General features: G+C 64.9%; 118 protein-coding genes, 2 tRNA genes, 1 pseudogene and 1 riboswitch (2 of these 122 only partly in view). Of the genes and pseudogenes, 34 read left to right on the plus strand and 87 right to left on the minus strand.

All coding sequences use genetic code 11. The features are described 5' to 3' along the window. From dnaB to rnr, 8 genes are all read right to left on the minus strand, one after another. Positions 1–678 carry the 5' end (the start) of a replicative DNA helicase gene (gene dnaB, locus PJ259_RS13585; RefSeq protein ID WP_017642919.1) on the minus strand. Its footprint begins 717 nt before the window's first position, so 678 of the gene's 1,395 nt are visible here — the first part of the coding sequence; its start codon is at positions 676–678; its stop codon lies off the left edge, out of view. Positions 679–828: 150 nt separating this feature from the next. Continuing rightward, on the minus strand, positions 829–1,275 hold the full coding sequence (gene rplI / locus PJ259_RS13590) for a 50S ribosomal protein L9 (protein ID WP_059231672.1): 447 nt from the start codon (positions 1,273–1,275) through the stop codon (positions 829–831). A gap of 20 nt (positions 1,276–1,295) precedes the next feature. After that, positions 1,296–2,186 carry a hypothetical protein gene (locus tag PJ259_RS13595; protein ID WP_271653204.1) on the minus strand — a complete coding sequence of 297 codons (891 nt, stop codon included), beginning with the start codon at positions 2,184–2,186 and terminating at the stop codon, positions 1,296–1,298. Between the two features lie 35 nt (positions 2,187–2,221). Then, positions 2,222–2,452, minus strand: coding sequence for a 30S ribosomal protein S18 (gene rpsR / locus PJ259_RS13600; RefSeq protein WP_059316384.1), 231 nt, complete (start codon positions 2,450–2,452; stop codon positions 2,222–2,224). Positions 2,453–2,478: 26 nt separating this feature from the next. Further along, positions 2,479–2,895, minus strand: a complete 417-nt coding sequence (rpsF, locus tag PJ259_RS13605; protein WP_007161146.1) for a 30S ribosomal protein S6 — start codon at positions 2,893–2,895, stop codon at positions 2,479–2,481. A gap of 182 nt (positions 2,896–3,077) precedes the next feature. Next, entirely contained in the window at positions 3,078–3,452 is a 375-nt protein-coding gene (locus tag PJ259_RS13610; protein WP_007161147.1) for a response regulator, read from the minus strand. 133 nt (positions 3,453–3,585) lie between these two features. Then, entirely contained in the window at positions 3,586–4,335 is a 750-nt protein-coding gene (rlmB, locus tag PJ259_RS13615; protein WP_059316385.1) for a 23S rRNA (guanosine(2251)-2'-O)-methyltransferase RlmB, read from the minus strand. Continuing rightward, positions 4,332–7,160: a ribonuclease R gene (gene rnr, locus PJ259_RS13620; RefSeq protein WP_271653205.1), complete on the minus strand. Its 2,829-nt coding sequence runs from the start codon at positions 7,158–7,160 to the stop codon at positions 4,332–4,334. The genes rlmB and rnr overlap by 4 nt, the downstream gene beginning before the upstream one ends. A 209-nt stretch (positions 7,161–7,369) precedes the next feature. On the opposite strand from rnr, the gene PJ259_RS13625 reads away from it, so the two are divergent. Both PJ259_RS13625 and PJ259_RS13630 read left to right on the plus strand, forming a co-directional pair. Next, positions 7,370–7,456: transfer RNA gene (locus PJ259_RS13625), tRNA-Leu, on the plus strand. 112 nt (positions 7,457–7,568) lie between these two features. Continuing rightward, positions 7,569–7,655, plus strand: a tRNA-Leu gene (locus PJ259_RS13630). Positions 7,656–7,743: 88 nt separating this feature from the next. On the opposite strand, the gene PJ259_RS22960 is transcribed toward PJ259_RS13630, so the two are convergent. From PJ259_RS22960 to PJ259_RS13690, 13 genes and pseudogenes are all read right to left on the minus strand, one after another. Next, positions 7,744–8,415 carry a methyl-accepting chemotaxis protein gene (locus PJ259_RS22960; RefSeq protein WP_420480527.1) on the minus strand — a complete coding sequence of 224 codons (672 nt, stop codon included), beginning with the start codon at positions 8,413–8,415 and terminating at the stop codon, positions 7,744–7,746. Between the two features lie 186 nt (positions 8,416–8,601). Continuing rightward, positions 8,602–9,864 (minus strand): annotated as a pseudogene (locus tag PJ259_RS22965) (HAMP domain-containing protein); the annotation flags it as partial. Between the two features lie 12 nt (positions 9,865–9,876). Beyond that, positions 9,877–11,172, minus strand: a complete 1,296-nt coding sequence (locus PJ259_RS13640; RefSeq protein WP_271653207.1) for an adenylosuccinate synthase — start codon at positions 11,170–11,172, stop codon at positions 9,877–9,879. A 78-nt stretch (positions 11,173–11,250) separates the two neighbouring features. Continuing rightward, positions 11,251–12,438: an ATP phosphoribosyltransferase regulatory subunit gene (locus tag PJ259_RS13645; RefSeq protein WP_271653208.1), complete on the minus strand. Its 1,188-nt coding sequence runs from the start codon at positions 12,436–12,438 to the stop codon at positions 11,251–11,253. Positions 12,439–12,693: 255 nt separating this feature from the next. Next, positions 12,694–13,563 (minus strand): protease modulator HflC, encoded by an 870-nt coding sequence (hflC, locus tag PJ259_RS13650; protein WP_017642910.1) that lies wholly within the window; start codon positions 13,561–13,563, stop codon positions 12,694–12,696. Continuing rightward, positions 13,563–14,750: an FtsH protease activity modulator HflK gene (gene hflK, locus PJ259_RS13655; RefSeq protein WP_271653209.1), complete on the minus strand. Its 1,188-nt coding sequence runs from the start codon at positions 14,748–14,750 to the stop codon at positions 13,563–13,565. The genes hflC and hflK overlap by 1 nt, the downstream gene beginning before the upstream one ends. Before the next feature lie 98 nt (positions 14,751–14,848). After that, on the minus strand, positions 14,849–16,153 hold the full coding sequence (gene hflX / locus PJ259_RS13660) for a ribosome rescue GTPase HflX (RefSeq protein WP_271653210.1): 1,305 nt from the start codon (positions 16,151–16,153) through the stop codon (positions 14,849–14,851). Positions 16,154–16,173: 20 nt separating this feature from the next. Next, positions 16,174–16,419 (minus strand): RNA chaperone Hfq, encoded by a 246-nt coding sequence (hfq, locus tag PJ259_RS13665; RefSeq protein ID WP_007161156.1) that lies wholly within the window; start codon positions 16,417–16,419, stop codon positions 16,174–16,176. Between the two features lie 87 nt (positions 16,420–16,506). After that, a complete protein-coding gene (miaA, locus tag PJ259_RS13670; RefSeq protein WP_271653211.1) occupies positions 16,507–17,487 on the minus strand; it encodes a tRNA (adenosine(37)-N6)-dimethylallyltransferase MiaA in 981 nt (326 codons plus the stop codon). Between the two features lie 42 nt (positions 17,488–17,529). Beyond that, positions 17,530–19,428 (minus strand): DNA mismatch repair endonuclease MutL, encoded by a 1,899-nt coding sequence (gene mutL / locus PJ259_RS13675; RefSeq protein WP_271653212.1) that lies wholly within the window; start codon positions 19,426–19,428, stop codon positions 17,530–17,532. Further along, complete coding sequence (locus tag PJ259_RS13680; protein ID WP_271653213.1) at positions 19,421–20,851, minus strand: N-acetylmuramoyl-L-alanine amidase; 1,431 nt, start codon at positions 20,849–20,851, stop codon at positions 19,421–19,423. The genes mutL and PJ259_RS13680 overlap by 8 nt, the downstream gene beginning before the upstream one ends. Positions 20,852–21,029: 178 nt before the next feature. Beyond that, positions 21,030–21,491: a tRNA (adenosine(37)-N6)-threonylcarbamoyltransferase complex ATPase subunit type 1 TsaE gene (gene tsaE, locus PJ259_RS13685; protein ID WP_271653214.1), complete on the minus strand. Its 462-nt coding sequence runs from the start codon at positions 21,489–21,491 to the stop codon at positions 21,030–21,032. After that, complete coding sequence (locus PJ259_RS13690; RefSeq protein ID WP_271653215.1) at positions 21,479–22,966, minus strand: NAD(P)H-hydrate dehydratase; 1,488 nt, start codon at positions 22,964–22,966, stop codon at positions 21,479–21,481. Before PJ259_RS13690 ends, tsaE begins: the two co-directional genes overlap by 13 nt. 61 nt (positions 22,967–23,027) lie before the next feature. Between PJ259_RS13690 and queG the strand changes: the two genes are divergently transcribed. Then, positions 23,028–24,092, plus strand: a complete 1,065-nt coding sequence (gene queG / locus PJ259_RS13695) for a tRNA epoxyqueuosine(34) reductase QueG (RefSeq protein WP_271653216.1) — start codon at positions 23,028–23,030, stop codon at positions 24,090–24,092. A 16-nt stretch (positions 24,093–24,108) separates the two neighbouring features. Here queG and PJ259_RS13700 read toward each other — a convergent pair whose 3' ends face one another. The 7 genes from PJ259_RS13700 to PJ259_RS13730 all read right to left on the minus strand — a co-directional run bounded on the left by PJ259_RS13700 (position 24,109) and on the right by PJ259_RS13730 (position 30,139). After that, positions 24,109–24,789 carry a DUF2931 family protein gene (locus PJ259_RS13700; RefSeq protein WP_271653217.1) on the minus strand — a complete coding sequence of 227 codons (681 nt, stop codon included), beginning with the start codon at positions 24,787–24,789 and terminating at the stop codon, positions 24,109–24,111. Between the two features lie 11 nt (positions 24,790–24,800). Beyond that, the gene (locus PJ259_RS13705) at positions 24,801–25,496 is read right to left on the minus strand and encodes a DUF2931 family protein (protein ID WP_271653218.1); all 696 of its coding nucleotides are present in this window, start codon (positions 25,494–25,496) and stop codon (positions 24,801–24,803) included. Beyond that, on the minus strand, positions 25,493–26,173 hold the full coding sequence (locus tag PJ259_RS13710) for a DUF2931 family protein (RefSeq protein ID WP_271653219.1): 681 nt from the start codon (positions 26,171–26,173) through the stop codon (positions 25,493–25,495). Before PJ259_RS13710 ends, PJ259_RS13705 begins: the two co-directional genes overlap by 4 nt. Next, positions 26,170–28,041, minus strand: coding sequence for a PAAR domain-containing protein (locus PJ259_RS13715; protein ID WP_271653220.1), 1,872 nt, complete (start codon positions 28,039–28,041; stop codon positions 26,170–26,172). Before PJ259_RS13715 ends, PJ259_RS13710 begins: the two co-directional genes overlap by 4 nt. Before the next feature lie 97 nt (positions 28,042–28,138). Next, the gene (locus tag PJ259_RS13720) at positions 28,139–28,753 is read right to left on the minus strand and encodes a trimeric intracellular cation channel family protein (RefSeq protein WP_059316956.1); all 615 of its coding nucleotides are present in this window, start codon (positions 28,751–28,753) and stop codon (positions 28,139–28,141) included. 16 nt (positions 28,754–28,769) lie between these two features. Then, on the minus strand, positions 28,770–29,318 hold the full coding sequence (gene orn / locus PJ259_RS13725; RefSeq protein ID WP_059316402.1) for an oligoribonuclease: 549 nt from the start codon (positions 29,316–29,318) through the stop codon (positions 28,770–28,772). 50 nt (positions 29,319–29,368) lie between these two features. Further along, positions 29,369–30,139, minus strand: a complete 771-nt coding sequence (locus tag PJ259_RS13730; RefSeq protein ID WP_271653221.1) for a class I SAM-dependent methyltransferase — start codon at positions 30,137–30,139, stop codon at positions 29,369–29,371. A 94-nt stretch (positions 30,140–30,233) separates the two neighbouring features. On the opposite strand from PJ259_RS13730, the gene rsgA reads away from it, so the two are divergent. Continuing rightward, complete coding sequence (rsgA, locus tag PJ259_RS13735; protein ID WP_271653222.1) at positions 30,234–31,256, plus strand: small ribosomal subunit biogenesis GTPase RsgA; 1,023 nt, start codon at positions 30,234–30,236, stop codon at positions 31,254–31,256. A gap of 45 nt (positions 31,257–31,301) precedes the next feature. Here the strand turns inward: rsgA and PJ259_RS13740 are convergent, their stop codons facing one another. From PJ259_RS13740 to motA, 3 genes are all read right to left on the minus strand, one after another. Beyond that, positions 31,302–31,901 (minus strand): nitroreductase family protein, encoded by a 600-nt coding sequence (locus PJ259_RS13740; protein WP_271653223.1) that lies wholly within the window; start codon positions 31,899–31,901, stop codon positions 31,302–31,304. A 163-nt stretch (positions 31,902–32,064) separates the two neighbouring features. Further along, positions 32,065–33,228: a flagellar motor protein MotB gene (locus tag PJ259_RS13745; protein WP_059316406.1), complete on the minus strand. Its 1,164-nt coding sequence runs from the start codon at positions 33,226–33,228 to the stop codon at positions 32,065–32,067. Then, positions 33,228–34,079 (minus strand): flagellar motor stator protein MotA, encoded by an 852-nt coding sequence (motA, locus tag PJ259_RS13750; protein ID WP_271653224.1) that lies wholly within the window; start codon positions 34,077–34,079, stop codon positions 33,228–33,230. The genes PJ259_RS13745 and motA overlap by 1 nt, the downstream gene beginning before the upstream one ends. A gap of 116 nt (positions 34,080–34,195) precedes the next feature. On the opposite strand from motA, the gene PJ259_RS13755 reads away from it, so the two are divergent. The 5 genes from PJ259_RS13755 (at position 34,196) to PJ259_RS13775 (ending at position 41,451) form a co-directional block, all read left to right on the plus strand. Next, positions 34,196–35,713, plus strand: a complete 1,518-nt coding sequence (locus PJ259_RS13755) for an HDOD domain-containing protein (protein WP_271653225.1) — start codon at positions 34,196–34,198, stop codon at positions 35,711–35,713. Positions 35,714–35,769: 56 nt separating this feature from the next. Further along, positions 35,770–36,582: a rhodanese-like domain-containing protein gene (locus tag PJ259_RS13760; protein ID WP_271653226.1), complete on the plus strand. Its 813-nt coding sequence runs from the start codon at positions 35,770–35,772 to the stop codon at positions 36,580–36,582. A gap of 16 nt (positions 36,583–36,598) precedes the next feature. Then, positions 36,599–37,507, plus strand: a complete 909-nt coding sequence (gene asd / locus PJ259_RS13765; protein WP_059316410.1) for an archaetidylserine decarboxylase — start codon at positions 36,599–36,601, stop codon at positions 37,505–37,507. A 67-nt stretch (positions 37,508–37,574) separates the two neighbouring features. Beyond that, positions 37,575–39,335: a hypothetical protein gene (locus PJ259_RS13770; RefSeq protein ID WP_059316411.1), complete on the plus strand. Its 1,761-nt coding sequence runs from the start codon at positions 37,575–37,577 to the stop codon at positions 39,333–39,335. A gap of 40 nt (positions 39,336–39,375) precedes the next feature. After that, complete coding sequence (locus PJ259_RS13775) at positions 39,376–41,451, plus strand: GGDEF domain-containing phosphodiesterase (RefSeq protein ID WP_271653227.1); 2,076 nt, start codon at positions 39,376–39,378, stop codon at positions 41,449–41,451. A 112-nt stretch (positions 41,452–41,563) separates the two neighbouring features. Here the strand turns inward: PJ259_RS13775 and serB are convergent, their stop codons facing one another. Next, a complete protein-coding gene (serB, locus tag PJ259_RS13780) occupies positions 41,564–42,718 on the minus strand; it encodes a phosphoserine phosphatase SerB (protein WP_059316413.1) in 1,155 nt (384 codons plus the stop codon). A 189-nt stretch (positions 42,719–42,907) separates the two neighbouring features. On the opposite strand from serB, the gene PJ259_RS13785 reads away from it, so the two are divergent. From PJ259_RS13785 to PJ259_RS13795, 3 genes are all read left to right on the plus strand, one after another. After that, positions 42,908–44,416 (plus strand): AhpA/YtjB family protein, encoded by a 1,509-nt coding sequence (locus tag PJ259_RS13785; protein ID WP_271653228.1) that lies wholly within the window; start codon positions 42,908–42,910, stop codon positions 44,414–44,416. A gap of 20 nt (positions 44,417–44,436) precedes the next feature. Beyond that, on the plus strand, positions 44,437–45,975 hold the full coding sequence (locus PJ259_RS13790) for a C13 family peptidase (RefSeq protein WP_271653229.1): 1,539 nt from the start codon (positions 44,437–44,439) through the stop codon (positions 45,973–45,975). An 88-nt stretch (positions 45,976–46,063) separates the two neighbouring features. Continuing rightward, positions 46,064–46,705, plus strand: coding sequence for an oxidoreductase (locus tag PJ259_RS13795; RefSeq protein WP_059316416.1), 642 nt, complete (start codon positions 46,064–46,066; stop codon positions 46,703–46,705). Positions 46,706–46,926: 221 nt separating this feature from the next. Here PJ259_RS13795 and PJ259_RS13800 read toward each other — a convergent pair whose 3' ends face one another. Continuing rightward, on the minus strand, positions 46,927–47,862 hold the full coding sequence (locus PJ259_RS13800) for a LysR substrate-binding domain-containing protein (protein ID WP_059316417.1): 936 nt from the start codon (positions 47,860–47,862) through the stop codon (positions 46,927–46,929). Positions 47,863–47,988: 126 nt separating this feature from the next. Between PJ259_RS13800 and PJ259_RS13805 the strand changes: the two genes are divergently transcribed. Then, the gene (locus PJ259_RS13805) at positions 47,989–49,365 is read left to right on the plus strand and encodes an L-serine ammonia-lyase (RefSeq protein ID WP_271653230.1); all 1,377 of its coding nucleotides are present in this window, start codon (positions 47,989–47,991) and stop codon (positions 49,363–49,365) included. Positions 49,366–49,428: 63 nt separating this feature from the next. Next, the gene (locus tag PJ259_RS13810; RefSeq protein WP_271653231.1) at positions 49,429–49,905 is read left to right on the plus strand and encodes a YbaK/EbsC family protein; all 477 of its coding nucleotides are present in this window, start codon (positions 49,429–49,431) and stop codon (positions 49,903–49,905) included. Here PJ259_RS13810 and PJ259_RS13815 read toward each other — a convergent pair. Then, entirely contained in the window at positions 49,893–50,021 is a 129-nt protein-coding gene (locus tag PJ259_RS13815) for a hypothetical protein (RefSeq protein ID WP_257721101.1), read from the minus strand. The two genes, PJ259_RS13810 and PJ259_RS13815, sit on opposite strands and share 13 nt — an antisense overlap. A gap of 145 nt (positions 50,022–50,166) precedes the next feature. On the opposite strand from PJ259_RS13815, the gene PJ259_RS13820 reads away from it, so the two are divergent. Next, the gene (locus PJ259_RS13820; protein ID WP_271653232.1) at positions 50,167–51,570 is read left to right on the plus strand and encodes an aminotransferase-like domain-containing protein; all 1,404 of its coding nucleotides are present in this window, start codon (positions 50,167–50,169) and stop codon (positions 51,568–51,570) included. Here the strand turns inward: PJ259_RS13820 and PJ259_RS13825 are convergent. Genes PJ259_RS13825 through mpl form a run of 3 tightly spaced genes read right to left on the minus strand, consistent with a single transcriptional unit; the run spans position 51,567 to position 53,846 of the window. Then, on the minus strand, positions 51,567–51,866 hold the full coding sequence (locus tag PJ259_RS13825; RefSeq protein ID WP_271653233.1) for a YceK/YidQ family lipoprotein: 300 nt from the start codon (positions 51,864–51,866) through the stop codon (positions 51,567–51,569). The two genes, PJ259_RS13820 and PJ259_RS13825, sit on opposite strands and share 4 nt — an antisense overlap. Then, complete coding sequence (gene ubiX, locus PJ259_RS13830; protein WP_007161189.1) at positions 51,859–52,491, minus strand: flavin prenyltransferase UbiX; 633 nt, start codon at positions 52,489–52,491, stop codon at positions 51,859–51,861. The genes PJ259_RS13825 and ubiX overlap by 8 nt, the downstream gene beginning before the upstream one ends. After that, on the minus strand, positions 52,491–53,846 hold the full coding sequence (mpl, locus tag PJ259_RS13835; RefSeq protein ID WP_271653234.1) for a UDP-N-acetylmuramate:L-alanyl-gamma-D-glutamyl-meso-diaminopimelate ligase: 1,356 nt from the start codon (positions 53,844–53,846) through the stop codon (positions 52,491–52,493). The genes ubiX and mpl overlap by 1 nt, the downstream gene beginning before the upstream one ends. Before the next feature lie 210 nt (positions 53,847–54,056). Here mpl and PJ259_RS13840 point away from each other — a divergent pair, with 210 nt between their 5' ends. Together PJ259_RS13840 and PJ259_RS13845 are read left to right on the plus strand one after the other, a co-directional pair. Beyond that, entirely contained in the window at positions 54,057–54,431 is a 375-nt protein-coding gene (locus tag PJ259_RS13840) for a COG4315 family predicted lipoprotein (protein WP_271653235.1), read from the plus strand. Positions 54,432–54,560: 129 nt separating this feature from the next. Continuing rightward, on the plus strand, positions 54,561–55,724 hold the full coding sequence (locus tag PJ259_RS13845) for a C4-dicarboxylate ABC transporter (protein ID WP_271653236.1): 1,164 nt from the start codon (positions 54,561–54,563) through the stop codon (positions 55,722–55,724). Here the strand turns inward: PJ259_RS13845 and PJ259_RS13850 are convergent. Further along, the gene (locus PJ259_RS13850; protein ID WP_271653237.1) at positions 55,721–57,613 is read right to left on the minus strand and encodes a sigma-54-dependent Fis family transcriptional regulator; all 1,893 of its coding nucleotides are present in this window, start codon (positions 57,611–57,613) and stop codon (positions 55,721–55,723) included. The genes PJ259_RS13845 and PJ259_RS13850 overlap by 4 nt on opposite strands. A gap of 247 nt (positions 57,614–57,860) precedes the next feature. On the opposite strand from PJ259_RS13850, the gene exaC reads away from it, so the two are divergent. The 6 genes from exaC to PJ259_RS13880 all read left to right on the plus strand — a co-directional run bounded on the left by exaC (position 57,861) and on the right by PJ259_RS13880 (position 64,341). Further along, positions 57,861–59,381, plus strand: coding sequence for an acetaldehyde dehydrogenase ExaC (exaC, locus tag PJ259_RS13855; protein ID WP_184289988.1), 1,521 nt, complete (start codon positions 57,861–57,863; stop codon positions 59,379–59,381). 185 nt (positions 59,382–59,566) lie between these two features. After that, on the plus strand, positions 59,567–60,598 hold the full coding sequence (gene adhP / locus PJ259_RS13860) for an alcohol dehydrogenase AdhP (RefSeq protein ID WP_271653238.1): 1,032 nt from the start codon (positions 59,567–59,569) through the stop codon (positions 60,596–60,598). A gap of 175 nt (positions 60,599–60,773) precedes the next feature. Next, the gene (locus tag PJ259_RS13865; protein ID WP_271653239.1) at positions 60,774–61,421 is read left to right on the plus strand and encodes a DedA family protein; all 648 of its coding nucleotides are present in this window, start codon (positions 60,774–60,776) and stop codon (positions 61,419–61,421) included. A 4-nt stretch (positions 61,422–61,425) separates the two neighbouring features. Then, the gene (locus tag PJ259_RS13870) at positions 61,426–62,262 is read left to right on the plus strand and encodes a zinc-dependent peptidase (protein WP_271653240.1); all 837 of its coding nucleotides are present in this window, start codon (positions 61,426–61,428) and stop codon (positions 62,260–62,262) included. Between the two features lie 51 nt (positions 62,263–62,313). Continuing rightward, complete coding sequence (gene ppa, locus PJ259_RS13875; RefSeq protein WP_007161198.1) at positions 62,314–62,841, plus strand: inorganic diphosphatase; 528 nt, start codon at positions 62,314–62,316, stop codon at positions 62,839–62,841. 438 nt (positions 62,842–63,279) lie between these two features. Next, the gene (locus PJ259_RS13880; RefSeq protein ID WP_271653241.1) at positions 63,280–64,341 is read left to right on the plus strand and encodes a DUF748 domain-containing protein; all 1,062 of its coding nucleotides are present in this window, start codon (positions 63,280–63,282) and stop codon (positions 64,339–64,341) included. A gap of 286 nt (positions 64,342–64,627) precedes the next feature. Here PJ259_RS13880 and ilvA read toward each other — a convergent pair whose 3' ends face one another. Beyond that, the gene (gene ilvA, locus PJ259_RS13885; protein ID WP_271653242.1) at positions 64,628–66,169 is read right to left on the minus strand and encodes a threonine ammonia-lyase, biosynthetic; all 1,542 of its coding nucleotides are present in this window, start codon (positions 66,167–66,169) and stop codon (positions 64,628–64,630) included. A gap of 272 nt (positions 66,170–66,441) precedes the next feature. Between ilvA and PJ259_RS13890 the strand changes: the two genes are divergently transcribed. The 3 genes from PJ259_RS13890 to dxs all read left to right on the plus strand — a co-directional run bounded on the left by PJ259_RS13890 (position 66,442) and on the right by dxs (position 69,641). Then, positions 66,442–66,684 carry an exodeoxyribonuclease VII small subunit gene (locus tag PJ259_RS13890; protein WP_059316431.1) on the plus strand — a complete coding sequence of 81 codons (243 nt, stop codon included), beginning with the start codon at positions 66,442–66,444 and terminating at the stop codon, positions 66,682–66,684. Beyond that, positions 66,681–67,559, plus strand: coding sequence for a polyprenyl synthetase family protein (locus PJ259_RS13895; protein WP_271653243.1), 879 nt, complete (start codon positions 66,681–66,683; stop codon positions 67,557–67,559). Before PJ259_RS13890 ends, PJ259_RS13895 begins: the two co-directional genes overlap by 4 nt. A 150-nt stretch (positions 67,560–67,709) precedes the next feature. Further along, positions 67,710–69,641, plus strand: a complete 1,932-nt coding sequence (gene dxs, locus PJ259_RS13900; protein WP_271653244.1) for a 1-deoxy-D-xylulose-5-phosphate synthase — start codon at positions 67,710–67,712, stop codon at positions 69,639–69,641. A 33-nt stretch (positions 69,642–69,674) separates the two neighbouring features. Here dxs and ribA read toward each other — a convergent pair whose 3' ends face one another. The 10 genes from ribA to nrdR form a co-directional block, all read right to left on the minus strand. Further along, positions 69,675–70,298 carry a GTP cyclohydrolase II gene (gene ribA / locus PJ259_RS13905; protein WP_059316434.1) on the minus strand — a complete coding sequence of 208 codons (624 nt, stop codon included), beginning with the start codon at positions 70,296–70,298 and terminating at the stop codon, positions 69,675–69,677. Between the two features lie 95 nt (positions 70,299–70,393). Next, entirely contained in the window at positions 70,394–71,026 is a 633-nt protein-coding gene (locus tag PJ259_RS13910) for a retropepsin-like aspartic protease family protein (protein ID WP_059316435.1), read from the minus strand. Positions 71,027–71,053: 27 nt separating this feature from the next. After that, positions 71,054–71,563, minus strand: a complete 510-nt coding sequence (locus tag PJ259_RS13915; RefSeq protein WP_271653245.1) for a phosphatidylglycerophosphatase A family protein — start codon at positions 71,561–71,563, stop codon at positions 71,054–71,056. 22 nt (positions 71,564–71,585) lie between these two features. Then, positions 71,586–72,542, minus strand: a complete 957-nt coding sequence (thiL, locus tag PJ259_RS13920) for a thiamine-phosphate kinase (RefSeq protein WP_271653246.1) — start codon at positions 72,540–72,542, stop codon at positions 71,586–71,588. A 14-nt stretch (positions 72,543–72,556) separates the two neighbouring features. Then, positions 72,557–73,048 carry a transcription antitermination factor NusB gene (gene nusB, locus PJ259_RS13925; protein ID WP_059316438.1) on the minus strand — a complete coding sequence of 164 codons (492 nt, stop codon included), beginning with the start codon at positions 73,046–73,048 and terminating at the stop codon, positions 72,557–72,559. Then, complete coding sequence (gene ribH, locus PJ259_RS13930) at positions 73,045–73,521, minus strand: 6,7-dimethyl-8-ribityllumazine synthase (RefSeq protein ID WP_007161209.1); 477 nt, start codon at positions 73,519–73,521, stop codon at positions 73,045–73,047. Before ribH ends, nusB begins: the two co-directional genes overlap by 4 nt. Positions 73,522–73,630: 109 nt before the next feature. Further along, a complete protein-coding gene (ribBA, locus tag PJ259_RS13935; RefSeq protein WP_271653247.1) occupies positions 73,631–74,719 on the minus strand; it encodes a bifunctional 3,4-dihydroxy-2-butanone-4-phosphate synthase/GTP cyclohydrolase II in 1,089 nt (362 codons plus the stop codon). 10 nt (positions 74,720–74,729) lie between these two features. Then, entirely contained in the window at positions 74,730–75,392 is a 663-nt protein-coding gene (locus tag PJ259_RS13940) for a riboflavin synthase (protein ID WP_271653248.1), read from the minus strand. A gap of 142 nt (positions 75,393–75,534) precedes the next feature. After that, positions 75,535–75,694, minus strand: a riboswitch (FMN riboswitch). A 56-nt stretch (positions 75,695–75,750) separates the two neighbouring features. After that, positions 75,751–76,875 carry a bifunctional diaminohydroxyphosphoribosylaminopyrimidine deaminase/5-amino-6-(5-phosphoribosylamino)uracil reductase RibD gene (ribD, locus tag PJ259_RS13945; RefSeq protein WP_271653249.1) on the minus strand — a complete coding sequence of 375 codons (1,125 nt, stop codon included), beginning with the start codon at positions 76,873–76,875 and terminating at the stop codon, positions 75,751–75,753. Further along, positions 76,872–77,342 carry a transcriptional regulator NrdR gene (nrdR, locus tag PJ259_RS13950; RefSeq protein ID WP_007161213.1) on the minus strand — a complete coding sequence of 157 codons (471 nt, stop codon included), beginning with the start codon at positions 77,340–77,342 and terminating at the stop codon, positions 76,872–76,874. Before nrdR ends, ribD begins: the two co-directional genes overlap by 4 nt. Before the next feature lie 181 nt (positions 77,343–77,523). Here nrdR and PJ259_RS13955 point away from each other — a divergent pair, with 181 nt between their 5' ends. The 3 genes from PJ259_RS13955 (at position 77,524) to trxA (ending at position 79,569) form a co-directional block, all read left to right on the plus strand. Beyond that, complete coding sequence (locus PJ259_RS13955; RefSeq protein WP_059316442.1) at positions 77,524–77,988, plus strand: YbaY family lipoprotein; 465 nt, start codon at positions 77,524–77,526, stop codon at positions 77,986–77,988. Beyond that, complete coding sequence (locus PJ259_RS13960; RefSeq protein ID WP_271653250.1) at positions 77,985–78,632, plus strand: class I SAM-dependent methyltransferase; 648 nt, start codon at positions 77,985–77,987, stop codon at positions 78,630–78,632. The genes PJ259_RS13955 and PJ259_RS13960 overlap by 4 nt, the downstream gene beginning before the upstream one ends. A 67-nt stretch (positions 78,633–78,699) precedes the next feature. Continuing rightward, on the plus strand, positions 78,700–79,569 hold the full coding sequence (gene trxA, locus PJ259_RS13965) for a thioredoxin (RefSeq protein ID WP_059316444.1): 870 nt from the start codon (positions 78,700–78,702) through the stop codon (positions 79,567–79,569). A 125-nt stretch (positions 79,570–79,694) separates the two neighbouring features. On the opposite strand, the gene PJ259_RS13970 is transcribed toward trxA, so the two are convergent. Further along, positions 79,695–80,051 carry a hypothetical protein gene (locus PJ259_RS13970; protein ID WP_271653251.1) on the minus strand — a complete coding sequence of 119 codons (357 nt, stop codon included), beginning with the start codon at positions 80,049–80,051 and terminating at the stop codon, positions 79,695–79,697. A 122-nt stretch (positions 80,052–80,173) separates the two neighbouring features. Here PJ259_RS13970 and PJ259_RS13975 point away from each other — a divergent pair, with 122 nt between their 5' ends. The 5 genes from PJ259_RS13975 to PJ259_RS13995 all read left to right on the plus strand — a co-directional run bounded on the left by PJ259_RS13975 (position 80,174) and on the right by PJ259_RS13995 (position 83,981). After that, positions 80,174–80,716 (plus strand): ZrgA family zinc uptake protein, encoded by a 543-nt coding sequence (locus PJ259_RS13975; RefSeq protein WP_271653252.1) that lies wholly within the window; start codon positions 80,174–80,176, stop codon positions 80,714–80,716. Between the two features lie 7 nt (positions 80,717–80,723). Continuing rightward, complete coding sequence (locus tag PJ259_RS13980) at positions 80,724–81,431, plus strand: ABC transporter ATP-binding protein (protein WP_271653253.1); 708 nt, start codon at positions 80,724–80,726, stop codon at positions 81,429–81,431. Between the two features lies 1 nt (position 81,432). After that, positions 81,433–82,686, plus strand: a complete 1,254-nt coding sequence (locus PJ259_RS13985; RefSeq protein WP_271653254.1) for an ABC transporter permease — start codon at positions 81,433–81,435, stop codon at positions 82,684–82,686. 13 nt (positions 82,687–82,699) lie between these two features. Then, positions 82,700–83,194, plus strand: coding sequence for a DUF3299 domain-containing protein (locus PJ259_RS13990; protein ID WP_271653255.1), 495 nt, complete (start codon positions 82,700–82,702; stop codon positions 83,192–83,194). 97 nt (positions 83,195–83,291) lie between these two features. Next, positions 83,292–83,981, plus strand: a complete 690-nt coding sequence (locus PJ259_RS13995) for an OmpW/AlkL family protein (protein ID WP_271653256.1) — start codon at positions 83,292–83,294, stop codon at positions 83,979–83,981. Positions 83,982–84,072: 91 nt separating this feature from the next. Here the strand turns inward: PJ259_RS13995 and PJ259_RS14000 are convergent, their stop codons facing one another. From PJ259_RS14000 to rpoC, 37 genes are all read right to left on the minus strand, one after another. Next, positions 84,073–85,002: an NAD-dependent epimerase/dehydratase family protein gene (locus PJ259_RS14000; RefSeq protein ID WP_271653257.1), complete on the minus strand. Its 930-nt coding sequence runs from the start codon at positions 85,000–85,002 to the stop codon at positions 84,073–84,075. Further along, on the minus strand, positions 84,995–85,894 hold the full coding sequence (locus PJ259_RS14005; protein WP_174523153.1) for a sugar nucleotide-binding protein: 900 nt from the start codon (positions 85,892–85,894) through the stop codon (positions 84,995–84,997). The genes PJ259_RS14000 and PJ259_RS14005 overlap by 8 nt, the downstream gene beginning before the upstream one ends. Before the next feature lie 87 nt (positions 85,895–85,981). Further along, on the minus strand, positions 85,982–88,186 hold the full coding sequence (gene yccS / locus PJ259_RS14010; protein WP_174523154.1) for a YccS family putative transporter: 2,205 nt from the start codon (positions 88,184–88,186) through the stop codon (positions 85,982–85,984). Between the two features lie 145 nt (positions 88,187–88,331). After that, a complete protein-coding gene (locus PJ259_RS14015; RefSeq protein WP_271653258.1) occupies positions 88,332–89,789 on the minus strand; it encodes a catalase in 1,458 nt (485 codons plus the stop codon). A gap of 194 nt (positions 89,790–89,983) precedes the next feature. Next, positions 89,984–90,373 (minus strand): 50S ribosomal protein L17, encoded by a 390-nt coding sequence (gene rplQ / locus PJ259_RS14020; RefSeq protein ID WP_007161227.1) that lies wholly within the window; start codon positions 90,371–90,373, stop codon positions 89,984–89,986. A gap of 44 nt (positions 90,374–90,417) precedes the next feature. Next, a complete protein-coding gene (locus PJ259_RS14025) occupies positions 90,418–91,419 on the minus strand; it encodes a DNA-directed RNA polymerase subunit alpha (protein ID WP_059316454.1) in 1,002 nt (333 codons plus the stop codon). A gap of 22 nt (positions 91,420–91,441) precedes the next feature. Next, complete coding sequence (rpsD, locus tag PJ259_RS14030; RefSeq protein WP_059316455.1) at positions 91,442–92,062, minus strand: 30S ribosomal protein S4; 621 nt, start codon at positions 92,060–92,062, stop codon at positions 91,442–91,444. Between the two features lie 16 nt (positions 92,063–92,078). Continuing rightward, positions 92,079–92,468, minus strand: a complete 390-nt coding sequence (gene rpsK / locus PJ259_RS14035; RefSeq protein WP_003281811.1) for a 30S ribosomal protein S11 — start codon at positions 92,466–92,468, stop codon at positions 92,079–92,081. Positions 92,469–92,498: 30 nt separating this feature from the next. Next, a complete protein-coding gene (gene rpsM, locus PJ259_RS14040; RefSeq protein WP_059316456.1) occupies positions 92,499–92,855 on the minus strand; it encodes a 30S ribosomal protein S13 in 357 nt (118 codons plus the stop codon). Positions 92,856–92,985: 130 nt separating this feature from the next. Continuing rightward, on the minus strand, positions 92,986–93,102 hold the full coding sequence (gene rpmJ, locus PJ259_RS14045; RefSeq protein ID WP_002555468.1) for a 50S ribosomal protein L36: 117 nt from the start codon (positions 93,100–93,102) through the stop codon (positions 92,986–92,988). Positions 93,103–93,132: 30 nt separating this feature from the next. Then, on the minus strand, positions 93,133–94,464 hold the full coding sequence (gene secY / locus PJ259_RS14050) for a preprotein translocase subunit SecY (RefSeq protein ID WP_027599183.1): 1,332 nt from the start codon (positions 94,462–94,464) through the stop codon (positions 93,133–93,135). Then, a complete protein-coding gene (gene rplO / locus PJ259_RS14055) occupies positions 94,465–94,899 on the minus strand; it encodes a 50S ribosomal protein L15 (protein ID WP_007161232.1) in 435 nt (144 codons plus the stop codon). A gap of 3 nt (positions 94,900–94,902) precedes the next feature. Then, positions 94,903–95,085, minus strand: a complete 183-nt coding sequence (gene rpmD, locus PJ259_RS14060; protein WP_059316457.1) for a 50S ribosomal protein L30 — start codon at positions 95,083–95,085, stop codon at positions 94,903–94,905. 2 nt (positions 95,086–95,087) lie between these two features. After that, the gene (gene rpsE / locus PJ259_RS14065) at positions 95,088–95,588 is read right to left on the minus strand and encodes a 30S ribosomal protein S5 (protein WP_059316458.1); all 501 of its coding nucleotides are present in this window, start codon (positions 95,586–95,588) and stop codon (positions 95,088–95,090) included. A 3-nt stretch (positions 95,589–95,591) separates the two neighbouring features. Next, positions 95,592–95,942: a 50S ribosomal protein L18 gene (gene rplR, locus PJ259_RS14070; protein WP_059316459.1), complete on the minus strand. Its 351-nt coding sequence runs from the start codon at positions 95,940–95,942 to the stop codon at positions 95,592–95,594. Positions 95,943–95,952: 10 nt separating this feature from the next. Then, on the minus strand, positions 95,953–96,486 hold the full coding sequence (gene rplF, locus PJ259_RS14075; RefSeq protein ID WP_017640286.1) for a 50S ribosomal protein L6: 534 nt from the start codon (positions 96,484–96,486) through the stop codon (positions 95,953–95,955). A gap of 11 nt (positions 96,487–96,497) precedes the next feature. Continuing rightward, entirely contained in the window at positions 96,498–96,890 is a 393-nt protein-coding gene (rpsH, locus tag PJ259_RS14080; protein ID WP_017640285.1) for a 30S ribosomal protein S8, read from the minus strand. A gap of 162 nt (positions 96,891–97,052) precedes the next feature. Next, entirely contained in the window at positions 97,053–97,358 is a 306-nt protein-coding gene (gene rpsN / locus PJ259_RS14085) for a 30S ribosomal protein S14 (protein WP_017640284.1), read from the minus strand. Between the two features lie 13 nt (positions 97,359–97,371). Beyond that, positions 97,372–97,911 (minus strand): 50S ribosomal protein L5, encoded by a 540-nt coding sequence (rplE, locus tag PJ259_RS14090; RefSeq protein ID WP_007161239.1) that lies wholly within the window; start codon positions 97,909–97,911, stop codon positions 97,372–97,374. A gap of 19 nt (positions 97,912–97,930) precedes the next feature. Further along, a complete protein-coding gene (rplX, locus tag PJ259_RS14095; protein WP_059316460.1) occupies positions 97,931–98,245 on the minus strand; it encodes a 50S ribosomal protein L24 in 315 nt (104 codons plus the stop codon). Positions 98,246–98,257: 12 nt separating this feature from the next. Further along, positions 98,258–98,626 carry a 50S ribosomal protein L14 gene (rplN, locus tag PJ259_RS14100; protein WP_007161241.1) on the minus strand — a complete coding sequence of 123 codons (369 nt, stop codon included), beginning with the start codon at positions 98,624–98,626 and terminating at the stop codon, positions 98,258–98,260. A gap of 12 nt (positions 98,627–98,638) precedes the next feature. Continuing rightward, positions 98,639–98,905, minus strand: coding sequence for a 30S ribosomal protein S17 (gene rpsQ, locus PJ259_RS14105; protein ID WP_007161242.1), 267 nt, complete (start codon positions 98,903–98,905; stop codon positions 98,639–98,641). Positions 98,906–98,907: 2 nt separating this feature from the next. Next, positions 98,908–99,099, minus strand: coding sequence for a 50S ribosomal protein L29 (gene rpmC, locus PJ259_RS14110; protein ID WP_007161243.1), 192 nt, complete (start codon positions 99,097–99,099; stop codon positions 98,908–98,910). Next, the gene (gene rplP, locus PJ259_RS14115) at positions 99,099–99,512 is read right to left on the minus strand and encodes a 50S ribosomal protein L16 (RefSeq protein WP_017640282.1); all 414 of its coding nucleotides are present in this window, start codon (positions 99,510–99,512) and stop codon (positions 99,099–99,101) included. The genes rpmC and rplP overlap by 1 nt, the downstream gene beginning before the upstream one ends. Positions 99,513–99,524: 12 nt before the next feature. Beyond that, complete coding sequence (gene rpsC, locus PJ259_RS14120; protein ID WP_059316461.1) at positions 99,525–100,214, minus strand: 30S ribosomal protein S3; 690 nt, start codon at positions 100,212–100,214, stop codon at positions 99,525–99,527. Positions 100,215–100,227: 13 nt separating this feature from the next. Then, a complete protein-coding gene (gene rplV, locus PJ259_RS14125; RefSeq protein WP_007161246.1) occupies positions 100,228–100,560 on the minus strand; it encodes a 50S ribosomal protein L22 in 333 nt (110 codons plus the stop codon). Between the two features lie 12 nt (positions 100,561–100,572). Beyond that, complete coding sequence (gene rpsS / locus PJ259_RS14130) at positions 100,573–100,848, minus strand: 30S ribosomal protein S19 (protein ID WP_010796754.1); 276 nt, start codon at positions 100,846–100,848, stop codon at positions 100,573–100,575. Positions 100,849–100,866: 18 nt separating this feature from the next. After that, positions 100,867–101,688 carry a 50S ribosomal protein L2 gene (gene rplB, locus PJ259_RS14135; protein WP_059316462.1) on the minus strand — a complete coding sequence of 274 codons (822 nt, stop codon included), beginning with the start codon at positions 101,686–101,688 and terminating at the stop codon, positions 100,867–100,869. A 12-nt stretch (positions 101,689–101,700) separates the two neighbouring features. Next, positions 101,701–102,000, minus strand: coding sequence for a 50S ribosomal protein L23 (gene rplW, locus PJ259_RS14140; protein WP_007161249.1), 300 nt, complete (start codon positions 101,998–102,000; stop codon positions 101,701–101,703). Continuing rightward, positions 101,997–102,599 carry a 50S ribosomal protein L4 gene (rplD, locus tag PJ259_RS14145; protein ID WP_007161250.1) on the minus strand — a complete coding sequence of 201 codons (603 nt, stop codon included), beginning with the start codon at positions 102,597–102,599 and terminating at the stop codon, positions 101,997–101,999. Before rplD ends, rplW begins: the two co-directional genes overlap by 4 nt. Positions 102,600–102,612: 13 nt before the next feature. After that, positions 102,613–103,248 carry a 50S ribosomal protein L3 gene (gene rplC / locus PJ259_RS14150; RefSeq protein ID WP_007161251.1) on the minus strand — a complete coding sequence of 212 codons (636 nt, stop codon included), beginning with the start codon at positions 103,246–103,248 and terminating at the stop codon, positions 102,613–102,615. Positions 103,249–103,332: 84 nt separating this feature from the next. Then, positions 103,333–103,644 carry a 30S ribosomal protein S10 gene (gene rpsJ / locus PJ259_RS14155; protein WP_003243886.1) on the minus strand — a complete coding sequence of 104 codons (312 nt, stop codon included), beginning with the start codon at positions 103,642–103,644 and terminating at the stop codon, positions 103,333–103,335. 171 nt (positions 103,645–103,815) lie between these two features. Continuing rightward, positions 103,816–105,009 (minus strand): elongation factor Tu, encoded by a 1,194-nt coding sequence (gene tuf, locus PJ259_RS14160; protein ID WP_059316463.1) that lies wholly within the window; start codon positions 105,007–105,009, stop codon positions 103,816–103,818. A gap of 28 nt (positions 105,010–105,037) precedes the next feature. Then, positions 105,038–107,140 (minus strand): elongation factor G, encoded by a 2,103-nt coding sequence (gene fusA, locus PJ259_RS14165; RefSeq protein ID WP_059316464.1) that lies wholly within the window; start codon positions 107,138–107,140, stop codon positions 105,038–105,040. A 30-nt stretch (positions 107,141–107,170) separates the two neighbouring features. Next, positions 107,171–107,644: a 30S ribosomal protein S7 gene (rpsG, locus tag PJ259_RS14170; protein WP_007163088.1), complete on the minus strand. Its 474-nt coding sequence runs from the start codon at positions 107,642–107,644 to the stop codon at positions 107,171–107,173. An 86-nt stretch (positions 107,645–107,730) separates the two neighbouring features. Continuing rightward, complete coding sequence (rpsL, locus tag PJ259_RS14175; RefSeq protein ID WP_058765563.1) at positions 107,731–108,102, minus strand: 30S ribosomal protein S12; 372 nt, start codon at positions 108,100–108,102, stop codon at positions 107,731–107,733. A 165-nt stretch (positions 108,103–108,267) separates the two neighbouring features. After that, positions 108,268–110,898: the 3' portion of a DNA-directed RNA polymerase subunit beta' gene (rpoC, locus tag PJ259_RS14180; RefSeq protein WP_007163090.1), read on the minus strand. Its footprint extends 1,569 nt past the window's final position; the window shows 2,631 of its 4,200 coding nt (coding positions 1,570–4,200); its start codon lies off the right edge, out of view; its stop codon occupies positions 108,268–108,270.

Consider the following 110,898-nt stretch of genomic DNA (forward strand, 5'->3'; position numbering starts at 1 on the left):
CATCGACGGGCGTCCGGCAACGATGATCAGGTCCGCTGGCTGCAGGCCGCTGGTCTTCTCGTCCAGGTCGGCGAAGCCGGTGGAGACGCCAGTGATGGCATCGCTGGAGTTGAACAGGGTATCGATGCGGTCGATGGCCTTGGTCAGGATGTCGTTGACCCCGATCGGACCACCGGATTTCGGCCGCGCCTCGGCGATCTCGAAGATCTTGCGCTCGGCTTCGTCGAGCAGCTCGTTGGCCCCGCGCCCTTCCGGGTTGTAGGCACTGTCAGCGATATCGGCGCTGATGCCGATCAGCTGCCGCAGGGTGGCCCGCTCGCGCACGATCTGTGCGTAGGCCTTGATGTTGGCCACCGAGGGGGTGTTCTTGGCCAGCTCGGCCAGATAGGCCAGGCCGCCTACCTGGGGCAGCTGGCCTTCGTTGTCCAGCTGTTCGGACAGGGTCACCACGTCGAACGGCTGGTTGCGCTCGGCCAGACGGGCCACGGCGCGGAAAATGAGGCGGTGGTCGTGGCGATAGAAGTCGCCATCGGATACCTGATCGAGCACACGCTCCCAGGCATTGTTGTCCAGCATCAGACCACCCAGTACCGCTTGCTCGGCCTCGATGGAATGCGGCGGAACCTTGAGGGCAGCGGTCTGCAGATCGTACTGCTCGGGCAGGGAAATCTCGTTCATGCGCAGGTCTTGGGCCCCCATTGCGGGCGGCGAAATGATTTTTCGGACGGCATAAAAGACAAAGGGCACGTCACTGCCTTGGCAATGACGTGCCCGATTGTCGACAGACCGGCGCCGGGGCGCAAGTCCGCCAGTCAGGCGACGGCGCGCTTATTCAGCGACGACGACGACCTTGACGGTGGCTTCGACGTCGGTGTGCAGGTGCACTTCGACATCGTATTCGCCGGTGTTGCGCAGCGCGCCGTTGGGCAGGCGAACTTCGCTCTTGTCCAGCTCGACGCCAGCGGCGCTGACGGCTTCGGCGATGTCGCGGGTGCCGATGGAACCGAACAGCTTGCCTTCGTCGCCGGAGTTGGCGGCGATGGTCACGGTCAGTTCAGCCAGCTTGGCGGCACGAGCGTCGGCCTGGGCCTTCTTCTCGGCAGCCTGCTTTTCGAGCTCGGCGCGACGAGCTTCGAAAGCCTCGACGTTGGCAGCGGTAGCTGCGGTGGCCTTGCCCTGCGGCAGCAGGAAGTTACGAGCGTAACCGCCCTTGACGTTCACTTTATCGCCCAGGTTGCCCAGGTTGGCGATCTTTTCCAGCAGGATGACATCCATTGAGTCTTTCCTCTTAACTTTTAACCTTCACCGTCCGCGGGCCCCTGCGGCTCTTGCGCAGACCGCCCACGAAAATCTAACACGCTATCGATCACAGCCAGAATCACCAACAACGGATAGATCAACTGCCCAAACAGCAACAGCGTCACGTACAGCCCCACCAGCCAGAAACCCGCCAGGCGCTTGGCCGCCACCAGCCCGTGTAGCAGGGCGATGCCGGCGAAGGCCAGCGGCACGCTGCACAACGGGGTCAGCAGGCCAAGCCCGCTGCCCAGGTTCGGCGCCAGCACCAGCAGGGCCAACAGGCCGAGCGCGATGGCCGGACGCAGACGCAGCACGCGAAACTCGCGGCCGAACCCCTTGGGGTTGTACAGCGCCGCCTGCCAGTAGCGCCCCAACATCAGGCACAGCAGGCAGGTGATCTGGAAGAACGCCGCCATCAGACCGGTCAGCACGGGCAGCAGCAACTGCTGCAACTGCGCCTGCTTTTCCGGCGGCAACTGCGCCGCGCTCGGGCCCAACACCTGGGGCAGCAACCGGCGGATTTCCTCCGCCAGCTGCGCGATGCCCTCGGCATAGACCTGTCCCAGCACCAGGGCGAAGACCAACCCCAGAGGGACGCTGGCCAGTAGCACCCGCGTCCAGGACAGGCTCTGGCGCAATACCGCCGCCAGAAGCGTCGAACCCAGCAACACCAGCACGATGCTGGCATCACCCAGATACAGCCAGAACAGCGCTGGCAGCAGGGCCCAGACCAGCACCCCGGCCGCCGCGGCAGGTCCCCGGCGCAACAGCACCAGGCTGCCACCGGCAGCGGTCATCCAGTACAGCAGCGGCACGACTGCACCCAGCACCACCACGAGGGTGGCCTGAGTACGGCCGCGCATGATGAACTCAGCCAGAGGCCGCATGCCGTGTTTATCCGTTATTCGTGATCAGGCGTCGATCAACGACCGTGGCTGTCGGTGTAGGGCAGCAGGGCCAGGTAACGGGCACGCTTGATGGCGGCGCCCAGCTGACGCTGGTACTTGGCCTTGGTGCCAGTGATACGGCTCGGGACGATCTTGCCGGTTTCGGAGACGTAGGCTTTCAGGGTGTTGAGATCCTTGTAGTCGATCTCTTTCACGCCTTCGGCGGTGAAACGGCAGAACTTACGACGACGGAAGAAACGTGCCATGACAATGATTCCTCGCTAGATCCAGATTACTCGGCGCTGTCGGCGTCGTCGGAGTTGCCTTCGGCGGACTCGGACTCGGACTCGGCAGGACGCTCGCGACGCTCGCGACGCTCGTTGCGGTTTTCTTCGGCCTTGAGCATCTCGGATTGACCGGTGACGGCCTCGTCACGGCGCAGGATCATGTTACGGATCACGGCGTCGTTGTAGCGGAAGTTGTCTTCCAGCTCGGCCAGGGCCTTGGCGCTGCACTCGATGTTCATGAGTACATAGTGAGCCTTGTGAACGTTGTCGATGGCGTAAGCCAGCTGACGACGGCCCCAGTCTTCCAGACGATGGACTTTGCCACCGTCTTCTTCGATAGCCTTGGTGTAGCGCTCGACCATGCCGCCCACCTGTTCGCTCTGGTCCGGATGAACCAGGAACACGACTTCGTAATGACGCATTTAATGCTCCTTACGGGTTGCAGCCTGCCGCGGAAACGCGGTCAGACAAGGAGTGAATAGTTCGGATGACTTGCCCAGCGGAATGCGGACGCACTCCGGGCAAGGGGCAACATTCTAGAGAAGGGCGCCGAGAGGCGCAACCGCAGGCATGACCGGCGCGACCGCCGGGCAGCCACTGGCACTCAGCGTTGCACGTCGGCCAGGGCTTGGCGGATCTTGTTCAGATCATAGGGCTTGATCAGCACCCCGACCCGCGCTTCCATGCCTGGTTCGCGCTCGAAGGCATAACCCGAGGCGACGACGATGCGCAGCGTCGGATCCATCGCCAGGGCGCGCCGGGTCAATTCGATCCCGGACATGCCGCCCAGCCCGATGTCGGTGAACAGCACATCGTGTTCACGTTGCGGCAGCAACTCCAGGGCAGCTTCCGCCGAGGCGACGGCCGTGACCTGATGGTCCAGCTCCTCGATGACTTCCGTGGTCAGCATGCGCAACGTGGCATCGTCTTCGACAAGCAGCACTCGCAAGCCTACCGGCTCTTGGATCTCCTGACTCACGCGGGCATCCTCTTGTTGACAGGCCTCGCCCCGGGGTTTCCCGAGGCGAGCCCGATATTCTGCGCACTGCAGCGCGTTTCGTATAGTCCGACACGCGCCGCGCAGGTGCCCAGACGTTTCCTCATGTTCATCGTCAGGAGGCTTTGGTACGCCGCTGACGCACGGCCTCGAACAGGCAGACACCGGTCGCGACCGAGACATTGAGGCTGCTGACACTGCCTGCCATCGGCAAACGAGCCAGATGATCGCAATGTTCGCGGGTCAGCCGACGCATGCCCTTGCCCTCGGCACCCATGACCACGACCGTTGGTCCGCTCATGTCCACCTCATAGATCTCCTGGGTCGCCTCACCGGCGGTCCCAACGATCCACAGGCCGCGCTTCTGCAGCTTTTCCAGGGTACGTGCCAGGTTGGTGACGGCCACCAGCGGCAATACCTCGGCAGCACCACAGGCCACCTTGCGCACCACCGCGGTCAGGGTGGCGGACTTGTCCTTGGGCACGATCACCGCCAGGGCCCCGGCGGCATCGGCACTGCGCAGGCAGGCACCGAGGTTGTGCGGATCGGTGACGCCATCGAGTACCAGCAGCAGCGGCGGACCTTCGGCCCGGTCGAGCAATTCCTCGAGCATGGCCTCGCCCCAGACCTGGCTGGGACTGACCTGGGCCACCACGCCCTGGTGCACGCCCTCGGCCAGCTCATCGAGCAGCGCCCGCGGCTTGGTTTCCACCGCCAGGCGCTGACCGGCGGCTAGCTCCAGCAGGGCTTCGACTCGCGGTTCGCGCCGCCCTTCGGCGATCCAGAGTTGCTTCACCCGCCGCGGATGGAAGCGCAGCAGCGCTTCCACGGCGTGGATACCGTAGACGGTTTCCAGCTGGCTCATGCGTCATCCTTGGGGCGCGACTGACCCTTGCGATGAGGCTTCTTGGCCTTGGTCCTGCTCTTGGCCGCGGCCTGAGCCTGGCCTTCGGCCTTGGGCTTGGCCGCGGATTTCTTCTTGGCGGCAGCGGCCTTGGACTTCTTGACCTTGGCCTCCACCGCGGCAGCGCCTTCGGCGGCGGCATCCTGTGCCTGGCGCCCTGCCGGAGCCGTACGCGCCTTGGCCGTGGCACTGGCCGTGCCCTTGCCAGCCTTACCCTTATCAGCCTTGCCCTGGGTACCGGCCTTGCCCTGGGCCGTGGTCTTGCCCTGGGTACCGGCCTTGCTCTGACCGCTGGACTTGCCCTTGGCCTTGGGCTTGCCGCCCTCGACCTTGGCTTCCGCCAGCAGCGCTTGCTTCACCGCGCGACTGCGCTTGACATCGGTATTGCCCAGCAGCTTGTCGGCCTGCTCCAGCAGTTCCGGCGATACCGAGGTAGCCGGTGCTTCTGGCGTCGGGGCGACGGCCTGCGCTTCCGCTGGTGCCTCGCGGCGGCGACCGCGACTGTCACGCTTGCGACGCGGCTCGCGCTCTTCCCGCACACGCGGCGCCCCGGCACTGGCCGGCAGCACGAAGTCGATCTTGCGCTCGTCCAGGTCGACGCGAGCCACCACCACCTCGAGGGGATCACCCAGGCGATAGCTGCGGCCACTGCGCTCGCCGGAGAGGCGATGGTGAACGCTGTCGAAGTGGTAGTAGTCGTCGGGCAGCGCGGTGACGTGCACCAGGCCCTCGACGAAGACCTCGGACAGCTCGACGAACAGGCCGAAACCAGTCACCGCGGTGATGACGCCGGCATAGGTTTCGCCAACGCGATCCTTCATGAACTCGCACTTGAGCCAGTTGGAGACGTCCCGCGTGGCTTCGTCGGCGCGGCGCTCGGTCATGGAGCACTGCTCACCGAGCTGATCCAGGCGCAATTCGTCGTAGGGATAGATGCGCGCCTTGGCCATGCTCGTCGCGCCTGCGCGCTTGACGTGCTTGGTCTCCAGCTTGGAGCGGATCACGCTGCGGATCGCCCGATGCACCAGCAGATCCGGATAGCGCCGGATCGGCGAGGTGAAATGGGTATAGGCCTCGTAGTTGAGACCGAAGTGACCGTTGTTGTCCGGGCTGTAGACCGCCTGGCTCAGCGATCTGAGCATCACCGTCTGGATCAGCCGGAAGTCCGGCCGCTCGCGGATCTGCTGGAGCAGCGCCTGGTAGTCCGACGGCACCGGGTTGGCCTTGCCCTTGGTCAGGGACAGCCCCATCTCGCCGAGGAACTGGCGCAGATTGGTCTGCTTTTCCAGGGGCGGCGCGTCATGCACCCGGTACAGGGCCGGCACCTTGTGCTTCTCGAGGAATTTCGCAGTGGCCACGTTGGCGCACAGCATGCATTCCTCGATCAGCTTGTGGGCATCGTTGCGCTGGGTCGGGCGGATCTCGGAAATCTTGCGGTCGGCGCCAAAGACGATGCGGGTGTCCTGAGTGTCGAAATCGATGGCACCGCGTACGTGACGGGCAGCCAGCAGCACCTTGTACAGGCTGTAGAGCTGCTCCAGGTGCGGCACCACCTCGCCGAGCTGCTTGCGCAACTGCTTGCCTTCGGTCGACTTGGGCTGCTCCAGCACCGCCGAAACCTTGTTGTAGGTCAGGCGCGCGTGGGAGTGGATGACCGCTTCGTAGAACTGGTAGCCGGTCATGCGCCCGGAGGCGGCGATGGTCATCTCGCAGACCATGGCCAGGCGATCCACCTGGGGATTGAGCGAGCAAAGGCCGTTGGACAGGGCTTCCGGCAGCATGGGGATAACCCGCTCGGGGAAATACACCGAGTTGCCGCGCTTCTCCGCCTCGGCGTCCAGCGCCGAACCGACCTTGACGTAGTGGGAGACGTCGGCGATGGCGACGTATAGCCGCCAGCCACCCGACTTCTTGGCCTCGGCGTAGACGGCATCATCGAAGTCGCGAGCGTCTTCGCCATCGATGGTCACGAAGGGCAGCTGACGTAGGTCGATGCGCTTCTGCTTGTCCTTCTCCTCGACCTCGGGCTTGAGCTTGGCGGCTTCCTTTTCGACGGCCTTGGGCCATTCGTTGGGGATGTCGTAGCTGCGCAGCGCCACCTCGATCTCCATGCCGGGCGCCATGTAGTCGCCGAGGATCTCGATCACCTCGCCCTGGGCCTGACGGAAGGTGGTGGGCCATTCGTCGATACGCACCTGCACGAACTGACCATGAGCGGCGCCGCCGTGCTTGCCTTCGGGCACCAGTACCTGCTGACCGATCTTGGGATTGTCCGGCACCACGTAGGCCAGGCCGCTCTCCTGGAAGAAGCGACCGACTAGGGATTCGTGCGCCCGGGTGACCACCTCGACCAGGCCACCTTCGCGGCGACCGCGACGATCATGGCCGGCGACCCGCGCCAGGGCGATGTCGCCATCGAACACCAGGCGCATCTGCGACGGGCTGAGGAAGAGGTCGTCGCTGCCGTCGTCGGGGATCAGGAAGCCGAAGCCATCGCGATGGCCGGCGATGCGTCCGCGCACCAGGTCCAGCTTGTCGATGGGCGCATAGGCGCCACGGCGGGTATAGATCACCTGGCCATCGCGCTCCATGGCACGCATGCGGCGCCGCAGGGCTTCGAGCTGGTCCTCGGTGACGAGGCCGAATTCCTCGGCCAGTTGAGGCCGTGTGGCCGGAGCGCCGCGATCGGCGAGATGAGCCAGAATGAGTTCGCGACTCGGAATGGGGTTATCGTACTTTTCCGCTTCCCGGGCGGCCTCGGGATCGAGGGATTGCCAATCGGCCATCAGTCTGGGGTTACCTTCTAAGTCTAGGTTCGGTAGGAGCTGCCATGGAGCCTATTGAAACGTGAAAACAGCGCAATAGTTAGCCTGGCATGCTCAATAAAATATTTTTCACAGCAGGGGTTTACAAGCAAACGCCCCCTGAGTAAAGTGCCGCCCCACGACGCCGTGAGCAATCACGACGCCGGAGATGAGCAATCATCGCCTTGAGTGCCCAGGTGGCGGAATTGGTAGACGCACTAGGTTCAGGTCCTAGCGGTGGCAACACCGTGGAAGTTCGAGTCTTCTCCTGGGCACCACTCATTATAGTCGATCGATTTGCAGATCGGTCGACGAAAAGCCGGCGCTAGCCGGTTTTTTAATCCTGAAACCCGCAAGGGTGACAGGAAGCGATCAGAAGTCGCACTGCAGGCCCAGGTGGCGGAATTGGTAGACGCACTAGGTTCAGGTCCTAGCGGTGGCAACACCGTGGAAGTTCGAGTCTTCTCCTGGGCACCAATACCAAGCGGACGATCCCTGATCGGACGCAACAGAAAAACCGGCTTCGGCCGGTTTTTTCTTGCCCGCGAAAAGGCGCGGGCCTCCCCTACGCCTTGAATTGCCCCAGACTGCCGCGCAGCTGCGCAGCCAGTTCCGCCAGGGTACGACTGCTGTCCGCAGTAGCCGCCACCGACTCGGCTGCACGCAGCGCCTCACCATGGATGATCTCGACTCGCTGCCGCACCGCTGCGGCACCCGCCGCCTGGCGCTGGGCGGCCTGGGCAGCCGTGCTCATGCTGGCATGTACCTGATCCACTGCGCGATGGACATCCTGCTGGATGCGCTTGCTGTCGCGCAGCACGGCCAACCCGCTGCTGGCCTGCTGCCGCGCCTCGCCTATGGCGGCGACGGCCTCGCGCGCCCCTTCCTGCAGTCCGGCGATGTGCGTCCGGATGCTGCCGGTGGATTCCTGGGTCTTGCTGGCCAGCGCCCGCACCTCGTCGGCAACCACCGCGAAGCCACGGCCGCTCTCGCCGGCTCTGGCCGCCTCAATGGCCGCATTGAGCGCCAGCAGATTGGTCTGCTCGGCGATCCCGCGGATCACGTCCAGCACCACCTCGATCTGCTCGCTTTGCGCGGCCAGCCGCTCGATCACCTGGGCACCCGATTCGACCTGGGTCACCAGCCCCTCGATACCTTCGGCCACCTCGGTGGCGATCCGGGCATTGCTCTGCGCAGAGCTGCGGATGGCTTCCACCTGCTGCAACGCGCCCTGCATGGCCAGGCTTTCGCCCTCGGCCTCCGCGGCGATGCCGGACAAGGCCTCCAGGCTGCGGGCCACCTCTTCGCGCTGACGCAGCGCTGCCGCTTCGGCGGTGGCGCTGCTGCCGGCCAGGCCACGAATTTCCTCGCCGGTACGTGCGGCGACGCCATGGGCCTCGCCCACCAGCGGCTGCAATTTGGCCAGGAAGCGATCGACCGCTCCACCCAACGCCTGGATCTCATCGCCCTGCCCCAGCTGCAGGCGGCGGGTCAGATCCCCCTCCCCGGCCGCCAGATCGTCCAGCGCCCGCTGCAGCACGCCGATCCGGCGCAGCACCCGCCGACCCAGCACCAGCGCCACGGCCACGACCATCAGCACGCCAACCACGATCAGCCCCAGGGCGATCTGCCAGCGCAGCGCGCCCGCCAGGGCGGCGACCGTCTCACCGGCATTGCGACTCATGGCCAGGGCGGCCTGACGGGTACCTTCCAGACGCGTCGCCAGAGTCGCGGCACTGCCATTGGCGGCTGCCGTCACGCTACTGGAGACCAGACCGCCGGCGTCGTCGACCAGGGTCTTGAAACTCTGGTCCAGGGCCGCGCCAGTACGCTCGATGACCTGGGTGGAAAAGCCCACCACCACCTTGCCGATTTCCACGCCGTTGGGACTGATGGAGGCATCCACGCGATAGACCGACGGATCCCGGGTCGCGGCATCCAGCACCTTGGCCAGGGCGCCCTCGCCCTGCCCCATGGCGAGCAGGCGCGCCACGCGCTCATCTTGACGATTGAGATAACGAGTCAGATTCTGGCCCTGGGCATCCTGGAAGACCACGAACAGCACCTCGGGATTGCCCTGCGCCCGGCGCGCCAGGTCGGACAGCGCCGGCACATCGGCATCCCACATCGCCTTGGGCGCCACACCCGCCAGCAACTCGGCCAGATTCTGCGCATTGCTCTTGAGGGTAGCGGTCAGGGTTTCACCCACCTGCTGCCGCTCGCGCGCCAGGCGTTGCGCAAGCCCCTCGGCCAGCCGCGTGCGGGTCTGCCCGGCCAGCTCGGCAAGACTGCCATCCACCTCGCCTCCGGCCTGGCGCAGGGTATCGGCGAGCTGCTCGGATTCACCGGACAGGCGCGCAGCCAGACCGGACTGCAGGCCCTTCACCGCATCCTGGGTCAGCCATAGCGCCAGGCCCACCTGGAGAACGACGGCGAGCAACAGACTTATGAATACCGGCAGCAACAGACGACTGCGCAGCAGCGACAAGAGAAACGACATGGGGGTCTCCAGCGGCGAGGGACATTTACAGGCTGTCGGCCAACTCGAGAAGAGCTGGAGCCGCAGCGATAAATAGCCATAGCAATATGCTGGCCATTTCGGACCAGCGGCCGTCCCCGACCTACCAGCGTCTCTCGCACCCCGAAAACAGAAAAGCCCCGCGGGGCGGGGCTTTTCAGGCTGCATCCTTTTAGCGCATCAGGCGAAAGGATGGCGCAGCACGATGGTTTCCTTGCGATCCGGACCGGTCGAGACAATGTCGATCGGCGCCTCGACCAGCTCGGCGATGCGGCGGATGTAGGCCTGGGCATTGGCCGGCAGCGCCTCGAGGCTCTGGGCGCCTACGGTGGATTCGCTCCAGCCCGGCATGTCTTCATAGACCGGCTGCAGACCGATGTAGCTGTCGGCGTCGGTGGGCGCCTCGGTCAGCAGGTTGCCGGAAGCGTCCTTGTAGCCGGTGCAGATGCGCACGGTTTCCAGGCCATCGAGCACGTCCAGCTTGGTCAGGCACAGGCCGGAAATGCTGTTGATCTCGATGGAGCGACGCAGGATGACGGCGTCGAACCAGCCGCAACGGCGCGGACGGCCGGTAACGGAACCGAATTCATGCCCCTGCTTGGCCAGGTAGGCACCGGTCTCGTCGAACAGCTCGGTCGGGAAGGGACCGGAGCCGACGCGGGTGGTGTAGGCCTTGGTGATGCCGAGGATGTAGTCCAGGTACAGCGGACCCACGCCGGAACCGGTCGCCACGCCACCAGCGGTGGTGTTGGAACTGGTGACGAAGGGATAGGTGCCGTGGTCGATGTCCAGCAGGGTGCCCTGGGCGCCTTCGAACATCAGGTTCTCACCGGCCTTGCGCAGCTCGTGCAGGCGGCTGACGACGTCCATGACCAGCGGCTGCATGACCTTGGCGTGCTCCATGGCCTCGTCGTAGGTCTTCTGGAAATCCACCGGCGGCTCGTTGAAGTAGTTCTGCAGGACGAAATTGTGGTAGTCCAGCACTTCCTTGAGCTTGACGGCGAAACGCTCCGGGTGGAACAGGTCGCCGACGCGCAGACCGCGACGGGCGATCTTGTCTTCGTAGGCCGGACCGATGCCGCGACCGGTGGTGCCGATCTTGGCTTCGCCGCGGGCCTTCTCGCGGGCCTGATCCAGGGCCACGTGATAGGGCAGGATCAGCGAGCAGGCCGAGCTGATGCGCAGGCGCTCGCGCACCGGTACGCCACGGGCTTCCAGCTCACCGACTTCCTTGAACAGGGCTTCCGGCGAGAGCACCACGCCATTGCCGATCAGGCACTGGGTGTCGGCGCGCAGGATGCCCGAGGGAATCAGCCGCAGGATGGTCTTCTGACCATCGATGACCAGCGTGTGGCCGGCGTTGTGGCCGCCCTGATAACGCACCACGGCAGCGGCCTGGTCGGTCAGCAGGTCCACGATCTTGCCCTTGCCCTCATCACCCCACTGGGTGCCCAGGACGACGACGTTCTTACCCATAACCTTATCCCCTGTCAGGAAGATTTCTGTCGGCCAGGCCGACGATGCTCACGTTCACCCGGATGCCAGATCCGGTGTTTAGGAATTCAAGGGCACCACGACCCAGACGCCCTGCTGCTCGACCAGACGGCGATCGCAGCCCGAACTGTGCAGCTGGTCCTCGTCGTCATGGCCGGTAGCCTGAACCACCCGCTCGCCCGCGGCACGCAATTCACGCACGGCCTGCCAGAGCACCGGCGCATGGCCTGCTGGCGCCCAGATGCCGCGGCGCGGCTCGTCCAGCACGGCGGTGCCCAACTCGACGAGGGTCTTCAGGTCGGTGGAGAAGCCGGTAGCGGGCCGCGAACGACCGAAGTCGGCGCCGATGTTGTCATAGCGCCCGCCCTGGGCGATGGATTGCCCGGTGCCAGGCACGAAGGCGGCAAAGACCACGCCGGTGTGATAGTGATAGCCACGCAGCTCGCCCAGATCGAAATACAGCGGCACGCCCGGGAAACGACCCTTTAGCGATTCGGCCAGAGCGATCAGTTCGTCCAGCGACTGCAGGACGCCTGCGGGCGCACCCGTCAGCCGCTGGCGCGCCTGGCCGAGCACCGCGGCATCGCCGCTGAGCTCAGCCAGGGCACGCAGCCAGCCGCGCTCGGCGGCGGGCAACTCGGCGGTCAGCTCGGCGATCTCGTCCACCGCCTTGCGCTGCAGGGCATCGAACAACTGCTGCTCGCTGGCGCCGGAAACACCGGCTGCCTGGCACAGGCCGCGATAGATCCCCACATGCCCTAGATCCATGTGGACGTCAGGCACCTGGGCCTGCTCGAGCACGTCGAGCATCAGGCTGATGACCTCGAGATCGCCCTCGCTGCCGGGCACGCCATAGAGCTCGGCGCCAACCTGGATCGGACTGCGCGAGGTGGACAGTGCCCGCGGACGGGTATGCAGCACGCTGCCGGCATAGCACAGCCGGCTAGGGCCGCTCTGTTTGAGGCTATGGGCTTCCATGCGCGTCACCTGGGGCGTGATGTCGGAGCGAAAGCCCATGAGGCGACCGGAATTGGGATCGGTCACCTTGAAGGTGCGCAGCTCCAGCTCCTTGGCCGCACCGGTGAGCAGCGATTCCAGGAATTCCAGGTGCGGGGTGATGACGAACTCATAGCCCCAGCAATGGAACAGTTCCAGTACCCGGCGACGAGCACCCTCGATGCGCGCCGCGTCGGGCGGCAGGATTTCCTCGATACCGTCAGGCAGCAGCCAGCGGTCTACCGTAGCCATTAGGCCTCTTCTCCATGTCATGGATCGGCACGCGGCTGCCGAGGTCGGCGCGGTGGATTCCTGGAGAATCCTGCCACCGGATCGAGCCGCTCTGCCGTGGATTGCTACCCGGATCAGCCAGGGCGTCGCCCTTCCACGGGTTTCGTACGGACGCAAAAAAGCCGGGGATGGCCCCGGCTGATTCATGATAACACGAAAAAATCGGCGATCGGGGATGAACGACGAGCGAAGCCTAGTCGCCGCTCATCCCCAACCTCACTGTCCAGGGCTCTGGAAATACTTGAAGAAATCGCTCTTCGGATCGAGCACCAGGACATCGCTCTTGCTGGAGAAGCTGGAGCGATAGGCCTGCAGGCTGCGATAGAAGGAGAAGAACGAAGGATTCTTCGAGTAGGCCTGGGAATACACCTGGGCCGCCTGGGCGTCACCCTCACCGCGAGCCTGCTCGGCCTGACGGTAGGCTTCGGCCAGCAGCACGCGGCGCTGACGATCGGCGTCGGCACGGATGCCTTCGGCCAGTTCACGACCCTTGGCGCGGTGCTCACGGGCTTCCCGCTCGCGCTCGGTACTCATCCGCTCATAGACGCTGCGACTGACTTCCTTGGGCAGGTCGATGGCCTTGACGCGTACGTCGAGCACCTCGATACCCAGCTCCTGATTGGCCATCTTGTTCAGCGCCGCGGTCAGCGAACCGACCATGGCATCACGTTCACCAGACACCACCTCATGCAGGGTGCGACGACCGAACTGGTCGCGCAGACCTGCTTCCAGGCGGCGCAGCAGGCGCTCGTCGGCGATCTGCTTGAGACCCGAGGTCGCGGTGTAGTAACGATCGGCATTGAAGATGCGCCACTTGGCGTAGGCATCCACCATCACCGCCTTCTTTTCCAGCGTCAGGAAGCGCTGCGTCGGGGTATCCAGCGTCTGCAGACGCGCATCGAACTTGCGCACCCGGTTGACGTAAGGAATCTTGAAGTGCAGGCCGGGCTCCAGGTTGGGCTCGACCACGCGACCGAAGCGCAGCATCACCGCACGCTCGGTCTCCTTCACCACGAACAGACTGCTCCAGGCCGCAAGGCCCAGAACGACCACGACGATCAGCGCGGCCAGCGATTTATTGCTCATCAGCGGCTCTCCCTCGTACGCGCTTCGGTGGACTGCGGCAGATTGCGAATGACCGAGGCGGCCGTGTCGCTCGACGCCGCCGGGGCAGCGCCACCGCTGATGGCCGAGGTCGGTGCCGGAGCACGGTTCTGCATCAGCTTGTCGAGCGGCAGATAGAGCAGGTTCTGACCGGCCTGACCGGTGACCATGATCTTGCTCGACTGGCCAAGCACTTCCTGCATCGTCTCGATGTACAGACGCTCACGGGTCAGCTGCGGATTGGCCGCGTACTGGACCGCCAGCTGGCTGAAGCGCGAGGCATCACCCTGGGCACGGGCCACGACTTCGTCGCGATAGCCGTTGGCTTCCTCGATGATGCGCTGGGCAGCACCGCGGGCCTCGGGGATCACGCCGTTGGCATAGGCTTCGGCCTGGTTCTTCTCGCGCTGCTCATCCTCGCGGGCACGGATCACGTCGTCGAAGGCTTCCTGAACTTCACGCGGCGCTGCGGCGCTCTGGATGTTCACCTGGGTCACGGTGATGCCGGTCCCGTAGGTATCGAGGAAGCGCTGCAGCCGCTCGCGCACATTGGTGGCGACCTGCTCGCGGCCATCGGTCAGCAACTGATCCATGGTCGAGGAGCCGGCCACGTGGCGCACGGCGCTGTCGGTCGCCTGCTGCAGGCTGACCTCGGGCTGGTCGACGTTGAGGACGAAGTCCTTGAGGTTGGTGATGCGGTACTGGACGGTCAGCGGCACCTCGACGATGTTCTCGTCCTGGGTCAGCATGGCGCCCTGCTTGCTGTAAGCCCGCTCCCGTGTCACGTTTTCCTGGTACTTGGTCTCGAAGGGCGGGAAGTAGATGTTCAGGCCGGGCCCTACCGTCTCATGGTATTTGCCCAGGCGCAGCACCACTGCCTGCTCCTGCTCGTCCACGACGTAGACGGCGTTGTACAGCCAGAGCGCGCCGATCAGCAGTACGCCTAGGAGCAGCAAGCCTTTGCCGCCCCCCGAACCGAGGCTGTCGCCGCCGCTGCCACCGGAACGCTTCTTGCCGCCGACCAGGCGATTGATGCGGTCCTGAAATTTACGCAAGGCTTCGTCGAGATCCGGCGGCCCCTTGCGTCCACCATTGCCGCCACCGTTGTTGTTGCGGCCGCCCCAGGGGTCTTGATTGTTCGAGTTGCCACCGGGCTCGTTCCAAGCCATAGCGCTCTCCCTACTGATAACGCGAAAGCGCGCCGAAATGGCGCGCCGACCAATGCTACCGGATGGCCCCTGCCCGAACAAAAGCGCCGAGCGGGGGTTTATTGCAAAACATGTTGCTGGATAAAGACTTCCGGCTCTTCACCGGCCCGGCTGAGCAATCGATTGAGTTCGGCGCGGGGTACTCGTACAGACAACAGGATGTTGCCTTCGTCATCGTGATCGTCCTGCCTGACCACACCCAGCTCGAACAGCTGGGCACGCAGCCGGGCATGCCGTTGGGGCAGGCGCAGCACGCCGACGAAGAGATCCTCGCCAAGCAATTCGGCGACGGCCTGACCGACCAGCTCCAGACCCCGACCTTCGCGCGCCGACACCCAGACCCGGATTGGGCGTCCGGTTTCGTCGTCGCGCTGGATATGCGGCTCGACCCCGTCGAGCAGATCGAGCTTGTTGTAGATTTCCAGCATCGGCAGCTCATCGGCCCCGATCTCGTGCAGCACCGCCTCGACCTGCTCGATCTGCAGCTGGCGATCGTCCTCGTGGGCATCGATCACGTGCAGCAGGAGATCGGAGTTGCTGGACTCCTCCAGCGTCGCACGAAAGGCTTCTACCAGCTTGTGTGGCAGATGGCGGATGAACCCCACGGTATCGGCCAGCACGATCGGCCCCAGATCCGGCAGCTCCAGACGGCGCAGGGTAGGATCCAGGGTGGCGAACAGCAGGTTGGCGGCGTAGACACCGGATTCGGTCAGGCTGTTGAACAGGGTGGACTTGCCGGCGTTGGTGTAGCCGACCAGGGACACCGAGGGGATCTCGGCACGGCGGCGCCCGCGACGGGCCTGCTCGCGTTGGCTGCGCACCTTGTCCAGGCGCTGGCGGATCTGGCGGATGCGGATCCGCAGGAGACGGCGGTCGGTCTCCAGCTGGGTTTCACCCGGACCGCGCAGACCGATACCGCCCTTCTGGCGTTCGAGGTGGGTCCAGCCGCGTACCAGCCGCGTGCTCATGTGCTCGAGTTGGGCGAGCTCCACCTGCAGCTTGCCCTCGTGGGTCCGGGCGCGCTGGGCGAAGATATCGAGAATGAGGCCGGTGCGGTCCAGGACGCGGCACTCGAAGGCTTTTTCGAGATTACGTTCCTGACTGGGCGTGAGGTCATGGTTGAAGATGACCAGATCGGCGGCATGGGCGTGCACCTGATCGTGCAGTTCCTCGACCTTGCCGGTGCCGATAAGAAAACGCGCGGTCGGCTGGCTGCGATTCACCGTGACGAAAGACACGGTCTCCGCACCCGCCGATCGCGCGAGTTCGAGAAACTCCTGAGGATCTTCGCGCGCCTCGGGATGCAGGCCTTCCAAATGGACCAGAATGGCCCGCTCACCACCTTCGTGACGCTCGAAGAACAACAGGGCGCTCCTCTTGTTATTTATTCGCTATCCGACTCGCTCGTCTCGGAGCTGGGCAGACGGACCGGGCGGCTCGGCACCACGGTGGAAATCGCATGTTTGTAGACCATCTGGCTCACGGTGTTCTTGAGCAGAATCACGAACTGGTCGAAGGACTCGATCTGACCCTGCAGCTTGATACCGTTGACGAGATAGATGGAAACCGGAACGCGCTCTTTACGCAGGGTGTTCAGGTAAGGGTCTTGTAGCGAATGCCCTTTTGACATCGTGTCGCTCTCCTAAAGAAATGAAAATACCGATCTGGCGACATGCCAGTTTCCGCTGCCCACCATGGACACGCGGACAAAAACGATTCAGCTGCGGGGCGATATGGTGGCGCCGGCCAGGCATTTCAAGATCCGTGGCAGATTGTCACAAGCCAGGCTGTCGAAGGTGTTCGCGGCGGGCCAGCCACGTAACCAGGTCAACTGCCGCTTCGCCAACTGCCGCGTCGCCGCTACGCCACGCGCCACCATCTCCTCCCGCGAGCATTCCCCTTCGAGGAACTCCCACACCTGACGATAGCCCACGGATCGCATGGAGGGCAGACCAAGATGCAGATCGGGACGTTCCCGCAAGGCTGAGACTTCGTCGATGAGGCCCTGTTCCAGCATCAGGCGGAAGCGCTCGGCGATACGCGCATGGAGCACCTCACGCCGCGCAGGCGCCAGGATCAATTGGGCAACAGTATAGGGTAATTGCGTCTGGGGCGCCCCGTTCGAATCGGCATTGGCGCGCAATTGCAGCGCGCGATGCTCGGTCATTGAGCGGCCGCTGACCCGGAACACCTCCAGCGCGCGCAAGAGACGCTGGGGGTCATTGGGATGAATGCGTGCCGCCGACACCGGATCGACCTCGGCCAATTGCCGATGGATCTCACCCCAGCCTGCCGCAGCCGCCTGGGCTTCGATCTCGGCGCGCACCGCTGCATCGGCGCTGGGCATGTCGGCCAGGCCTTCGAGCAGGGCCTTGAAGTAGAGCATGGTGCCACCTACCAGCAGGGGGATGCGGCCGCCGGCGGTGATTTCGGCCATGGCGGCCAGGGCATCGGTGCGAAATTCGGCGGCGGAATAGCTCTCGGCCGGATCGCGGATGTCCACCAGCCGGTGCGGGTGGGCGGCCAGCAGCTCGGCGCTGGGCTTGGCGGTGCCTATGTCCATGCCGCGATAGATGAGCGCCGAATCGACACTGATCAGCTCGACGGGCAGCAGCCGTGCCAGCTCGATGGCGAGGTCGGTCTTGCCGGAGGCGGTCGGCCCCATGAGAAAGATGGCGGGCGGCAGGGGGGCGGTCATGAGGGAGTCTCGAAGGGCGCCGCGCAGCACGCAGCGGAGCGGTCAACGGCCGCGCAGGAAGAGTTTGTCCAGATCGTCCAGGCTGAGCTGGGCCCAGGTGGGACGGCCGTGGTTGCACTGGCCGCTGCGCTCGGTGGTTTCCATGTCACGCAGCAAGGCATTCATCTCCGGTAGGGTCAGCCGGCGGTTGGCGCGCACCGAGCCGTGGCAGGCCATGGTGCCGAGCAATTCGTTGAGGTGCGCCTGGATACGATCGCTGGTGCCATAGTCGAGCAGATCGGCGAGCACGTCCTGCACCAGCCGCGCGGCCTGGGCCTGCTTGAGCAACGCGGGGATCTGGCGGATGGCCAGGGTTTCGGGGCCCAGGCGCTGCAGTTCGAAGCCGAGCCGCTCGAACCACTGGCCGTGTTCTTCGGCGCAGTCGGCCTCGCGCTCGCTGACCGCCAGGGATTCCGGCACCAGCAGCGGCTGGCCGCGCAGGCCTTCGCTGGCCATGGCCACCTTCAGGCGCTCGTAGGTGATGCGTTCGTGGGCGGCGTGCATGTCCACCAGGATCAAGCCCTGGGCGTTCTCGGCCAGGATGTAGATGCCCTTGAGCTGGGCCAGGGCATAGCCCAGCGGGGGGACGTCGCCCTGCTCTGCCGGCAGGGACGCAGCCTCAGCACCCTCTGGCAGCGGCGCGAAAAAGGCCTTGTAGGCGCTCTGCACCTCGGCCACCGGCGCGCCCGCATAGGGCTGCGGGGTAGGCGCGTAATGCGCGGCGCCACCCGATCCGCCACCATTGGCGAAAGGCTGGGCAGGTGGCGCAGGACTGTCGTGCAAGACGGCGGCGGCCAGGCGCATCTCGCCCTGGGGACCGAATTCACCGGCGGCCGGACCACTCAGGGGCGCCGGCGCCGTGGGCGCCACCACGGCGAGCTGGTCGTCCGGGCGGATGTCGCCCAGGGCGCGGTGCAGGGTGCCGTAGAGGAAGTCGTGCACCTGGCGACTGTCGCGGAAGCGCACCTCGTGCTTGGTGGGATGGACATTGACGTCCACCGTCGCCGGATCCACTTCGAGGAACAGCACGAAGGCCGGGTGACGACCGTTGTAGAGAACATCGCGATAGGCCTGGCGCACCGCATGGGCGACCAGCTTGTCGCGCACCATGCGGCCATTGACGTAGAAGTACTGCAGATCCGCCTGACTGCGGGAGAAGGTCGGCAGACCGACCCAGCCCCAGAGGCGCAGGCCGTTGCGCTCGTGCTCCAGCGGCAGGGCCTGTTCGAGAAAGGCTGGGCTGCAGACCGCGCCGACCCGGCGGCCCTGGCTCTGCGGATCGCCGGCCGGATGCAGCGCCAGCACGCTCTTGCCGTTGTGCCTCAGGTGAAAACCCACGTCGAAGCGGGCCAGCGCCAGGCGCCGCACCACTTCCTGCAGGTGATCGAATTCGGTCTTCTCGGCGCGCAGGAATTTGCGTCGCGCTGGAGTGTTGAAGAAGAGGTCGCGCACCTCCACCGAGGTGCCTTGGGGATGGGCGGCGGGCTGTACCCGCGGCTGCATCTCGCGGCCTTCGGTCTCCACCTGCCAGGCCTGGTCCTCGCCCCGGTAGCGCGAGGTCAGGGTGAGGCGCGAGACCGAGCTGACCGAGGCCAGGGCTTCGCCGCGAAAGCCCAGGCTGGTGACACTTTCCAGTTCGTTTAGGTGGTAGATCTTGCTGGTGGCGTGGCGCGCCAGGGCCAGCGGCAGGTCGTCCGCCGGGATGCCATGGCCGTCGTCGCGGATACGCAGCAGCTTGACCCCGCCCTGCTCCACTTCGATATCGATGCGCCGAGCACCCGCGTCCAGGCTGTTCTCCAGCAACTCCTTGGCCACCGAGGCAGGCCGTTCGACCACCTCGCCGGCAGCGATCTGGTTGGACAGCCGCGGGCTGAGCAGCTGGATGCGCCGGGGTTCAGTCATTGCTGGCCGCCAGTTCGTGGGTGGGGATGGTCAGGACCTGGCCGGAGCGGATGCGGTCGCCCTTGAGCCGATTGGCGGCGCGCAGGGTACTCAGATCGACGTCATAGCGGCGTGCGATCAGGCTCAGGCTCTCGCCGGGCTGTACGCGATGCTGGTCGATGCCGCGCACGATGCCGACCTTGCCGCCCCGCTGCTCGCGCTGCCAGGCCAGGTAGGTACCTGGCGGCGGCCGGTGCTGGAAGTACTGCACGATACCGGCTTGGATCTGCCGGGCAAGCAGCCCCTGGTGCGCGGGACTGGCCAGCTTGGCCGACTCGCTGGCATTGGTGATGAAGCCGGTCTCCACCAGGATCGAGGGGATATCCGGCGACTTCAGCACCATGAAGCCGGCCTGCTCCACCCGCGAATGCAAGAGCTTGGTGGCGCGCCCGACCTGACCAAGGATGGTCTGGCCGACCTCCAGGCTGGAGGCCACGGTGGCGGTCATGGACAGGTCCATGAGCACCCCGGCAAGCATCGGATCCTTGTTGTCCAGGGCATCGGACACGCCACCGACCTGGTCGGAGCGGTTTTCCGCATCGGCCAGCCAGCGCGCGGCCTCGGAAGTGGCTCCACGCTGGGACAGGGCGAAGACGGTGACACCTTCGGCGCTGGCGCTGGGCGCCGAGTCGGCATGGATGGAAATAAACAGGTCGGCGCCCTTCTTGCGGGCGATGACCTGCCGCTGCCGCAGCGGAATGAAGTAGTCGCTGGTGCGGGTCAGCTCGGCACGGAAACCTTTCTGCCGGTTGAGATTGGCCTGCAGCTGCTTGGCAATGGCCAGCACCACGTTCTTCTCGTAGAGCCGGCCGCGACCTATGGCGCCCGGGTCTTCGCCGCCGTGGCCGGGATCAATGACCACCACCACGTCGCGCTTGCCACTGGGACTGGCCGGCAGGCGCGTCGCCGGCTGGGCCGGGGTGACCGGGGTGGCTGGCAGATTGGGCGTGACGGTCGCGGGAATGTCGCTGGTGGCCGGATCGGTACCCTGGTCGTAGAGGTCGACCACCAGGCGATTGCCGTATTCCTTGTTGGGCGCCAGGGTAAAGCTCTTGGGCGTCAGCGCGCCCTTGGTGTCCAGCACCAGGCGTACCTCGCCCGGGGAGCGCTGGGCCGCCCGCAGCCCGGTGACCGGGGTGTTGCGCAGGGGCTTTTCGTTCAAGCCACCGTCGAGCTGCGCGCCGGACAAGTCGATGACGATGCGGTCCGGGGCACTGAGGGTGAAGACACTGGCCTTGACCGGACCGGTCAGGTCGAACACCAGACGGGTATTGTCAGGCGCGCGCCAGACGCGCATGCCTTTGATCTGGGTGGCGGCCAGCAGCTGACTACTGAGGATCAACAACAACAGGCCGAGTCCCGACCTGAAAAAACGCTTGCGCATGCCTGCGACCGTATAGCTGGAGAACGAGGATCGGCGCCTAAGGCGTGTTTGAAAAGTCGCCGAGCGAAGGTCAGCCAAGAAAAAAATCAGTGAGGAAGCGGAGTCTACGAAGAGTAAATGAGCATTCCGAACTGATTTTCAACACCGCCTGACCGAGCGCAGGCCTTTTCAGACAAGCCTAGGGCACGAGGGCGGCGCACCAGGCCTCACCGTGAGCCCCCTGGCTAACCAGGCGCAGATCACGACCGTCGGCGCGTGGCGTAATGGTAATGTCCAGGTCCGGCTTTGGCAAAACGCCCTGGCCGCGCTCGGGCCATTCCACCAGGCACAAGGCCTCGGGTGTGAAGTAGTCGCGAATCCCCATGAACTCCAGCTCTTCCGGATCGGCCAGGCGATACAGATCGAAGTGATAGACCGCGCCGCTGGTCAGCTCATAGGGCTCGACCAGGGTGAAAGTGGGGCTCTTGACCGCTCCGGCATGGCCGAGGCCACGCAGGATGCCGCGTGACAGCGTGGTCTTGCCGGCACCCAGGTCGCCGTGCAGATAGAGCACACCACGACCGCCGCTGGCCTGGGCCAGGCGGGCACCCAGGGCATACATGGCGTCTTCGTCGGCGGCGTGCAGGGTCAGTTCAGGCATGGCTGGAGTTCCTCGAGCAACTGGCGGGCGACCGGGGGCAGATCGCTGGCAGCGAGACCGCGGCCCTGGCGACCCAGCTCGGCACCGGCACGACCGTGCAGCCAGGCGCCCAGGCAGGCGGCCTCGAAGGGGGGCAGCCCCTGCCCCAGCAGGGCGGCGATGATACCGGTGAGAATGTCCCCCAGGCCACCGGTAGCCATCGCCGGATGGCCTTCGCCGCACAGCGCCATGCGCCCATCCGGATGGGCGATCAGGGTGCCGAAGCCCTTGAGCAGTGCCACGCCGCCGTAGCGACGAGCCAGTTCGCGGGCGCTGCCGGGACGATCGGCTTCGATGTCCTTGATCGAGACATCCAGCAGCCGCGCCGCTTCGCCCGGATGGGGTGTCATCACCCAAGGGCCGCGCGGGGACTCGACCACCCCAGCAGCCAGCAGATTGAGGGCATCGGCGTCCCAGACCTGGGCGACGTCCAGCGTCGCCGCCGCACTGGCCAGCGCCTTGCCCCAGGCGCCCTGTCCCAGGCCCGGCCCGACGGCAAGCACATCGGCCTTCTTGGCCAGCTCCAGCACGGCGAAACTGGAATGAACCCCGGCGACCATGACTTCTGGGCGCCGCGCCAGTACCGCGGTGACGTTGGACGGCCGGGTTGCCAGGTTGAGCATGCCCACGCCGCAGCGTAGCGCCGCCTCGCTGGTCATGATGGCCGCACCCCCGGTGCCTTCGTCACCGCCGATCACCAACAGATGGCCGTATTGCCCCTTGTGCGCATTGAGCGGTCGCGCCGCCAGCCGCGGCAGATTACCGGGCGCCAGACGCTGTGCGGTAGCGTGGGCGGGATTCTGCGGTTCTTCGATCAAGGGTTCGAACACCAGGCTGCCGACGTGATCCGGCCCCTTGCCGGTGAACAGTCCGAGCTTGAGACCGATGAAGGTGATGGTCAGGTCGGCGCGCACCAGGGCACCCGCCGCGGCACCGGTGTCGGCATCCAGCCCGGAGGGAAGGTCGATGGCCACCACCGGCAATTCGCTGGCGTTAATCCGTTCGATGGCGCCGGCATAGGGCTCGCGCGCCGCGCCCTTGAGGCCGGTCCCCAGCAGGGCATCGACCACCACGCCGTCCAGCGGTGCGTCCGCGCGCCAGGGCTGGATGTCCACCCCGGCAGCCAGGGCCTCGGCATGGGCCAGGGCGGCATCGCCCTTGAGCCCGGCTGGATCGGCCAGGTACCAGATGCGTGCCTGCCACCCGGCCTTGCGCGCCAGGCTGGCGACCAGATAGCCGTCACCGGCGTTGTTGCCGCCGCCCGCCAGTACGCAGAGCGCGCCGGCGTGAGGCCAGCCATGGCGCAGCGAGCGCCAGGCCGCGGCAGCCGCGCGGCGCATCAATTCGAGACCGGGCAGCCCGCCGGCGATCAGTTGGGCATCGAGATCCCGCACCTGCTTGGCGCTGTAGAGCTGGAACGGCAGTTCGTCGTGCATGCTGGGAAAGCCTCCGGAGTCTGGCAAAATAGGCGGCCCTCCTGCCTGCGCGTTCCCTTCGATGTCCGCTGTCGCCCTCGATCTCGCCGCCCTGGCCGACCTCATCAAAGCATGGGGTCAGGAACTGGGCTTTCAGCAGACCGGCATCGCCGGGCTGGACTTGGCACGTCACGAGGAATATCTGGAGCGCTGGCTGGCCGCCGGTTTCCACGGCGAGATGGACTATATGGCCGCGCACGGCAGCAAACGTTCGCGGCCGGCCGAGCTGGTCCCGGGGACCCTGAGGGTCGTGTCCCTGCGCATGGACTACCTTCCCGGCGACACCCGCATGAGCGAACGCCTGGCCGACGGCACTGCGGCCTATATCTCGCGCTACGCCCTGGGCCGCGATTACCACAAGCTGATCCGCAAGCGCCTGCAGCAGCTGGCCGAGCGTATCCAGGGGGAGATCGGTCCCTTCGGCTATCGCGCCTTCGTCGACAGCGCGCCGGTGCTGGAAAAAGCCATCGCCGAACAGGCCGGACTGGGCTGGATCGGCAAGAACACCCTGGTGCTCAATCGCAAGGCCGGCAGCTGGTTCTTTCTGGGCGAACTCTTCGTCGACGTGCCCCTGCCGGTCGACGAGCCCACCTCGCGCGACCACTGCGGCACCTGCCACGCCTGCCTGGATATCTGCCCGACCCAGGCCTTCGTCGGCCCCTATCAGCTCGACGCCCGGCGCTGCATCTCCTACCTGACGATCGAGTTCAAGGGCTCCATCCCGCTGGAGCTGCGGCCACTGATCGGCAATCGGGTGTTTGGCTGCGACGACTGCCAGCTGGTCTGCCCCTGGAATCGCTTCGCCAAGCCCACCGCCGAAGGCGACTTCAAGCCACGCCACAGCCTGGACAGCGCCAGCCTGGCCGAGCTCTTTCGCTGGACCGAAGCCGAATTCCTCAGTCGCACCGAAGGCTCGCCGCTACGTCGCGCCGGCTACGAGCGCTGGCTGCGCAACCTGGCCGTGGGCCTGGGCAATGCGCCGACCAGCATCCCCGTGCTGGAAGCCCTGAAGCTGCAGCGCGAACATCCCTCTCCCCTGGTGCGTGAGCACGTGGAATGGGCGCTGCAGCGGCACGGCGAGGCCTGAGCGGCAGGCTAGACGTTCAGGGCCCTACCGTGGTGTAAGGGATCGGTGCCCACCAGCTGCCGTAGGGGACGCCGTACTTGTCGACATAGCTTTTGACCACCGGCGACAGCGGCCGGTACTTGCCGTTGGATTTGCCGCCATAGGGCCCCTTGGGCTCGATCTCGGCTTGGAGGGTCAGGACTTCGATGGGATCCAGGCACGGCCCCATGATCCAGACCTTGACCACCCCGCCGGGCGCCAAGCCGATGGTAAGGCCCTTACGATAATCCGAGGTGCGACCACTGACCGGACACTCGGCTGGTAGACGCTCGACCATTTTTTCCCTGGCCCAATCAGGGATGGTGAAAAGCGCGTGATAGGTTTGAGGTTCGACCATGGATTGCCAGCGTAGGGATACGACATAGGGCAGATCCAGGCCGGTCAGAGTCCGGCCTTTGCCTGAGCCGATTCTTTCTGGCCAACCCTTTGCGCGAATCGCCAGATTTTCAGGTTTGCCATAAGACACTACTCCCCCCATGGCATTGGGAAAGAGGCGTCCGCTGTTATCACCAATATTGGCTTGCTCCAACCAGACTTCCATGTAGTTGGGCGCTAGAAAGCCCAGGTACCAGGCATCATAGGGCAGCTTGTTTGCGGCGTCAGACTGACAACCTGCCAGGCCCAGTAGCAGGACGATAGACAGCAGCCAGCGACTCATTGCCCAACTTTTCATGGCCCTACCGTGGTGTAGGGGATGGGTGCCCACCAGCTGCCGTAGGGCACGCCGTACTTGTCGATATAAGCCTTGGTGACCTCGGTCAGCGGCAGGGCGTATTGGCCGTTCATGCGGCCCTGATCAGGCCCCTTAGGCTCGACCTCGGCCTGCAGAGTCAAGACCTCAATGGGATCCAGGCAAGGGCCCATGATCCATACCTTGACGACACCACCCGGTGCTAGCCCGATGGTGAGGGACTCACGATAATCGAATTGGTAGCCACTCGGGCACTGGCCTGAAATACGTTCGACCATCTTCTCCCGCGCCCAGGGAGGAATCGCAAATATCGCCTGATAGGTCTGGGGCTCGACTAGGGATTGCCAGCGCACAGCAACCATATAGGGCAAATCTAATCCAGTCATGTAGCGGCCTTTACCCGAACCGATCCTCCTAGGCCAGCCCTTGGCAGTTGCCGATAGACTCGCAGGTTGCCCCATAGCCACCACACCGCCCATGGCATTGGGGAAAAAGCGGCCGTCGATGTCGCTGACATTGGCCTGCTCCAGCCAGATCTGCATGTAGTTGGGTGCCAAAAAGCCCAGGTACCAGGCGTCATAGGGCAACTTGTTCGCGGCGCCAGACTGGCAACCTGCCAGACTTATGAGCAGGGCGATTGACAGCAGCCGGCGAATCATCGCCCAACTTTTCATGGCCCTACCGTGGTGTAAGGGATCGGTGCCCACCAGCTGCCGTAGGGCACGCCGTACTTGTCGACATAGCTTTTGACCACCGGCGACAGCGGCCGATACTTGCCGTTGGATTTGCCGCCATAGGGCCCCTTGGGTTCGATCTCGGCTTGGAGGGTCAGGACTTCGATGGGATCCAGGCACGGCCCCATGATCCAGACCTTGACCACGCCGCCGGGTGCCAGGCCAATGGTGAGGTCCTTAAGATAATCCGAGGTGCGACCACTGACCGGACACTCGGCTGGTAGACGCTCGACCATTTTTTCCCTGGCCCAATCAGGGATGGTGAACAGCGCGTGGTAGGTTTGAGGCTCGACCATGGATTGCCAGCGTAAGGAGACGACGTAGGGTAGATCTAAGCCGGTTAGGTTACGGCCGGCACCGGAGCCGATCCTTTTAGGCCAGCCTCTGGCGGTAGCCGATAGGCTGGCTGGCTCGCCCATGGCGACTACTCCCCTCATGGCATTGGGAAAGATGCGCCCACTGTTGTCGCCAATGTTGGCTTGCTCCAGCCAGACTTCCATATAGTTGGGCGCCAGAAAGCCCAGGTACCAGGCGTCATAGGGCAGCTTGTTCGCGGCGCCGGACTGGCAACCCGCCAGACTCATGAACAGGGCGATAGACAGCAGCCAGCGCCTCATCGCGGGTACCTTGCTTGGGGACGATTGGGATAGAGGCTGCGCCTACCATCAGCGGTGGGTGCATCGACGAAGATTGCATCCACATTGCCCAGGCCACTGCCCACACGCGCATTCCAGTGAGCCGATCTGTGCACATAGCGACTGAGCAGCAGACGATTTTCGGCCTGACTCAGTGAATCAGGTGCGTGCGGACTGCCCGCCTGAAGCTTGCTGGCTATAGGAACCATATCGGCCGGCAAGCGCCACTCTGGGTCCTCGTCATCGAGGGTCGTGAAAGGGACGCCCTGAGCGCTGGCCAGACGGTGCATTATCCGTAGGTAAACCAGGGACAATTCTCCACGAACCTGCCGCTCCAACCGTATCGCCGCGAAGACCTCGACCTCTGGCAGGTCGCCCCGAACGCGGGGCAACTCGAGGCGCCAGGTATCGATGCCAAGACGAGTGCTGGTTGAGTCGTACCAAGGCGCCCCTTGCAGGCGCCGCAACTCCAGTTCGGCCTGACGATAGCTCCAGGACTGGTGGCTATCCGTGCCCCCGGGCTCGCGGGAAGCCCTCGGCCGGGTCAACAACAATCGCTCCTGCATCTCATCCGGATAGCCACCCCCGACATCGGCATGTGCGCCAGGCAGAAATATCTCCTCATGCTCAGGTGCCACGCTGGTCAAGGCGAAATTACGGCGGTACTCATGCTGCGCGGCCAACTGCACTACCTTTAGCGCGCAACCGGATGGTAAATAAAGATTAAGTCCAGGATTTACTGCATTGGCCGGACTGAAATCGCCTCGCAGGGGATCGGCGATCGCTGCCACGGTATCGAACAAACCGATAAAGTTGAGTCTTGCCCTGGCGCGCTGCCAGGAAAAACACGGCAACAGTCCTATAGCCGCGATACCGCCATCCGCTTTGAGCACTTCATTGGCAAAATGCCGCGCTGCGGCTGCTCCTCTGCTAAAACCAAAAAGATCAAAATCAATAGCTTCGACAGTTACGTTGGGATTGTTTCGTTTGAATTGGTCATAGCTGTCTCCAAAGGCTTTCGGGAACGTCTGGACACAAGCAAGGACGCCACTAGCTCCTAGGCCAGTACCCATTGAAAATAGGCTATCCGCCTGGCCGGCACGGGTGCCAATACCTTCAATGTAGATACGAAGTGTGGCTGTTGACTCGTCGCCCTCAAGTACGCGCGTGGCATCGCTTTTATACAGTCCGAAAAGCCGCGCAATATTCGTCTCCGCCCCCGCATAGCTGCCATCTGCATTCAGCATAAATTTCTGACAATGCCGAACGATGCTGCGCGCCTGATCCTGGCGAAAGCCCTGCTCTTCCGCCCGGCAGGCGGCACCGGTAGCGGCGTTGAAGAGGTTGTTGCCGGTGCCGTCGAAGAAGACGCCGATGCGCAGGGTGATGCGCTGGTCTAGCGGACGTTCCGCCTGTTCGGCGACTTCGTCCCTGGCGACGGGTGCGCCTTCCGGGTGTTTGGCAGGCCCCTCGATACCCTGTCGCTCCCGGTTGCGCAGCGCCGAAGGCTTGCCCTGCCCCGGTGCCAGGCCGGTAGTGCCTGCACGGCTCGCGCAGGCACCCTTGGCCGCGCCGCCTGTATCCAGGCCGATGATGACGCTGCCCGAGCCGCCGATTACCACGCCGCCATGGCTGGTAAGGCTGCCGAGCACCGCCGCCGGTTGGCCGTTGATGAGTACGTTGGAGATGACCGCAGCACTCAGCGCCGCGCCACAGCCACAGGCGTGGCCGAGGGTCGCGGCCGGCAGGCCATCGAAAGAGACATCGGAGGAGCCCTGAACCAGGGCGGTGGCCCCACATTTGGGGCAGGCGACGGCGTCGCCCAGGCGCGCAGCAGGTTTTCCAGACATGACCGATCTCCCTATCGGTAACTGGGTGCCTGAAAATGCCGTACAAAAGGCTCTAGGACAAGGTTTTTAGCGAAGCGGCACGAAATCTGTCACTGCCCTAGCCGTGGGGATCGTCCGGATAGCTGAAGGTCGGCATCTGCCAGTTGAATCTCAGCGCCAAGAGGCGCAGCAGCAGTCCGGCGCCGAGGGTGATGAGCAGCGCCTGCTCCTCACTCAGCCATTGACGGCAAAGCAGATAGCAACCGGCGGACAGCACCGCCACGCTGGCATAGAGCTCGCGCCTGAGGATCAGGGGCACGTCGTTGCAGAGGATGTCGCGCAGGATGCCGCCGCAGGTGCCGGTGAGGGTACCGCTGACGATGACGATGGCCGGACTCAGGCCCATCTCCAGGGCCACCTGACAGCCGATCACGGTAAAGGCCACCAGGCCCAGGGCGTCGAGTACCAGGAACAGCCGGCGCAGATAGCGCATGACCCGGGCAATGGCCACGGTGGCTAGGCCCGCACCGACGGTGAGCGCCAGGTACTCCGGGTGCTTCACCCAGCCGAGCGGATAGTGCCCCAGCAGGACGTCGCGCACCGAGCCGCCGCCCAAGGCGGTGACGCTGGCGATCAGCGCCACGCCGAACAGGTCCATGCCGCGGCGACCGGCGGACAGGGCGCCAGTCATGGCCTCGGCGGTGATGGCGATCAGATAGAGGATGGACAGCAGCACGGCTGCGCGACCATCAGACCTTGATGAAGTGCTCGCGGTAGTGCCGCAGCTCGGCGATGGAATCGCGGATGTCGTCCAGCGCCAGGTGACTGCCGCTCTTCTTCACGCCGTCACGCACATGGGGCGCCCAGCGCGCGGCCAGCTCCTTGAGGGTGGAGACGTCCAGATTGCGGTAGTGGAAGTAGGCTTCCAGCTCCGGCATGCGGCGATAGAGAAAGCGGCGATCCTGGCAGATGCTGTTGCCGCAGATCGGCGATTTGCCCTTGGGCACCCACTGCTGCAGGAATTCCAGGGTCAGGGCCTCGGCCTGGGCGGTATCGACGGTGCTCTCGCGCACCCGCTGGGTCAGCCCCGAACCACCGTGCTGACGAGTGTTCCACTCGTCCATGCCGGCCAGGATCTCGTCCGACTGGTGGATGGCCAGCACCGGGCCCTCGGCCAGCACATTGAGGTCGCTGTCGGTGACGATGGTGGCCATCTCGATGATCACGTCCCGATCCGGATCCAGGCCGGTCATTTCCAGGTCGATCCAGATCAGGTGCTGCGGATTGGGGGTGGTCATGGTGAACTCCTTGATGATGGCACCAGTGTAGCAGTGCGCCTGCCGCGCACCTACCGGCGCCAGAGCAGCAGCCGGCTGCCACGCAGGTCACCTACTTCCAGCACCCTGTCCGCCGGCTGGCCGGGAATCTCGAAGGTGTTGCTGATCAGCCAGCTGCCGGCCCGCTGCTCCGTGCGAGCCTTGTCGCCCAGGCGCGGCATGGGCGCTGGCGAGAGAAAGCAGTAGACGATGTCGAACTCGCCCAGCTCCACCCGCCAGAGATCGCGATAGCGTACCTGACAGTTATGGCGTGGCAGGCAGCGCAGCCAGGCCAGGGCGAAGCTCAGCGGCGCCGTCTCCACGCCAACGAAGGTGGCCTGCGGAAAGCGCCGTGACAGGTCGACCAGGGTATCGCCCAGGCCGCAGCCGAGGTCGACGAAGCGAAAGCCCGGCTCGCGCTCGGCGAGCAGTTCGGCCAGCCGCTCGCGGGTCTGGCGGCCGGTGAGATAGAGCGGCACCCGCTCGCGCAGGCTGTTCCAGTTCAGCAACAGCAGCAGCAGGAAGCCGAGCGCGGCGATACCCGCCGACAGGCCGCGACCACTGACCAGGTAGAGCGCCGGAGCGAACAGCAGATTGATGAAGACCCACCAGCGCGCCAGGCCCAGGCGCTCGCCCAGCAGCGCCGCCAGCACCGCCTGCAGGCACACCAGCAGCAGCAGCGACGGCCGCTGGCCGGTGAAGCCGGCCCACAGTCGTAGCCCGACGACCGCCAGCACCAGGGCGGCCAGTTGCACCAGCACGGCCAGCAACAGGGGATAGCGCGAGGCGAGATGGGCCAGCATGGGGGCTCCAGAGCGACGAGGTGGACCAAGTTTAGGTAATCCGCGAGAGGCGGCCAATGCTAGACTCCTCGACCCTGAAACCTGCGGACTTCCCATGGCCAAACGCCACCTGACCCGTCGCCAGAGCTGGCGGATCGAAAAAATCCAGACTGAACGCGCTGCTCGCGCGGAAAAGCGCGAATCCAAGCTGGTCGACGAACTGGAAGGCGGCGATCTCGGCCCGGAACAACAGGGCCAGGTGATCGCCCACTTCGGCGTTCAGGTGGAGGTCGAAGATGGCGAAGGCCGGCTGCAGCGCTGCCACCTGCGCGCCAACCTGCCGACCCTCGTCACGGGCGACCAGGTGGTGTTTCGCGCCGGCATCCAGGGCAATGGCGTCATCGTCGCCCAGTTGCCGCGCCGTTCGGAGATCTGCCGGCCGGACATGCGCGGTCAGCTCAAGCCGGTGGCGGCCAACGTCGACCGCCTGGTGATCGTCTTCGCCCCGCTGCCTACGCCCCACGCCAACCTCATCGACCGCTACCTGGTGGCCGCCGAGCATGCCGGCATCCAGCCGCTGCTGCTGCTCAACAAGGCCGACCTGATCGACGAGCACAACGGCGCGGCGCTGGACGACCTGCTGGGCATCTACCGCGAGCTGGACTATCCGCTGCTGGAGGTGTCGGCCCACAACGGCCTGAGCATGGACCAGCTCAAGAGCGCCCTGGACGAGCACGTCAGTGTCTTCGTCGGCCAATCCGGCGTGGGCAAGTCGTCGCTGGTGAACGCCCTGCTGCCGGGCGTCGATACGCGCGTCGGGCCGCTGTCCGAGCTGACCAACAAGGGTACCCACACCACCACTACCGCCCGGCTCTTCCACTTTCCCGATGGCGGCGATCTGATCGACTCACCCGGCATCCGCGAATTTGGCCTCAGCCACGTCAGCCGCGACGACGTCGAGGCCGGCTTCAAGGAATTCGGCGACTACCTCGGCCATTGCCGCTTCCGCGACTGCAAGCACGAGCGCGAACCCGGCTGCGCCCTGCTCGCCGCCCTGGAACGCGGCGATATCCATCCGCAGCGGATGGCCAGTTACCGGCACATCCTGGCTAGCCTCGAAGGCGAGTCACGCTACTGACGAAAACGCCGGGCAAGCCCGGCGTTTTTTATCGATCGACGACTATCAGCCAAAGACGCGGAAACGCTCGGCATCGTCCATGAAGCCCTTCTCGGGGAAGTCGCCTTCGTTGGAGCCGAAGGGCATCTGGGCGCGCAGGTGCCAGGTGTCGGGCAATTGCCACTCGGCAGCGGCCAGGGCGTCAGGCAGCGGATTGTAGTGCTGCAGGCTGGCGCCGATGCCGGCATTGGCCAGGGCGGTCCACACCGAGAACTGGGCAATGCCGCTGGCCTGCTCCGACCAGATGGGGAAGTTGTCGGCATAGGCGGGATACTTGTCCTGCAGGCCGGCAACGACATGCCGATCCTCGTAGAACAGCACGGTACCGGCGCCGGCCGAGAAGCTGTTGATCTTGCCTTCGGTAGCGGCGAAGGCGTCGGCCGGCACGATCTGCCGCAGCGCCTGCATGACGAAGCCCCAGAACTTGTCGCTCTCGGCGCCGAACAGGATCACCGCCCGCGAGCTCTGCGAGTTGAAGGCGGACGGCGACAGCTTGACCGCTTCCTGGATCAGCGCGGTGACCTGATCCTGGGCCAGCGGCAGGTTCTTGCCCAGCGCGTATTGGCTACGGCGGCGCTTGATGGTGTCGATAAAGGCGTTGCTCATCATGAGGCTCCTGCAGGGGGATCGGAGATCGAGAGACCGCGCGCCAGGGCGCAAGGTGCCCGATCCAGCATGAAACCCCTGCAGCATAACGACCCATCCGCGCCGCAACGGACGAAAAAACCGAACGCTAGCAGCGAATTTTCCTATCGATCCGGGCGGTCGCTTAGGGCTTGCCCTGGATGACGCCGGCATCGAAGGCATTGACCTGCTGCTTGAAAGCCGCGTTATTGATAGGTTGGGCCAGGTTGCCGGTGGCGGAAACGCCGCCACTGGAGACTCCGCTCCTACTGGCGGCTGGCGCTGAGCCGGCCGCGGGCTTGGGTGCCTGATTGCCCCCGGCCCGTCCTTCGATGGCCTGTTGCGCCTTCTTGGTCAGCACGATGATGTCGATGCGGCGGTTGACCGGATTGAGCGGATGCTCGCGATCGAAGGGTGCCGAAGAGGCATAGCCAACGATTCGCGCCACCTGGTCTTCGGGATAGCCGCCCGCGATCAGTGCCCGCCGCGCTGCGTTGGCGCGGCCGGCGGACAGCTCCCAGTTGCTGAAATCGCCCTTGCCGTTGTAGCGCGCCGCATCGGTATGGCCGCTGATGCTGATCTTGTTCGGGACCTGGCGAATGGTGTCGGCCATGGCCAGCAGGATGTCCTCGAAGTAGGACTTCAGCCGCGGACTGCCGGAGTCGAACATCGGCCGGTTGTCGGCGTCGACGATCTGGATGCGCAGGCCATCCTGGGTGATCTCCAGCAGGATCTGATCCTTGAACTTCTGCAACTCCGGATTCTGCTCGATCTTGTTCTGCAGCTCCTGCAGCAGCAGCTCCAGGCGCTCCTTCTCGACCTGCTCGGCGAGTTTTTCCGCCTGGCTCGGATCCATCTTCGCCTGGTTGGCAGCATCCTTCTGCTGCTGCGCGGCGTCGTTGGGCTGGCGCTTGTCGGACGGATCGAGCGCCTGGGTGGGGTCGGGCTCGACGCGATTGGACTCGTTGGGATCGGCACGCTCCTGCATGTCCGGATTGACCTTGTTCTGGGTCGAATCCGGTTGCGCCTGGATCTCGGGGTTCAGGGTGCGATCGGGCGCCGGGGTCGGGGTACCGCCCAGGTCGATGACATAGGGACTGGCGCTCTCGGTAAAGCCGATCGGGTCCTGGAAGTAGCCAGCGATGGCCTTCTTCTGCTCGGGAGTGGCCGAGGACATCAGCCAGAGCACCAGGAAGAACGCCATCATGGCGGTCGCGAAGTCGGCAAAGGCGATCTTCCAGGCGCCACCGTGGTGACCGGCGGCACTCTTCTTGATGCGCTTGACGATGATCGGCTGGTTGTTGTCCATCAGCTGCCCCGCATCGCCTGCTCGAGTTCACTGAAGGACGGCCGGTGCGCCGGGAACAGCACCTTGCGACCGAATTCCACGGCGACGGTGGGCGGCATGCCGCTGGCGGCGGCCACCAGGCAGGCCTTGATGGCCTCCAGTACGTTGAGTTCTTCCTTGGCGTCGTGCTCCAGGCAGGTCGCCAGCGGACCGAAGAAGCCGTAGGCCGCGAGAATGCCGAGGAAGGTACCTACCAGCGCCGCGCCCACGTGACCACCGATGGCCGCCTGGTCGCCCTCGCCAAGCATGCCCATGGTGATCACGATGCCCAGTACCGCGGCCACGATACCGAAGCCGGGCAGGCCGTCGGCGACGCGAGACACGGCGTGGGAGGGATGTTCCAGGTCCTCCTTGATGCCCGCCAGCTCCATGTCGAACAGGCCTTCCAGCTCGTGGGGCGCCATGTTGCCGGAGGACATCAGCCGCAGGTAGTCGGCGATGTAGGCAGTCATCCGCTCGTCCTTGAGGATGTTCGGAAACTTGCTGAAGATCGGACTGGCCTTGGGATCCTCGACGTCCGCCTCGATGGACATCATGCCCTCGCGCCGGCTCTTGTTGAGGATTTCGTAGAGCAGCTTGAGCACGTCCATGTAGAAGGCGTGGGTGAAGCGATTGCCGAACATTTTCAGCGACTTCTTGAACACCTGCATGAAGGTGCTGCCGGGGTTGGCCTGCAGAAAGGCCCCCAGGGCGGCACCGCCGATGATCAGGACCTCGAGCGGCTGGATGATCGCGGCGATCTTGCCATGCGCGAGGATGTAGCCGCCGAGGACAGCCGCGAATATCACGATGATGCCGATGATTTTTGCCATGGTTGGGAATACTGTGTGCTAAGGAAAATTGAGCCGGGGATTCACCCTCACGCCCCTTTATCGGACCCGGCGCCCCGGACTGAAGGCCTTTCATCAAATTTCGAGGCGACCGTCGTATGTCCAGCCGCCCAAACACCGTCGAAGACTGGGTCAAACATCTGGAAGGCGTGCGCCTGCCGGTGGCGACCGCCACCGCGGAACGCCTGCGCCGCAGCCTGGCCGATGGCCGTCTGGCGCTGCATGAAATCGCCGAGCGTCTCTGCGAGTCACCGCCGCTGGCGCTGGCCCTGCTGCGCGAGGCCAATCGCGGTCATGCCAGCCTTGGCGATCCCGCGGCCAGCCTCGAAGCCGTGCTCGGCCGCGTCGGCCTGGGCCCGGCGGAATACCTGATCGCTCGCCAGCCTACCCTGTCCGAGGAGCGCCTGCCGCGGCCGCTGCGGCAGCTGTGCCTGGTGAGCCAGCACGCCATGACGCTGGGAATGGGCCTGTTCGGCGTGCCCCTGGCGCGGCTGTGGCCGGACATCCGCCTGGCCGCCCTGCTCTTTCTGGCGCCGCTCTGGCCGCTGGTGACCCGCTACCCCGAACTCTTCGAGGAGTGGGAACGCCGGGTGCTGGGCGAAGGCGAACCGGCGCCGAAGGTCGAGCGCGAGCTGCTGGGCATACCGGCGATTCGCCTGTGCCAGGCGCTGGCCCGTCACTGGCAGTTGCCCGACTGGATCGTGGAAGGCTACCGCCTGCTGGACGAGGATCGTCGCCAGCTGGTGAGGGCACTGCATATCGCCCATGACGAGGATCCCCTGCAGCACCAGCAGCGACTCGACGAGGATCCCAATCTACGGCGCTGGCTGACCCATCCAGGCAACACCATCCTTCTCGCCAATGGCCTGGCCCTGGCGAGCCACCACGCTTGGGACGGTGCCCACACCCTGCGCTGGCAACGCTTCAGCGCCCTCTACCTGCAGCTGCCCCTGGCACGGGTGCAGAGTCGCAGCCACGAACTCGCCGTGCAGGACGCCCGGCGCCATGCCCGGCCTGGTCTCTGGCATCCCGCCGAAGGGCTGCTCTGGCCACCGGGCGAGCGCCGCCTGCGACCGGTGCCCAAGGTACAGGTCGCAGGCGAAAGCCAGGCGCAACGCTGGCGTGGCCTCTGCGAACAACTGCTGCACACCCCCAGTGCCTTCGCCACCCTGCCGCAACTGTTCGATTGCGCCCGCCAGGCCCTGGTGGCCTGCGGCCTGCCCCGGCTGCTGCTGCTGACCCCGGATCGCAATGGCCAGAAGGGCAATGTCCAGCTGCATCACGGCCTGGACGACGCCCCCGGCCTGCAACTGGATATCGCCAGCCATCCCCTGCTGGCCAAGCTGTTTGGCAGCCCCGGCCAGCTGCGCATCGACGCCGGCAATCGCACGCGGTTCGCCCCGCACCTGCCGGCCGATTTGCGTCGGTTGTTCAGCAATGAGCGGCTTTGGCTCCGCAGCCTGGGCTTTGGCGAACGGGTGGTGCTGCTGGCGATCCTGGACAGCGAACTGGAGCCGGCGGACCCGCGGCGAACCGCCGCGCTGGACAAGACCTTCACCTGCATCGAGCGCGCCATCGCCACCTTTGCCAATCGTTCCAGGGTGCGACCGACCTGACGCTGGCCGGTCAACCTCGGTACACTTCACCTTTGCTACGGACCGACGGGAAATCTGTGATGCCCTTTTCCGCCCTGCCCCTGGTGATCGAGCCGGCCGATCTCGCGGCGCGCCTGGATGCGCCCGAACTCATCCTGGTGGATCTCAGCAGCGCCGCCCACTATGCCGAGGGGCATCTGCCCGGCGCGCGCCATGTCGCGCCCGCCCGCACCCAGCTGGGCACCAAGCCGGCGCCCGGCCTGCTGCCCGCCCAGGCAGACCTGGAACAGCTGTTCGGCGAACTGGGCCAGCGCCCCGAAGCCGTCTATGTGGTCTATGACGACGAAGGCGGTGGCTGGGCCGGACGTTTCATCTGGCTGCTCGACGTCATCGGTCACGGTCACTATCACTACCTCAACGGCGGTCGCCAGGGCTGGATCGCCGCCGGCCTGCCACTGAGCACCGATATCCCTGCCCCGGTCGGCAGCCCGGTCCCCCTGACCCTGCACGAGGAGCCCACCGCCAGTCGCGCCTACCTGCAGAGCCGGCTCGGCGCCGAGGACCTGGCGATCTGGGACGCCCGCGGCGCCGACGAGTATCGCGGCGAGAAGGTGCTGACCGCCCGTGGCGGGCATATCCCCGGGGCGATCAACTTCGAGTGGACCGCCGGCATGGACGCTGCGCGCCAGTTGCGCATCCGTGAGGACCTGTCCGCCGAACTGGAGCGCCTGGGCATCACTCGCGACAAGGAAATCATCACCCACTGCCAGACCCATCACCGATCCGGCTTCACCTATCTCGCGGCCAAGGCCCTGGGCTATCCGCGTGTCAAAGCCTATGCCGGCTCCTGGGGCGAATGGGGCAACCACCCCGACACGCCCATTGAATGACTGCCAAGGACCTCTCATGAAACTGCAAGACCGACTGTTCATCCTGGCCCAGCACCTGCTGCCGCACCACCTGCTGTCACGGGTGGTCGGCGGTTTCGCCGAGTGCCGCGCGCCCTGGTTCAAGAACCTGCTGACTCGCTGGTTCGTCCGTCACTACGACGTGGACATGCGCCAGGCGCAGGTGGAAGACCCGACCGCCTACGAGAACTTCAACGCCTTCTTCACCCGTGCCCTCAAGCCCGGTGCCCGCCCGCTGCCAGCCGAGCCCGGCGTGGTGGTCAGCCCTAGCGACGGCGCCATCAGCCAGCTCGGCCGCATCGAGCATGGCCGCATCTTCCAGGCCAAGGGGCACAGCTACAGCCTGCTGGAACTGCTTGGCGGCGACGGCCTGCGCGCCGCGCCCTTCATGGGCGGCCATTTCGCCACCATCTATCTGTCGCCCAAGGACTACCACCGGGTGCACATGCCGCTCACCGGCACCCTGAAGGAGATGATCTATGTGCCCGGACGCATCTTCTCGGTCAATCAGCTCACCGCCGAGAACGTGCCCGAGCTGTTCGCCCGCAACGAGCGGGTGGTCTGCATCTTCGACACCGCCGTGGGCCCCATGGCGGTCATCCTGGTCGGCGCCATGATCGTCGCCAGCATCGAGACGGTCTGGGCCGGCCTGGTCACCCCGCCCAAGCGTGAACTCAAGCGTTTCGCCTACGACGAAGCGGCTCGTGCACCCATCACCCTGCGCACGGGCGACGAGTTGGGGCGCTTCAAACTGGGCTCCACCGCCATCGTGCTGTTCGGTCCGGAGGCGGTGAATTGGTCCGCTGAACTCGGCGCGCTGTCTACCGTCAACATGGGGCAACTGCTGGGGGTTCCGACCACGCCCGCCCCCTTGACCACCGTTTCCGAGCCAGGGCCTCTCGCCTAGATGCGCGGTTTATTGCCCATCGAAACAGGAGTGCGTGCGGCGAATGGATAGCAAGAGGCCACAGCTCATGTTGCGGGTACCCACGCCCGATCAGCGCAGCCTGACGTTCTGTGACGCCACGCCGGCCGGCCTCAAGCGCTGGCTGGAACAGTTACCACGGGCCAAGCTGGGCGAGTTCGCCCGCCTGCTCTATCAGGGCCTGCTCGAACTCAACCGGCTGATCCTGACGCCAGAGGCCCGCCTGCGCCTGCTCGAGGCCCTGCGCCCGGACGTGCAGCGGGTCTGCCAGCTGCTCGAGCGCCATGTGCTGAACCAGGCCATCGTGCTCGACGAACGCTCGCGCAAGGTGGCCAATCTCTGCCAGGCGCTGCAGAACCTGCTGGCTGCCGGCTACAAGCTGATCGTGGTCGAGGAAAGCGAGCGTGGCGAACGCAGCGCCCTGCTCGCCATGGCCATCCAGCGTGCCCTGCGGGCGCTGCTCGGGCCGCTGATCCGCGCCGCGCAGCTCTATACGCCGGTCCACGACAACCTCTGGCTGGAGCTGCATCAGCTCTATCGGCTGGCCGTGACCACCGGCCTGCACAATCAGAAGGTTCGCGATGAGCTGCTGCCCGGCGATGGCAGCCAGACCATCACCCAGGCCTATTGCGCCGCCCTGCTGTTCGGCGCGGCGCGCTGCAACCAGCTGCGCCAGAGCCACATCGCCCAGTTGACGCTTCACCTGGACGACTGGGCCAATCTGGTCCGCCTGCAGGCCCCCGAGCAGAACGGCACCCTGATGGTGGTGGCGCCACAGATCGACGCCCCGCCGCGCTATCGCTCGCTGCTGCGCGAAGCCAATCTCAGCGGCCTATTGGGCCTGGCGCCGCAACAACTGGTCCAGGCCATCGAAGACTACCTCGCCCTGGCCCCGGAACAACGGCCGCGTGCCCGACTGCCGGTGCACGGCGATCTGTCCCTGGACCTGCTGCAACACCTGGTGGGCGCCTGGGGCCAGGAGGCGGATCGCGCCTTCCAACGCATGCCCGGTCAGGGCCAGGTGCAGGTCTGCATCGGCATGAGCGCCCTGCACTACCAGCTCGCGGGTGGCCAGGTGTTCGCCGACACCCTGCGGCTGTCCGCCGTGGCGGCGCCGGAAACCTTCGCACCCAAGCCCAAGGAAGACGTCTGGTCGCAGGCCTTCGATGCCGCCCCCCGCGCACCGGACGCCCTGGACTGGGATGCCGAGAACCTGGAAGAAATCCACTACGACGTCCTGCCGGGCGAAGGCGAGACGGCCAGCCCGGCCTTTCCGATCCATGCGGTGCAGGTGGTCAACCATAGTCCGGGCGGCTATTGCCTGAGCTGGAGCGGCGAAGTACCCGAGCAGCTGCAGGCGGGCGAGCTGCTTGGCGTGCGCCTGCCCGACGATCACAACTGGGGCCCGGCAGTGGTGCGCTGGGTACGCCAGGTGCCGGGCAGTGGTACCCATATGGGTGTCGAACTGCTGGCGCCTACCGCACGCCCCTGTGGGCTGCAACTGTTGCGCAAGGCCGAGCAGAACAGCCAGTACCTGCGGGCGCTGCTGCTGCCCGAGATCAAGGCCATCGACCAGGCGCCGACCTTGATCGCGCCGCGTCTGCCCTTCCAGGAAGGCAGCAAGGTGCAGATCAATCAGCAGGGCAACGAGCAGCGCGGCATGCTTGACCGGCGCCGCAGCATGACCGTCAGCTTCAGCGTCTTCGAATACCACCTGCTGGAGCAGAGCAACGCCCAGGCCAATGGCGGTAGCTCTGGCGGCGGCATGCGCCAGGAAGAAGACTTTGACTCGTTGTGGAAGTCTCTGTAGCTTCCAGGGATTATCGTTATCGCCAGGGCGCGAGTAGACCATGGCTGCCGAACACAGCGCGATCCGCCTGTTGCTGCTCGAAGCATCGCAGAACGAGGCGGAACGCCTGGTCAGCCTGTTCCGCAATGCCGGACGGGCAGCGCGGGCCCAGCGCCTTGCCGACCCCGCCGGTCTCGACGAACTCCTGTCCCAGTCCTGGGACCTTGCCATCCTCGCCCCACCGTCTCCCGAGCTCGACAGCCACGCCGTGCTCCAACGTCTGCGTCAGCAGGTGCCACACCTCGCGATCATCCAGCGGGTGGCCCCGGGTGATTCAGAGGCAGTGCTGACCGCCCTGCGCCAGGGGGCACGGGATGCCACTGCCAGTGACAACGACGAGCACCTGCTGCTGGCCAGCCTGCGCGAACTGGGCAATCTGGCCGATCGCCACGAACGCCGACGCCTCGAACAGGCCCTGGCCGAAGCCGAACAGCGCTGCCAGCTGCTGCTGGCCAACGCGGTGGATGCGGTCGCCTATGTCCATGACGGCCTGCACATCCACGTCAACCTGGCCTATGTGGAGCTCCTGGGCTATCCGTCCGCAGACGATCTGGAAATCACCCCGCTGATGGATCTGATCGCCGCAGCGGACCAGCCGGCGCTGCGCGACGCCTTCCGCCAGCTGCGTGACGATCCCAGCCCGCTGGAACTGGACTGCCAGGGCGTCCGCCATGACGGCAGTACCATCGACTTGCGCCTACGTCTGACGCCGGCCATCTATCTCGACGAACCCTGCGTGCAGCTGCACCTGCGGGAAGCGCGCGTGGCCCCCGCGGCCGAGGCCCTCGAGGAGCAGCTGCGCGAGGTGCGCTTCCAGGACACCCTGACCGGCCTGCTCAATCGCAGCCGCATGCTCGACCTGTTGGAAGATGCCCTGGAGCGCGCCCGACTGGGAGCGCCGGCCAGCTTCGCCTACCTGAGCATCGACCGCTATCCGACGCTGCTGGCCGAGCTCGGCATAGACGCCATGGACGAATTGCTGGTCACCCTGGCGGAGCGCCTGCGCGAGCACTTCGGCACCCTGGTCACCCTCTCGCGCTTCGCCGACGACGCCTTTACCGCCCTGCTGCCGCAGGCGGCCGATGCCAGCCTCGACACCACCTTCGAGCGCCTGCTCGGTCGCCAGGAGCGGAAGCCCCTGGCCCTGGCCGGGCGTAACCTGGCCATCAGCTACTCCATCGGCGTGGTCGGCCTGGACACCCATGCCAAGAGCGCGGGCGACCTGGTGGACCGCGCGCACCGCTCCGCCCGCCAGGTCGCCCAGCGCGGCGGCAACGCCTGCAAGCGCTACGATCCGCAGGAAGAGCTGGCCGCCGCAGCCAATCGCGGCAATCTGGTGGCCATGGTCAAGCAGGCGCTGCAGCAGAACGGCTTCCGCCTGCTGTTCCAGCCGGTGATCGGCCTGCGTGGCAGCAGCCATGAGTATTACGAGGCCCTCCTGCGACTGATCAACCCCCAGGGCGAGGAAGTCTCTCCAGCCGAATTCGCCCGGACCGCGCGTGACAGTGGCCTGAGCGGCCAGATCGATCGCTGGGTGATCCACCAGGCGGTGCGCCAGCTTGGCGAACACCGTGCCCGTGGCCATGGCACCCGCATCTTCGTGCACCTCTCGGGCGCCACCCTGGGCGATCTGGAGTTGCTGCCCTGGCTGAGCAAGACACTGGAGGCGCAGCAGCTGGACGCCGAGGCGGTTATCTTCCAGATGAGCGAAGAAGACCTGCTGGCCCAGCCGGAGCAGGCCCTGGCCATGGCGCAGCGGCTACGCCGCCAGGGCCATCCGATCACACTCAGCGGTTTCGCCAGCGGCGATCAGCCACTCGCCGCATTGCGTTTTCTGGTGCCCGACTACGTCAAGCTGTCGGGCAAGCTGATCAAGGACCTGGGGCAACCGGACCATCAGGAGCGCCTCAAGGCCATGGTCGCCGACCTCAGCGCCCAGAATGTCCAGACCATCGCGCCTTTCGTCGAGAGCGCCAGCGTGCTGGCCCAGCTGTGGCAGGTCGGGGTGCACTTCATCCAGGGCTACTACCTGCAGGAACCCAGCCAGGCGATGGACTACGAGTTCCAGGCCGAGTAGCGGCGATCCTGATTGAGCCAGGTGCATCGCGGCCATGGGCCGCCCCTACGTTTACATCGAACACCCGTAGGAGCAGCCGCATCGGCGGACCGCCATGGCCGCGCTGAGAGGCTCAGCCCTGGGTAAGACGATCTTCCACGCCCAGCAGATAGAGCACGCCATCCAGCCCCAACACACTGATGGACTGGCGCGCGGACTGGCGCACCAGCGGCTTGGCGCGAAAGGCCACGCCCAGGCCGGCCAGGGCCAGCATCGGCAGGTCGTTGGCGCCGTCGCCCACGGCGATGGTCTGCTCCAGCTCCAGGCCTTCCCGGCTGGCCAGTTCCCGTAGCAGATCGGCCTTGCGCTGGGCATCGACGATGGGTTCGACGGCGCGGCCAGTCAGCTTGCCGTCGACGATTTCCAGTTCGTTGGCATAGACGTAGTCGATCCCCAGCCGGGCCTGCACCTGGCGGGCGAAATAGGTGAAGCCGCCGGAGAGGATGGCGGTCTTGTAGCCCAACCGCTTCAGTTCGGCGAACAGGCGCTCGGCGCCCTCGGTCAGGCGCAGGCCGGCACCGATGTCTGCCAGCACCTCTTCCGACAGACCCTGCAGCAGGGCCATGCGCTCGGTGAAGCTGGCACGGAAGTCGATCTCGCCGCGCATGGCCCGCTCGGTGATGGCCGCCACCCGCTCGCCGATACCGGCGGCCTTGGCCAGCTCGTCGATGACCTCGGCCTGGATCAGGGTGCTGTCCATGTCGAACACCGCCAGCCGGCGATGCTGACGCTGCAGGTCGTCGGGTTGCCAGCCGATGTCGGCCTGGCCTTCCTGGGCCAGCGCCAGCAGTCCGGCGCGCAGGGCCTGGGCCTCGTGCGGTTCACCGACAACGCGCAGCTCCAGGGCGGCGCGTTCGGTCGCGCCCGGCTCGCTCAGGGCGCGGATGGCGTGGATGTTCAGGCCCTGCTCCCGGCACAGCGCGGCCAGCCGGGTCAGCGGCAGATCGGCCAGGCTGCGGCCCATCAGCGTCAGGACATGGGCTTCGCCGGTGTCCGGCGCGGGCTGTGCCAGGGGCGCCACCTGCAGATCCAGCGCCTGCAGCGCCTGGACCAGCGCGGCGCCGGCACTGGCCGGGCTGACCAGCAGGGTCACCGCGGCACCGTTGTCCAGGCCTTGCTGCTGCAGCGATTCCAGCCGGGCACCGGCCGCGGCTAGGGCGCCGGTGAGGGCAGCCAACCAATCGGCGGGCAGCGTGCCCACGGCCTGGAGTCCGATAACGTCTTGCATGGCGATACCCTCGCGGAAAAGCGCGCAGTCTACCCTTTCGCTCCAGCGGTGCCGAGCCATGGGCACCGGCTGGCGGCGAGAGCCCACCGCCGGCCTCTTTTGCGGGCGAAGCCCTGCATTCGTCATTTTCGCGCCCCTGGCGCGCTGGTTATACTGGCCGAACATTTTTTGTCCAAAGAAACGATTTCTGTGACCCGCCCCGCGACCGTCAAGCCCGATAATTTCTTCCTGCTGATCTACCGAGCCCTGCGCCAGCGTCGTGTGCCGGTGGCCTTGCGCATCGTTTCCCACAGCCTGTTGCTGGTGGCCGCCGCCCTGGTGATCTATGCCGGCATCATGAGCATGCAGTTCCGCCATGCCATGCAGCAGCAGGCCGACGCCGTCGGCCAGAGCCTGGTGACCCAGACGGCCAACTCCGCCGCCGAGTTGCTGGTGGCCAACGACAACCTCAGCCTCAACGTGCTGCTGAGCAACCTGGCGCGTAATCCGCTGGTCGCCCATGCCGCGGTCTACAGCCCCGACAACCGGGTGCTGGCCGAGTCCGGCACCCGGCCGAGCCAGGGCCTGTTGACCGCTACCGATGGCATCTACAGTACGCCGATCCGCTTCCAGGACGTTACCGCCGGCCAGGTGCGCCTGGCGCTGGACATGGACCAGTTCCAGCAGCCAATGATGATCAGCCTGCAGAACATGGGGCTGCTCGGACTGATCCTGCTGGGCCTGACCCTGATCCTCAGCCTGCGGCTCGGGCGCCAGCTGTCGACTCCGCTGCTGGAGCTGCGCGTCTGGCTGCGCGACCCCGATGACCCCGCGCCGGGCGCGGGACGGCTCGACGAACTGGGCGATCTGGCCCGTCAGCTGCAGAGCCGCCTGGTGCCGCCCAAGCCGCCTAAACCGCCCAAGGCGGAAGTGACCGAGGACGACGATCCCTTCGCCGACGAGCAGGGTGGCCTGAGCATCAAGCCACCGCCCGCGCGCAAGGCCGCCGCCAAGCCGGCTGCACGCAAACCGGCGGCGGCCAATGCCGAGGCCGACAGCGAGCTGGATGCCGATGCCTTCGCCGAGCTGGTGCCGGACTCCTTCACCGAGCCACCACCTACGCCGGCCCCGGTAGTACCCACCGAGCCCGATATCGTCACCTCCGCGGTGCTGGCCATCCAGCTGGGCGCCCAGGACCAGCTCAGCCGGCTGCCGCGCAGTCGCCTCGAGCAGTTGCTGGAGCGTTATCGCGACTGCCTGCAGCAGGCCACCGAGCTCTATGACGGCGAACTGCATACCCTCAAGGACGGCGGCAGCCTGATCCTCTTCCACGAGCGCAGCGACGACGATGACTACCTGACTCGCGCCCTCTGCTGTGGCGAGATCATGCGGGCCCTGGGTCATGCGCTGCAGGTGGAAGTGGTCGGCAGCGGTGCAACCCTGCAGCTGCAGCTGGGTCTGACGCAGGGCGAACGCCTCGCTGGCCTGGAGCTTGCCCAATTGCTCGACAACACCACCGTACGCAATGCCCAGTCACTGAGCCGCCACAGTCGCAACCTGCTGCTGGTCGAGCAGAGCATCGCCGAGGACGAGCTGCTGCGTAAGCGTGCCCGCATCCGCACCATCGCCAGCCCCGCCGGGGCCAGCTGCGTGGAGCGTCTCCTGGAACCCTACTCCGCGACGCTGGAGCGTCATCTGGTCCGGCTCGAGGCGCGCTAGGGCGCCCGCCGACCCCACCTATGAGCACCCTCCTGAACCGTCTCGCCCTCGCCGCGCTGCTGCTGGCGACCTGCGTCGCCCAGGCGGCGCCCAACGCGAGCAGCGTGAGGTTGCCCGATGGCGGGGTCTATACCGGCGAGATCGTCAGCGGTCTGCTCAACGGTAGCGGTCGCATCGAGTGGCCCAATGGCAACTGGCTCAAGGGGCGCTTCAAGGATGGCCTGGCCGAAGGCCCGGGCGAGCAGCAGTTCGCCGACGGTACCTACTACCAGGGCACCTTTCGCCGCGGCCTCTACCACGGCCAGGGCAATCTGATTAGCAGCAGCGGCTGGGAATACCACGGCAGCTTCGTCAATGGCCGCATGCAGGGTCAGGGCTCCAAGCTGGACAGCGACGGGACCCAGACCATCGGCACCTTCAACGATGGCCACCTCAATGGGGTTGGCCAGTGGCAGGAGCCAGGCGGCGATCGCTATGACGGCGAATTCGTCGACGACCAGTTCGAGGGTGCCGGCGTCTATCGCAGCGCCGGGGGCGACCTCTGGCGCGGTCGCTTCAGCGCGGGTGAGCTGACCGGCAACGGCGAATTCGTCGGCAGCGATGGCAGCCAGTACCGCGGCGCCTTCCGCAACTGGAAATTCGACGGTCAGGGCGTGCTCACCAACAGCGACGCCAGTGTCTACCGCGGCAACTTCGCCGATGGCGTCTATGCCGGCATGGGCGTGCTGACCCGGGCCGACGGCCAGCTCGAACGGGGTCTCTGGGAAGGCGGCAAGCGCATCCGCGACGACCAGGGGCAATACATCGCCGATCCCCTGGAGCGCGGCCTGCTCGACCAGGGCAAGGTGCTCGACCAGGAGCTGCAGCAGATCCCGGCCTCCACTCCCGCTACCGAGCTCTATGGCCTGGTCCTGGCTGGCGACGGCGGTCAGGGCGTGTTCCAGCGTGAAGCCAACTACGTGGCCAACTTCCTCACCACCACCTGGGGCGCCCGCGATGTCGTCCACCTGATCAACGCCAAGGACATCCGCAGCGACCATCCGCTGGCCACCCGCGAGAACCTCTACCAGAGCCTGCAGGCCCTGGCCCAGCGCACCGGTCCCGAAGACCTGATCCTCATCTACCTGACCAGCCATGGCTCGGCCGACCATCAACTGGTGCTCGACCAGCCGGGCCTGGACCTCTCCAGCCTGCCGGCGGCGGAACTGGGCCGGCTGCTCGCGCCCCTGCGCGGGCGCGACAAGTTGGTCATCGTCTCCAGCTGCTACAGCGGCGGCTTCATCCCACAGTTGCAGGACGACCATACCCTGGTGATGACCGCCTCCAAGGCTGATCGCACCTCCTTCGGCTGCACCGACGAAGCCGATTTTACCTATTTCGGTCGCGCGCTGTTCGCCGAGGCCTTCCAGCACACCGACGATCCCGAGCAGGCTTTCCAGCGCGCCCGCGACACCGTGGCCGTGCGCGAGAAGACCGAAGGCTTCGACCCATCCGAACCCCAGCTCTGGGCACCACCCGCCGTGCTGCAGAAGTGGCGCGCCTGGCGCGCGAGTCGCTGAGTGCCACCTTTGCCTGGGACGTTGACGAACAACCGGAACGCCTGAGGTCCAACCTGACATCAGCGGTCGCCGCTACAAGGAGAGCCCCGTGTACCTGACGCCTCAGCATGCCCTCATCGCCGGCGCCACTGGCCTGACCGGCGAACACCTGCTCGACCGCCTCCTCAATGAGCCGACGGTACCGCGGGTGCTGGCACCCACTCGTCGTCCTCTGGCAGAACACGTTCGGCTGGACAACCCGGTGGGCGACCTCAACAGCCTGCTGCCGACGCTGGAAGGCCCGCTGGACGTGGCCTTCTGCTGCCTGGGCACCACCATGAAGCAGGCCGGTTCCGAAGCGGCCTTTCGCGCCGTGGATTACGGCCTGCCCCTGGCGGTCGGTCAGCGCGCCCTGGAACTGGGCGCGCGGCACTACATCGTGGTCAGCGCCATCGGCGCCGATTCGCAGTCCTCGATCTTCTACAACAAGGTCAAGGGCGAACTGGAAGAGGCCCTGCGCGCCCAGGGCTGGACGCAGCTGACCCTGGCGCGGCCGTCGCTGCTGATCGGCCAGCGCCCGGAAGAGCGTTTGGGCGAACGTCTGGCCGCACCGCTCTCACAATGGCTGCCCGGCAAATGGCACGGCATCGAAGCCGCTGTCCTGGCCCGCGCCCTGTGGCGCCTGGCCCTGGAAGAAAGCCAGGGCGTGCGGGTGGTGGAGTCAGACGAGTTGCGCAAGTTGGGGCGTTGAGGCTTGGCCGCTATCGACCGTAGGTTGGGCTGAGAAGGCTCCATCGTCGAAGCCCAACATGCCGGTGCCGAGGCAAACACTGTTGGGCTTCGCTGCGCTCAACCCAACCTACGGTAGCCTGTAGGAGCGGCCCATGGCCGCGATTCCTCTCTCATTCAGGCTTATGTTGTTAGCCCTCGCTACCAGGCCTGGGTGCATCCGATCGCGGTCGTGGACCGCTCCTACGCCGGCTGCGCCAGCGCCATCTGATCCACCTCCTGCACCAGCCAGTCGTGCAGGGCGCGCAGGCGGGGATCGGCCAGGGCACCCTGGGCGTAGAGCAGCATGTATCTCTTGTGGGCCGGCACCGAACGGCCGAAGGGCGGTACCACCAGCACGCCACGGGCCAGTTCGTCGGTGATCAGGGCGCGCCGGGCGATGGCCACGCCCATGCCGGCGATGGCCGCCTCGATGGTCAGGTGGTTGCGGTTGAAGGTATGGCCCCGCCGCACATCCAGCGCCGGCGCGCCGATGCTGGCGAGATAGAACTCCCACTCGGCGTATTCGTAGCTGCCGCGCCAGGCGGTGATGTCGTGCAGCAGCGGATAGAACTCCAGGTCCTCCGGTCGCTCCAGCGGTGGCCGTCCCGCCAGCAGACTGGGGGCGCATACCGGGAAGATCTCTTCATCCATCAGCGGCGTCGAGGCCAGTCCCGGGTAGCTGCCGTCGTTGAGATCGATGGCGAGGTCGAATTCACCCTCGCGTAGCGACCAGCTGCTGTCCTCGGCCACCAGCCGCAGTTGCAGATCGGGAAAGCGTGCCTGCAACCGCGGCAGCCGTGGGGTCAGCCACTTGCCCAGGAACGAGGGGATCGACCTGAGCCGCACCACGCCGCCGAATTGGCCGGCATTGAGCCGCCGCAGTTCGGCGTCGATCAGCCCATAGGCCTGGTTGAGGGTGGTCGCCAGACGCTGGCCCTCGGCGGTCAGCTCCAGTCCACGCGCGACGCGATGGAACAGCTTGAAGCCCAGGCGCTCCTCCAGCTGGCGCATCTGCTGGCTGATGGCGCCAGGCGTCACATGCAGCTCTTCGGCACAGCGCGTGAAGGACAGATGGCGCGCGGCGCAGACGAACACCTGCAACCAGGCCTGGGTTTGAGCATTGAGGATCCGGCTCATCGATGAGTTCCGCTAAAGGATCGCTTAGAAGCTTTCGTTTGTGCGAGTTGAAGGCTTATCACCACTATGAGCCATCCGCCGGCACCTTGTCTGGCAACTATTCAAGCTCAATCAGGGATTACCGACATGGCCATCAGCGTCTTCGACCTGTTCAAAATCGGCGTGGGTCCGTCCAGCTCCCATACCGTGGGACCGATGCGCGCGGGCGCCCTCTTCGCCCAGCGCCTGGTCGACGAAGGTCTGCTGGAGCAGGTCAAGCGGGTCGAGGTGCGCCTCTATGGTTCGCTGTCGGCCACCGGGATTGGTCATGGCACCGACCGGGCGACCCTGATCGGCCTGATGGGCGAATGGCCGGATCGCGTCGATCCCGCTGCCGTCGAACCGCGCATCGAGGTCCTGCGCAACGAGCGCACCCTGTTGCTGGCCGGCCGCCAGGCGGTCCATTTCAACTGGCAGGAAGACATGCTGCTGCTGGAGGAAAGCCTGCCCTACCACCCCAATGCCATGACCCTGACCGCCTTTGGCACCACCGGTGAAGTGGCTGAAACGACCTACTACTCCATCGGTGGCGGCTTCGTGGTGGACGCCGCCCAGGCCGCCAGCGGCGTGCTGGACAGCGATACCACCGAGCTGCCCTACGAATTCTCCAGCGGCGCCGAGCTGCTACACCTCTGTCGCAGCCACGGCCTGGGCGTGGCCGAGCTGATGCTGGCCAACGAGAAGAGCTGGCGCTCCGAGGAAGAGATCCGCAGCGGCCTGCTGCGCATCTGGGGCGTGATGCGCGAATGCGTCCAGAACGGTCTCGCCAACGAAGGCATCCTGCCCGGCGGCCTCAAGGTGCGCCGACGCGCTGCCCGCCTGCACCAGAGCTTGCAAGCCATCGGCAAGCCCAACGTCATCGGCTCGACCCTCTCCGCCATGGAGTGGGTCAACCTCTTCGCCCTGGCGGTGAACGAGGAAAACGCCGCCGGCGGCCGCATGGTCACTGCGCCCACCAACGGCGCGGCCGGGATCATCCCGGCGGTGCTGATGTACTACATGAAATTCAATCCCGATGCCTGTGACGACGATGTGGTGCGCTTCATGCTCGCCGCCGCCGCGGTCGGCATCCTGTGCAAGAAGAACGCCTCCATCTCCGGTGCCGAGGTGGGTTGCCAGGGCGAGGTCGGCTCGGCCTGCGCCATGGCTGCCGCCGGTCTGGCCGAGGTGCTGGGCGCCAGCCCCGCACAGCTGGAAAACGCCGCCGAGATCGGTCTGGAGCACAACCTCGGGCTGACCTGCGACCCGGTCGGTGGCCTGGTACAGGTGCCCTGCATCGAGCGCAACGCCATCGCCGCGGTCAAGGCGATCAACGCCGCCCAGATGGCGCTGCGCGGCGACGGCGAGCACTTCATCTCCCTCGACCAGGTGATCCGCACCATGAAGGAAACCGGCGCGGACATGCACGACAAGTACAAGGAAACCTCTCGCGGCGGTCTGGCCGTGACCTTCGTAGAGTGCTGAGTCGGCCTTGACGCGGGTGGCGCGGATTGCCGAGAGTCGGGTTTTCCCCTCACAGGAAGATCCATGAGCCTCGACTCCGTCCGCCAGCACCTCGCCCGCATCGCGCCCGACCTCGAGATCCTCGAGGCCACGACCAGTACCGCGACCGTTACCCTGGCGGCGGCCGCCCATGGCGTGGAGCCCGGGCGCATCGCCAAGACCCTGGGCTTGAAGGTAGGGGATCAGCAGCTGCTGCTGGTCGCGCGCGGTGATGCGCGGCTGGACAACCGCAAGCTCAAGGCCGCCTTCGGCGGCAAGGCCAAGCTGCTCGATGCCGCCACCGTGGAAGGCCTTACCGGGCATCCGGTGGGAGGCGTCTGCCCGTTCGGACTGGCCACGCCGCTGCCGGTCTACTGCGACGAATCGCTCAAGGCTTTCGACGAGGTGCTACCCGCCGCGGGCGCCATCCACAGCGCCGTGCGCCTCACGCCCGAGCGGCTGGCCGCCCTCAGCGAGGCGCGCTGGGTGGATGTCTGCGAGGTGGGCGATCAGCGCAGCTGATCGTTCTTTTCCACGTCGCGGCGGTCCTTGTTCAGGACCACGCAGGCGTAGTAGCCGCCGCCGAGCAGGATGAGTGCGAGCAGGCTGAAGAGAATCATGAAAACACCATCGTCCATGGCTGCCTCCGGGAGATGCCAGAAAGGGATGGATAAAGCTTAGGCCTCCGGACGCCAGCGTTACAGCAGCAGGTAGACACATGAAAAACCGGATCAGATGGGCCCGTGCTCGCTATAGTGACGGTCTCCCCTGCCCTGGCCCTGCATGAAGCGCTACGAAAGATTCGCCAACCAGCTCGCCACCCTGATGACCACCGGCGTCCTCGCTCCCGGCGATCGCCTGCCCTCGGTGCGCAGTGCCAGCCAGACGCACGGCATCAGCCCCTCCACGGTATTCCAGGCCTATTACCTGCTGGAAAGCCGTGGCTTGATCGAGGCGCGGGAGAGATCCGGCTACTTCGTCCGCGAACCCGCCCGGTCACGCGACTCGGCGCCGCTGCTCGCCCCGCTGGAAGGCACCGAGGTAGCGGTGAGCGACCTGGTGTATTCGGTGCTGCAGTCCCTGCAGGATCCGGGCATCGTGCCCTTCGGCTCGGCCTTTCCCAGCCCCGATCTCTTTCCCCTGGCGCGCCTGGCCCGCAGCATGGCCCACGGCCTGCGCGACCTGCCCGCCCATGACCTCACCGCCTACGTGACCCCCGGTCATCCCGAGCTGCGTCGCCAGATCGCCCGGCGCTATGGCCTGGCCGGCATGCCCGAGGTCGGCGAAGAGCTGGTGATCACCCACGGCGCCCTGGAGGCGCTCAACCTGGGCCTGCAGAGCCTGACCCGCCCCGGCGATCTGGTCGCGGTGGAAAGCCCGGCCTTCTACGCCAGCCTGCAGGTGCTGGAACGACTGCAACTCAAGGCGGTGGAAATCCCGGTCGACCCCGAGCACGGCCTCAATCTCGACGCCCTGGAAGAGGCCCTGGCCCGCCTGCCGATCAAGGCCTGCTGGTTCATGAGCGGCCTGCAGAACCCCACCGGGGTCAGCCTCGACGACCAGGCCCAGCAGCGCCTCTATGGCCTGCTGCGACGCCACCAGGTGCCGTTGCTGGAAGACGACGTCTATGCCGAACTCTACAGCGGCAGCGAACCGCACCGCCCGGTCAAGCGCTTCGACACCGATGGCCTGGTACTGCACTGCGGCTCCTTTTCCAAGTGCCTGGCCCCCGGCTATCGCATCGGCTGGATCGCGGCCGGACGCCAGGCGGGAGCGGTCGCGCGACTGCGACTGATGACCACCATCACCCCCTCGATGCCGGCCCAGGCCGCCTTGGCGGACTATCTGCAGCACGGTGGCTACGATCGTCATCTGCGCCGGCTACGACTGAGTCTCGACCGGCAGCGCCAGGCCATGCTGGCCGCGGCGCGCCGCTACTTTCCGGCCGACACCCACGTCAGCCGCCCCCAGGGCGGTTACTTCCTCTGGCTCGAATTACCCTCCCGGGTGGACAGCCTGGCGCTGTATCGCCAGGCGCTGGCCGAGGGCATCAGCCTGGCGCCAGGGCCGATCTTTTCCGCGCAGCAGGGCTTTCGAAACTGCATCAGACTCAACTGCGGTCATCCCTGGGACGCGCGCAGCGAGGCGGCCATGGCCAAGCTCGGGGAGTTGCTGCAAGCCTGCTAGAGCCCGCCCCGCACGCTGCCCCGCCCGCCAATGGCTGCCGGCAGCGACAGCGGCAGCAACAGGGTATCGAGCAGGGCACTGCCGGGCAGGTCCAGTACTGGCCAGGCCGGGGCCTCGGCGCCGAAGCGATCCAAGGCGCAGCAGCCGCCCTGCAGGGCATAGAGATCCAGCCGGGTGCCGGCATAGACCACCGGCGCACCGGGCTTGGCGGCGTCCAGGGTGCGCGCCGTGGCGCAGCCGCCGAGGATCAGGACGGCCGTCAGCAGCAGGCCGAGGCGCGAGACGACACTAGTCATCGTTACCGGACAGGTGATGCTCGCCCCAGCGCGGCAGCATGTCCTGGGGGATGCCCAGGGTGTTGAGGATGCGTGCCACCACGAAGTCCACCAGGTCATCGAGGGTCTGCGGCTGGTGATAGAAGCCTGGCGAGGCCGGCAGGATGGTCACGCCCAGGTTGGACAGCTTGAGCATGTTTTCCAGGTGGATGCTGGAGAACGGCGACTCGCGCGGCACCAGAATCAGTTGCCGGCGCTCCTTGAGGGCGACGTCGGCGGCGCGTTCGATGAGATTGTTACTGGCGCCGGTGGCAATGGCCGACAGGGTACCGGTGGAACAGGGACACACCACCATGGCCGCCGGGGCGCTGGAGCCGGACGCCGGCGGCGCCATCCAGTCGCTCTGGCCGAACACCCGTACCTGGCCGGGGGCCGCGCCGGTGTATTCGGTGAGAAAGGCCTGCATGGCCTGGGGCTTGGGCGGCAGCACCACGTCGGTCTCGGTGGCCATCACCAGCTGCGCGGCCTTGGAGATGAGGAAGTGCACTTCGCGCTCCTCCTGCACCAGGCAGTCGAGCAGACGCAGGCCATACTGAGAGCCGGACGCGCCGGTCAGCGCCAGGGTGATACGTTCCGGACCGGCCATCATGCCTGCTCCAGGGCCGCGGCCAGCTTGCCGTGCAGGCCGCCGAAACCTCCGTTGCTCATGATCACCACATGGGTGGGTCCGTCCAGCTCGGCCTGGACCCGGGCGATGATGGCCTCCAGGGAATCGCAGACCACCGCAGGCACCTGACAGGCGGCGGCGGTTCCGGCCAGGTCCCAACCTAGATTCGGCGGGGCGTACCAGACCACGCTGTCGGCACCGGTGACACTGTCTGGCAGACCGTCGCGGTGGGCGCCCAGCTTCATGGAATTGGAGCGCGGCTCGATGACGGCGATGATGCGCTCGCTGCCGACCCGGGCGCGCAGCCCCTGCAGGGTGGCGGCGATGGCGGTGGGATGGTGGGCGAAGTCGTCGTAGACGGTCACATCGCGCACCTCGGCGACCTTCTCCATACGCCGCTTCACACTGCGGAATTCGCTCAGGGCGGCGACGCCCATACCCGGCACCACCCCGACATGACGAGCCGCCGCCAGGGTGGCCAGGGCATTGGCCACGTTGTGCTGGCCGGTCAGCTCCCAGTTCACGGTGCCCTGAACCTCGCCATCGAAGAGCACCTCGAAGCGCGAACCGTCCTCGGCCAGCAGGCGGGCCTGCCATTGACCGTCGGCGCCGGTGGTCTGCACCGGGGTCCAGCAGCCCATCTGCAGCACCCGCACCAGCGCCGTCTCGGCGGTGGGATGGATGATCAGGCCGCTGCTGGGAATGGTCCGCACCAGGTGGTGGAACTGCCGCTCGATGGCTGCCAGATCCGGGAAGATATCCGCGTGATCGTATTCCAGGTTATTGAGGATGGTGGTCCGCGGCCGGTAGTGGACGAACTTGGATCTCTTGTCGAAGAAGGCGCTGTCGTATTCGTCGGCTTCCACCACGAAGAAGGGCGTACCGCCCAGGCGCGCCGAGATGCCGAAGTTCTGCGGCACCCCGCCGATGAGAAAGCCCGGGCTCATGCCGGCGTGCTCCAACACCCAGGCCAGCATGCTGGTGGTGGTGGTCTTGCCGTGGGTCCCGGCGACCGCCAGCACCCAGCGGCCCTGCAGCACATGCTCGGCCAGCCACTGAGGACCGGAGACATAGGGCAGCCCCTTGTCCAGCACGAACTCCACCGCCGGATTGCCGCGCGACAGGGCGTTGCCGATCACCACCAGGTCCGGCGCCGGATCGAGTTGCGCCGGATCGTAGCCCTGGGTCAGCTCGATGCCCTGGGCCTCCAGCTGGGTGCTCATGGGCGGATAGACGTTGGCGTCGGAGCCGGTCACGCGATGGCCGGCTTCCTTGGCCAGCACCGCGAGCGACCCCATGAAGGTGCCGCAGATACCGAGGATGTGGATGTGCATGACAGGCGGGCTCCGCTGCAAATTGAACGGCGGCAAGGTTAGCACGGGGGGCCGCGCCGCCGGAGCGATGGCCGTCTCGGATGGCGGAGCGCTGCGCTCGCCCCATCCACCGGGATTTCGACTAGAGTGCGAAGGGCATCCCTGGCTATGCGGATGCCTGTGCACGTCCGTAGGTACGCTCGCCTTAATGACAATGACAAGAGGTCGACCATGCTGAAACGCCTGCTGATTACCGTTGCAACCCTCTCTTTCGCCGGACTCGCCCTCGCCGCGGCGCCGACCAAGATCGCCGACACCGCCCTGGGCAAGGTGCTCGTCGACAGCCAGGGCATGACGCTATACACCTTCGCCAAGGACAGCGCGGGCAAGTCCGCCTGTAACGGCCCCTGCGCCCAGAACTGGCCACCGCTGAAAGCCGAGGCCGGGGCCAAGGCCGCCGATGGCTACAGCCTGGTGACCCGTGACGACGGCAGCCAGCAATGGGCCTACCAGGGTAAGCCGCTGTATACCTGGATCAAGGACAGCAAGCCGGGCGATACCACCGGTGATGGCGTGAACCAGGTCTGGCACGTGGCCAAGCCCTGATGCCCAGGCGCTGCCTGGCAAGCAAGGGCAGCGCCTTATCTAACCAGTGGTTTAATATTTCATAATCATTCATTTTTAATGATAAGCGAGCAGGCTTAGCCTGAAGGCCATCCCTTCCGGAGCCCTGCCATGCCGCTTTTCACCGTCGTCCCCGAGCAGGTACTCAGACCCTTCAGCCAGCTCGACCGCCCACTGGAGGTCATCCGCCAGTTCACGCCCAACTGGTTCGCCGTGACCATGGGCACGGGCATCCTGGCGCTCGCGCTGGCAGCCTTCCCCCTGCCGCTTCCCGGCCTGCATGCCATCGCCGAAGGCCTCTGGCTGCTCGATGTCCTGCTGTTCAGCCTGTTCACCGGGCTCTATGCCGCCCGCTGGCTGCTGTTCTACCAGGAAGCCCGCGAGATCTTCGCCCACGCCACGGTTTCCATGTTCCTGGGCACCATCCCCATGGGCCTGGCCACGCTGATCAACGGCCTATTGCTGTTCGGCCTGCCGCGCTGGGGTGAGGCGGTGCTGCCCTTGGCGCTCGGCCTCTGGTGGCTGGATGCGGCCATGGCGCTGGCCTGCGGAGTGCTGATTCCCTATCTGATGTTTACCCGCCAGGCGCATCGCATCGACCAGATGACCGCCGTCTGGCTGTTGCCGGTGGTGGCAGCGGAGGTGGCGGCGGCCAGTGGTGGCCTGCTGGTGCCGCACCTGGCTGTCAGCGAGCAATTCAGCGTGCTCGTCGCCAGCTATGTGCTCTGGGCCTATTCGGTGCCCGTCGCCCTCAGCCTGCTGGTGATCCTGCTCTTGCGCCTGGCGCTGCACAAGCTGCCGCCGGCCAGCATGGCCGCGTCGAGCTGGCTGGCGCTGGGACCGATCGCCACCGGCGCCCTGGGCCTGCTGGTACTGGGCGCCGATGCACCGACAGTGTTTGCCGCCCATGGCCTGGCCGGAATTGGCGAGATCGCCCAGGGCCTGGGCCTGTTAGGCGCGGTACTGCTCTGGGGACTGGGGCTCTGGTGGCTGGCGCTGGCTGTGCTAGTGACCCAGCGCCATGCCCGTGAGGGCATGCCCTTCAACCTGAGCTGGTGGGGCTTCACCTTTCCCCTGGGTGTCTATGCCCTGACCACCCTGCGCCTGGGGGAAGCCCTGGCGGCGCCCTTCTTCACCGGTCTGGGCGCCGTGCTGGTGGTGCTGCTGGCCCTGCTATGGGCCCTGGTCGCCAGCCGCACCCTGGCAGGCGCCTACCGGGGCAGTCTATTCGTCTCGCCCTGCATCGCCCACCTCTGTGCCAAGGCGGAGCGCTAATCCTGCGGGCGCTGCAAGCCGTGCTGATGCAACCAGCGATAAAGGGTGTTGCGACTCACCCCCAGGCGCTTGGCCGCGCGAGTCATCTGCCAGTGGCAGTCGTCCAGCACCCCACGCAGCTCCTCCCGGGCGCTGTCGACCGGCGCCACGCTGGATGGAACGGAGAGCCGGGCACCACGGCACTCCGCCGGTAGCTCGTCCAGGCCGATATGGCCGTCTTCGCTCAGGGCTACCAGGGTGCGCAACACGGTACGCAACTGGCGGACGTTGCCAGGCCAGGGCTGGGCGAGCAGACAGGCACGCGCCGCCGGATCGAGACGGATCGACTCGCCGCGGGCTTCCTCGGCCAGCAGCAGATCGAGCAGTTCGCCGCGATCACTGCGCTCACGCAGGGCTGGCAGGGTCACCACCAGGCCGCGCAGGCGATAGTAGAGGTCTTCGCGAAAACTGCCGGCGGCCACCAGGGCCTCCAGGTCGCGGTGGCTGGCGCTGACCAGGCGCAGGTCCAGGGCACGCGGAGCACCGCCGCCGAGGGGGACCACCTGGCGCTCTTCCAGCACCCTGAGCAAGCGCGTCTGCAGCGCCAGGGGCATGTCGCCGATCTCGTCGAGAAAGAGGATGCCGCCATCGGCCTGCTGCAGCTTGCCGGCCATGCCTTCCTTGCGCGCCCCGGTGAAGCTGCCGCCGCGATAGCCAAACAGCTCGCTTTCGATCAGCGTCTCCGGGATGGCCGCGCAATTGAGCGCGACGAAGGCCTGACCGGCGCGACTGCTGGCGCGATGCAGGGCGCTGGCGAAGGCTTCCTTGCCGGTGCCCGTCTCGCCATGCAGCAGCACCGGCACGTCGCGCTCCAGGACCTTGAGCGCCCGGGTGAAATCCCGCGCCAAGGCCGGATCGGCCAGGCAGATACCGCTGGGCAGGGGCGCCTTGGGCACCGCTACCGGGGTGACCGGGCGCACCTGAGGGCCGCGCACCAGGCCGTGGAAGCCCTGCCCCTGGCGTCCGCGCAACGCCCAGCAGGCGCTGGGTTGCGGGCGGGCGCGCTCCAACAGGTCGTCCAGCCGTAGCTCGAACAGGGCCTCCATCCGCTGCCCCAACACCGCACTACGCGCCAGGCCGAGCAGCATCAGCGCGGTTTCGTTGGCGGCCCGGACGCGACCTTCGTCGTCGAAGGCCAGCAGCCCTTCGCTGAGCAGGCCGACATAGGCCGCCTGGGCATGGAACCGCAGCAGGTAACCAGCGGCGTAACGGTCGAGGAAATAGCAGCTCTCGATCAGCTTGGCCGAAAGATTGACCAGCGCCATGGTGTGGAACTGGCCCTGGCGCGAGGACTCCTGACGGGCCGTGGAGACATCCAGCACTGCCAGCAGCTCGCCCGCCGGATCGAAGACCGGGCTGGCCGAGCAGGTCAGCTGGGTATGGCGGCTGCGAAAGTGTTCGTCGCGATGGATAGTCAGCGCCTGGCGCTCCACCACGCAGGTGCCGATGCCGTTGGTGCCTTCGCAGGCCTCGCTCCAGTCGGCGCCCAGCCACAGTCCGGCCTGCTGGAAGGTCTCGCGCTCGGCCTCGGCGGTCACGCAATCGAGGATCAGCCCGCGGGCATCGGTGAGCAGCACGGCATGGCCGGCGCCGCCCAGCTGCTGGTGCAGGGAATTCATCTGGCCGCGGGCGATCTGCAAGACCCGCTGCTGGCGCTGGCGGTGCTCGTCGAAGCGGGCGCGCTCCAGCACCCAGGGCGCTACGCGCGCGGCCGGGTCGAGCTGGTGTTCGTCGAGACAGCGCCGCCAGGAGCGGGCGATGGCCGGATCGCTGGCCGGGCCGTCAGGGACAGCGCCGCGGGCGAGTTCGAGCACCTGGCTGGCATGACGATCGGACGGGGTGGCGGCCATTGTCGTTGTCCTCCGCGGGGGCGTCTGCGCGGCCTCCAGCATAGGCCAAATCGATCGGACTGCGCACTCTGTCACCCCCAGGTGACAGGCTGTCACGCCAAGGGGTGACACCTCTGTCACAGTGACAGGTGACGGCACTCCCTGGAAAAGCCCGCAACGTCGCATCCATGCGGGTTCGCCCGACTTGGCCCGCGCCTTGCTCAGGATCGGAGCGCCGCTTCATACAAGAACAAACAGGAGACCCACCATGCGCTACGCAGCTCCCGGCACCCAAGACGCCCTGCTGACCCTGCAGGCCCGCTACGGCAACTACATCGGCGGCGAATTCGTCGCCCCGGTGAAAGGCCAGTACTTCACCAACACCTCTCCGGTGAACGGCTCGGTGATCGGTGAATTTCCCCGCTCCGACGCCGCCGACATCGAACGCGCCCTGGACGCCGCCCACGCCGCCGCCGATGCCTGGGGCCGCACCTCGGTGCAGGACCGCTCGCTGATCCTGCTCAAGATCGCCGACCGCATCGAACAGAATCTGGAAAAACTGGCCGTCGCCGAGACCTGGGACAACGGCAAGGCGGTGCGCGAGACGCTCAACGCCGACGTGCCCCTGGCCGCCGATCACTTCCGCTACTTCGCCGGCTGCATCCGCGCCCAGGAAGGCAGCGCCGCCGAGATCAACGACAACACCGCCAGCTATCACTTCCACGAGCCACTGGGCGTGGTCGGCCAGATCATCCCCTGGAACTTCCCGCTGCTGATGGCCGCCTGGAAGCTGGCCCCGGCGCTGGCCGCCGGCAACTGCGTGGTGCTCAAGCCCGCCGAGCAGACGCCGCTGTCCATCACCCTGTTCGCCGAGATCGTCGGCGACCTCCTGCCGCCCGGCGTGCTCAACGTGGTGCAGGGCTATGGCAAGGAGGCCGGCGAGGCGCTGGCCACCAGCACCCGTATCGCCAAGATCGCCTTTACCGGCTCCACCCCGGTGGGTTCGCACATCCTCTCCTGCGCGGCCAAGAACATCATTCCCAGCACCGTGGAGCTGGGCGGCAAGTCGCCCAACATCTACTTCGAAGACATCATGCAGGCCGAGCCGAGCTTCATCGAGAAGGCCGCGGAAGGTCTGGTGCTGGGCTTCTTCAACCAGGGCGAGGTCTGCACCTGCCCGTCCCGCGCCCTGGTGCAGGAATCCATCTACGCCCCCTTCATGGAAGCGGTGATGAAGAAGATCGCCCAGATCAAGCGCGGCGATCCGCTGGACACCGAGACCATGGTCGGTGCCCAGGCTTCCCAGCAGCAGTTCGAGAAGATCGTCTCCTACCTGGAGATCGCCCGCGAGGAAGGCGCCGAGTTCCTCACCGGTGGCAACGTCGAGAAACTGCAGGGCGACCTGGCCAGCGGCTATTACATCCAGCCGACCCTGCTCAAGGGCCACAACAAGATGCGCGTCTTCCAGGAGGAGATCTTCGGCCCGGTGATCGGGGTGACCACCTTCAAGGACGAAGCCGAGGCCCTGGCCATCGCCAACGACACCGAGTTCGGACTCGGCGCCGGCGTCTGGACCCGCGACATCAATCGCGCCTACCGCATGGGTCGCGGCATCAAGGCCGGTCGCGTCTGGACCAACTGCTACCACCTCTACCCCGCCCACGCTGCCTTCGGCGGCTACAAGAAATCCGGCGTCGGTCGTGAAACCCACAAGATGATGCTCGACCACTACCAGCAGACCAAGAACCTGCTGGTCAGCTACGACATCAATCCGCTGGGCTTCTTCTAAAGCGACGCCTGGATCGCGCGCCTCAGCAGGAAGTCGAGGCGCGCCTCCCACCTGACCTGGATCAACACCCGCTCCCCGTGGGTGGCCGACGCTAGAGGCAACGGCCGCCCGCGGTGGACAGGTGCGTCCCGGCGCAGGCCCCGTCTGGCTTCATCCACGCATCATGCATCCATGAGGGACTCGTCATGCCTAAAACAATGAAAGCCGCTGTCGTCACCGCCTTTGGCAAACCCCTGGAATTCCGCGAAGTCGAGGTGCCTACCCCAGGCGCCGGCCAGGTACTGGTCAAGATCGCCGCCAGTGGCGTCTGCCACACCGATCTGCATGCCGCCCAGGGCGACTGGCCGGTCAAGCCCAATCCGCCCTTCATCCCCGGTCACGAAGGCGTCGGCCATGTGGTGGCGGTGGGCGCCGGGGTCACCCACGTCAAGGAAGGCGACCGGGTCGGGGTGCCCTGGCTGTATTCCACCTGTGGCCATTGCGAGCACTGCCTGGGCGGCTGGGAGACCCTCTGTGAATCCCAGCAGAACACCGGCTACTCGGTGAACGGCGGCTTCGCCGAATACACCCTGGCCGATGCCGGCTACGTCGGCCGCCTGCCGGACAACGTCGGCTTCGTCGAGATCGCGCCCATCCTCTGCGCCGGCGTCACCGTCTACAAGGGCCTGAAGATGACCGACACCAAGCCGGGCAACTGGGTGGTGATCTCCGGTATCGGCGGCCTGGGCCACATGGCGGTGCAGTACGCCCGGGCCATGGGCCTGAACGTGGCGGCGGTGGATGTGGACGACAAGAAGCTCGACCTCGCCCGCCGACTGGGCGCCGAGGTCACGGTCAATGCCCGCGAGCAGGACCCGGCGGCCTACCTGAAGAAGGAGATCGGCGGTGCCCACGGCGCCCTGGTCACGGCGGTCTCGCCCAAGGCCTTCGAGCAGGCCATCGGCATGACCCGTCGCGGTGGCACCATCGCCCTCAACGGCCTGCCGCCGGGTGACTTCCCGCTGTCGATCTTCGACATGGTGCTCAACGGCACCACGGTGCGCGGTTCCATCGTCGGCACCCGCCTGGACCTGCAGGAGGCCCTGGACTTCGCCGGCGAAGGCAAGGTCAAGGCCACGGTGAGCGCCGAGCCGCTGGAGAACATCAACGACATCTTCGCGCGCATGCACGGCGGCGGTATCGAGGGTCGGGTGGTGATCGACATGGCGCTGGGCTGAGAACCAGCGCGCCACTCCCGCGTCGGTCCCGGCGCGGGAGTGAACCTTTCGCCTACCCTGACCTCTGAGCGGCTGGCGTTTTTTCCCGGCGCCGATCTCGACCAGGCCACAAACGCTGGCCCCGGCTGCCCTTATAATCGCCGCCGGACCCTCGCACCTACGGTAGGCACGCCCCATGGAATTCAACCCGATCGACCTGATCCTGCACCTCGACGTCTATCTCAGCGGGTTGGTGGCCCAGTACGGCACCTGGATCTACGTCATCCTCTTCGCCGTGATCTTCTGCGAGACGGGCCTGGTGGTCATGCCCTTCCTGCCCGGCGACTCCCTGCTGTTCATCGCCGGTGCCATTTCCGCCCTGGGCGACATGGATCCCTATCTGCTGGCCGGCCTGCTGATGTTCGCCGCAGTGGCGGGCGACAGCACCAACTACCTGATCGGCCGCTTCGCCGGCGACAAGCTGTTCAGCAACCCCGACTCCAAGGTATTCCGCCGCGACTACCTGCTGCGCACCCAGGCCTTCTACGAGCACCACGGTGGCAAGACCATCACCCTGGCGCGCTTCCTGCCCATCATCCGTACCTTCGCCCCCTTCGTCGCCGGCGTCGGGCGCATGCACTACCCCTACTTCCTCGCCTACAGCGTGCTCGGTTCGCTGTTGTGGGTCGGCGGCCTGGTGAGCCTGGGCTACTTCTTCGGCAACGTGCCCTTCATCAAGCAGAACCTCACCGTCATGGTCCTGGCCATCATCGGCATCTCCCTGCTGCCGATGATCCTCGGCCTGATCAAGAGTCGTCGCGCCGCGGTCCAGAGCGGGGCCTGAGTCCTTGGGCTTCTGGCGCGCCTGGCGCGAGCGGCGCCTGCTGGAGCGGGTCGCCATCGCCGATGACCTCTGGGCGCGCCTGCGCCAGCGCCTGCCGATCCTCGATGGCCTGAGCGAGGAGGAAGACACCTGGCTGCGCGAGCACTGCGTGCTGTTCCTCGCCGAGAAGCGCCTCACCCTGCTCGAAGGCCTGGCACTGGACGACGGCGACCGGCTGCTGCTGGCCGCCCAGGCGCTCTTGCCGCTGCTGCACCTGCCGGAAGCAGCGCTCTACCCCAATGTCCGCGAGATCGTCGTCTACCCGGACGCCTTCGTCAGCCCGCAGCGCCATCGCGACGAGGGCGGCCTGGAACACGAGTGGGACGAGGAACGCGACGGCGAGGCCTGGGACCGCGGCCAGGTGGTGCTGGCCTGGCCCGGCATCCAGGCCAGTGGCGGCTGGGAGGCCTACAACCTGGTCATCCACGAATTCGCCCACCTCATCGACCTGCTCGCCGGTGGCCTGTGCAATGGCCAGCCGCCGCTGCACGAAGGCATGCCCCAGGCCGCCTGGACCAGCGCCTTGCAGACCGCCTACGACGACTTCAATCGCCAGCTCGATGCCGATCCGGATGCGCAGACCGTCCTCGATCCCTATGCGGCGGAAAGCCCCGAGGAATTCTTCGCCGTCGCCTGCGAGTACTTCTTCAGCGCCCCCGACCTGCTCAGCGAGCACTATCCAGCCGTCTACGCACAGCTGCAGCAACTGTTCCGCCAGGACCCGCGCAGCCGTCTCGCCGCCAGCCTGGCGAGCGTGCAACACCCGACAACCCCGGGGTCCGAGGCTCGAACCCTGATCTGAAAGCGCCTATACTCCCGGCCACTTTTCCCAACCGACCAGAGGGACCCGTTCATGAGCTACAGCAAGATTCCCGCCGGCAAAGACCTGCCGAACGACATCTACGTCGCCATCGAGATTCCGGCCAACCACGCGCCGATCAAGTACGAGATCGACAAGGACAGCGACGCCCTCTTCGTCGACCGCTTCATGGCCACCCCCATGTTCTACCCGGCCAACTACGGCTACATCCCCAACACCCTGGCCGACGATGGCGATCCCCTGGACGTGCTGGTCGTGACCCCCTACCCGGTCGCGCCCGGCGCCGTGATCCGCGCCCGTCCGGTCGGCGTGCTGCACATGACCGACGAAGCCGGTGGTGACGCCAAGCTGATCGCCGTCCCCCACGACAAGCTGAGCGTCCTGTACAAGGACGTGAAGGAATACACCGACCTGCCGGCCCTGCTGCTGGAGCAGATCAAGCACTTCTTCGAGAACTACAAGGATCTGGAGAAGGGCAAGTGGGTCAAGGTCGAAGGCTGGGGCGACGCCGACGCCGCCCGCGCCGAGATCACCAAGGCCGTGGCCGCCTACAAGGGCTGATCCGCGTTCCTTTCGAAAAGCCCGGCTCGCCGGGCTTTTCTGTTTCCGGACGTCACACCAGCCATTCCGGACTTCCTATCCGGTGGCAAAGCGACTACTCTGCACCCCTCGTCGCCATCCGCGACCCTGCGCCGATCCGCCATCTGCCGATCGCCGCTGGAGGCCCCAGGCCTCTTTCTCATCTGCCCGGCAAGGGCAACCCGGGCGGGCCGGGCTCACCAAAAATCAGCTCAACCCGCCCTCGAAAGCCGGCCACAAGCCGGCTTTTTTGCGCCTGTCGTTCAAGCACGGGCTGGGTAGTGCGGTGGGGCGCCGGCCGCCAAGCAGAGCCGCTCGCGACATTCAGGTCTGCCTGAGTCAACGAGCTGACGAAGCAGAAAGAAACTCAGACCCGCTCTGCAGGGTCGACCGGGAACGAGTCCGCCCTGAGCTGCCATCATGTCCCGTCGTCTGCGTTTGCCTCTTTTCATCCTTATCGGCCTGGTCGTCGTGCTGCTGTGCCTGCACCTGGCCGCCCCCCTGGTGATCCGCCACTACCTCAACGAGAAGCTGGCGGACATGGGCGACTATCGTGGCCAGATCGCCGACGTGGACCTGGCCTGGTGGCGCGGCGCCTATCGCATCGAAGGACTGGAGATCGTCAAGGTCAACGGCAAGGTGCCGGTGCCCTTTCTCAAGGCGCCCAGCATCGATATCGCGGTGAGCTGGCGTTCGCTGTGGCAGGACCATGCCATCGTCGGGCGCATCCTCTTCGATCACCCCGAACTCAATTTCGTCGACGGCGGTGCACGCAAGGAGCAGTCGCAGACCGGTGAAGGCACCGACTGGCAGGACCAGGTGGACAAGCTGATCTCCATCACCCTCGACGAGGTACGGGTGGTGAATGGGCGGGTGACCTTCCGCAACTTCAACTCCAAGCCCCAGGTGAACCTGGCGGCCACCGACGTCAACGCCAGCCTCTACAACCTGACCAACGCCGCCGACGCCCAGGGCGAGCGCATCGCCCACTTCGAAGGCAAGGCCGCCATCCTCGGCAGCGCCCCCCTGGAAGCCAGCGCCCGCTTCGATCCCTTCAAGGATTTCACCGACTTCGATTTCCGCCTGAGAGTCACCGACATCGACCTGCCCAAACTCAACGATTTCGCTCGCGCCTATGGCAAGTTCGATTTCCGTGCCGGTAGCGGCGACGTGGTGGTGGAGGCCAAGGCGGTGGACGGCCGGCTCAGTGGCTACGTCAAGCCGCTGATGAAGAACGTCGATATCTTCGACTGGCAGCAGGACGTCGAGAACCGCAACAAGAACGCCCTGGAAAGCGCCTGGGAAGCCGTGGTGGGCACCGCCCAGACCCTGCTCAAGAACCAGCCCCGCGACCAGTTCGCCACCCGGGTGGATCTCTCAGGCAGCGTGAAGAACCAGGACATCAGTCCGCTACAGGCTTTCTTCAACATCCTGCGCAACGCCTTCGTCCAGGCCTTCAGTGCGCGGTATGACGCGGATTGACGCTCTCGTAGGTTGGCGCTAAGCACAGCGAAGCCCAACAGTTTAATTCTGGCGTCTGGTCGCCCTCACCCCAGCCCTCTCCCAGAGGGAGAGGGGGCAGTTGAACTCCGTAGCGTGGAAAACGGCGCAGCCTTTTCCACTGACAGGCTCCAGTGCCCGTTACAGACTATCGCGGCCATGGGCCGCTCCTACAGGCATGGATGAACCCGTAGGAGCGGCCCATGGCCGCGATCAATGCAGAGCGGCCGCATCGACGGACTGCCATGCTGCGATCCTGAAAGCCCAATCACCCGATAAACAACCGATACGCCGGATTCTCGGTCTCGTCCCAATAGCGATAGCCGATGGCATCCAGGGTCGCCAGCAGCTCGCCCCGCTCGGCATCACTGGCTTCCAGTGCGGCGAATACCCGCCCATCCGCCGCGCCGTGGTTGCGATAATGAAACATGCTGATGTTCCAGCGTCCGCCCAGGCGGTCGAGGAAGTCGAACAGCGCCCGGGGCCGCTCGGGGAATTCGAAGCGGAACACCTGCTCCTCACCGACCCGTGCCGCATGGCCACCCACGGTGTGGCGAATATGCAACTTGGCCAGTTCGTTGTCGGTCAGGTCCAGCACCGGGAAGCCCTGGTCGCGCAGGCCCTGGATGAGGGCGTCACGCGGATCGCGCTGCGGATGGGTCTGGACGCCAACGAAGATATGGGCCTCTTCGCCGGTGTGGTACCGGTAGTTGAATTCGGTGATCTGCCGCCGGCCCAGGGCCTCGCAGAAGGCGCGAAAGCTCCCCGGCCGCTCGGGAATGGTCACGGCGATGATGGCTTCGCGTTGCTCGCCCAGCTCCGCGCGTTCGGCCACATGGCGCAGGCGGTCGAAGTTGATGTTGGCGCCGGAATCGATGGCCACCAGCACCTGGCCGCCACTGCCTTCACGCTCGGCGTACTTCTTGATCCCGGCCACCCCCAGGGCGCCCGAAGGCTCGGTGATGGAGCGGGTATCGTCGTAGATGTCCTTGATCGCCGCGCAGATCTCATCGCTGTTCACGGTGATCACTTCGTCCACGTAGCGCCGGCAGATCTCGAAGGTATGGTGGCCGATCTGGGCAACGGCCACGCCGTCGGCGAACAGCCCTACCCGCGGCAGGACCACTCGTTCGCCGGCGGCCATGGCCTGCTGCAGGCAGTTGGAGTCGTCCGGCTCGACGCCGATGACCTTGACCTCGGGGCGCAGGTATTTCACATAGGCCGCGATACCGGCGATCAGGCCGCCACCGCCCACGGGGACGAAGATGGCGTCCAGCCGCCCGGGGTGCTGGCGCAGGATCTCCATGGCCACGGTGCCCTGGCCGGCGATGACGTCGGGATCGTCATAGGGCGGCACGAAGGTGTAGCCCTGCTCCTCGGCCAGGCGCAGCGCCTCGGCCAGGGCCTCGGGAAAGGCGTCGCCGTGCAGTACCACCTCACCACCGCGGGACTGCACGCCGATGACCTTGAGCTCCGGGGTGGTGCGCGGCATGACGATGATCGCCCGCACGCCCAGCTCACGTGCCGCCAGGGACAAGCCCTGGGCATGGTTGCCGGCGCTGGCGGTGATCACCCCGCGCGCCTTCTCGCTGGCCGAGAGGCTGGCCAGTTTGGTGTAGGCGCCACGGATCTTGAAGGAGAATACCGGCTGCAGGTCTTCGCGCTTGAGCAGCACCTGGCAGCCCAGCCGTTCGGACAGCGCCCGCGCCGGTTGCAGGGGCGTCTCGATGGCCACGTCGTAGACGGGGGCTTCGAGGATCTTGCGGGCATAGCGCTGCAAGAGAGCGGTGGCGGGTTCCTGGGCGGTCATGGTGGGCTCCTGGGGTGTTTCGTCGGGGCCCAGGAGTCAGAAAGTACAAACCCGCCTCTTGGGCGGGTCTGGTTGCGCAGCTAACGCTGTCCCGCCATCAGGTAATGGCGGTAATAATGCTGGGGCGTTGGGAGCTGCGCGTATTCATGACCGCTACCCTAGGGCGTCGACGCGCCCCGCGTCAAGCAGCGCCGCCGAGTGTGGCAAAATTGCTACCCTGCTCCGCCCTTTGCTACCTTCCCGCGATCCGATCGCGTCTGCCGAGAATCCCGATGGCCCGCAAGAAAGCTCCCGACTTCGAACAATCCCTGGCCGAACTGCAGACCCTGGTGGAACGCCTGGAAAGCGGCGAGCTGTCCCTGGAGGACTCCCTCGGCGCCTTCGAACAGGGCATCCGCCTGACCCGCGAATGCCAGGGCGCCCTGGCGCAGGCCGAGCAGAAGGTGCAGATCCTGCTGGAAAAGGATGGCGAACTCACGGCCGCCCCCTTCGCTCCGGCCGGGGACGACGCATGATCGAGGCCTACCAGCAACGCTGCCAGACCCGCGTCGATACCGCCCTCGCTCCCCTCTTCAGCGCGCCCCGCGCCGAACTCGCCCGGCTCTATGCCGCCATGGCCTATAGCGTCATGGGTGGCGGCAAGCGAGTACGGCCACTGCTGGTCTACGCCGCCTGCGAAGCCCTGGGGGGCGATCCGGCGCGCGCCGACCAGGCGGCCTGCGCGGTGGAGCTGATCCACGCCTATTCCCTGGTCCACGACGACCTGCCGGCCATGGACGACGACGACCTGCGTCGCGGCCGACCCACCACCCACAAGGCCTATGACGAGGCCTGCGCCATCCTCGCCGGCGACGGCCTGCAGACCCTGGCTTTCGAGGCGCTGCTGGCGGCGCCCCAGGCTGCCGCCGTGCGACTGGAGATGGTCGCCGTGCTGGCCCGCGCCAGTGGCCCGGCGGGCATGGTCGGTGGCCAGGCCATCGATCTGGAATCGGTCGGCCGGCGTATCGACCAGCCGGCGCTGGAAACCATGCACCTGCACAAGACCGGTGCCCTGATCGCCGCCAGCGTCCAGCTCGGCGCTCTGGCCAGCGAAGCCGCCGGCCCTACCGAGCGCGACGCCCTCGCCCGCTATGCCGAGGCCATCGGCCTGGCCTTTCAGGTGTGGGACGACGTGCTCGACATCGAGAGTGATACGGAAACCCTCGGCAAGCGCCAGGGCGCCGACCTCGCCCGCGACAAACCGACCTACCCGGCGCTGCTTGGCCTGGACGCCGCCAAGGCCTATGCCCTGGAGCTACGCGACACCGCCCTGGCCGCCATAGAGCCGCTGGGCGAGCCCGCCGAACCCCTGCGCGCCCTGGCCCGCTATATCGTGGAACGACGTAGCTAGACGCGCTCAAGCGGAAAAACTCGTGACCCGAGCCGCATTTGCCCCCGGGTCCGTTGTCACAGGGGCATGACAAGACGCCCTGCCCGCTGTTGGGATGCCACGCGAGCATCGGGTAAACTGCCTAATTCTCTGCGCAAAGTGGTCAGCCAGATGCCCAAGACGTTTCACGAGATTCCCCGCCAGCGTCCCGCGACGCCCCTGCTCGACCGCATCGACTTGCCGGTGCAGCTGCGCCAGCTCGGTGACGCCGAGCTGGAAGCCGTCGCCGACGAACTGCGCGCCTTTCTCCTGTGGACCGTGGGCCAGACCGGCGGTCATTTCGGCGCCGGCCTGGGTGTCATCGAGCTGACCGTGGCCCTGCATTACGTCTTCAACACCCCGGAAGACCGGCTGGTGTGGGACGTGGGCCACCAGGCCTATCCGCACAAGATCCTCACCGGTCGCCGCGAAAGCATGGCCAGCCTGCGCCAGAAGGACGGCCTCGCCGCCTTCCCGCGCCGCAGCGAGAGCGAATACGACACCTTTGGCGTCGGTCACTCCAGCACCTCCATCGGTGCCGCCCTGGGCATGGCCATCGCCGCCCAGTTGCAGGGCATCGAGCGCAAGTCGGTAGCGGTGATCGGCGACGGCGCCCTGACCGCGGGCATGGCCTTCGAGGCACTCAACCACGCCTCGGACACCGGCGCCAACATGCTGGTGGTGCTCAACGACAACGACATGTCCATCTCGCGCAATGTCGGTGGCCTGTCCAACTACCTGGCGCGGCTGCTCTCCAGCCGTACCTACCAGCACCTGCGCGAGAACGGTAAGAAGGCCCTCTCCAAGCTGCCCGGTGCCTGGGAAATCGCCCGCCGCACCGAAGAAGCCGCCAAGGGCATGCTGGTACCCGGCACCCTGTTCGAGGAGCTGGGCTGGAACTACATCGGCCCCATCGACGGCCATGACCTGCCGACCCTGGTCAGCACCCTGCGCAACCTGCGAGATGCCAAGGGTCCGCAGTTCCTCCATGTGATCACCCGCAAGGGCAAGGGCCTGTCCATCGCCGAGGCCGATCCCATCAGCTACCACGCCATCACCAAGCTGGAGCCGCTGGACGCCAAGCCCAAGCGCCCGGGTGCACCCAAGTACTCCAACATCTTTGGCGACTGGCTGTGCGACATGGCCGCCGCCGATTCCAAGCTGGTGGGCATCACCCCGGCGATGAAGGAAGGCTCCGACCTGATCCGCTTCGCCGAACGCTATCCCGAGCGCTATTTCGACGTAGCCATCGCCGAGCAGCATGCGGTAACCCTGGCCGCAGGCCTGGCCTGCGACGGCATGAAGCCGGTGGTCGCCATCTATTCCACCTTCCTGCAGCGCGGCTATGACCAGCTGATCCACGACGTGGCGGTGCAGAACCTGGACGTGCTCTTCGCCATCGACCGCGCCGGTCTGGTGGGCGAAGACGGCCCTACCCACGCCGGCAGCTTCGACCTGTCCTACCTGCGCTGCATCCCCGGCATGGTGATCATGGCGCCCAGCGACGAGAACGAGCTGCGCCGCCTGCTTACCACCGGCTATCGCCACCAGGGTCCGGCTGCGGTGCGTTATCCCCGTGGCAGCGGCCCCAACGCCGCCCTCGATCCGGGCCTGGAACCCCTGCCTATCGGTAAAGGCGTGGTGCGTCGCCAGACCAGCCTGAAGAGCGGCCCCAAGGTCGGCTTCCTGGTCTTTGGCGTGCAACTGGCCGAAGCCCTGCAGGTCGCCGAGCGTCTGGACGCCAGCGTGGCCGACATGAGATTCGTCAAGCCGCTGGACGAGGCGCTGATCCGCCAGTTCGCCGCCGACCACGACCTGTTGGTCACCGTCGAGGAAAACAGCGTCATGGGTGGCGCCGGCAGTGCGGTCAACGAGTTCCTGCAGGCCAACGCCCTGCTCCGGCCGGTACTCAACCTGGGCCTGCCGGATAGCTACATCGAACACGCCAAGCCGGCCGACATGCTGGCCGAATGCGGCCTCGATGAGGCGGGCATCGAACGCTCAGTACGCGAGCGTCTGGCCCTGGCGGACTTGGCACCGACCGGTCTGCGCAAGGAAGCCTGAGCGCAGCCTGCCGCTGGCCAGTAAAAAGGCGCCCTAGGGCGCCTTTTCCATGTCTTCGTTCTGGTGCAGATTACCGAGCATGTGACCCAGCTTGCCGGCCTTGGTCAGCAGATAGCGGCGGTTGTGCGGATTGAGCCCCTCTTGCAGAGGCACCCGCTCGGCTACGGGAACCCCCAAGGCTTCCAACGCCTTCACCTTGCGCGGATTGTTGGTCATCAACCGCAGCGAGGTGATGCCCAGGTGGTCGAGCATCGGCTTGCACAGGGCATAGGTGCGCTGGTCGGCGCCAAAGCCCAGACGTTCGTTGGCTTCCACCGTATCGGCCCCGGCATCCTGCAGCTCATAGGCGCGGATCTTGTTGAGCAGGCCGATACCACGCCCTTCCTGGCGCAGATAGAGCAGCACGCCACGGCCCGCCTCGGCGATGGCACGCAACGCCGCTTCCAGCTGGAAGCCACAGTCACATCTCAGGCTGAACAGCGCATCGCCGGTCAGGCATTCGGAATGCAGCCGTCCCAGCACCGGCTCGCCGTCGGCCACGTCGCCGAAGGTCAGGGCGACATGCTCCTTGCCATCGGTCTCATCGAGAAAACCGTGCATGGTGAACAGGCCGAAGGGGGTGGGCAGTTGGGAGGCGGCGACAAAGACGACGGACACCTGCAGGCTCCTGACGGGGAAAGACGTACATTGTAACCTTTTCCCCGGGTCCGGCGTCATCGCCAGGGGTTATGACGTCGATACCCAATGATCTATCAGCGCGCCTGGACGTAGAAGATGCCCTGGGCCTCGCGCCAGCCGACCCGGTTGAGGAAACTCATGCCCAGCAGACCCTGGCTGGGGTAGTTGCCCTCCAGCACCATGGCCTCCACCCCGACGACCTCCACATCGCCCAGGCGCACCTGCGTGAGCGTGGTACGCCAGGCGCGGGCATGGCCACTGGCGGTCTCCACCCATCCCGGCGTGCCGTCACGGTAGCGGATCCCCAGCTGGTCGGCCTGGGCGCCGCTCAGGGCCACGCTGGTGGCGCCGGTATCCACCAGCAGGGATACCGGCCGGCCGTTGACGTTGGCGGTGACCTGATAGTGACCGTTGTTGCTGCGTGGCACGCTGAATTCGCGGCGCTGCGGCGCGCTGTAGCCATCGCTGTATTCGCGATCGAGACCAAAGGCCTGGGTCCTACCCTCGATGCGCAGCACCGCCTGCTGGGAATCCGCGCTGACCACCTCGACCTCGTCCAGCCGCTGCCCGACCTTGAGCAGCTTGCGCTGGCCATTGACGTTGATCACCGCCGCGCCGTTGAACAACCCCACGACCCTGACCTGGGGCTGCGCCCAGGCGAGCGTACCGACGGCCCAGATGAGGCCGCACGCGCCCAGTCTTTTCACTGCCCTGCTCCTTGGGCCTGCGTCTCGTCAGCCGACGAGATGACCCCAACCGATATGTAGTCCCTGAACCACCAGCCAGGCGAGGACGCCGGCCAGTACATCGTCGACCATGATGCCGACGCCGCCGCGGACATTGACATCCAGCCAGCGGATTGGCCAGGGCTTGCAGATGTCTAGCACGCGGAAGGCGACGAAACCCACCACTAGCCAGATCAACCCTGGTGGCGCCAGCCAGAAGGTGATCCAGATGCCGACCATCTCGTCCCAGACGATACCCTCGTGGTCGTGCACGCCCAGCTCCCGGGCAACCTTGCCGCACAACCAGCAACCAAACAGGGTGAGGACCACCAACAACAACGGATAGCTCCAGCCAGTGAGCAGCTGCCACAGCGGCACGAAGGGCAAGGCGATCAGCGATCCCCAGGTACCGGGTGCCTTGGGCAGGGTGCCGGAACCCAGGCCAAAGGCCAGGAAGTGCCAGGGATCACGCCAGACCGACAGGGGGACCGGCTGGGCGGGGGCTTGGTGTTCGCTCAAGGAAGGACTCCGCTCGAAGGCGCTAGAAGTGTTGGAAACCGGTCTGCGCCAGCGTCATGGGCTGACCGTCGGCGGCGAGGACAGCAACACCGCTGCCCGTCTCGACCCGACCGATCACCTGCGCCTGGGGCCAGGCGACGGCCAGGGCCGGGGCCTGCTCGGGCGGCAGGGTGAAGACCAGCAGATAGTCATCGCCCGCGCCCAGCGCCAGGCGCAGCACCTCGTCGGCCGGAAACAGCTCGGCCAGCGCCGGGCTCACCGGCAGCCGCGCGGCCTCCACCACCAGTCGCACGCCAGAGGCCGCGGCGATATGCCCGCAATCGGCCACCAGGCCGTCGGAGACATCCTGGGCCGCCGTCGCCCTGCCCCGCAACCAGAGGCCGAGTTCGAATTGCGGTTGGGGCGCCCAGTAGCGAGCCAGCAGGTGCCGACTGGCGGCGCCCTCTGGAGCACGCTGGCCGAGAACGAAGGGCAAGGCGCCGCCTGCCTCGCCGGGCGCGCCGCCCAGGCACAGCAGATCGCCCGGCCGGGCGCCGCTACGCAGCAGCGCCTGACCAGCCGGAACCCGACCGAAGACCGTGAGAGTGAGGGACAGTGGACCGCGGGTGGTATCACCCCCGACCAGGCGCAGGTCGCACCGTTCGGCCATCTGGGCGAGTCCTGCGGCGAGGCCTTCCAGCCAGCTCGGTTCGACCGCCGGCAGGGTCAGCGCCAGGGTGAAGCCTAGGGGCGCCGCACCCATGGCGGCCAGGTCGCTGGCGCTCACCGCCAGGGCGCGCTGCCCAAGGCCGAAGGCGTCCGGGCAGGGATCGGGGAAGTGCACCCCGGCGGTCAGGGTGTCGGTGGATACCGCCAGCTGCTCACCCGGAGCGGGTGCCAGCAGCGCGCAGTCGTCACCGATCCCCAGGGCCACGCCCGGACCGCCGCGCGCGCAGGGCGCCGCGGCGAAATAGCGACGGATGAGTTCGAATTCACCCATGCCGACGTGGGCGATCAGCGCTTGCCGCGCAACTCGGCGCTGCGCAGCTTGGGCGCCAGCTTGTCCAGCACGCCGTTGACGAACTTGTGGCCGTCGGTGGCGCCGAAGATCTTGGCCATCTCGATGCCCTCGTTGATCACCACGCGATAGGGCACGTCGATGCGCTTGAGCAGTTCGTAGCAGGACAGCCGCAGCACGGCGAGTTCGACCGGGTCCACCTCGTCCATGGCACGGTCCAGGCAAGGCAGGATCAGGCCATCGATCTCGCTCTTGTTGGCCGGGACGCCATGGAGGACTTCATGGAAGTAGGCGCCGTCGACCTTGGCGAAGTCGTTGTCGACGCGAAACTGCGCCTCGATCTCGTTGATCGCCTGGCCCGCCATGTGCCACTGGTACAGGGCCTGGACCGACAGGCTGCGCGCTTCGCGGCGAGCAGCCAGTTTGCCGGTGGGGGCCTTCTTGCCCGCGGGCTTGCCGGCCGCGGGCGGAGTCAGATCGCCGCTCACTTGGCCTCCAGCTGCGCCAGCAGGCTGACCATTTCCAGAGCGGACAGGGCCGCTTCGGCGCCCTTGTTGCCGGCCTTGGTGCCGGAGCGCTCGATGGCCTGCTCGATGGAGTCGACAGTCAGGACGCCAAAGGACACCGGGACGCCGAATTCCATGGAGACCTGGGCCAGACCCTTGGTGCATTCGCCGGCCACGTATTCGAAGTGGGGCGTGCCGCCACGGATGACCGCGCCGAGGGCGATGATGGCGTCGAATTCGTCGCGCTGGGCGATCTTCTGCACGGCCAGCGGGATCTCGAAGGCGCCGGGGACGCGGATGATGGTCAGGTCGTCCGGCTTGATGCCGTGGCGCACCAGGGCGTCGATGGCGCCCTGCAGCAGGCTCTCGACGACGAAGCTGTTGAAGCGGCCGACCACCAGGGCGAAACGGCCCTGGGGAGCGATGAAGGTGCCTTCAAAGGTCTTGATGTTCATGTGCGGGTCCAGTTGTCAAAGAGCCGGACGGCCGGCAACTGCCAGGCCGTCCGTGGAAATCCAGGTGAAGCGCGCCGCACCACCCGGGCGGGCGCGCCAGGCGGAAGGGTCATTCTTCAGGAGGCAGATAGTCTACTACTTCCAGGTCGAAGCCGGATATGGCGTTGAACTTCATCGGCGAGCTGAGCAGCCGCATCTGACGAATGCCCAGGTCGCGCAGGATCTGCGAACCGGCACCGACGGTGCTGTAGGTGGACAGTGCCTTGGGCGCCGGACGCGGCTCGCGCAGATGCGCCAGCAGGTCGTCGCCTTCCAGCGAGTGCCCCAGCAGCAGCACCACGCCAGCGCCTTCGCGAGCGACCCGCTCCATGGCGCTGCGCAGGCTCCAGCGACCCGGCTGGTGGACCTGCAGCAGGTCGCGCAGCGGGTCCATGTTGTGCACCCGCACCAGTGGCAGCTCCTGGCTGGCCAGGTCACCGCGGATCAGCGCCAGATGGACGTCGCCCTCCACTTCGTCGCGGTAGGTCACCAGCTTGAAGGGGCCGAGTTCGGTATCGAGCTGCTGCTCGTCGATGCGCTTGACGGTGTGCTCGTGGAGCAGGCGGTAGTGGATCAGATCGGCGATGGTGCCGACCTTGAGGCCGTGTTGCTCGGCGAAGGTTTCGAGTTCGTCGCGACGGGCCATGGTGCCGTCGTCGTTCATCACTTCGCAGATCACGCCGCTCTCGGCGAAGCCGGCCATGCGCGCCAGGTCGCAGGCGGCCTCGGTGTGGCCGGCGCGGGCCAGCACGCCACCGGGCTGGGCCATCAGCGGGAACATGTGGCCAGGGCTGACCACGTCGCCGGCCTTGGCGTCCTTGGCGATGGCGGCCTGCACGGTGCGCGCCCGGTCAGCGGCGGAGATACCGGTGCTGATGCCCTCGGCGGCCTCGATGGAGACGGTGAACTTGGTGCCGAAGCCGGAGGCGTTGCGGCTGGCCATCATCGGCAGATTAAGGCGTTCGCAAAGGCCCTTGCTCATGGGCATGCAGATCAGGCCGCGGGCATGGCGGGCCATGAAGTTGATGTGTTCGGCGGTGACGCATTCGGAGGCGATGATGATGTCGCCTTCGTTCTCGCGGTCCTCGTCGTCCATGAGGATGACCATCTTGCCCGCGCGGATGTCCTGAATGATGTCTTCGATACTGGAAAGTGCCACGGTGTCGTCCTTAGCGCTGCAGATAGCCGTGTTCGGCGAGGAAGTTTTCGGTGACGCCGCCCTTGCTGGACTCGGCGGCCTTGTCGCCCAGCAGCAGGCGTTCCAGGTAGCGGGCCAGGAGGTCCACCTCCAGGTTCACCCGCCGACCGGCGCGGTAGTCGGCCATGATGGTCTCGCCGAGGGTATGGGGGACGATGGTCAGCTCGAACTCGGCGCCGTCCACCGCGTTCACCGTGAGGCTGACGCCATCCACGGTAATGGACCCCTTGAGAGCGATGTAACGGGCCAGCTCGGCCGGGGCGCGCAGACGGAATTGCACGGCACGGGCGTTATCGGCGCGGGAAACCACTTCGCCGAGGCCGTCCACGTGGCCGCTGACCAGGTGGCCGCCGAGACGGCTGGTGGGCATCAGCGCCTTTTCCAGGTTGACCCGGCTGCCAGGCTTGAGCCCACCCAGGCTGGTAAGGCTCAGGGTCTCGCGACTGACGTCGGCCCAGAAGCCGTCGCCAGGCAATTCCACGGCGGTGAGGCAGACGCCGTTGACGGCGATGCTGTCGCCGAGCTTGACGTCGGCAAGGTCGAGCTTGCCGGTGGCGACATAGAGGCGCACGTCTCCGCCCTTGGGCATGAGGGCGCGGATCTCGCCGAGGGCTTCGATGATTCCGGTAAACATCAGCTCAGGCCTCCAAGAGGCGGAGCCGAAACGGCGGTGCAGCTAGACATCGACGAACTCCTGTTTCGGTGAAAAAACAGGGCGTACGGACAGAAGGGAAATCAGACGGACGAGGGGCTCGCACCCCTGCCAGGCGAGGCTATCCCGTTCTCTCTCATCCGGACTATGACCGTCGGCCCCGGAATCCAACCGGGTCTGCTGACCTCCCCCGCCGCAGAGGGCAAGGGAGCGCTCGCGGGCTCGTCCCGAGTCGATCGGGCATTACCGCCGGTGGGGAATTACACCCCGCCCTGAGAACTCGCTACCCGCAGGCAGCGCAGGTTTTGTAACACAGTTCGCCGCCGGGGGGCCAGGGGCGTCAGGCACCCCGGACAGGTCGGGCGATCAGGTGCAGGTCCGCGCCCACTGGCGTGGCACTGAGGATTTCCAGCTGCGGTGCCTCGGCCAGGTGCTCCAGCGGCCAGTCCAGCAGCGGCCGGGCACTGGAGCCGAGGAACTTGGGCGCCAGGAACAGATGGTATTCATCGACCAGCCCGGCCTGGGCGAAGGCACCGGCAAGGCGCGGCCCGGCTTCAACCAGGACGTCGTTGACCTGCTCGCCGCCCAATCGGGTCAGCAGGGCGGCCAGATCGACCTGGCCCTGGGCGCCAGGCAACGCCAGGTAGTCATGACCGGCCACCGCATAGGCGGGCGCCTCGGCGGCCATACCGGCCACTCGCGCCGCGCCGGCCTGGAAGAACGGGGCCGTGAGCGGCACCCGGCCGCGGCCGTCCACCAGCAGCCGCTGCGGCGTGCGCAGGGTGGCCAGCTCCAGTTCGTCACCGCTCAGGCCCAGCTCGGCCTGGCGTACGGTCAGGCGGGCGTCGTCGGCCAGCACGGTATCGGCGCCGGTGATCACCACGCCCGCTTCGGCCCGTAGCCGCTGGACACTCTGGCGTGCCAGCGGCCCGGTGATCCACTGGCTCTCGCCATTGGCCATGGCGGTGCGACCGTCCAGACTCAGCGCCAGCTTGACCCGCACGAAGGGTCGCCCGGCCAGCATGCGCTGGATGAAGCCGGCATTGAGCGCCCGGGCCTCGGCTTCCAGCACCCCGGCGCGGGTGGCAATGCCAGCGGCGGCGAGACGGGCGAGGCCACGGCCGGCCACCAGCGGATTGGGATCGGTCATGGCTGCCACCACCTCGGCCACGCCAGCCGCGACCAGGGCGTCGGCGCAGGGCGGTGTGCGGCCATGGTGGCTGCAGGGTTCCAGGGTCACATAGGCGGTGGCGCCGCGCGCGGCTTCCCCCGCCTGGCGCAGGGCATGCACCTCGGCATGGGGACCGCCGGCCTGGCGGTGCCAGCCCTCGCCCACTATCCGGCCGTCCCGGACGATGACGCAGCCCACCCGGGGATTGGGCGCCGTGCTGTAGCGGCCGAGCGCCGCCAGTGCCAGGGCGCGGGCCATCCAGAATTCGTCATTCATCTCGTTGGCAGGGCTCATACCGGCTGCTTGCCCGGATCCTGGGCCAGTCGCTCGATCTCGTCGCGGAATTCGGCCAGGTCCTGGAATTGCCGATAGACCGAGGCGAAGCGGATATAGGCCACCTGGTCCAGCTTGCGCAGTTCATCCATCACCAGTTCGCCCACCACCCGCGAACGGATCTCCCGCTCGCCGGTGGCGCGCAGCCGGTGCTTGATCAGGGCGATGGCCTCTTCCAGGCGCTCGACGCTGACCGGGCGCTTTTCCAGGGCGCGCTGCATGCCGGCGCGCAACTTGTCTTCGTCGAAGGGCTGGCGGGTACCGTCCTGCTTGATCAGCCGCGGCAGGACCAGCTCGGCGGTTTCGAAAGTGGTGAAGCGTTCCTGGCAGGCCAGACATTCACGCCGCCGGCGCACCTGCTCGCCGGCCGCAACCAGCCGGGAATCCGTGACCTTGGTGTCGTGGGCGCCGCAGAAGGGACAATGCATGGGAGAGTCGACCGCCGGAAGGGAAAGCCCTCATGGTACCCGATCACCCCCCGCCGGGAACCTCCGGGTACCGGACGAATCGACAGCCAGAGGCCGCCAGGCTATAAGAGCGCACTCTACTCGACGGCCACTCCTCAACCTCCCGTGCAGCCCTCGCGGGCCGCGACCTACGGATCCTGCCATGACCCCACGCGTCCTCCTGCCCCTGCTGCTCACCGGTCTGCTTGTGGCGTGCTCCAGCCCCCCCGAAACCACGCCGCCGCAGCCCACCACCCCGGCCGACGAGCCGGTTCCGGTGGCGGGTGCTCCTACCCCGGCCAATCTGCGCGAGATCTCCGGCGTCTTGCGCAATGCCCAGGGCCTGGTCCCGGCCGGTGCCCAGGTCGAGATCGCCCTGCTGGCGGTCAACGCCAAGGGCCTGCCCCAGCGCCTGCTGGCCAGCGAGACGGTGACCGGCAAGGGCGCGCCCCTGGCCTTCCGCCTGCCCTTCAACCCGGACATCTTCCCCACCCGTCCGGACCTCAAGGTGGAATTCCACGCCCGTCTGATCCAGGCCGGTCAACTGGCCAGCTACCTGCCACCGGTCGGTGTGGGCGGGCCGACCACGCAGAACCTCGGCGAACTGGTGCTGAACCAGACTCCGTGACCCCGCCCTCCGACCTTGCCGACGCCCTGGTGGCGCTGCTCGGCGACGCCCGCCTCCGCCTGCAGGCCTTGCCCGGCAGCACGCTATCCTTGTGGCTGGTCGATCCCGCCAACATGACGCGGGCCTTTTCCCCGGCGGAAACCCAGCGCCTGCTGGAGGCGCCGCCCTACTGGGCCTTCTGCTGGGCCAGTGGTCTGGCCCTGGCGCACTGGATCGTCGCCAATCCTGAGCACGTCGCCGGGCGCCAGGTGCTGGATTTCGGCAGCGGTTCGGGCATCGCCGGTCTCGCCGCCGCCCAGGCCGGCGCGGCGCGGGTGGTCTGTTGCGACCTCGATCCATTGGCACTGGCCGCCTGTCGTGCCAATGCCCAGGCCAACGGCCTGCAGATTCAGACGCTGGCCGATTTCCAGGCCAGCACCGAGCGCTTCGAGCTGATCCTGGCCGCCGACGTGCTCTACGACCGTGCCAACCTGTCCCTGCTGGGATCGTTGCAGAGCCGTGCCGACAGCCTATTGCTGGCCGACTCGCGCGTACGCGACCTGGTCCACCCCGGTTTCAGCCGCCTCGCCGAACTCCAGGCCTGCACCCTGCCGGATCTGGCGGAGCCGGAAGAATTCCGCCGCGTGACGCTCTATCAGGGCTGAGCCACCTGCCTTGTTTCCAAGGGCGGCGCCCCCACCTATAGTGCATCTTTCGTCTGCCGAGTCCGCCATGAGCCAGGTCCCCTACATTTTCGACGCCACTCTCGACACCTTCCAGCAACAGGTCATCGACGCCTCCTTCAGCACTCCGGTGCTGGTGGACTTCTGGGCCGAGTGGTGCGCGCCCTGCAAGGTGCTGATGCCGCTGCTGGCCAAGATCACCGAGTCCTATGGCGGCGCCCTGCACCTGGCCAAGGTCAACTGCGACATCGAGCAGGAATTGGTGATGAGATTCGGCATCCGCAGCCTGCCGACGGTGGTGCTGTTCAAGGACGGCCAGCCGGTGGACGGCTTCGCTGGCGCCCAGCCGGAGTCGGCCATCCGTGCCCTGCTCGAACCCCATGTCCAGGCCTTGCCACCGGCCGCGGAAGATCCGCTGGAAGCCGCCCAGGCGCTGTTCGCCGAAGGCCGTTTCGCCGAGGCCGAGGCGCTGCTCAAGGCGCTGCTGGAAGAGGACAACAGCAACGCCCTGGCGCTGATCCTCTATGCCCGCTGCCTGGCCGAGCGCAATGAACTGGACGATGCCCAGGCGGTACTGGACGCGGTCAAGGGCGACGAACACAAGCAGGCCCTGGCCGGCGCCCGTGCCCAGCTGACCTTTCTCCGCCAGGCCGCCAGTCTGCCCGAGGTCGCCGAGCTCAAGAGCCGCCTGGCTCGCGATGCCGGTGATGACGAAGCCGCCTACCAGCTGGCCGTGCAGCAACTGGCCCGCCAGCAGTACGAACCGGCGCTGGATGGCCTGCTCGACCTGTTCCGCCGCAATCGTGGCTATGGCGACGACCTGCCGCGCAAGACCCTGGTGCAGGTCTTCGATCTGCTGGGCAACGACCACCCACTGGTCGCCACCTATCGCCGCCGCCTGTACCAGGCGCTGTACTAAGCGCCTATCGATAACGGCTGCGTCGCCCTGGGCGCAGCCTTATCCACAACCAGCGCCCGCCTGGCGTTGTGGACCTTTCGTAGCGTGGAAAACCGCCCAGCGTTTTCCACCACCTGTGCCCAGCTTCACCCCTGCCAGATATAGAACTGCGCCTCCCCGACCCGCTCCATGCGCACCTGGGGACTGTGCCTCAGCCGGACCAGCAGCTGCTTGGCCACGCCCAGATTGCCGGTCAGCTTTTCCAGCGCCACGAGGATGTCCGGTCCGCTGAGCCGCCCGGCGGAGCTGAGCAGCTTGACCACCTGATCCCAGAGCATGTCGCCTCCCGACTTGGGCCCGCTGGGTGCGGCGGCCACCGCCGCAGCAGGCAGGGACGCCTCCGTCGGCCGCAGGGCCGCGGCCAGGCGCTGCCAGTCGGCCTCATCCAGTTCCACCGTGAGATCCACGGGCTGGCTGCCGATGGTTCCGCGAATGCGTACCATGGTGTTCTCCTCGTCGTGCAGAGGCCCATGCTCCCACAGCCACTGGCCGACGCCAAACCAAGGTTGCAGCGCGGAAAAGCAACAACATAACATAGCGCCTTTCCGTTCACTGGTAGCCCACCATGCGCTTGCCCCTGCTGACCTTCTGCCTTGCTGCCGCACTCGTCCAACCGGCCCTTGCCCATGACGACCATGACGAACACGAGCACGGCGCCCTGGGTGCCCATGTGCACGGCGAATCCCACCTCGATCTGGCGCAGACCGATACGGGCCTGGAGTTGCAGTGGCGCAGTCCGGCGGCCGATCTGCTGGGTTTCGAACATGCACCGCGCAACCAGAAGGAGCAGGACGCCGTCGCCGCGCTTCGGCAGAGCCTGGAGAATCCTCAGGCACTGGTGAAGCTGCCCGCAGCAGCCGATTGCCAATTGGCCGAAGCCAGTGCCATCAGTCCGCTGTTCGCCAAGGACACCAACGTCAGCGGCCATCTGGATGTGGAAGCCACCATGAGCTTCACCTGCAGCAAGCCGACCGCCCTCGACGGTCTGGACCTCTCCGGCTGGTTCGCCCGCTTTCCCAACAGTCACAGTGTCGAAGTGCAGGCCATCGTCGCCAGTGGCCAGCAGGGCGCCGAGCTGACGGCTCAGCAACCGCGACTGAAGTGGTAGGACGGCCATGAGCACCGCGCCCCTGGTCGAGATCCGGGACCTTGGCTTCGCCTGGCCTGGCCAGGCGGAATGCCTGGATATCCAACACTTCCAGCTGGCGCGCGGTGAGGCGCTGTTTCTCGAAGGCCCCTCGGGTAGCGGCAAGACCACCCTGCTCGGCCTGCTCGGCGGCGTGCAGCGCCCCAGTCGCGGCCAGGTCCGGCTGCTCGGTCAGGATCTGGGGCAACTCGCCACTGCCCGGCGCGATCGTTTTCGCGTCGACCACACCGGCTTTCTCTTCCAGCAGTTCAACCTGCTGCCCTTTCTCTCGGTGCTGGACAATGTCCTGCTGCCCTGTCAGTTCTCCAGACTGCGCCACGAGCGTGCCCGCGCGCGCCATGGCGATCCACAGGACGCTGCCCTGACCCTGCTGCGCGCCCTGGGCCTGAGCGATCCCGACCTGCCCCGGCGCCCGGCCCGCGAATTGTCCATCGGCCAGCAGCAGCGGGTCGCCGCCGCTCGCGCCCTGATCGGCCAGCCGGAACTGGTGATCGCCGACGAACCCACCTCGGCGCTGGATACCGATCACCGCGACGCCTTCCTGCAGCTGCTGTTCGCCGAATGCGCCGCAGCCGGCGCCGGCCTGCTGTTCGTCAGCCACGATCGCGGCCTGGCAGGCCATTTCGACCGCCACCTCACCCTGGCCCAGCTCAACGCTGCCCGGGCGGAGACCTAGGATGCCCCTCCTTCAGCTAGCCTGGGCCAGCCTGCGCAATCGTCGCGCTACCGCCCTGCTCACCATCTTCACCATCGCCGTCTCGGTGGCCCTGCTACTAGGCGTCGAACGGCTGCGCACCGAGGCCAAGGCCAGCTTCGCCAGTACCATCGCCGGCACCGACCTGGTGGTGGGCGCCCGCTCCGGCGCGGTCAACCTGCTGCTCTATTCGGTGTTCCGCATTGGCAATGCCACCAACAACATCCGCTGGGAAAGCTACGAAAAGCTCGCCGCCGATCCTCGCGTCGCCTGGACCATCCCGCTGTCGCTCGGCGATTCCCACCGCGGCTACCGGGTGCTGGGCACCGACGGCAACTACTTCACCCACTATCACTATGGGCGCAACCAGCCCCTGCGCCTGGCCCAGGGCCGGCCCTTCAACGACGTCTTCGAGGTCGTGCTGGGCGCCGAGGTGGCCAAGGCGCTGCACTACCGGCTGGGCGACAAGATCGTGCTGGCCCATGGCGTCGCCACCATCAGCCTGACCGAGCACAGCGACCATCCCTTCACCGTGGTCGGCATCCTCGCGCCCACCGGTACCCCGGTCGATCGCACCCTGCACATTCCGCTGAGCGGCATGACCGCCCTGCACCTGGACTGGCGCGGCGGCATGCCCGGCCCCTCGCTCAGCGATGCCGAGGTGCGCCAGCGCGACCTCACCCCGCAGGATCTCACGGCCGCCCTGGTCGGCCTCAAGAGTCGGGTAGCCACCTTCGCGGTGCAGCGTGCGGTCAACAGCTATACCGGCGAGCCCTTGCTGGCGATCCTGCCCGGCGTGGCCCTGCAGGAACTCTGGGGTCTGCTCGGCACCGCGGAACAGGCGCTGCTGGTGATGTCGCTGTGCGTGGTCCTCACTGGTCTGGTGGGCATGCTTACCGCCCTGCTCGCCAGCCTCAACGAACGGCGGCGGGAGATGGCCATCCTGCGTTCGGTGGGCGCCCAGCCGCGGCATCTGTTCGGCCTGCTGCTGGCCGAGGCCCTGGCCCTCACCCTGGCCGGCTGCCTGGGCGGCCTGGCCCTGCTCTATGGCGCCATCGCCCTGGGCCGCCCCTGGCTGCTGGCGGAATACGGTCTGGCATTGCCGCTGGACTGGCCCTCGCTCTACGATGGGCAACTGCTCGGCGGCATCCTGCTCGCCGCCCTGGTGCTCGGCTGCATTCCGGCCTGGCGCGGTTGCCGCCAGGCCCTCACGGACGGGTTGTCCGTGCGACTATGAACGAGGCCCCACCATGCGCCTGGCGCTACTGCTGTTGCTCTGCTGGCTGCCCTGGGCCCAGGCCGAACCCCGTCAACTCGCCTGGCGCGAGCTGGTACCGGCCGATGCGCCGCGCTTCAACCCGGGCAGCATCGACCACGGTCTCGGCGAAGACGGCCCGGCCGCCAGCCAGCCCTGGCCGGACGCTCCGACGGTGGCGGCGCTGGATGGCCAGGACGTGCGCCTGCCCGGCTACGTGGTCCCCCTGATGGTTACCGACGAGGGCGAGGTCACCGAGTTCCTCCTGGTCCCCTACTACGGCGCCTGCATCCACGTGCCACCGCCACCCGGCAATCAGATCGTCTACGTCAAGGGCAGCCACGACCTCTGGCTGTCCAAGCTGCACCTGCCCTATTGGGTGGAAGGCCGCCTGGGCGTGGGCAGCCAGCGCAGCGAGGTGGCCGTCGCCGGCTACTGGCTGCAGGCGCAACGCATCCTTCCCTACATCCTCAAGGGCGACGGCTCCTGAGGGGATATGCCCGACCCTTGAGCGAGATCAAGAGTCTGACATTTAAGCTTCGCTAGGCTGCTCCCAGCCCTTTTTCAATGCTTCCGGAGCCCTAGCCATGCGTCCTCTCTTCCGCCTCAGCCTGCTCGCCCTCGCCTTGGCCGCCCCCCTCGCCCAGGCCCACCAGGCTGGCGACATCATCCTGCGTGCCGGTGCCATCACCGTCGATCCCCACGAGCGCAGCTCCGACGTCAAGATCGATCGAGGCGCCCTGAGCGGCGCCAACCTCGGCGGCAAGGCGACCATGGACAGCGACACCCAGCTGGGGCTGAACGTCGCCTACATGCTGACCGACCAGCTGGGCTTAGAACTGCTGGCGGCCACGCCCTTCGAGCATGAGGTCAACATCAAGGGCACCGGTCTGGACGCCGCCAATGGCAAGCTGGGCACTCTCAAGCACCTGCCGCCGACCCTGAGCCTGGTCTACTACCCACTGGACGCCAAGGCGACGTTCCAGCCCTATGTCGGCGCTGGCCTCAACTACACCTGGATCTATGACGAGCATGTCGGCAGCGGCGCCAGCGCGGCCGGCTTCGACAACTTCCATGCCGACAATTCCTGGGGCTGGTCCGCCCAGGTCGGCGCTGATCTCATGCTCACCGACCGGGTCATGCTCAACGCCCAGGTCCGCTACATCGACATCTCCACCACCGCCCACGTCGATAATACCGCCCTCGGCGCTCGGGCCAAGGTCGATCTGGACGTGGATCCCTGGGTGTACATGGTCGGCCTGGGCTATCGCTTCTAACCTACTGCCCGCCACTAGCACCGTAGGTTGGCGCTGAGGCAACTCCAGCGTCGAAGCCCAACAGGCCAGGGGTTGCCCCTGGCCTCCCCGATTAGTCTCGTAGCAGCGCCGCCAGCCCCGTGCCCATGGCCGTGGGCTGGCTGAAGTCGAAGCGCTCGCGCAGACGACGGTTGTCCGCCTTCGAATGGCGGATGTCCCCCGCCCGCGCCGCCCCATGGGTCACCTGCGGCAGGCCACCGAGCACCTGGCCGATCTCGGCCAGGAGGCCGTTCAGGCTGATGGTCTCGCCGCGCCCTACGTTCACCGCCCCGGCTGTCACCTCGGGAGCTTCCAGCGCCTGCACCAGGATACCCACCAAGTCGGCCACATAGACGAAATCGCGGGTCTGCTCGCCGTCACCAAAGACCGTGATCGGCGTCTGGCGGCGGGCGCGCTCGGTAAAGATGCTGATCACCCCCGAATAGGGCGAGGACGGATCCTGGCGCGGGCCATAGATATTGAAGAAGCGAAAGATCGCCGGCTCCAGAGCGTGCTCGCGGCGATAGAAGTCGAAGTAGTACTCGCCAGCCAGCTTATCCGCTGCATAGGGCGTCAACGGCGCCTTGGGCAATTCCTCGTCGATGGCCTGGCCCTGGCCGTTGGCGCCGTAGACCGCCGCGCTGGAGGCATAGACCACCCGCTTGATCCCGGCCTTGCGCATGGCCTCGCACAGATTCAGGGTACCGATGAAATTGGCCCTGTGGGTGCCCACCGGGTCTTCCACCGAGGCCTGCACCGAGGCCACCGCGGCCAGGTGTACCACCGCTGCGCAGCCAGTTACCGCGGCTTCCAGCATCGCGGTATCGGCCACGTCACCCACCCGCAGCTCGATACCTTCATTGTCCAGCGGCAGATTCTCGCGCTTGCCGGTACTCAGGTCGTCCAGTATCCGTACTCGTTTGCCCCGCGCCAGCAGCGCATCGGCCAGGTGGGAGCCGATGAAACCGGCACCGCCAGTGATCAGAATGGGCGCATCACTCATCGAAACCTACCTCGTCCTGCCGAAAGCCCTGCAACAGCGCCGGCAGCTCCTGCTGCCAGCGCCGCGCCTTGATTCCAAAGGTGTTGAGCAGCTTGCGACTGATCAGCACCCCCTGTTGTGGCTCTTCCGCGGCATCCGCACGCTCCAGGTGCGTCACCTCCTGCCATTCGCAGCGCACCGGCCGGTCGAATTCCTGCCAGAGCTGGGCGACGGTTTCGCCCAGGCCCAGCTCCGACACCGCTTCCTGGGCACCGTAGTGATAGGTCCCCCAGAGCGGCGCGCCGCAGTCGAGCTGCTTGACCACGGCCAGCAGCACGCGGGCAACATCGCCCACCGTGGTCGGATTACCGCGCCGGTCACCCGCCAGGGGGACGACCTGCTCGGTACCCAGTTGCTGTAGCAGACGTCCCAGGCGACCGTCGCAGGAATCGTCCAGCACCCAGCCCAGGCGCAGCAGGATATGCATCGGGCACAGAGCCCTGACCAGCTGCTCGACCCGCCAGAGCGCTTCGCCCCGCGCCCCGGGAGGCCGCGGAAGATCCTTTTCACTATAGCCGGCCACGCGCGAGCCATCGAACAGCTGATAACCGGAGGGTTGGATCAAGGGAATCTGGTAGTGCTGACAGAGGCCGGCCAGGCGTTGGACGGCGAGCGCCTGACGCTGCATCAACGCCGGATCGAAATCCGCCGCCTGCAGCCAGTCGCGATAATAGGCGAGATTGATCACCGCCCCCGGACGTACCCGGTCGAGCACCTCGGTCAGCCCGGCGGCGTACCAGCCCTCCGCCGGGGTCTCGGGGGCAACGAATTCGATGCCCGCTTCGGCACCGGCGGCGAGTAGCGCCTTGCCCAGGGCGCTCTCCCCGCCCACTACTAGAAGACGCATACGCATGACTTGGAACAGCCTTCAGACCAGCATAAACAGGCGTCGAAAAAGTCGACGGACATCAATCAACATAGCGCGTCGCGCCAACCTTGCTCAAGCATCGGCGGTAACGGCTGCCGGTTGTTCGCGGCTTTGCTCACGCAGCGTATGGTTAGCGGCGCTCTTGAGATTGGGCAGCAGCCGACAGATCAGCGCCAGCTGGGTGCACACCAGCCGGTAGCCATCGTCGTTGTCGTCGGCCGCGGCTTCCAGCTCGTCGGCGAGGCTGCTTTCCTCCTCGGCCGTAGGCGGCAGACTGCGCCGCTCCGCCACCGCTGCGGCGATGGCCTCCATGCCCTCGGCGATGCGCGTCACGGCGCGCTCCACCAGAGCATCGTGCTCGGCCGCCTCCAGCTGGCGGCGATGCGCGCCCAACGCCGACAGGTAGCCCAGCAGCGTGTTGGACAGTGCCAGGTAGCGAAAGCCCGCCTCCAGGTTGCGGCGGAAGTGCCCGGGATCGCGCAGCATGTTGGCCAGCGCGGCCGACAGTGTCGCATCGGCGTTATGGGCATTGCGCCGCGCCACACGGTAGTCGAGATCGTCCCGCTTGCCGGTCCGGTACTGCTCGTGCAACCGGCGCAGATAGAGCGCATTGGTGCGCAGGGTATTGGCCATCACCTGATGCAGGCGCCGCCCCTGCCAGTCCGGCAGGACGAAGAACACCGCCAGCACCGCGATCAGGCAGCCCAGCAGGGTATCCAGCAGCCGCGGCCAGATCAGCATGAAGCCATTGCCCACCTGGTTGAAGCAGAACAGCACCATCAGGGTGATGGCCGCGGTAGCGATGGTGTAGCGATCCGTGCGGGTGATAAAGAACACCAGCCCGGCGACCAGCGCCAGCAGCAGCTGGACTTCCGGCTGAGCGAACAGCTCCAGCAAGGCACTGCCCAGTAGCAAGCCGATCACCGTGCCCACGATCCGCTGCACCAGGCGCACCCGGGTCGCCCCGTATTGCGGTCGGCAGACGAATACCGTGGTCAACAGGATCCAGTAGCCGTTCACCGGGTGGATCAGGTGCAGCACGCCATAGCCGGCCATCAACGCCAGGGCCATGCGCAGGCCATGGCGGAACAGCAACGAGGTCGGGGTCAGCTGCAGGCGGATGCGCCGAAACACCTCGGGCAGGGAGCGCGCAGCGGGATCCAGCAGGCTGGTGTCCAGATCCGCCGCGCCCGAATCACTGTTGCCCGCTTCGGAGAACTGCCGTTCCAGGGTCGAAAGGTTATGGCCGAGCAGATCCAGGGAGCGCAACAGACCCCGCCAGCGCGGATTCTGCTGCTGCTTGAGATACTCCAGCGATGCCTGCAGATCGGTCAGCCCCTGTTGGCTTTGCTGACCGTATTCGAAGGGCTGGCCGAGCCGGATCGCCTCGCCCATGTTGAGACAGGCGCTGGCCTGCAGCTTGAGCAGGCGCTGGCAGCGAAACAGGATGTCGCTATGGAAGAAGGCCTCGGTCAGGGCGCTGTAGGGATAGTGGGAGGAGCTGGCACGCTCATGGATGTCCTGCGCCATGAAATAGAGGCGGAAGTAACGTCCGGAGCGCGCCCCAGGCCGCCCCGAGCGGCCGAAGCGATTGAGGATGGTCGCCTTGGCCTGGTTCAGCGCCTGCACCACCTTGCCGTTCTGCTGCGCCAGGAGCACGCGTCGCCGGTGCAGGTCCACCCCGCGCACCGGCTCGAGCATCTCGGCCTTGAGCCTGAGCAGGGTCCCTAGCTCGCCATAGAGGGCGGACAGATTCTGGCGTACCGGTTGGTGGGCGAAGAGCGCGCACCAGAGCACCGAGAGCAGGCCATACCACAGGGCGCCGGCCAGCAGGTGCGCCGGTTCGTACCACAGCGGTACCTGGGCGCCGAGGCGCTGATCCACGCCGATCATGGCATAGATGGAGAGGATCACCGTCGCCTGAGCCACCGAGGCATAACGCTCGCCGATAGCACCCAGCATCGTCAGGCTGAAGGTGGCCAGGCCCAGGCCCGCCACGAAAATCCATGGATAGGGAAACAGCAGCTCAACGGCGAAGGCAGCGACCGCGAAGCACAGCAGCGTCACCACCAACGACTTGAGACGACCTAGCCAGCTGTCGTCGGTTTCCGCCAGGGCACTGGCGATAATGCCGAGGAACACTGGCGATAGCGCCCGCAAATCGCCGAGCGACCAACAGACGGCCATGGCGCCGCTCAGGGCGACAAAGACGCGAACGCCATAGCTGGCCTTTTCGTGCGCCCATAGCTGGCGCAAAGACACTCCAAACACAGTCATGACGGGAGAGCGAGCCTCGTGTTTTCGCGCTTGATGCGAACCTTAGCACTGCGACGTCGCAAGCGGCGTCCGAGACAGCCTTTCCCGCATTTTTTTCACGGACGAAAAAAGCCCGGCATGCGCCGGGCTTTTCCTTTCCTCTGTGTCAGGCCACTTCGCTGGGATCTATTCCCAGGCCCTTGGCGATACCCATCCCATAGGCGGGGTCAGCCTTGAGGAAGTGACCGATCTGCCGCAGCTGGACATCACGGGTCACCGAACCCATGGCTCCGACGATGTTGCCGATCAGTAGCGCCTGCTGGTCCGCGTTCATCAGGCGGAACAGCGCACCGGCCTGGCTGTAGTAGTCCTCGTCCACCCGGTGATCGTAGCGATCGGCGGGACCTGCGAAGTTCAGTGCGGGCTCTCGATACTGCGGCGCCTGCTTGGGCGTGTGGCCATAGCTGTTCGGCTCGTAGTTCGGCTGCGAACCACCATTGCCATCGAAGCGCATGGCACCATCCCGCTGGTTGTTGGCATAGGGGCAACGGGGGGCGTTGACCGGCAGTTGCTGGTAGTTGGTCCCCACCCGATACCGCTGGGCATCGGCGTAGGCGAATACCCGCCCCTGCAGCATGCGATCGGGCGACAGGCCTATGCCCGGCACCACGTTGCTCGGTGCAAAGGAGGCCTGCTCCACTTCGGCAAAGTAGTTCTGCGGATTGCGGTTGAGCTCCAGCACGCCCACTTCCTGCAACGGGTACTCCTGCTGCGACCAGACCTTGGTCACATCGAAGGGATTCTCGGCACGACCGGCTGCCTCCTGTTCGCTCATCACCTGGATGCACATCTTCCAGCGCGGGAATTCACCGCGCTCGATGGCCTGGAACAGGTCGCGCTGGCTGTAGTCCGGATCGGTACCCGCCAGGCGCGCCGCTTCGGCAGGCGCCAGGTTCTTGATCCCCTGCTGGCTCTTGAAGTGAAACTTCACGAAGTGCCGCTCGCCCTGGGCGTTGATCAGGCTGAAGGTGTGGCTACCGAAGCCGTGCATGAAGCGATAGCCATCCGGAATGCCGCGATCGGAGAAGAGGATGGTCACCTGATGCAACGACTCCGGCGACAGCGACCAGAAGTCCCACATCATCTGGGGGCTCTTCAGGTTGCTCCAGGGATCGCGTTTCTGGGTATGGATGAAGTCGGGAAACTTGAGGGGATCACGGATGAAGAACACCGGGGTGTTGTTGCCGACGATGTCCCAGTTACCTTCCTCGGTATAGAACTTCAGGGCAAAGCCACGCGGATCGCGCTCGGTATCCGCCGAGCCGCGCTCGCCACCCACGGTGGAAAAACGCAGGATGGTCTCGGTCTCCTTGCCAACGGTGGCGAACAACTTGGCGCTGGTCAGGTGGGTGATGTCCTGGGTGACGGTAAAGGTGCCATAGGCAGCAGACCCCTTGGCATGCACCCGGCGCTCGGGAATGACTTCCCGATTGAAATGCGCCAGCTTCTCGACCAGATGGAAGTCGTCGAGCATCAGCGGGCCACGGGGACCGGCGGTACGGGAATTCTGATTATCGGCCACCGGGATGCCGCTGGCGGTGGTGAGGATCTTGGTATCAGTCACAGGTTTTCTCCCTCTGGATCGCGTTGGCTGATCGCTTGGGAGAAGTATCGCCATGGCAATACTTTAGGACTAATTTATTGATCCTAGTACCCTGATAGAGAAAACCAGAATAATCCATTTCTGGTATTGCTCTAACCAAATGCCGGACATGAAAAAGCCGGGCAAGAGCCCGGCTTTTCCTGGAAGGCAGCTACTTATTCAGCAGCTTGTTCCACAGTACCACCAACAGGGCGGTCGATCAGCTCGACGTACGCCATGGGCGCGTTGTCGCCAGCGCGGAAGCCGCACTTCAGGATGCGCAGGTAGCCACCTGGACGGTTGGCGTAGCGCTTGCCCAGGTCGTTGAACAGCTTGCCAACGGCAGCTTTCGAACGGGTACGGTCGAAAGCCAGGCGACGATTAGCGACGCTGTCTTCCTTGGCCAGGGTGATCAGCGGCTCGGCAACGCGGCGCAGTTCCTTGGCTTTCGGCAGGGTAGTTTTGATCAGCTCGTGCTCGAACAGCGACACAGCCATGTTCTGAAACATGGCCTTGCGGTGTGCGCTCGTGCGGCTCAGATGACGACCACTTTTACGATGACGCATGATTGAAATTCCTTCCCAAACTATCGTTCGGTGAACAATGACGATCAGGCAGTAGCCTTGTCGTCCTTCTTAAGGCTTGCAGGGGGCCAGTTGTCCAGGCGCATACCGAGCGACAGACCACGGGAGGCCAGGACGTCCTTGATTTCGGTCAGGGACTTCTTGCCCAGGTTCGGGGTCTTGAGCAGCTCCACTTCGGTACGCTGAATCAGGTCACCGATGTAGTAGATGTTCTCCGCCTTGAGGCAGTTGGCCGAACGAACGGTCAGTTCCAGATCGTCCACCGGACGCAGCAGGATCGGATCGATTTCGTCTTCCTGCTCGACCACGACCGGCTCGCTGTCGCCCTTGAGGTCGACAAACGCTGCCAGCTGCTGCTGCAGGATGGTGGCGGCACGGCGGATGGCTTCTTCCGGATCCAGGGTACCGTTGGTTTCCAGGTCAAGCACGAGCTTGTCCAGGTTGGTACGCTGTTCGACCCGGGCGTTTTCCACCACATAGGCCACGCGACGAACCGGGCTGAACGTAGCATCGAGCTGGAGACGACCGATTGCGCGGGTTTCGTCTTCTTCGCTCTGACGCGCATCGGCGGGCTCATAGCCACGACCGCGCGCGATTTTCAGCTTCATGTTCAGCGAACCGTTGTCCGCCAGGTGGGCGATGACGTGCTCACCGTTGACGATCTCGACGTCGTGATCGACCTGAATGTCGGAGGCCAGAACTGGCCCCTGACCTTTCTTGCTCAGACTCAGGGTGACTTCGTCACGGCCGTGCAACTTGATGGCCAGACCCTTGAGGTTGAGCAGGATCTCGATCACGTCTTCCTGCACGCCTTCGATGGCGCTGTACTCGTGCAGAACACCGTCGATCTCTGCTTCGACTACCGCGCAGCCAGGCATGGAGGACAACAGGATACGCCGCAGCGCGTTGCCCAAGGTATGGCCGAAACCACGCTCGAGAGGCTCGAGGGTGATCTTGGCACGGGTCTGACTAACCGCCTGCACATCGATATGGCGGGGGGTCAGGAACTCATTTACCGAACTCTGCATGGATGCACCTACTTTCTAGCCCTTACTTGGAGTAGAGCTCGACAATCAGGTTTTCGTTGATGTCGGCGGAGAGATCACCACGGGCCGGCACGTTTTTGAAGGTGCCTTCCTTTTTCTCGGTGCTCACTTCGACCCACTCAACCCGGCCACGCTGGCCGCACAGCTCGAGAGCTTGAGCGATACGCAGCTGGTTTTTGGCCTTTTCACGGACCGCGACGACGTCGCCGACCTTGACCTGATAGGAGGGAATGTTAACGGTCTGACCGTTGACGGTGATCGACTTGTGGGAGACCAGCTGGCGCGATTCAGCGCGAGTGGCACCAAAGCCCATGCGATACACCACGTTGTCCAGACGGCATTCGAGCAGCTGCAGCAGGTTCTCACCGGTAGCACCCTTGCGACGGGCAGCTTCCTGGTAGTAACCGGCGAACTGACGCTCGAGCACGCCATACATACGGCGAACTTTCTGCTTTTCACGCAGCTGCAGACCGTAATCGGACAGACGACCGCGACGCTGACCATGCTGGCCAGGAACGGTTTCCAGCTTGCACTTCGAGTCGAGGGCACGAGCGCCGCTCTTCAGGAAGAGGTCAGTGCCTTCGCGGCGGGACAGTTTGCACTTGGGACCAATGTAACGAGCCATTTCTCACTGTCTCCTATTACACGCGACGCTTCTTCGGCGGACGGCACCCGTTATGCGGGATAGGCGTCACGTCGGTGATGCTGGCGATCTTGTAACCACAGGCATTCAGGGCGCGAACAGCGGACTCACGGCCGGGGCCGGGACCTTTGACGTTCACGTCCAGATTCTTCAGACCATATTCCAGAGCGGCTTGGCCGGCACGTTCGGCAGCGATCTGCGCAGCGAACGGGGTGCTCTTACGGGAGCCACGGAAGCCGGAGCCACCGGAGGTCGCCCAGGACAACGCATTGCCCTGACGATCGGTGATGGTCACGATGGTGTTGTTGAAAGACGCGTGGATATGGGCGATGCCATCAACCACTGTCTTTTTGACTTTCTTACGAGGACGAGCAGCAGGTTTTGCCATGACTAGATTCCTGTCGATTCGCGGATGCGATTACTTGCGGATCGGCTTGCGCGGGCCCTTACGGGTACGGGCATTGGTCTTGGTACGCTGACCACGGACCGGCAGACCACGGCGGTGACGCAGACCGCGGTAGCAACCCAGATCCATCAGGCGCTTGATGTTCATGTTGATTTCGCGGCGCAGGTCACCCTCGGTGAGGATTTTGGCGACCTCGTTACGCAGCTGATCGACCTGCTCGTCGCTCAGTTCTTTGATCTTGACGGTCGGCTCGATGCCGGTGGCCGCGCAGATCTTCTGAGAGGTGGTGCGACCGACACCATAGATGTAGGTCAGCGAGATAACAGTATGTTTGTTATCTGGAATGTTGACGCCTGCAATACGGGCCATTCAGAAAAACTCCAATTGACAGCTACCGACGCCCCGGAAGCCAAGAAAAGGGCGCGCGATATTAACGCTGTAGGAACAAATGATCAACCCGGCAGCACACTAGCTGCCGGGTTAGACGCGTGGTTCACACTCAGCCTTGGCGCTGCTTGTGACGCGGTTCAGCGCTGCAGATCACGCGTACGACGCCTTCGCGACGAATGATCTTGCAGTTACGGCACAGCTTCTTGACCGATGCACGAACTTTCATGACAACTCCTCTAACCTTACGGGTAACGGATCAGCGCATCATGCCGCTGCCGTATCCCTTCAGGTTGGCTTTCTTCATCAGGGACTCGTATTGATGAGATACGAGATGGGATTGGACCTGAGACATGAAGTCCATGACCACTACCACCACGATCAGCAACGAGGTCCCGCCGAGATAGAACGGCACGTTCGCCGCGACCACCAGGAACTGGGGCAACAAGCACACCGCCGTCATGTACAGGGCACCGAACATGGTCAGACGGGTCAGCACGCCATCGATATAGCGTGCGGACTGCTCACCAGGACGGATACCCGGAATGAACGCGCCGGATTTCTTCAGGTTCTCAGCCACGTCTTTCGGGTTAAACATCAGCGCCGTATAGAAGAAGCAGAAGAAAATGATCCCTGCACTAAACAGCAAGATGTTCAGCGGCTGACCGGGAGCGATGGCCTGAGCCACGTCCTGCAACCAGCCGAGCCCTTCGGACTGACCGAACCACGAACCGAGCGACGCCGGGAACAGCAGGATGCTGCTGGCGAAGATCGCCGGAATGACACCGGCCATGTTCACCTTGAGCGGCAGATGGCTGTTCTGCGCAGCGAAGACCTTGCGGCCCTGCTGACGCTTGGCGTAGTGCACGGCGATACGACGCTGCCCACGCTCGATGAACACCACGAAGGCAATGATGGCGACCGCCACCACACCGACCATGATCAGTGCGAAGATGTTGATATCGCCCTGCCGTGCCGACTCGAAGGACTGACCGATGGCGCGAGGCAAGCCCGCGACGATGCCGGCGAAGATCAGCATCGAGATGCCATTGCCGATACCGCGCTCGGTGATCTGCTCACCCAGCCACATCATGAACAGAGCGCCGGCGACAAAGGTGGTGACAGCAACGAAATAGAAGCTGAAGCCCACGCTGAACGCGACGCCCTGACTGGCGAGTCCTACCGACATCCCGGTGGCCTGAACGAGCGCCAGAACCAGCGTGCCGTAACGGGTGTACTGGCTGATCTTGCGACGACCAGACTCACCCTCTTTCTTCAATTGCTCCAGCTGTGGGCTGATCGCGGTAAGCAGCTGCATGATGATCGATGCCGAGATGTACGGCATGATCCCCAGTGCAAAGATGCTCATCCGCTCCAGCGCACCACCGGAGAACATGTTGAAGAGGCTAAGAATGGTCCCCTCGTTCTGCCTGAACAGTGCGGCCAGCTGATCGGGATTGATACCCGGAACAGGGATGTGCGCACCGATCCTGTAGACGATGATCGCCAGGAACAGGAATCGGAGGCGGGTCCACAGCTCGGACATACCACCGGTCTTGCTGAGCGCAGAGAGAGCACCTTGCTTAGCCATTTATTCCTCGATCTTGCCGCCAGCTGCTTCGATGGCTGCACGTGCGCCCTTGGTGGCACCAATGCCCTTCAGGGTGACGGCACGAGTGACGTCGCCGGACAGCACAACCTTGACACGCTTGATGTCGCGGCTGATCACGTTGGCGTCTTTCAGCGCCTGCAGATCGACCACATCGACATCGACCTTGGCCAGCTCGGAGGTACGAACCTCGGCGCGATCCAGGGCTTTCAGCGATACGAAGCCGAACTTCGGCAGACGACGGTGCAGCGGCTGCTGGCCACCCTCGAAACCGGGGGCAACCTTGCCACCGGAGCGGGAGGTCAGACCCTTGTGGCCGCGGCCACCGGTCTTGCCCAGGCCGCTACCGATACCACGACCGGGACGCAGCTTCTCGCGGCGAGCGCCGGGAGCGGAACGCAGATCGTTCAATTTCATGACTTAACCCTCCACACGCAGAAGGTAGTAGGCCTTGTTAATCATGCCGCGATTCTCAGGGGTGTCCTGAACTTCGACGGTATGATTGATGCGACGCAGGCCGAGACCCTTGACGCAAGCCTTGTGATTGGCCAGACGGCCATGGACGCTCTTGATCAGCGTGACCTTTACGGTTGCATTAGCCATGATCAGAGGATCTCCTCGACGCTCTTGCCACGCTTGGCAGCAACAGCTTCCGGCGCCTGCATGTGCTTGAGACCTTCAAAGGTCGCATACACCACGTTTACCGGGTTGGTGGAGCCGTAGCACTTGGCCAGGACGTTCTGCACACCGGCCACTTCCAGCACGGCGCGCATGGCACCGCCAGCGATGATGCCGGTACCGTCGGAAGCGGGCTGCATGTACACCTTGGAGGCGCCATGGGCAGCCTTGACCGGGTACTGCAGAGTGGTGCCGTTCAGATCCACCTGGATCATGTTGCGGCGAGCAGCTTCCATAGCCTTCTGGATAGCGGCAGGCACTTCACGCGCCTTGCCACGGCCGAAGCCAACGCGGCCTTTGCCATCGCCAACCACGGTCAGAGCGGTGAAGGCGAAGATACGGCCGCCTTTCACGGTTTTGGCTACGCGGTTAACTTGAACCAGCTTCTCGATGTAGCCTTCGTCGCGCTTTTGATCGTTATTTGACATGACTTAGAACTCCAGCCCGCCTTCACGAGCAGCGTCGGCCAGCGCCTTGACGCGACCATGGTACTTGAAGCCAGAACGGTCAAAGGCCACCTGGGTAACGCCAGCGGCCTTGGCACGCTCGGCGACCAGCAGACCAACTTTCTTGGCCGCCTCGACGTTGCTGGTAGCGCTCTCGCGCAGTTCTTTGTCCAGCGTAGAAGCACTGGCCAGGACCTTGCCGCCGTCGGCCGCGATGACCTGGGCATAGATGTGCTGGGAAGAGCGGTACACGCACAGACGGACCACTTCCAGTTCGCGCATCTTCAGGCGAGCCTTGCGAGCGCGACGCAGTCGGGTTTCTTTCTTGACGGTCATTTGCTATGCCCTACTTTTTCTTGGCTTCTTTACGGTGGACGACTTCGTCGGCATACCGTACACCCTTGCCCTTGTAAGGCTCTGGCGGACGGAAACCACGAATCTCAGCCGCGACCTGGCCGACCAGCTGCTTGTCGATACCCTTGATCAGGATTTCGGTCTGGTTGGGGGTTTCTGCGGTGATGCCTTGCGGCAGGTCGTAGTCCACGGGGTGAGAGAAGCCCAGAGCGAGGTTCAGCACCTGACCTTTGGCCTGGGCCTTGTAGCCCACACCGACCAGTTGCAGCTTGCGCTCGAAGCCCTGGCTGACGCCGACTACCATGTTGTTGACCAGGGCACGGGTAGTGCCGGCCATCGCACGGGTCTGCTGATCACCATTGCGAGCAGCGAAACGCAGCTCACCGGACTCTTGGGTGACTTCAACGGAAGGATGGACCTTCAGTTCCAGAGCGCCCTTGGCACCCTTGATCGAAAGAGCCTGACCGGCCAGATTAACTTCGACGCCTGCAGGCAGTCTTACAGGGTTTTTAGCAACGCGAGACATGCTGATTCCCCTTAGAAGACTGTGCAGAGCACTTCGCCGCCAACACCAGCAGCACGGGCTGCGCGATCAGTCATCACACCTTTGTTGGTGGAAACGATCGACACGCCCAGACCACCACGCACTTTCGGCAGCTGGTCAACGGCTTTGTACTGGCGCAGACCGGGACGGCTGCTACGCTTCAGTTCTTCGATGACAGGCTTGCCTTCGAAGTACTTCAGCTCGATGGACAGCGACGGCTTGGATTCCGCGCTGACCTGAAAATCCGCGATGTAACCTTCGTCCTTGAGGACTTTGGCAACGGCAGCCTTCAGCTTGGAAGAAGGCATGCTCACAACGGCCTTTTCAGCCATCTGGGCATTACGGATACGAGTTAGCATGTCTGCTAACGGGTCCTGCATACTCATGGGCTATTAGCTCCTAATACAGAAATTGAGCCTACCGGCTCTCAAAATCGCCCCTCGGCAATAGGCCGATTCGGGCGAGCCGAGCATTCTAGAGATCGGCCTGAAACGAATCAAGCCCCAAAAGGGGCTTGATTCAATTACCGCGATGAAAGGCGCTAGCTGTTACCAGCTGGCCTTCACCAGGCCGGGCACGTCACCGCGCATGGCTGCTTCACGCAGCTTGATGCGGGACAGACCGAACTTGCGGTACACGCCATGCGGACGACCGGTCAGGCGGCAGCGGTTACGCATGCGGCTAGCGCTGGCGTCACGGGGCTGCTTTTGCAGGGCGACCTGGGCATTCCAACGATCCTCGGGGGAGGCGTTGACATTACCGATGGTCGCCTTCAGCTCGGCGCGCTTCTTGGCGTACTTGGCAACCGTCTGCTGACGCTTCAGCTCGCGGTTAATCATGCTTTGCTTAGCCATCTGAAGACCTCAATCAGTTACGGAACGGGAAGTTGAACGCGCGCAGCAGCGCACGGCCTTCCTCGTCGGTACGAGCGGTGGTGGTCAGGGTGATGTCCATACCACGCAGCGCATCGATCTTGTCGTAATCGATTTCCGGGAAGATGATCTGCTCTTTCACGCCCATGCTGTAGTTGCCACGACCATCGAAGGACTTGGCATTCAGGCCGCGGAAGTCACGCACGCGCGGCAGGGAGATGGACAGCAGACGATCCAGGAATTCGTACATGCGATCGCTACGCAGGGTCACCTTGACGCCGATCGGCCAGCCTTCGCGAATCTTGAAGCCAGCAATGGAGTTGCGGGCATAAGTCACGACCGGCTTTTGACCAGCGATCTTTTCCAGGTCAGCTACAGCGTTGTCGATGATCTTCTTGTCACCGACCGCTTCGCCCAGACCCATGTTCAAGGTGATCTTGGTGATACGCGGAACTTCCATCACGTTACCCAGCTGAAGCTGCTCTTTCAGCTTGGGCGCGATTTCCTTCCGATAAATCTCTTTCAATCGAGCCATGGTGATCTACCTAGCAGCTTCAGGCCTGGACCGCTTTTTGGGTCGACTTGAAGATACGAATCTTCTTGCCGTCTTCGACTTTGAAACCAACGCGGTCAGCCTTGTTGGTCTCGGAGTTGAAAATGGCAACGTTGGAGACATGCAGAGGAGCTTCTTTCTCTACGATGCCACCCTGAACGCCCAGCATGGGGTTGGGCTTGGTGTGGCGCTTGACCAGGTTGACCCCACCAACGACCAGACGGTCATCGGCGAGCACCTTCAGCACCTTGCCACGTTTGCCCTTGTCCTTGCCGGCAATGACGATTACCTCGTCTTCACGACGAATCTTTTGCATGTCGGCTACTCCTTACAGCACTTCGGGGGCAAGGGAGACGATCTTCATGAACTTCTCGGAGCGAAGTTCACGGGTCACCGGCCCAAAGATACGGGTGCCAATCGGCTCTTGCTTGTTGTTCAGCAGAACCGCGGCGTTGCCGTCGAAGCGGATGATGGAACCGTCGGTGCGACGGACGCCGTGCTTGGTACGCACGACGACAGCAGTCATCACCTGACCTTTCTTCACCTTGCCGCGCGGAATTGCTTCCTTGACGGTGACTTTGATGATGTCGCCGATGCCGGCGTAACGGCGGTGGGAACCGCCGAGCACCTTGATGCACATCACGCGACGAGCGCCGCTGTTGTCGGCGACGTCAAGCATGGATTGAGTCTGGATCATGGCTCTCTACCCTTATACCTGAACGGCGCGCTCGACGACGTCAACCAGGGTCCACGCCTTGGTCTTGGCCAGCGGGCGGGTTTCGCGAATGGTGACCAGGTCACCAATGCGGCACTGATTGGTTTCGTCGTGAGCGTGCAGCTTGGTGGAACGCTTCACGTATTTGCCGTAGATCGGGTGCTTGACGCGACGCTCGATCAGTACGGTGACGGTTTTGTCCATCTTGTCGCTGACCACTCGGCCGGTCAGCGTACGGACAGTTTTTTCAGCTTCAGCCATGATCACTTACCTGCCTGCTGGTTCAGCACAGTCTTGACGCGAGCGATGTCGCGCTTCACTTGCGAGAGCATGTGAGACTGACCCAACTGGCCAGTTGCCTTCTGCATACGCAGATTGAACTGGTCACGCAGCAGGTTGAGAAGCTGCTCGTTCAGCTCCTCTACGGATTTCTCACGCAAATCTTTCGCTTTCATCACATCACCGTCCGCTTAACAAAGGAGGTTTCGAGCGGAAGCTTGGCAGCGGCCAGGGCGAACGCCTGACGAGCCAGATCCTCGGAAACACCCTCGATCTCGTACAGGACCTTGCCCGGCTGGATCTGGGCTACCCAGTACTCGACACTACCCTTACCTTTACCCATCCGCACTTCGAGAGGCTTCTTGGTGACAGGCTTGTCAGGGAAGACGCGGATCCAGATCTTGCCGCCACGCTTCACGTGACGGGTCAGCGCACGACGCGCGGATTCGATCTGGCGAGCGGTCAGACGGCCACGGCCGACAGCCTTCAGCGCGTACTCGCCGAAGCTGACCTTGCTACCACGATGAGCCAGACCACGGTTGTGGCCGGTCATCTGCTTACGGAATTTTGTACGCTTGGGTTGCAGCATGTTGCGTACTCCTTACTTAGCAGCAGCTTTTTTGCGCGGAGCCGGGGCGATGGGCTTGAGCTCTTCCTGGCGGCCACCAATGACCTCACCCTTGAAGATCCAGACCTTCACACCGATCACACCGTAGGTGGTGTGAGCTTCCGCAGTGGCGTAGTCGATATCGGCACGCAGGGTGTGCAGGGGCACACGACCTTCGCGATACCACTCGGTACGGGCGATTTCAGCACCGCCCAAACGACCGCTCACCTGAATCTTGATGCCTTTGGCACCAATGCGGATCGCGTTCTGTACGGCACGCTTCATGGCGCGACGGAACATCACACGACGCTCAAGCTGCTGCGCAACACTCTGCGCAACCAGGGCACCGTCGAGCTCCGGCTTGCGGATCTCTTCGATGTTGATGTGCACAGGCACACCCATTCTTGCGGTCAGGTCCTGACGCAGCTTCTCAACATCCTCACCCTTCTTGCCGATCACGATACCGGGACGGGCGGTGTGGATGGTGATGCGTGCGGTTTGAGCCGGACGATGAATATCGATACGGCTTACGGACGCGCTTTTTAGTTTGTCCTGGAGGTACTCACGAACCTTCAGGTCGGCCAGCAGATAATCCGCATAAGTGCGCTTATCCGCGTACCAGACCGAAGTGTGCTCCTTGACGATACCCAGGCGAATGCCATTGGGATGTACTTTCTGACCCATCTGATCGACTCCGTTACTTGTCCGCAACCTTGACCGTGATATGGCAAGACCGCTTCACGATGCGATCAGCACGACCTTTGGCACGCGGCATGATGCGCTTGAGCGAACGACCTTCGTTTACGAAGACAGTGGAAACCTTCAGGTCATCCACGTCGGCGCCTTCATTGTGCTCGGCGTTGGCCACGGCCGACTCGAGCACTTTCTTCATGATCTCAGCGGCTTTCTTGCTGCTGAAAGTCAACAGGTTGAGCGCTTCGCCCACCTTCTTCCCGCGGATCTGGTCGGCGACCAAGCGGGCTTTCTGGGCGGAGATACGAGCGCCCGACAGCTTAGCGGCTACTTCCATCTTCCTTACCCCTTAACGCTTGGCTTTCTTGTCAGCCGCATGACCGCGATAGGTGCGGGTAGCAGCGAACTCGCCGAGTTTGTGGCCTACCATGTCTTCGTTCACCAGAACGGGGACATGTTGACGACCGTTGTGCACAGCAATGGTCAGACCGACCATTTGCGGCAGGATCATCGAACGACGCGACCAAGTCTTGATCGGCTTGCGGTCGTTCTTTTCCACCGCGACTTCGATCTTCTTCAACAGGTGAAGATCGATAAAAGGACCTTTCTTCAGAGAACGGGGCACAGTCGAATCCTCTACTGATTACTTGCCGCGACGGACAATCATCTTGTCGGTACGCTTGTTGGAGCGCGTCTTGAGACCCTTGGTCTTGACGCCCCATGGCGAAACCGGATGACGGCCACCGGAAGTACGACCCTCACCACCACCATGCGGGTGATCAACCGGGTTCATGGCAACACCACGAACGGTCGGACGAACACCGCGCCAGCGGGTGGCACCGGCCTTACCCAGCGAACGCAGGCTATGCTCACCATTGGACACTTCGCCCAGGGTGGCACGGCACTCCGACAGCACCTTGCGCATTTCACCGCTGCGCAGACGCACGGTGACGTAGGCGCCTTCGCGGGCAACCAGCTGAGCGGAGGTACCAGCGGAACGAGCGATCTGAGCGCCTTTACCGGGCTTCAGCTCGATACCGTGGACGGTGCTACCGACCGGCACGTTACGCAGCGGCAGGTTGTTGCCAGCCTTGATGGGCGCGCCAGCGCCGGACATGAGCTGATCGCCAGCAGCAACGCCCTTGGGGGCGATGATGTAGCGACGCTCGCCGTCGGCGTACTTCAGCAGAGCGATGTGAGCGGTACGGTTTGGATCGTATTCGATACGCTCAACGACGGCAGGGATGCCATCCTTGTTGCGACGGAAATCGACCAGACGGTAGTGCTGCTTGTGACCACCGCCAATGTGGCGAGTGGTGATACGACCATTGTTGTTACGGCCGCCGGACTTGCTCTTCTTCTCCAGCAAAGGAGCGTAAGGCGCGCCTTTGTGCAGATCAGAGTTGACCACCTTGACCACAAAGCGGCGGCCAGCGGAGGTCGGCTTGCATTTTACGATTGCCATGATGCCCCCTGATTACTCGGCGCTGCTGGAAAAGTCGAGATCCTGGCCCGGCTGGAGCGCGATGTACGCTTTTTTCCAGTCGTTACGCTTGCCCAGACCACGAGCGGTGCGCTTGGTCTTGCCCTGAACGTTCAGGGTGCTGACGCTGCGAACCTTGACCTCGAACAGCTGCTCGACGGCCTTCTTGATTTCCAGCTTGGTTGCATCGGTGGCAACCTTGAATACGAACTGCTTCTGGCTGTCCGCCAGCATGGTGGCCTTCTCGGAGATGTGCGGGCCAAGCAGCACTTTGAATACGCGTTCCTGGTTCATGCCAGCAGCTCCTCGAATTTCTTCACGGCGGACACAGTGACCAGCACCTTGTCGTAGGCGATCAGGCTGACCGGGTCGGAACCCTGGACATCACGCACGTCGACGAAAGGCAGGTTGCGGGCGGCCAGATACAGGTTCTGGTCGACAGCATCGGTCACGATCAGCACGTCGCTCAGGCCCAGGCCGTCCAGCTTGCTGACCAGGGTCTTGGTCTTGGGTGCGTCGACGGCAAAATCGTCAACCACGACCAGACGATCCAGACGGACCAGCTCGGCGAGGATGGAGCGCAGGGCAGCGCGGTACATCTTCTTGTTCAGCTTCTGGCTGTGGTCCTGGGGCTTGGCTGCGAAAGCCACGCCACCGGAGCGCCAGATGGGGCTGCGGATGGTACCGGCACGGGCACGACCGCTGCCCTTCTGACGCCAGGGCTTCTTGCCGCCACCGCTGACTTCGGAACGGGTCTTCTGGGCACGGGTGCCCTGACGACCGCCAGCCATGTAGGCCACGACTGCCTGGTGAACCAGGGTCTCGTTGAATTCACCGCCGAAGGTGTGCTCGGAGACTTCGATAGCTTGAGAGCCATTCACATTGAGTTGCATGTTCTCTCTCCTCTCAACCACGGGCCTTGACGGCAGGACGTACGATCACGTCACCACCCGGCGCGCCGGGGACGGCACCCTTGACCAGCAGCAGGTTGCGCTCGGCGTCTACACGCACGACTTCCAGCGACTGAACGGTTACACGCTCCGCACCCAGGTGACCGGACATTTTCTTGCCCTTGAACACTCGACCAGGAGTCTGGCACTGGCCGATGGAACCAGGTGCACGGTGGGAAACGGAGTTACCGTGGGTGTTGTCCTGACCACGGAAGTTCCAGCGCTTGATGGTACCGGCGTAGCCCTTACCTTTGGACTGACCAGTGACATCAACCATCTGACCGGCTTCGAACAGGGCTACGGTGACTTCGTCACCAGCCTTGTACTCACCGTCTTCCAGGCGGAATTCGAGGACGCTACGACCAGCAGCAACGCTGGCCTTGGCGAAGTGACCGGCTTGCGCCTTGGTCACGCGGGAAGCACGACGCTCGCCCACGGTCACCTGAATGGCACGGTAGCCATCGGTTTCTTCGCTTTTGAATTGGGTTACACGATTCGGCTCGATCTCAATGACCGTAACCGGAACGGAAACGCCTTCTTCGGTGAAAACGCGGGTCATACCGCATTTACGACCGACTAAACCAATCGTCATGTTGAGAACCTCTTGAGTGTACGGGGCTTTCACCCGCTATGGCCGCCCATTTCAGAGCGTTACACGACTGAAACCTTGACGGTCTCAGCCGAGGCTGATTTGCACTTCAACGCCAGCGGCGAGATCGAGCTTCATCAGCGCATCGACGGTCTTGTCGGTGGGCTGAACGATGTCGAGCACACGCTTGTGGGTACGGATTTCGTACTGGTCACGAGCGTCCTTGTTGACGTGCGGAGAAATCAGCACTGTGTAACGTTCCTTGCGGGTAGGCAGAGGAATCGGACCACGCACCTGAGCACCAGTACGTTTCGCGGTTTCCACGATTTCCTGGGTGGATTGATCGATCAGGCGATGATCAAAAGCCTTCAACCGAATACGGATTTGTTGATTTTGCATTTGACCTCAGACTCCAAGCTTTCCCCTCGGGCAAAAAGGTGCCCGATTAAAGGAGGCGCAATTCTAAGGATGTCGCCGACCGCTGTCAAGAACGCCTCTTTTGCCATCTGTCAATTTCATGAGGCAAGAAAAAAGGCCCCGAAGGGCCTTTTTTCGTTTCAGATCAATCGATTACTCGATGATCTTGGCAACCACGCCGGCGCCGACGGTACGACCGCCTTCACGGATGGCGAAACGCAGACCGTCTTCCATCGCGATCGGAGCGATCAGGGTGACAACCATCTTGATGTTGTCGCCCGGCATCACCATCTCGACGCCTTCCGGCAGTTCGCAGTTACCGGTCACGTCAGTGGTACGGAAGTAGAACTGCGGACGGTAGCCCTTGAAGAACGGGGTGTGACGACCGCCTTCTTCCTTGGACAGCACGTACACTTCGCACTCGAACTTGGTGTGCGGCTTGATGGTGCCCGGCTTGGCCAGAACCTGGCCACGCTCGACGTCTTCACGCTTGGTGCCACGCAGCAGGACGCCGACGTTCTCACCGGCACGACCTTCGTCCAGCAGCTTGCGGAACATTTCAACGCCGGTGCAGGTGGTCTTGACGGTGGCCTTGATGCCCACGATCTCGACTTCTTCCTGGACCTTGACGATGCCACGCTCGACACGACCGGTTACCACGGTGCCACGACCGGAGATCGAGAACACGTCTTCGATCGGCATCAGGAACGGCTTGTCGATGGCGCGCTCGGGCTCGGGGATGTAGGAGTCCAGGGTCTCGACCAGCTTGCGCACGGCAGAAACGCCCATCTCGTTGTCATCCTGGCCGTTCAGGGCCATCAGCGCGGAGCCGATCACGATCGGAGTGTCGTCGCCCGGGAAGTCGTAGGTGTTCAGCAGATCGCGAACTTCCATTTCGACCAGTTCCAGCAGCTCGGCGTCGTCAACCATGTCGGCCTTGTTCAGGAACACGACGATGTAGGGAACGCCTACCTGACGGGACAGCAGGATGTGCTCGCGGGTCTGCGGCATGGGGCCGTCAGCAGCCGAGCAAACCAGGATCGCGCCGTCCATCTGGGCAGCACCGGTGATCATGTTCTTCACGTAGTCGGCGTGGCCGGGGCAATCGACGTGCGCGTAGTGACGGGTCGCCGAATCGTACTCAACGTGGGAAGTGTTGATGGTGATACCGCGAGCCTTTTCTTCCGGCGCGTTGTCGATCTGGTCGAAACCACGAGCGGAACCGCCCCAGGTGTCGGCACAGACTTTGGTCAGCGCTGCGGTCAGAGTGGTCTTGCCATGGTCAACGTGACCGATGGTGCCCACGTTCAGGTGCGGTTTGTTACGTTCGAATTTTTCTTTAGCCACGAGATAAAACCTCTAGTCAAAGCGCTGATTAAGCTTGTTTCTTGATGATGGCTTCGGCGATGTTCGACGGAGCTTCGGAGTACTTGGAGAACTCCATGGAGTAGCTTGCGCGACCCTGAGACATGGAGCGGACATCCGTAGCGTAGCCAAACATCTCGCCCAGCGGAACCTCGGCACGGATGACCTTGCCGGTCACGGTGTCTTCCATACCCTGGATCAGGCCACGACGACGGTTCAGGTCGCCCATGACGTCGCCCATGTAGTCTTCCGGGGTCACGACCTCGACCTTCATGATCGGCTCGAGCAGCACGGCACCACCCTTCTGGGTGAGCTGCTTGGTCGCCATGGAGGCAGCGATCTTGAACGCCATCTCGTTGGAGTCGACGTCATGGTAGGAACCATCGAACACAGCGGCCTTCAGACCGAGCAGCGGATAGCCGGCAACGATACCGTTCTTCATCTGCTCTTCGATGCCCTTCTGGATCGCCGGGATGTATTCCTTCGGAATCACACCGCCCACGACTTCGCTCACGAACTCCAGACCTTCCTGACCTTCGTCAGCCGGTGCGAAGCGGATCCAGCAATGACCGAACTGACCACGACCACCCGACTGGCGGACGAACTTGCCTTCGATCTCGCAGGTGTTGCGGATGGTTTCGCGGTAGGCGACCTGAGGCTTACCGATGTTCGCTTCCACGCCGAATTCGCGCTTCATGCGGTCCACCAGGATGTCCAGGTGCAGCTCGCCCATGCCGGAGATGATGGTCTGACCGGACTCTTCGTCGGTCTTGACGCGGAACGAGGGATCTTCCTGAGCCAGCTTGCCCAGAGCGATACCCATCTTTTCCTGGTCGGCCTTGGTCTTCGGCTCGACGGCGACCGAAATCACCGGCTCCGGGAAGTCCATGCGCTCGAGGATGATCGGCTTCTCGATCGAGCACAGGGTGTCACCGGTGGTGACGTCCTTCATGCCGATCAGGGCGGCGATGTCGCCAGCACGAACTTCCTTGATCTCTTCACGGGTGTTGGCGTGCATCTGCACCATACGGCCGACGCGTTCTTTCTTGCCTTTCACCGAGTTGATGACGGAGTCACCGGAGCTCAGGACGCCCGAGTAAACGCGAGCGAAGGTCAGGGTACCGACGAAGGGGTCGGTCGCGATCTTGAACGCCAGAGCTGAGAAGGGCTCATTGTCGTCTGCATGACGCTCGTCGGCGATTTCCTCGTTGTCCGGGTTGGTACCCTTGATCGCGGGAATCTCGATGGGCGCCGGCAGGAAGTCGATCACAGCGTCCAGAACCAGGGGCACACCCTTGTTCTTGAAGGACGAACCGCAGACGGCCGGGACGATTTCGCAGGCGATGGTACGCTGACGCAGGCCGGCCTTGATCTCGTCGATCGACAGCTCGCCGCCTTCCAGGTACTTGTTCATCAGCTCTTCGTTGGCTTCGGCCGCAGCCTCGACCATGTTGGAGCGCCACTGCTCGGCGTCAGCCAGCATGTCCGCAGGAATGTCTTCTTCGCGGTAGGTCATGCCCTGATCGTCGTCGTTCCAGAAGATGGCCTTCATCTTCAGCAAGTCGATCTGACCCTGGAAGTTGTCTTCCGAGCCGATGGCCAGCTGAACCGGGACCGGAGTGTGGCCCAGGCGCTTCTTGATCTGCTCGACAACGCGCAGGAAATTGGCACCGGCACGGTCCATCTTGTTGACGTAGACGATACGCGGTACGCCGTACTTGTTGGCCTGACGCCATACGGTTTCGGACTGAGGCTCGACACCGGAGGTGCCGCAGAACACCACTACCGCACCATCCAGCACGCGCAGGGAACGCTCCACCTCAATGGTGAAGTCCACGTGGCCGGGGGTATCGATGATGTTCACGCGGTACTTGTCGTACTGCTTGGTCGAACCGGACCAGAACGCGGTGGTGGCAGCGGAGGTGATGGTGATACCACGCTCCTGCTCCTGCACCATCCAGTCCATGGTCGCAGCGCCGTCATGAACCTCACCCATTTTGTGGTTCACGCCGGTGTAGAACAGAATCCGCTCGGTAGTAGTCGTCTTACCTGCGTCCACGTGGGCGCAGATACCGATGTTCCGGTAGCGGTTAATAGCGGTTGTACGAGCCATAAGGTCCTCGCTTGATTGGAAGCGCTAGGCTTAGAAGCGGTAGTGCGAGAAGGCCTTGTTGGCTTCTGCCATGCGATGCACGTCTTCGCGCTTCTTGACTGCGGCACCCTTGCCTTCAAAAGCGTCCATGAGTTCACCCGCCAGGCGCAGAGCCATGGACTTTTCGCCGCGCTTGCGCGCGGAGTCCACCAGCCAGCGCATGGCCAGGGCATTACGACGGGAAGGACGAACCTCAACCGGCACCTGGTAGGTAGCACCGCCGACACGGCGGGACTTCACTTCGACCAGCGGAGCGATGGCGTCGAGCGCTTTTTCGAAAACTTCCAGGGGTTCGGCATTCTTGGAACGCTCTTTGACCTTGTCCAAAGCACCATAAACGATACGCTCGGCAACGGCTTTCTTGCCGCTCTCCATCACGTGGTTCATGAACTTGGCCAGGATCTGGCTTCCGTATTTCGGATCGTCAAGTATTTCGCGCTTGGCCGCTACACGACGTCTTGGCATTGATAAGCCCTCAAAACGGTCTTCAGGTTAGCTCGGGACACGCTGCCCGACCTTACTCTTATCGACTCGAACAAAAAGAAAGGTGATTACTTCGGACGCTTGGTGCCGTACTTGGAACGGCCCTGCTTGCGGTCCTTCACACCGGTGGTGTCCAGCGAGCCGCGCACGGTGTGATAACGCACACCCGGCAGATCCTTGACCCGGCCACCGCGGATCAGCACGACGCTGTGTTCCTGCAGATTGTGACCTTCACCACCGATGTAGGAGGTGACTTCGAAGCCGTTGGTCAGACGCACACGGCAGACCTTCCGCAGTGCGGAGTTGGGCTTCTTGGGAGTGGTGGTGTACACGCGAGTGCACACGCCACGACGTTGCGGGCAGTTTTGCAGCGCAGGCACGTCGGATTTCTCGACGAGACGCTTGCGTGCACTACGCACCAGCTGGTTGATAGTTGCCATCTATAGCTCCACTGATTGTCTTGCGACATAAACGAAATGACAGAACGTTAGTCCTGCCCATTTTCGGGGAACGAAAGTCTAAAGAGCTTAGGCGCTCCAGTCAAGACAAAGCCCCCGGACGCCTAGGGCGCCGGGGGCTTTGTCAAGCGAGACCTGCTACCGAACTCAGCTGGCGCTAGAGTTCAGCGCTTCGGTCAGAGCGGCCTCGGCCTCGCTGGCGCTCACGCGCTGCGGCTTGCCGAGTTCGCGCTGACGCTTGCGCTCGCTGTGGTAGGCCAGACCGGTACCGGCCGGGATCAGACGACCCACCACCACGTTTTCCTTCAGGCCGCGCAGGAAGTCGCGCTTGCCAGTCACGGCAGCCTCGGTCAGGACACGGGTGGTCTCCTGGAACGAAGCAGCCGAGATGAAGGACTCGGTGGACAGCGAGGCCTTGGTGATACCCAGCAGAACACGCTCGTACTTGGCGACGAAACGATCGTTGCCGACCAGCTGCTCGTTCTCTTCCAGGACGTGGGTCAGTTCGACCTGGTCGCCCTTGATGAAGCTCGAATCACCGGTATCGCTCACCTCGACCTTGCGCAGCATCTGCCGCAGGATGGTCTCGATGTGCTTGTCGTTGATCTTCACGCCCTGCAGGCGGTACACGTCCTGGATCTCGTTGACGATGTACTTGGCCAGCGCGCTGACACCCAGCAGGCGCAGGATGTCGTGCGGGTTGCTCGGACCATCGGAGATGACTTCGCCGCGGCTTACCTGTTCGCCTTCGAAGACGTTCAGGTGGCGCCACTTCGGAATCAGCTCCTCATAGGGATCGGTGCCGTCGGTCGGAGTAATGACCAGGCGACGCTTGCCCTTGGTTTCCTTGCCGAAGGAGATGGTACCGCTGATCTCAGCCAGGATTGCCGGCTCCTTGGGACGACGCGCCTCGAAGAGGTCGGCCACGCGGGGCAGACCACCGGTGATGTCGCGGGTCTTGGAGGTTTCCTGGGGGATACGTGCGATGACGTCACCCACATGCACCTTGGCACCGTCGCTCAGGTTGACCAGCGCGTTCGGCGGCAGGAAGTACTGGGCCGGTACGTCGGTACCCGGCAGCAGCAGGTCCTTGCCATTGGCGTCGATCAGCTTGACCGCCGGACGGATGTCCTTGCCGGAAGTCGGGCGATCCTTGGCGTCGAGCACCTCGATGTTGGTCAGACCGGTCAGTTCGTCGGTCTGGCGCTTGATGGTGATGCCCTCCTCCATACCGACGAAGGCCACGGTACCGTCCATCTCGGTGACGATGGGGTGGGTGTGCGGGTCCCACTTGGCGACGATAGCGCCAGCGTCGACCTTGTCGCCTTCCTTGACCGAAATCACGGCACCGTAGGGCAGCTTGTAGCGCTCGCGCTCACGACCGAATTCATCGGCAATAGCCAGCTCGCCGGAACGGGATACGGCAACCAGGGCGCCATCGGCACGTTCGACGTGCTTCAGGTTGTGCAGGCGGATGGCACCGCCGTTCTTGACCTGGACGCTGTCGGCCGCGGAGGTCCGGCTGGCCGCACCACCGATGTGGAAGGTACGCATGGTCAGCTGGGTACCCGGCTCACCGATGGACTGGGCGGCGATGACGCCGACCGCTTCACCGATGTTGACCTGGTGACCGCGAGCCAGATCGCGACCGTAGCACTTGGCGCAGATGCCATGACGGGTTTCGCAGGTGATCGGCGAACGCACCACGACTTCGTCGACGCTGTTGAGCTCGAGGAACTCGACCCAGCGCTCGTCGACCAGGGTGCCTGCAGGCACGATGATCTCTTCGGTACCCGGCTTGGGCACGTCACGGGCGATGACTCGACCCAGAACGCGCTCACCCAGGGGCTCGACCACGTCACCGCCTTCGATGTGCGGAGTCATGATCAGGCCACGCTCGGTACCGCAATCGACCTCGGTCACTACCAGATCCTGGGCCACGTCGACGAGACGACGGGTCAGGTAACCGGAGTTCGCGGTCTTCAGTGCGGTATCCGCCAGACCCTTACGGGCGCCGTGGGTGGAGATGAAGTACTGGAGTACGTTCAGGCCTTCACGGAAGTTGGCGGTGATGGGCGTTTCGATGATGGAGCCGTCCGGCTTGGCCATCAGGCCACGCATGCCGGCGAGCTGACGAATCTGGGCCGCGGAACCCCGGGCGCCGGAATCGGCCATCATGTACATGGAGTTGAAGGACTCCTGGTCGACTTCCTTGCCCTCACGGTCGATGACCTTCTCTTTCGAGAGGTTGGTCATCATCGCCTTGGACACTTCGTCGTTGGCCTTCGACCAGAGGTCGATCACCTTGTTGTACTTCTCGCCCTGGGTCACCAGGCCGGAGGCGTACTGGCTCTCGATCTCCTTCACTTCGGCGGTGGCGGCATCGATGATGCGAGCCTTCTCGTCCGGAATGACGAAGTCATTAACGCCGATGGAGACGCCAGACAGGGTCGAATAGGCGAAACCGGTGTACATCAGCTGGTCGGCGAAGATGACGGTGTCCTTCAGACCCACCACGCGGTAGCAGTGGTTGATCAGCTTGGAGATGGCCTTCTTCTTCATCGACTGGTTGACCACGTCGTACGGCAGACCGGCGGGCACGACCTGGAACAGCAGCGCACGGCCGACGGTGGTGTCGACGATGCGGGTGTTCTTGGTCAGGCTGCCGTCCTTGTGACGGATGGTCTCGTTGATGCGCACCTTGACCTTGGCGTGCAGTGCGGCTTCGCCGGCACGGAAGACGCGATCGACTTCCTGCAGGTCGGCGAACACGCGGCC

The organism is Pseudomonas sp. JBR1, from assembly GCF_028198185.1.
Lineage (GTDB): Bacteria > Pseudomonadota > Gammaproteobacteria > Pseudomonadales > Pseudomonadaceae > Chryseomonas > Chryseomonas oryzihabitans_E.

Excerpts from the sequence above, each read along its gene's own strand:
- PJ259_RS13755 (WP_271653225.1), top strand. The coding sequence starts at position 34,196 with ATGTCCAGCCGCCCAAACACCGTCGAAGACTGGGTCAAACATCTGGAA.
- PJ259_RS13895 (WP_271653243.1), top strand. The coding sequence starts at position 66,681 with ATGATCGAGGCCTACCAGCAACGCTGCCAGACCCGCGTCGATACCGCC.
- PJ259_RS13880 (WP_271653241.1), top strand. The coding sequence starts at position 63,280 with ATGTCCCGTCGTCTGCGTTTGCCTCTTTTCATCCTTATCGGCCTGGTC.
- mpl (WP_271653234.1), bottom strand. The coding sequence starts at position 53,846 with ATGCACATCCACATCCTCGGTATCTGCGGCACCTTCATGGGGTCGCTC.
- PJ259_RS13975 (WP_271653252.1), top strand. The coding sequence starts at position 80,174 with ATGCGCTTGCCCCTGCTGACCTTCTGCCTTGCTGCCGCACTCGTCCAA.
- rplW (WP_007161249.1), bottom strand. The coding sequence starts at position 102,000 with ATGAACCAGGAACGCGTATTCAAAGTGCTGCTTGGCCCGCACATCTCC.
- rpsM (WP_059316456.1), bottom strand. The coding sequence starts at position 92,855 with ATGGCCCGTATTGCAGGCGTCAACATTCCAGATAACAAACATACTGTT.
- hflK (WP_271653209.1), bottom strand. The coding sequence starts at position 14,750 with ATGGCTTGGAACGAGCCCGGTGGCAACTCGAACAATCAAGACCCCTGG.
- PJ259_RS13645 (WP_271653208.1), bottom strand. The coding sequence starts at position 12,438 with ATGGCTACGGTAGACCGCTGGCTGCTGCCTGACGGTATCGAGGAAATC.
- rpsH (WP_017640285.1), bottom strand. The coding sequence starts at position 96,890 with ATGAGTATGCAGGACCCGTTAGCAGACATGCTAACTCGTATCCGTAAT.
- rnr (WP_271653205.1), bottom strand. The coding sequence starts at position 7,160 with ATGGCCGATTGGCAATCCCTCGATCCCGAGGCCGCCCGGGAAGCGGAA.
- rplD (WP_007161250.1), bottom strand. The coding sequence starts at position 102,599 with ATGCAACTCAATGTGAATGGCTCTCAAGCTATCGAAGTCTCCGAGCAC.
- ribH (WP_007161209.1), bottom strand. The coding sequence starts at position 73,521 with ATGAACATCAAGACCTTTGAAGGCACCTTCATCGCTCCCCAGGGCCGT.
- hfq (WP_007161156.1), bottom strand. The coding sequence starts at position 16,419 with ATGTCAAAAGGGCATTCGCTACAAGACCCTTACCTGAACACCCTGCGT.
- PJ259_RS13940 (WP_271653248.1), bottom strand. The coding sequence starts at position 75,392 with ATGTTTACCGGAATCATCGAAGCCCTCGGCGAGATCCGCGCCCTCATG.
- ubiX (WP_007161189.1), bottom strand. The coding sequence starts at position 52,491 with ATGGCCGGTCCGGAACGTATCACCCTGGCGCTGACCGGCGCGTCCGGC.
- rplI (WP_059231672.1), bottom strand. The coding sequence starts at position 1,275 with ATGGATGTCATCCTGCTGGAAAAGATCGCCAACCTGGGCAACCTGGGC.
- rplV (WP_007161246.1), bottom strand. The coding sequence starts at position 100,560 with ATGGAAGTAGCCGCTAAGCTGTCGGGCGCTCGTATCTCCGCCCAGAAA.
- orn (WP_059316402.1), bottom strand. The coding sequence starts at position 29,318 with ATGACCACCCCCAATCCGCAGCACCTGATCTGGATCGACCTGGAAATG.
- rpmJ (WP_002555468.1), bottom strand. The coding sequence starts at position 93,102 with ATGAAAGTTCGTGCATCGGTCAAGAAGCTGTGCCGTAACTGCAAGATC.
- PJ259_RS14000 (WP_271653257.1), bottom strand. The coding sequence starts at position 85,002 with ATGAGTGATGCGCCCATTCTGATCACTGGCGGTGCCGGTTTCATCGGC.
- rsgA (WP_271653222.1), top strand. The coding sequence starts at position 30,234 with ATGGCCAAACGCCACCTGACCCGTCGCCAGAGCTGGCGGATCGAAAAA.
- PJ259_RS13800 (WP_059316417.1), bottom strand. The coding sequence starts at position 47,862 with ATGAGCCGGATCCTCAATGCTCAAACCCAGGCCTGGTTGCAGGTGTTC.
- rpsQ (WP_007161242.1), bottom strand. The coding sequence starts at position 98,905 with ATGGCTGAAGCTGAAAAAACTGTCCGTACGCTGACCGGCCGAGTGGTC.
- PJ259_RS13825 (WP_271653233.1), bottom strand. The coding sequence starts at position 51,866 with ATGACTAGTGTCGTCTCGCGCCTCGGCCTGCTGCTGACGGCCGTCCTG.
- ppa (WP_007161198.1), top strand. The coding sequence starts at position 62,314 with ATGAGCTACAGCAAGATTCCCGCCGGCAAAGACCTGCCGAACGACATC.
- rplE (WP_007161239.1), bottom strand. The coding sequence starts at position 97,911 with ATGGCTCGATTGAAAGAGATTTATCGGAAGGAAATCGCGCCCAAGCTG.
- rlmB (WP_059316385.1), bottom strand. The coding sequence starts at position 4,335 with ATGAGCCAGCTGGAAACCGTCTACGGTATCCACGCCGTGGAAGCGCTG.
- rpsC (WP_059316461.1), bottom strand. The coding sequence starts at position 100,214 with ATGGGTCAGAAAGTACATCCCAATGGCATTCGCCTGGGTATCGTCAAG.
- rplR (WP_059316459.1), bottom strand. The coding sequence starts at position 95,942 with ATGACCGTCAAGAAAGAAACCCGACTGCGTCGCGCTCGCAAGGCTCGC.
- rpsG (WP_007163088.1), bottom strand. The coding sequence starts at position 107,644 with ATGCCAAGACGTCGTGTAGCGGCCAAGCGCGAAATACTTGACGATCCG.
- PJ259_RS13810 (WP_271653231.1), top strand. The coding sequence starts at position 49,429 with ATGAGCCTCGACTCCGTCCGCCAGCACCTCGCCCGCATCGCGCCCGAC.
- rpsL (WP_058765563.1), bottom strand. The coding sequence starts at position 108,102 with ATGGCAACTATCAACCAGCTGGTGCGTAGTGCACGCAAGCGTCTCGTC.
- serB (WP_059316413.1), bottom strand. The coding sequence starts at position 42,718 with ATGCAAGACGTTATCGGACTCCAGGCCGTGGGCACGCTGCCCGCCGAT.
- PJ259_RS13595 (WP_271653204.1), bottom strand. The coding sequence starts at position 2,186 with ATGCGGCCTCTGGCTGAGTTCATCATGCGCGGCCGTACTCAGGCCACC.
- PJ259_RS22960 (WP_420480527.1), bottom strand. The coding sequence starts at position 8,415 with ATGCAGGGCGCGTTGCAGCAGGTGGAAGCCATCCGCAGCTCTGCGCAG.
- rplC (WP_007161251.1), bottom strand. The coding sequence starts at position 103,248 with ATGACGATTGGTTTAGTCGGTCGTAAATGCGGTATGACCCGCGTTTTC.
- PJ259_RS13990 (WP_271653255.1), top strand. The coding sequence starts at position 82,700 with ATGCGCCTGGCGCTACTGCTGTTGCTCTGCTGGCTGCCCTGGGCCCAG.
- motA (WP_271653224.1), bottom strand. The coding sequence starts at position 34,079 with ATGGCAAAAATCATCGGCATCATCGTGATATTCGCGGCTGTCCTCGGC.
- fusA (WP_059316464.1), bottom strand. The coding sequence starts at position 107,140 with ATGGCTCGTACAACCGCTATTAACCGCTACCGGAACATCGGTATCTGC.
- PJ259_RS13970 (WP_271653251.1), bottom strand. The coding sequence starts at position 80,051 with ATGGTACGCATTCGCGGAACCATCGGCAGCCAGCCCGTGGATCTCACG.
- PJ259_RS13820 (WP_271653232.1), top strand. The coding sequence starts at position 50,167 with ATGAAGCGCTACGAAAGATTCGCCAACCAGCTCGCCACCCTGATGACC.
- PJ259_RS13980 (WP_271653253.1), top strand. The coding sequence starts at position 80,724 with ATGAGCACCGCGCCCCTGGTCGAGATCCGGGACCTTGGCTTCGCCTGG.
- dxs (WP_271653244.1), top strand. The coding sequence starts at position 67,710 with ATGCCCAAGACGTTTCACGAGATTCCCCGCCAGCGTCCCGCGACGCCC.
- asd (WP_059316410.1), top strand. The coding sequence starts at position 36,599 with ATGAAACTGCAAGACCGACTGTTCATCCTGGCCCAGCACCTGCTGCCG.
- rplO (WP_007161232.1), bottom strand. The coding sequence starts at position 94,899 with ATGAAATTGAACGATCTGCGTTCCGCTCCCGGCGCTCGCCGCGAGAAG.
- PJ259_RS13775 (WP_271653227.1), top strand. The coding sequence starts at position 39,376 with ATGGCTGCCGAACACAGCGCGATCCGCCTGTTGCTGCTCGAAGCATCG.
- tsaE (WP_271653214.1), bottom strand. The coding sequence starts at position 21,491 with ATGCCTGAACTGACCCTGCACGCCGCCGACGAAGACGCCATGTATGCC.
- rplX (WP_059316460.1), bottom strand. The coding sequence starts at position 98,245 with ATGCAAAAGATTCGTCGTGAAGACGAGGTAATCGTCATTGCCGGCAAG.
- thiL (WP_271653246.1), bottom strand. The coding sequence starts at position 72,542 with ATGGGTGAATTCGAACTCATCCGTCGCTATTTCGCCGCGGCGCCCTGC.
- PJ259_RS14005 (WP_174523153.1), bottom strand. The coding sequence starts at position 85,894 with ATGCGTATGCGTCTTCTAGTAGTGGGCGGGGAGAGCGCCCTGGGCAAG.
- nrdR (WP_007161213.1), bottom strand. The coding sequence starts at position 77,342 with ATGCATTGTCCCTTCTGCGGCGCCCACGACACCAAGGTCACGGATTCC.
- miaA (WP_271653211.1), bottom strand. The coding sequence starts at position 17,487 with ATGACCGCCCCCCTGCCGCCCGCCATCTTTCTCATGGGGCCGACCGCC.
- PJ259_RS13680 (WP_271653213.1), bottom strand. The coding sequence starts at position 20,851 with ATGCGCAAGCGTTTTTTCAGGTCGGGACTCGGCCTGTTGTTGTTGATC.
- PJ259_RS13840 (WP_271653235.1), top strand. The coding sequence starts at position 54,057 with ATGCTGAAACGCCTGCTGATTACCGTTGCAACCCTCTCTTTCGCCGGA.
- PJ259_RS13790 (WP_271653229.1), top strand. The coding sequence starts at position 44,437 with ATGAGCACCCTCCTGAACCGTCTCGCCCTCGCCGCGCTGCTGCTGGCG.
- rplF (WP_017640286.1), bottom strand. The coding sequence starts at position 96,486 with ATGTCTCGCGTTGCTAAAAACCCTGTAAGACTGCCTGCAGGCGTCGAA.
- adhP (WP_271653238.1), top strand. The coding sequence starts at position 59,567 with ATGCCTAAAACAATGAAAGCCGCTGTCGTCACCGCCTTTGGCAAACCC.
- rpsE (WP_059316458.1), bottom strand. The coding sequence starts at position 95,588 with ATGTCAAATAACGATCAAAAGCGCGACGAAGGCTACATCGAGAAGCTG.
- PJ259_RS13850 (WP_271653237.1), bottom strand. The coding sequence starts at position 57,613 with ATGGCCGCCACCCCGTCCGATCGTCATGCCAGCCAGGTGCTCGAACTC.
- ilvA (WP_271653242.1), bottom strand. The coding sequence starts at position 66,169 with ATGACCGCCCAGGAACCCGCCACCGCTCTCTTGCAGCGCTATGCCCGC.
- rpmD (WP_059316457.1), bottom strand. The coding sequence starts at position 95,085 with ATGGCTAATGCAACCGTAAAGGTCACGCTGATCAAGAGCGTCCATGGC.
- queG (WP_271653216.1), top strand. The coding sequence starts at position 23,028 with ATGTCCGCTGTCGCCCTCGATCTCGCCGCCCTGGCCGACCTCATCAAA.
- rplP (WP_017640282.1), bottom strand. The coding sequence starts at position 99,512 with ATGCTGCAACCCAAGCGTACAAAATTCCGTAAGCAGATGACCGGCCAC.
- mutL (WP_271653212.1), bottom strand. The coding sequence starts at position 19,428 with ATGACTGAACCCCGGCGCATCCAGCTGCTCAGCCCGCGGCTGTCCAAC.
- rpsF (WP_007161146.1), bottom strand. The coding sequence starts at position 2,895 with ATGCGTCATTACGAAGTCGTGTTCCTGGTTCATCCGGACCAGAGCGAA.
- PJ259_RS13985 (WP_271653254.1), top strand. The coding sequence starts at position 81,433 with ATGCCCCTCCTTCAGCTAGCCTGGGCCAGCCTGCGCAATCGTCGCGCT.
- rpsR (WP_059316384.1), bottom strand. The coding sequence starts at position 2,452 with ATGGCACGTTTCTTCCGTCGTCGTAAGTTCTGCCGTTTCACCGCCGAA.
- rplQ (WP_007161227.1), bottom strand. The coding sequence starts at position 90,373 with ATGCGTCATCGTAAAAGTGGTCGTCATCTGAGCCGCACGAGCGCACAC.
- PJ259_RS13730 (WP_271653221.1), bottom strand. The coding sequence starts at position 30,139 with ATGCTGGCCCATCTCGCCTCGCGCTATCCCCTGTTGCTGGCCGTGCTG.
- PJ259_RS13700 (WP_271653217.1), bottom strand. The coding sequence starts at position 24,789 with ATGAGTCGCTGGCTGCTGTCTATCGTCCTGCTACTGGGCCTGGCAGGT.
- PJ259_RS13740 (WP_271653223.1), bottom strand. The coding sequence starts at position 31,901 with ATGAGCAACGCCTTTATCGACACCATCAAGCGCCGCCGTAGCCAATAC.
- rpsK (WP_003281811.1), bottom strand. The coding sequence starts at position 92,468 with ATGGCAAAACCTGCTGCTCGTCCTCGTAAGAAAGTCAAAAAGACAGTG.
- PJ259_RS13815 (WP_257721101.1), bottom strand. The coding sequence starts at position 50,021 with ATGGACGATGGTGTTTTCATGATTCTCTTCAGCCTGCTCGCACTCATC.
- PJ259_RS13805 (WP_271653230.1), top strand. The coding sequence starts at position 47,989 with ATGGCCATCAGCGTCTTCGACCTGTTCAAAATCGGCGTGGGTCCGTCC.
- rpsN (WP_017640284.1), bottom strand. The coding sequence starts at position 97,358 with ATGGCTAAGCAAAGCATGATTAACCGCGAGCTGAAGCGTCAGCAGACG.
- PJ259_RS13770 (WP_059316411.1), top strand. The coding sequence starts at position 37,575 with ATGTTGCGGGTACCCACGCCCGATCAGCGCAGCCTGACGTTCTGTGAC.
- rpsJ (WP_003243886.1), bottom strand. The coding sequence starts at position 103,644 with ATGCAAAATCAACAAATCCGTATTCGGTTGAAGGCTTTTGATCATCGC.
- exaC (WP_184289988.1), top strand. The coding sequence starts at position 57,861 with ATGCGCTACGCAGCTCCCGGCACCCAAGACGCCCTGCTGACCCTGCAG.
- rplN (WP_007161241.1), bottom strand. The coding sequence starts at position 98,626 with ATGATCCAGACTCAATCCATGCTTGACGTCGCCGACAACAGCGGCGCT.
- PJ259_RS13890 (WP_059316431.1), top strand. The coding sequence starts at position 66,442 with ATGGCCCGCAAGAAAGCTCCCGACTTCGAACAATCCCTGGCCGAACTG.
- rplB (WP_059316462.1), bottom strand. The coding sequence starts at position 101,688 with ATGGCAATCGTAAAATGCAAGCCGACCTCCGCTGGCCGCCGCTTTGTG.
- yccS (WP_174523154.1), bottom strand. The coding sequence starts at position 88,186 with ATGACTGTGTTTGGAGTGTCTTTGCGCCAGCTATGGGCGCACGAAAAG.
- PJ259_RS13865 (WP_271653239.1), top strand. The coding sequence starts at position 60,774 with ATGGAATTCAACCCGATCGACCTGATCCTGCACCTCGACGTCTATCTC.
- PJ259_RS14025 (WP_059316454.1), bottom strand. The coding sequence starts at position 91,419 with ATGCAGAGTTCGGTAAATGAGTTCCTGACCCCCCGCCATATCGATGTG.
- rpmC (WP_007161243.1), bottom strand. The coding sequence starts at position 99,099 with ATGAAAGCGAAAGATTTGCGTGAGAAATCCGTAGAGGAGCTGAACGAG.
- PJ259_RS13995 (WP_271653256.1), top strand. The coding sequence starts at position 83,292 with ATGCGTCCTCTCTTCCGCCTCAGCCTGCTCGCCCTCGCCTTGGCCGCC.
- trxA (WP_059316444.1), top strand. The coding sequence starts at position 78,700 with ATGAGCCAGGTCCCCTACATTTTCGACGCCACTCTCGACACCTTCCAG.
- PJ259_RS13845 (WP_271653236.1), top strand. The coding sequence starts at position 54,561 with ATGCCGCTTTTCACCGTCGTCCCCGAGCAGGTACTCAGACCCTTCAGC.
- ribD (WP_271653249.1), bottom strand. The coding sequence starts at position 76,875 with ATGAGCCCTGCCAACGAGATGAATGACGAATTCTGGATGGCCCGCGCC.
- PJ259_RS13715 (WP_271653220.1), bottom strand. The coding sequence starts at position 28,041 with ATGTCTGGAAAACCTGCTGCGCGCCTGGGCGACGCCGTCGCCTGCCCC.
- PJ259_RS13745 (WP_059316406.1), bottom strand. The coding sequence starts at position 33,228 with ATGGACAACAACCAGCCGATCATCGTCAAGCGCATCAAGAAGAGTGCC.
- PJ259_RS13710 (WP_271653219.1), bottom strand. The coding sequence starts at position 26,173 with ATGAGGCGCTGGCTGCTGTCTATCGCCCTGTTCATGAGTCTGGCGGGT.
- PJ259_RS13705 (WP_271653218.1), bottom strand. The coding sequence starts at position 25,496 with ATGAAAAGTTGGGCGATGATTCGCCGGCTGCTGTCAATCGCCCTGCTC.
- PJ259_RS13690 (WP_271653215.1), bottom strand. The coding sequence starts at position 22,966 with ATGCACGACGAACTGCCGTTCCAGCTCTACAGCGCCAAGCAGGTGCGG.
- hflC (WP_017642910.1), bottom strand. The coding sequence starts at position 13,563 with ATGAGCAATAAATCGCTGGCCGCGCTGATCGTCGTGGTCGTTCTGGGC.
- PJ259_RS13955 (WP_059316442.1), top strand. The coding sequence starts at position 77,524 with ATGACCCCACGCGTCCTCCTGCCCCTGCTGCTCACCGGTCTGCTTGTG.
- PJ259_RS13640 (WP_271653207.1), bottom strand. The coding sequence starts at position 11,172 with ATGGGTAAGAACGTCGTCGTCCTGGGCACCCAGTGGGGTGATGAGGGC.
- rpsD (WP_059316455.1), bottom strand. The coding sequence starts at position 92,062 with ATGGCTCGTTACATTGGTCCCAAGTGCAAACTGTCCCGCCGCGAAGGC.
- secY (WP_027599183.1), bottom strand. The coding sequence starts at position 94,464 with ATGGCTAAGCAAGGTGCTCTCTCTGCGCTCAGCAAGACCGGTGGTATG.